The 102,104-nt window shown below is 74.6% G+C and carries 105 protein-coding genes and 1 pseudogene (1 of these 106 cut by a window edge); 56 read left to right on the top strand and 50 right to left on the bottom strand.

Annotation, left to right across the window (positions count from 1 at the left end; translation table 11 throughout):
• Positions 1-106: 106 nt before the first annotated feature.
• Positions 107-2,092: an FAD/NAD(P)-binding protein gene (locus ACIOFR_RS05920; RefSeq protein WP_400992803.1), complete on the bottom strand. Its 1,986-nt coding sequence runs from the start codon at positions 2,090-2,092 to the stop codon at positions 107-109.
• Positions 2,093-2,416: 324 nt separating this feature from the next.
• On the opposite strand from ACIOFR_RS05920, the gene ACIOFR_RS05915 reads away from it, so the two are divergent.
• The 3 genes from ACIOFR_RS05915 to ACIOFR_RS05905 all read left to right on the top strand — a co-directional run bounded on the left by ACIOFR_RS05915 (position 2,417) and on the right by ACIOFR_RS05905 (position 6,215).
• The gene (locus ACIOFR_RS05915) at positions 2,417-3,514 is read left to right on the top strand and encodes a GNAT family N-acetyltransferase (RefSeq protein WP_400992801.1); all 1,098 of its coding nucleotides are present in this window, start codon (positions 2,417-2,419) and stop codon (positions 3,512-3,514) included.
• 80 nt (positions 3,515-3,594) lie between these two features.
• Positions 3,595-5,616: an FAD-dependent oxidoreductase gene (locus tag ACIOFR_RS05910; protein ID WP_400992799.1), complete on the top strand. Its 2,022-nt coding sequence runs from the start codon at positions 3,595-3,597 to the stop codon at positions 5,614-5,616.
• 62 nt (positions 5,617-5,678) lie between these two features.
• The gene (locus ACIOFR_RS05905) at positions 5,679-6,215 is read left to right on the top strand and encodes a PadR family transcriptional regulator (protein ID WP_400992798.1); all 537 of its coding nucleotides are present in this window, start codon (positions 5,679-5,681) and stop codon (positions 6,213-6,215) included.
• A 9-nt stretch (positions 6,216-6,224) separates the two neighbouring features.
• Here the strand turns inward: ACIOFR_RS05905 and ACIOFR_RS05900 are convergent, their stop codons facing one another.
• Positions 6,225-6,920: a type 1 glutamine amidotransferase domain-containing protein gene (locus ACIOFR_RS05900; protein ID WP_400992796.1), complete on the bottom strand. Its 696-nt coding sequence runs from the start codon at positions 6,918-6,920 to the stop codon at positions 6,225-6,227.
• Between the two features lie 107 nt (positions 6,921-7,027).
• Here ACIOFR_RS05900 and ACIOFR_RS05895 point away from each other — a divergent pair, with 107 nt between their 5' ends.
• The 5 genes from ACIOFR_RS05895 to ACIOFR_RS05875 all read left to right on the top strand — a co-directional run bounded on the left by ACIOFR_RS05895 (position 7,028) and on the right by ACIOFR_RS05875 (position 10,990).
• Positions 7,028-7,951: a LysR family transcriptional regulator gene (locus tag ACIOFR_RS05895; RefSeq protein ID WP_400992795.1), complete on the top strand. Its 924-nt coding sequence runs from the start codon at positions 7,028-7,030 to the stop codon at positions 7,949-7,951.
• Positions 7,952-8,034: 83 nt separating this feature from the next.
• Positions 8,035-9,135 carry an LLM class flavin-dependent oxidoreductase gene (locus tag ACIOFR_RS05890; RefSeq protein ID WP_400992794.1) on the top strand — a complete coding sequence of 367 codons (1,101 nt, stop codon included), beginning with the start codon at positions 8,035-8,037 and terminating at the stop codon, positions 9,133-9,135.
• Entirely contained in the window at positions 9,132-9,746 is a 615-nt protein-coding gene (locus ACIOFR_RS05885) for a CE1759 family FMN reductase (RefSeq protein WP_400992793.1), read from the top strand. The genes ACIOFR_RS05890 and ACIOFR_RS05885 overlap by 4 nt, the downstream gene beginning before the upstream one ends.
• 64 nt (positions 9,747-9,810) lie before the next feature.
• Positions 9,811-10,131, top strand: coding sequence for a GNAT family N-acetyltransferase (locus tag ACIOFR_RS05880; protein ID WP_400992792.1), 321 nt, complete (start codon positions 9,811-9,813; stop codon positions 10,129-10,131).
• Between the two features lie 256 nt (positions 10,132-10,387).
• Positions 10,388-10,990 (top strand): superoxide dismutase, encoded by a 603-nt coding sequence (locus ACIOFR_RS05875; RefSeq protein ID WP_400992791.1) that lies wholly within the window; start codon positions 10,388-10,390, stop codon positions 10,988-10,990.
• Positions 10,991-11,049: 59 nt separating this feature from the next.
• Here the strand turns inward: ACIOFR_RS05875 and ACIOFR_RS05870 are convergent, their stop codons facing one another.
• Positions 11,050-11,880, bottom strand: a complete 831-nt coding sequence (locus ACIOFR_RS05870; protein ID WP_400992790.1) for an aminotransferase class IV — start codon at positions 11,878-11,880, stop codon at positions 11,050-11,052.
• Between the two features lie 109 nt (positions 11,881-11,989).
• Positions 11,990-13,000 carry an alpha/beta hydrolase family protein gene (locus ACIOFR_RS05865; protein WP_400992789.1) on the bottom strand — a complete coding sequence of 337 codons (1,011 nt, stop codon included), beginning with the start codon at positions 12,998-13,000 and terminating at the stop codon, positions 11,990-11,992.
• Between the two features lie 78 nt (positions 13,001-13,078).
• Between ACIOFR_RS05865 and ACIOFR_RS05860 the strand changes: the two genes are divergently transcribed.
• Positions 13,079-13,675, top strand: coding sequence for a GNAT family N-acetyltransferase (locus ACIOFR_RS05860; RefSeq protein WP_400992787.1), 597 nt, complete (start codon positions 13,079-13,081; stop codon positions 13,673-13,675).
• Between the two features lie 37 nt (positions 13,676-13,712).
• Positions 13,713-14,573, top strand: a complete 861-nt coding sequence (locus tag ACIOFR_RS05855) for a PaaX family transcriptional regulator C-terminal domain-containing protein (RefSeq protein WP_400992785.1) — start codon at positions 13,713-13,715, stop codon at positions 14,571-14,573.
• A gap of 13 nt (positions 14,574-14,586) precedes the next feature.
• Here ACIOFR_RS05855 and ACIOFR_RS05850 read toward each other — a convergent pair whose 3' ends face one another.
• Both ACIOFR_RS05850 and ACIOFR_RS05845 read right to left on the bottom strand, forming a co-directional pair.
• Positions 14,587-14,913 (bottom strand): hypothetical protein, encoded by a 327-nt coding sequence (locus ACIOFR_RS05850; RefSeq protein WP_400992783.1) that lies wholly within the window; start codon positions 14,911-14,913, stop codon positions 14,587-14,589.
• 144 nt (positions 14,914-15,057) lie between these two features.
• Complete coding sequence (locus tag ACIOFR_RS05845; RefSeq protein ID WP_400992781.1) at positions 15,058-15,474, bottom strand: HIT family protein; 417 nt, start codon at positions 15,472-15,474, stop codon at positions 15,058-15,060.
• Between the two features lie 154 nt (positions 15,475-15,628).
• On the opposite strand from ACIOFR_RS05845, the pseudogene ACIOFR_RS05840 reads away from it, so the two are divergent.
• A pseudogene (locus tag ACIOFR_RS05840) lies at positions 15,629-17,735 on the top strand (MDR family MFS transporter).
• Positions 17,736-17,765: 30 nt separating this feature from the next.
• Here the strand turns inward: ACIOFR_RS05840 and ACIOFR_RS05835 are convergent.
• Entirely contained in the window at positions 17,766-18,713 is a 948-nt protein-coding gene (locus ACIOFR_RS05835) for an ROK family protein (protein WP_400992779.1), read from the bottom strand.
• A 72-nt stretch (positions 18,714-18,785) separates the two neighbouring features.
• The gene (locus ACIOFR_RS05830) at positions 18,786-19,202 is read right to left on the bottom strand and encodes a GNAT family N-acetyltransferase (RefSeq protein WP_400992777.1); all 417 of its coding nucleotides are present in this window, start codon (positions 19,200-19,202) and stop codon (positions 18,786-18,788) included.
• Positions 19,203-19,276: 74 nt separating this feature from the next.
• Here ACIOFR_RS05830 and ACIOFR_RS05825 point away from each other — a divergent pair, with 74 nt between their 5' ends.
• Positions 19,277-20,032, top strand: coding sequence for a hypothetical protein (locus ACIOFR_RS05825; RefSeq protein WP_400992775.1), 756 nt, complete (start codon positions 19,277-19,279; stop codon positions 20,030-20,032).
• 8 nt (positions 20,033-20,040) lie between these two features.
• On the opposite strand, the gene ACIOFR_RS05820 is transcribed toward ACIOFR_RS05825, so the two are convergent.
• From ACIOFR_RS05820 to ACIOFR_RS05805, 4 genes are all read right to left on the bottom strand, one after another.
• Positions 20,041-20,541 (bottom strand): hypothetical protein, encoded by a 501-nt coding sequence (locus tag ACIOFR_RS05820; protein ID WP_400992773.1) that lies wholly within the window; start codon positions 20,539-20,541, stop codon positions 20,041-20,043.
• On the bottom strand, positions 20,528-21,535 hold the full coding sequence (locus ACIOFR_RS05815) for an RNA polymerase sigma factor (protein ID WP_400992771.1): 1,008 nt from the start codon (positions 21,533-21,535) through the stop codon (positions 20,528-20,530). Before ACIOFR_RS05815 ends, ACIOFR_RS05820 begins: the two co-directional genes overlap by 14 nt.
• A 204-nt stretch (positions 21,536-21,739) precedes the next feature.
• Positions 21,740-22,663, bottom strand: a complete 924-nt coding sequence (locus ACIOFR_RS05810) for a 1-phosphofructokinase family hexose kinase (RefSeq protein ID WP_400992769.1) — start codon at positions 22,661-22,663, stop codon at positions 21,740-21,742.
• Positions 22,664-22,732: 69 nt separating this feature from the next.
• Entirely contained in the window at positions 22,733-23,605 is an 873-nt protein-coding gene (locus ACIOFR_RS05805) for a DNA-formamidopyrimidine glycosylase family protein (RefSeq protein ID WP_400992767.1), read from the bottom strand.
• Positions 23,606-23,728: 123 nt separating this feature from the next.
• On the opposite strand from ACIOFR_RS05805, the gene ACIOFR_RS05800 reads away from it, so the two are divergent.
• A complete protein-coding gene (locus ACIOFR_RS05800; protein WP_400992765.1) occupies positions 23,729-23,938 on the top strand; it encodes an EF-hand domain-containing protein in 210 nt (69 codons plus the stop codon).
• 57 nt (positions 23,939-23,995) lie between these two features.
• On the opposite strand, the gene ACIOFR_RS05795 is transcribed toward ACIOFR_RS05800, so the two are convergent.
• The gene (locus ACIOFR_RS05795) at positions 23,996-25,426 is read right to left on the bottom strand and encodes a PLP-dependent aminotransferase family protein (RefSeq protein WP_400992764.1); all 1,431 of its coding nucleotides are present in this window, start codon (positions 25,424-25,426) and stop codon (positions 23,996-23,998) included.
• Between ACIOFR_RS05795 and ACIOFR_RS05790 the strand changes: the two genes are divergently transcribed.
• Positions 25,425-26,318, top strand: coding sequence for a DMT family transporter (locus ACIOFR_RS05790; RefSeq protein ID WP_400992762.1), 894 nt, complete (start codon positions 25,425-25,427; stop codon positions 26,316-26,318). The genes ACIOFR_RS05795 and ACIOFR_RS05790 overlap by 2 nt on opposite strands.
• A gap of 21 nt (positions 26,319-26,339) precedes the next feature.
• Here the strand turns inward: ACIOFR_RS05790 and ACIOFR_RS05785 are convergent, their stop codons facing one another.
• A complete protein-coding gene (locus ACIOFR_RS05785; RefSeq protein ID WP_400992761.1) occupies positions 26,340-27,422 on the bottom strand; it encodes a sugar ABC transporter substrate-binding protein in 1,083 nt (360 codons plus the stop codon).
• 251 nt (positions 27,423-27,673) lie between these two features.
• Positions 27,674-28,654 (bottom strand): EamA family transporter, encoded by a 981-nt coding sequence (locus ACIOFR_RS05780; RefSeq protein ID WP_400992760.1) that lies wholly within the window; start codon positions 28,652-28,654, stop codon positions 27,674-27,676.
• 229 nt (positions 28,655-28,883) lie between these two features.
• Between ACIOFR_RS05780 and ACIOFR_RS05775 the strand changes: the two genes are divergently transcribed.
• Positions 28,884-30,335, top strand: a complete 1,452-nt coding sequence (locus ACIOFR_RS05775) for a lipase maturation factor family protein (RefSeq protein WP_400992759.1) — start codon at positions 28,884-28,886, stop codon at positions 30,333-30,335.
• Between the two features lie 198 nt (positions 30,336-30,533).
• A complete protein-coding gene (locus ACIOFR_RS05770) occupies positions 30,534-32,342 on the top strand; it encodes a hypothetical protein (protein ID WP_400992758.1) in 1,809 nt (602 codons plus the stop codon).
• 81 nt (positions 32,343-32,423) lie between these two features.
• Here the strand turns inward: ACIOFR_RS05770 and ACIOFR_RS05765 are convergent, their stop codons facing one another.
• A complete protein-coding gene (locus ACIOFR_RS05765; protein WP_400992823.1) occupies positions 32,424-32,849 on the bottom strand; it encodes a nucleoside deaminase in 426 nt (141 codons plus the stop codon).
• A 383-nt stretch (positions 32,850-33,232) separates the two neighbouring features.
• Here ACIOFR_RS05765 and ACIOFR_RS05760 point away from each other — a divergent pair, with 383 nt between their 5' ends.
• From ACIOFR_RS05760 to ACIOFR_RS05750, 3 genes are all read left to right on the top strand, one after another.
• On the top strand, positions 33,233-34,087 hold the full coding sequence (locus ACIOFR_RS05760) for an EI24 domain-containing protein (protein WP_400992757.1): 855 nt from the start codon (positions 33,233-33,235) through the stop codon (positions 34,085-34,087).
• Between the two features lie 102 nt (positions 34,088-34,189).
• The gene (locus ACIOFR_RS05755) at positions 34,190-35,437 is read left to right on the top strand and encodes a cytochrome P450 (protein WP_400992756.1); all 1,248 of its coding nucleotides are present in this window, start codon (positions 34,190-34,192) and stop codon (positions 35,435-35,437) included.
• Between the two features lie 113 nt (positions 35,438-35,550).
• On the top strand, positions 35,551-36,837 hold the full coding sequence (locus tag ACIOFR_RS05750; protein WP_400992755.1) for an ATP-binding protein: 1,287 nt from the start codon (positions 35,551-35,553) through the stop codon (positions 36,835-36,837).
• A 63-nt stretch (positions 36,838-36,900) separates the two neighbouring features.
• Here the strand turns inward: ACIOFR_RS05750 and ACIOFR_RS05745 are convergent, their stop codons facing one another.
• A complete protein-coding gene (locus ACIOFR_RS05745; RefSeq protein WP_359889063.1) occupies positions 36,901-37,161 on the bottom strand; it encodes a Prokaryotic metallothionein in 261 nt (86 codons plus the stop codon).
• Between the two features lie 153 nt (positions 37,162-37,314).
• On the opposite strand from ACIOFR_RS05745, the gene ACIOFR_RS05740 reads away from it, so the two are divergent.
• On the top strand, positions 37,315-37,620 hold the full coding sequence (locus tag ACIOFR_RS05740; protein WP_400992754.1) for an antibiotic biosynthesis monooxygenase family protein: 306 nt from the start codon (positions 37,315-37,317) through the stop codon (positions 37,618-37,620).
• Positions 37,621-37,639: 19 nt separating this feature from the next.
• On the opposite strand, the gene ACIOFR_RS05735 is transcribed toward ACIOFR_RS05740, so the two are convergent.
• On the bottom strand, positions 37,640-38,101 hold the full coding sequence (locus ACIOFR_RS05735; protein WP_400992752.1) for an Lrp/AsnC family transcriptional regulator: 462 nt from the start codon (positions 38,099-38,101) through the stop codon (positions 37,640-37,642).
• Positions 38,102-38,212: 111 nt separating this feature from the next.
• On the opposite strand from ACIOFR_RS05735, the gene ACIOFR_RS05730 reads away from it, so the two are divergent.
• Entirely contained in the window at positions 38,213-38,836 is a 624-nt protein-coding gene (locus ACIOFR_RS05730; protein WP_400992751.1) for a LysE family translocator, read from the top strand.
• A 25-nt stretch (positions 38,837-38,861) separates the two neighbouring features.
• Here the strand turns inward: ACIOFR_RS05730 and ACIOFR_RS05725 are convergent, their stop codons facing one another.
• Positions 38,862-39,446: an HdeD family acid-resistance protein gene (locus tag ACIOFR_RS05725; RefSeq protein WP_400992750.1), complete on the bottom strand. Its 585-nt coding sequence runs from the start codon at positions 39,444-39,446 to the stop codon at positions 38,862-38,864.
• A 214-nt stretch (positions 39,447-39,660) separates the two neighbouring features.
• Between ACIOFR_RS05725 and ACIOFR_RS05720 the strand changes: the two genes are divergently transcribed.
• A complete protein-coding gene (locus tag ACIOFR_RS05720; protein WP_400992748.1) occupies positions 39,661-41,445 on the top strand; it encodes an NAD-binding protein in 1,785 nt (594 codons plus the stop codon).
• A 20-nt stretch (positions 41,446-41,465) separates the two neighbouring features.
• Here ACIOFR_RS05720 and ACIOFR_RS05715 read toward each other — a convergent pair whose 3' ends face one another.
• The 7 genes from ACIOFR_RS05715 to ACIOFR_RS05685 form a co-directional block, all read right to left on the bottom strand.
• Entirely contained in the window at positions 41,466-42,242 is a 777-nt protein-coding gene (locus ACIOFR_RS05715; RefSeq protein ID WP_400992745.1) for an enoyl-CoA hydratase, read from the bottom strand.
• A gap of 118 nt (positions 42,243-42,360) precedes the next feature.
• On the bottom strand, positions 42,361-43,389 hold the full coding sequence (locus ACIOFR_RS05710) for an enoyl-CoA hydratase/isomerase family protein (protein WP_400992743.1): 1,029 nt from the start codon (positions 43,387-43,389) through the stop codon (positions 42,361-42,363).
• Between the two features lie 185 nt (positions 43,390-43,574).
• A complete protein-coding gene (gene fahA / locus ACIOFR_RS05705) occupies positions 43,575-44,792 on the bottom strand; it encodes a fumarylacetoacetase (RefSeq protein ID WP_400992741.1) in 1,218 nt (405 codons plus the stop codon).
• Positions 44,789-45,610: a hypothetical protein gene (locus ACIOFR_RS05700; RefSeq protein ID WP_400992740.1), complete on the bottom strand. Its 822-nt coding sequence runs from the start codon at positions 45,608-45,610 to the stop codon at positions 44,789-44,791. The genes fahA and ACIOFR_RS05700 overlap by 4 nt, the downstream gene beginning before the upstream one ends.
• Positions 45,607-46,806, bottom strand: coding sequence for a homogentisate 1,2-dioxygenase (locus ACIOFR_RS05695; RefSeq protein ID WP_400992739.1), 1,200 nt, complete (start codon positions 46,804-46,806; stop codon positions 45,607-45,609). Before ACIOFR_RS05695 ends, ACIOFR_RS05700 begins: the two co-directional genes overlap by 4 nt.
• 20 nt (positions 46,807-46,826) lie before the next feature.
• On the bottom strand, positions 46,827-48,035 hold the full coding sequence (gene hppD, locus ACIOFR_RS05690) for a 4-hydroxyphenylpyruvate dioxygenase (protein ID WP_400992738.1): 1,209 nt from the start codon (positions 48,033-48,035) through the stop codon (positions 46,827-46,829).
• A gap of 230 nt (positions 48,036-48,265) precedes the next feature.
• Entirely contained in the window at positions 48,266-49,555 is a 1,290-nt protein-coding gene (locus ACIOFR_RS05685; protein ID WP_400992737.1) for a phosphoribosyltransferase family protein, read from the bottom strand.
• 168 nt (positions 49,556-49,723) lie between these two features.
• On the opposite strand from ACIOFR_RS05685, the gene ACIOFR_RS05680 reads away from it, so the two are divergent.
• Complete coding sequence (locus tag ACIOFR_RS05680; RefSeq protein ID WP_400992736.1) at positions 49,724-50,083, top strand: hypothetical protein; 360 nt, start codon at positions 49,724-49,726, stop codon at positions 50,081-50,083.
• Positions 50,084-50,119: 36 nt separating this feature from the next.
• On the top strand, positions 50,120-50,824 hold the full coding sequence (locus ACIOFR_RS05675; RefSeq protein ID WP_400992735.1) for a Uma2 family endonuclease: 705 nt from the start codon (positions 50,120-50,122) through the stop codon (positions 50,822-50,824).
• Between the two features lie 31 nt (positions 50,825-50,855).
• Here the strand turns inward: ACIOFR_RS05675 and ACIOFR_RS05670 are convergent, their stop codons facing one another.
• A complete protein-coding gene (locus ACIOFR_RS05670) occupies positions 50,856-51,524 on the bottom strand; it encodes a hypothetical protein (RefSeq protein WP_400992733.1) in 669 nt (222 codons plus the stop codon).
• A 182-nt stretch (positions 51,525-51,706) separates the two neighbouring features.
• On the opposite strand from ACIOFR_RS05670, the gene ACIOFR_RS05665 reads away from it, so the two are divergent.
• The 3 genes from ACIOFR_RS05665 to ACIOFR_RS05655 all read left to right on the top strand — a co-directional run bounded on the left by ACIOFR_RS05665 (position 51,707) and on the right by ACIOFR_RS05655 (position 53,677).
• Positions 51,707-52,831, top strand: coding sequence for a hypothetical protein (locus ACIOFR_RS05665; protein ID WP_400992732.1), 1,125 nt, complete (start codon positions 51,707-51,709; stop codon positions 52,829-52,831).
• A gap of 118 nt (positions 52,832-52,949) precedes the next feature.
• Entirely contained in the window at positions 52,950-53,276 is a 327-nt protein-coding gene (locus ACIOFR_RS05660) for a hypothetical protein (RefSeq protein WP_400992731.1), read from the top strand.
• Positions 53,276-53,677 carry a hypothetical protein gene (locus tag ACIOFR_RS05655; protein ID WP_400992729.1) on the top strand — a complete coding sequence of 134 codons (402 nt, stop codon included), beginning with the start codon at positions 53,276-53,278 and terminating at the stop codon, positions 53,675-53,677. Before ACIOFR_RS05660 ends, ACIOFR_RS05655 begins: the two co-directional genes overlap by 1 nt.
• Positions 53,678-53,716: 39 nt before the next feature.
• Here ACIOFR_RS05655 and ACIOFR_RS05650 read toward each other — a convergent pair whose 3' ends face one another.
• Positions 53,717-54,649, bottom strand: a complete 933-nt coding sequence (locus ACIOFR_RS05650; protein WP_400992727.1) for a hypothetical protein — start codon at positions 54,647-54,649, stop codon at positions 53,717-53,719.
• 149 nt (positions 54,650-54,798) lie between these two features.
• Between ACIOFR_RS05650 and ACIOFR_RS05645 the strand changes: the two genes are divergently transcribed.
• From ACIOFR_RS05645 to ACIOFR_RS05625, 5 genes are all read left to right on the top strand, one after another.
• Positions 54,799-55,530, top strand: coding sequence for a response regulator (locus ACIOFR_RS05645; RefSeq protein WP_400992725.1), 732 nt, complete (start codon positions 54,799-54,801; stop codon positions 55,528-55,530).
• A 97-nt stretch (positions 55,531-55,627) separates the two neighbouring features.
• Entirely contained in the window at positions 55,628-57,715 is a 2,088-nt protein-coding gene (locus ACIOFR_RS05640) for a sensor histidine kinase (RefSeq protein ID WP_400992723.1), read from the top strand.
• A 143-nt stretch (positions 57,716-57,858) separates the two neighbouring features.
• Positions 57,859-58,122, top strand: coding sequence for a hypothetical protein (locus tag ACIOFR_RS05635; RefSeq protein ID WP_400992721.1), 264 nt, complete (start codon positions 57,859-57,861; stop codon positions 58,120-58,122).
• Between the two features lie 122 nt (positions 58,123-58,244).
• Positions 58,245-58,916, top strand: coding sequence for an epimerase (locus tag ACIOFR_RS05630; RefSeq protein WP_400992719.1), 672 nt, complete (start codon positions 58,245-58,247; stop codon positions 58,914-58,916).
• A 168-nt stretch (positions 58,917-59,084) separates the two neighbouring features.
• On the top strand, positions 59,085-60,464 hold the full coding sequence (locus ACIOFR_RS05625) for a M28 family metallopeptidase (RefSeq protein WP_400992717.1): 1,380 nt from the start codon (positions 59,085-59,087) through the stop codon (positions 60,462-60,464).
• Positions 60,465-60,529: 65 nt separating this feature from the next.
• On the opposite strand, the gene ACIOFR_RS05620 is transcribed toward ACIOFR_RS05625, so the two are convergent.
• Positions 60,530-62,230, bottom strand: a complete 1,701-nt coding sequence (locus ACIOFR_RS05620; protein WP_400992715.1) for an acyl-CoA dehydrogenase family protein — start codon at positions 62,228-62,230, stop codon at positions 60,530-60,532.
• 40 nt (positions 62,231-62,270) lie between these two features.
• A complete protein-coding gene (locus ACIOFR_RS05615; RefSeq protein ID WP_400992713.1) occupies positions 62,271-62,816 on the bottom strand; it encodes a PadR family transcriptional regulator in 546 nt (181 codons plus the stop codon).
• Between the two features lie 146 nt (positions 62,817-62,962).
• Between ACIOFR_RS05615 and ACIOFR_RS05610 the strand changes: the two genes are divergently transcribed.
• From ACIOFR_RS05610 to ACIOFR_RS05595, 4 genes are read left to right on the top strand one after another with little or no spacing between them, the layout of a single operon-like run.
• The gene (locus ACIOFR_RS05610) at positions 62,963-63,310 is read left to right on the top strand and encodes a PadR family transcriptional regulator (RefSeq protein WP_400992711.1); all 348 of its coding nucleotides are present in this window, start codon (positions 62,963-62,965) and stop codon (positions 63,308-63,310) included.
• Positions 63,307-64,275, top strand: a complete 969-nt coding sequence (locus ACIOFR_RS05605; protein WP_400992709.1) for a hypothetical protein — start codon at positions 63,307-63,309, stop codon at positions 64,273-64,275. The genes ACIOFR_RS05610 and ACIOFR_RS05605 overlap by 4 nt, the downstream gene beginning before the upstream one ends.
• Positions 64,276-64,316: 41 nt before the next feature.
• Positions 64,317-65,348 carry a winged helix DNA-binding domain-containing protein gene (locus ACIOFR_RS05600; RefSeq protein WP_400992707.1) on the top strand — a complete coding sequence of 344 codons (1,032 nt, stop codon included), beginning with the start codon at positions 64,317-64,319 and terminating at the stop codon, positions 65,346-65,348.
• A 60-nt stretch (positions 65,349-65,408) separates the two neighbouring features.
• Entirely contained in the window at positions 65,409-65,888 is a 480-nt protein-coding gene (locus ACIOFR_RS05595) for an SPW repeat protein (RefSeq protein WP_400992706.1), read from the top strand.
• A gap of 75 nt (positions 65,889-65,963) precedes the next feature.
• Here the strand turns inward: ACIOFR_RS05595 and ACIOFR_RS05590 are convergent, their stop codons facing one another.
• On the bottom strand, positions 65,964-67,358 hold the full coding sequence (locus ACIOFR_RS05590) for a class II fumarate hydratase (protein ID WP_400992705.1): 1,395 nt from the start codon (positions 67,356-67,358) through the stop codon (positions 65,964-65,966).
• Between the two features lie 176 nt (positions 67,359-67,534).
• Between ACIOFR_RS05590 and ACIOFR_RS05585 the strand changes: the two genes are divergently transcribed.
• The gene (locus ACIOFR_RS05585; protein ID WP_400992703.1) at positions 67,535-67,894 is read left to right on the top strand and encodes a hypothetical protein; all 360 of its coding nucleotides are present in this window, start codon (positions 67,535-67,537) and stop codon (positions 67,892-67,894) included.
• A gap of 128 nt (positions 67,895-68,022) precedes the next feature.
• Positions 68,023-69,822 (top strand): cholesterol oxidase substrate-binding domain-containing protein, encoded by a 1,800-nt coding sequence (locus ACIOFR_RS05580; RefSeq protein WP_400992701.1) that lies wholly within the window; start codon positions 68,023-68,025, stop codon positions 69,820-69,822.
• A gap of 10 nt (positions 69,823-69,832) precedes the next feature.
• Here the strand turns inward: ACIOFR_RS05580 and ACIOFR_RS05575 are convergent, their stop codons facing one another.
• Complete coding sequence (locus ACIOFR_RS05575) at positions 69,833-71,302, bottom strand: MFS transporter (protein ID WP_400992699.1); 1,470 nt, start codon at positions 71,300-71,302, stop codon at positions 69,833-69,835.
• A gap of 96 nt (positions 71,303-71,398) precedes the next feature.
• Here ACIOFR_RS05575 and ACIOFR_RS05570 point away from each other — a divergent pair, with 96 nt between their 5' ends.
• Together ACIOFR_RS05570 and ACIOFR_RS05565 are read left to right on the top strand one after the other, a co-directional pair.
• Entirely contained in the window at positions 71,399-72,166 is a 768-nt protein-coding gene (locus tag ACIOFR_RS05570) for a TetR/AcrR family transcriptional regulator C-terminal domain-containing protein (protein WP_400992697.1), read from the top strand.
• Complete coding sequence (locus ACIOFR_RS05565) at positions 72,163-72,495, top strand: DUF6204 family protein (RefSeq protein WP_400992695.1); 333 nt, start codon at positions 72,163-72,165, stop codon at positions 72,493-72,495. Before ACIOFR_RS05570 ends, ACIOFR_RS05565 begins: the two co-directional genes overlap by 4 nt.
• A gap of 15 nt (positions 72,496-72,510) precedes the next feature.
• On the opposite strand, the gene ACIOFR_RS05560 is transcribed toward ACIOFR_RS05565, so the two are convergent.
• Positions 72,511-73,098: a GNAT family N-acetyltransferase gene (locus tag ACIOFR_RS05560; protein WP_400992693.1), complete on the bottom strand. Its 588-nt coding sequence runs from the start codon at positions 73,096-73,098 to the stop codon at positions 72,511-72,513.
• Positions 73,099-73,219: 121 nt separating this feature from the next.
• Here ACIOFR_RS05560 and ACIOFR_RS05555 point away from each other — a divergent pair, with 121 nt between their 5' ends.
• The 3 genes from ACIOFR_RS05555 to ACIOFR_RS05545 all read left to right on the top strand — a co-directional run bounded on the left by ACIOFR_RS05555 (position 73,220) and on the right by ACIOFR_RS05545 (position 76,272).
• The gene (locus tag ACIOFR_RS05555; RefSeq protein ID WP_400992691.1) at positions 73,220-74,401 is read left to right on the top strand and encodes an acyl-CoA dehydrogenase family protein; all 1,182 of its coding nucleotides are present in this window, start codon (positions 73,220-73,222) and stop codon (positions 74,399-74,401) included.
• An 84-nt stretch (positions 74,402-74,485) separates the two neighbouring features.
• Entirely contained in the window at positions 74,486-74,851 is a 366-nt protein-coding gene (locus tag ACIOFR_RS05550) for a hypothetical protein (protein ID WP_400992689.1), read from the top strand.
• A gap of 131 nt (positions 74,852-74,982) precedes the next feature.
• A complete protein-coding gene (locus ACIOFR_RS05545) occupies positions 74,983-76,272 on the top strand; it encodes a multidrug effflux MFS transporter (RefSeq protein ID WP_400992687.1) in 1,290 nt (429 codons plus the stop codon).
• Between the two features lie 58 nt (positions 76,273-76,330).
• On the opposite strand, the gene ACIOFR_RS05540 is transcribed toward ACIOFR_RS05545, so the two are convergent.
• The 12 genes from ACIOFR_RS05540 to ACIOFR_RS05485 all read right to left on the bottom strand — a co-directional run bounded on the left by ACIOFR_RS05540 (position 76,331) and on the right by ACIOFR_RS05485 (position 87,208).
• A complete protein-coding gene (locus ACIOFR_RS05540; protein ID WP_400992686.1) occupies positions 76,331-78,070 on the bottom strand; it encodes a glycosyl hydrolase family 18 protein in 1,740 nt (579 codons plus the stop codon).
• A gap of 536 nt (positions 78,071-78,606) precedes the next feature.
• Positions 78,607-79,518, bottom strand: a complete 912-nt coding sequence (locus tag ACIOFR_RS05535) for an ABC transporter substrate-binding protein (protein ID WP_400992684.1) — start codon at positions 79,516-79,518, stop codon at positions 78,607-78,609.
• Positions 79,515-80,213: an ABC transporter permease gene (locus tag ACIOFR_RS05530; RefSeq protein WP_400992683.1), complete on the bottom strand. Its 699-nt coding sequence runs from the start codon at positions 80,211-80,213 to the stop codon at positions 79,515-79,517. The genes ACIOFR_RS05535 and ACIOFR_RS05530 overlap by 4 nt, the downstream gene beginning before the upstream one ends.
• Positions 80,210-80,878: an ABC transporter permease gene (locus ACIOFR_RS05525; RefSeq protein WP_400992681.1), complete on the bottom strand. Its 669-nt coding sequence runs from the start codon at positions 80,876-80,878 to the stop codon at positions 80,210-80,212. Before ACIOFR_RS05525 ends, ACIOFR_RS05530 begins: the two co-directional genes overlap by 4 nt.
• The gene (locus ACIOFR_RS05520; RefSeq protein ID WP_400992679.1) at positions 80,868-82,004 is read right to left on the bottom strand and encodes an ABC transporter ATP-binding protein; all 1,137 of its coding nucleotides are present in this window, start codon (positions 82,002-82,004) and stop codon (positions 80,868-80,870) included. Before ACIOFR_RS05520 ends, ACIOFR_RS05525 begins: the two co-directional genes overlap by 11 nt.
• A gap of 57 nt (positions 82,005-82,061) precedes the next feature.
• Positions 82,062-82,475: a rhodanese-like domain-containing protein gene (locus tag ACIOFR_RS05515; protein WP_400992678.1), complete on the bottom strand. Its 414-nt coding sequence runs from the start codon at positions 82,473-82,475 to the stop codon at positions 82,062-82,064.
• A gap of 38 nt (positions 82,476-82,513) precedes the next feature.
• On the bottom strand, positions 82,514-83,053 hold the full coding sequence (locus ACIOFR_RS05510; protein WP_400992676.1) for a cysteine dioxygenase: 540 nt from the start codon (positions 83,051-83,053) through the stop codon (positions 82,514-82,516).
• A 241-nt stretch (positions 83,054-83,294) separates the two neighbouring features.
• Complete coding sequence (locus tag ACIOFR_RS05505; protein WP_400992675.1) at positions 83,295-84,146, bottom strand: glycosyltransferase family 2 protein; 852 nt, start codon at positions 84,144-84,146, stop codon at positions 83,295-83,297.
• A gap of 162 nt (positions 84,147-84,308) precedes the next feature.
• Complete coding sequence (locus ACIOFR_RS05500; RefSeq protein ID WP_400992674.1) at positions 84,309-84,518, bottom strand: hypothetical protein; 210 nt, start codon at positions 84,516-84,518, stop codon at positions 84,309-84,311.
• Positions 84,519-84,525: 7 nt separating this feature from the next.
• A complete protein-coding gene (locus ACIOFR_RS05495; protein ID WP_400992672.1) occupies positions 84,526-84,912 on the bottom strand; it encodes a hypothetical protein in 387 nt (128 codons plus the stop codon).
• 107 nt (positions 84,913-85,019) lie between these two features.
• The gene (locus ACIOFR_RS05490) at positions 85,020-86,426 is read right to left on the bottom strand and encodes a sensor histidine kinase (RefSeq protein ID WP_400992670.1); all 1,407 of its coding nucleotides are present in this window, start codon (positions 86,424-86,426) and stop codon (positions 85,020-85,022) included.
• A gap of 71 nt (positions 86,427-86,497) precedes the next feature.
• Complete coding sequence (locus tag ACIOFR_RS05485) at positions 86,498-87,208, bottom strand: response regulator transcription factor (protein WP_400992668.1); 711 nt, start codon at positions 87,206-87,208, stop codon at positions 86,498-86,500.
• A gap of 155 nt (positions 87,209-87,363) precedes the next feature.
• Here ACIOFR_RS05485 and ACIOFR_RS05480 point away from each other — a divergent pair, with 155 nt between their 5' ends.
• Positions 87,364-87,630 (top strand): GlsB/YeaQ/YmgE family stress response membrane protein, encoded by a 267-nt coding sequence (locus ACIOFR_RS05480; RefSeq protein ID WP_400992666.1) that lies wholly within the window; start codon positions 87,364-87,366, stop codon positions 87,628-87,630.
• Between the two features lie 110 nt (positions 87,631-87,740).
• Here the strand turns inward: ACIOFR_RS05480 and ACIOFR_RS05475 are convergent, their stop codons facing one another.
• Positions 87,741-88,646, bottom strand: a complete 906-nt coding sequence (locus ACIOFR_RS05475) for an ADP-ribosylglycohydrolase family protein (RefSeq protein ID WP_400992664.1) — start codon at positions 88,644-88,646, stop codon at positions 87,741-87,743.
• A gap of 147 nt (positions 88,647-88,793) precedes the next feature.
• On the opposite strand from ACIOFR_RS05475, the gene ACIOFR_RS05470 reads away from it, so the two are divergent.
• Positions 88,794-89,300 carry a DUF2199 domain-containing protein gene (locus ACIOFR_RS05470; RefSeq protein WP_400992662.1) on the top strand — a complete coding sequence of 169 codons (507 nt, stop codon included), beginning with the start codon at positions 88,794-88,796 and terminating at the stop codon, positions 89,298-89,300.
• A 69-nt stretch (positions 89,301-89,369) separates the two neighbouring features.
• Here the strand turns inward: ACIOFR_RS05470 and ACIOFR_RS05465 are convergent, their stop codons facing one another.
• Both ACIOFR_RS05465 and ACIOFR_RS05460 read right to left on the bottom strand, forming a co-directional pair.
• Complete coding sequence (locus ACIOFR_RS05465; protein WP_400992660.1) at positions 89,370-89,957, bottom strand: TetR family transcriptional regulator; 588 nt, start codon at positions 89,955-89,957, stop codon at positions 89,370-89,372.
• A gap of 76 nt (positions 89,958-90,033) precedes the next feature.
• Positions 90,034-91,062 (bottom strand): aldo/keto reductase, encoded by a 1,029-nt coding sequence (locus ACIOFR_RS05460; RefSeq protein ID WP_400992658.1) that lies wholly within the window; start codon positions 91,060-91,062, stop codon positions 90,034-90,036.
• A 660-nt stretch (positions 91,063-91,722) separates the two neighbouring features.
• Between ACIOFR_RS05460 and ACIOFR_RS05455 the strand changes: the two genes are divergently transcribed.
• Positions 91,723-93,087 (top strand): M20 family metallopeptidase, encoded by a 1,365-nt coding sequence (locus ACIOFR_RS05455; protein WP_400992657.1) that lies wholly within the window; start codon positions 91,723-91,725, stop codon positions 93,085-93,087.
• Between the two features lie 180 nt (positions 93,088-93,267).
• On the opposite strand, the gene ACIOFR_RS05450 is transcribed toward ACIOFR_RS05455, so the two are convergent.
• Positions 93,268-93,672, bottom strand: a complete 405-nt coding sequence (locus ACIOFR_RS05450; protein ID WP_400992655.1) for a hypothetical protein — start codon at positions 93,670-93,672, stop codon at positions 93,268-93,270.
• A 279-nt stretch (positions 93,673-93,951) separates the two neighbouring features.
• Between ACIOFR_RS05450 and paaA the strand changes: the two genes are divergently transcribed.
• From paaA to ACIOFR_RS05400, 10 genes are all read left to right on the top strand, one after another.
• Positions 93,952-94,923, top strand: coding sequence for a 1,2-phenylacetyl-CoA epoxidase subunit PaaA (gene paaA, locus ACIOFR_RS05445; protein ID WP_400992653.1), 972 nt, complete (start codon positions 93,952-93,954; stop codon positions 94,921-94,923).
• Positions 94,916-95,209 (top strand): 1,2-phenylacetyl-CoA epoxidase subunit PaaB, encoded by a 294-nt coding sequence (paaB, locus tag ACIOFR_RS05440; RefSeq protein WP_400992651.1) that lies wholly within the window; start codon positions 94,916-94,918, stop codon positions 95,207-95,209. The genes paaA and paaB overlap by 8 nt, the downstream gene beginning before the upstream one ends.
• A 16-nt stretch (positions 95,210-95,225) precedes the next feature.
• Positions 95,226-96,110, top strand: a complete 885-nt coding sequence (gene paaC, locus ACIOFR_RS05435; RefSeq protein WP_400992649.1) for a 1,2-phenylacetyl-CoA epoxidase subunit PaaC — start codon at positions 95,226-95,228, stop codon at positions 96,108-96,110.
• Complete coding sequence (gene paaD / locus ACIOFR_RS05430) at positions 96,104-96,601, top strand: 1,2-phenylacetyl-CoA epoxidase subunit PaaD (RefSeq protein WP_400992647.1); 498 nt, start codon at positions 96,104-96,106, stop codon at positions 96,599-96,601. Before paaC ends, paaD begins: the two co-directional genes overlap by 7 nt.
• Positions 96,602-97,666: a 1,2-phenylacetyl-CoA epoxidase subunit PaaE gene (paaE, locus tag ACIOFR_RS05425; protein WP_400992645.1), complete on the top strand. Its 1,065-nt coding sequence runs from the start codon at positions 96,602-96,604 to the stop codon at positions 97,664-97,666. It abuts the gene before it with no gap.
• Positions 97,667-97,766: 100 nt separating this feature from the next.
• On the top strand, positions 97,767-98,369 hold the full coding sequence (locus ACIOFR_RS05420; RefSeq protein WP_400992644.1) for a hypothetical protein: 603 nt from the start codon (positions 97,767-97,769) through the stop codon (positions 98,367-98,369).
• 71 nt (positions 98,370-98,440) lie between these two features.
• A complete protein-coding gene (locus ACIOFR_RS05415; RefSeq protein WP_400992642.1) occupies positions 98,441-98,848 on the top strand; it encodes a hypothetical protein in 408 nt (135 codons plus the stop codon).
• Entirely contained in the window at positions 98,845-99,525 is a 681-nt protein-coding gene (locus tag ACIOFR_RS05410; RefSeq protein WP_400992641.1) for a class I SAM-dependent methyltransferase, read from the top strand. The genes ACIOFR_RS05415 and ACIOFR_RS05410 overlap by 4 nt, the downstream gene beginning before the upstream one ends.
• A complete protein-coding gene (locus ACIOFR_RS05405; RefSeq protein WP_400992639.1) occupies positions 99,515-100,918 on the top strand; it encodes a PE-PGRS family protein in 1,404 nt (467 codons plus the stop codon). The genes ACIOFR_RS05410 and ACIOFR_RS05405 overlap by 11 nt, the downstream gene beginning before the upstream one ends.
• A gap of 92 nt (positions 100,919-101,010) precedes the next feature.
• On the top strand, positions 101,011-101,586 hold the full coding sequence (locus tag ACIOFR_RS05400; protein ID WP_400992637.1) for a hypothetical protein: 576 nt from the start codon (positions 101,011-101,013) through the stop codon (positions 101,584-101,586).
• 7 nt (positions 101,587-101,593) lie between these two features.
• Here ACIOFR_RS05400 and ACIOFR_RS05395 read toward each other — a convergent pair whose 3' ends face one another.
• A protein-coding gene (locus ACIOFR_RS05395) for an FAD-dependent oxidoreductase (RefSeq protein WP_400992635.1) crosses the window boundary here: on the bottom strand, positions 101,594-102,104 show its 3' end. Its footprint extends 575 nt past the window's final position; 511 of the gene's 1,086 nt are visible here — the last part of the coding sequence; the start codon falls outside the window, past its right edge — the gene reads right to left on this strand; its stop codon occupies positions 101,594-101,596.

Raw genomic sequence — 102,104 nt, 5'->3', positions numbered from 1 at the left:
TCGGCGTCGAGCATGGCCTGGAGCCAGGCGCGGTCGCCGACGGCCGCCTCGACCGGGGTGCCGGCCCGCACGGGGGAGAGCAGGCCGGCGTCGGTCAGGTCCTCGGTCATGCGGTCACTCCGGTGGGTGCGGTGCCGGGGGCGGGTGCGGTGCCGGGCGGGCGGGTGCGGTCCGCCGGCGGGGCGTCAGCGGTCAACGGTAGGGCCAGGACGGCGCGGGCTATCGCGTCGGCGTCGCCCAGGATGACGGAGTCGACGCCGGGCCGGATCCCGGCCGCCGTCACCCAGTGGACGCCCTCGGTCGGCACCCCGAAGGCGAAGCGGCGCGGGTGCGGGCGGCCGTGGGCGTCGAGCAGCCGGTACGGGCGCCCGGTCACGGCGAGCCCGCCGGACTGGTGGACGCCGATCCGGTGGGCGGCGCACTGGCCGGTGCCCAGCAGGTGGCGCAGCAGCGGGTCGTCGGTGCGGCGCAGGTCGGGTTCGGGCAGCCGGGCCTCGATCAGGGTGCGGGCCGCCACCGGTTCCCCGGGGACGCTGCGGGAGTGGGCGACGAACGCCCGGCGGGCGGGATCGAGGCGGATGTCGGTGCCGGGGCCGGTGAGCACCAGCAGGCCGCACTCCAGGAGCGCGCGCATCTCCTCGATCCGGGAGACGGGCGGGCCGATCGACAGGAAGGCGTTGAGCGGGGTGTACCAGCCGTCCAGGTCGTCGCGGTGGGAGTCGCCGTCCAGGCCGCCGTGGTCGACCGCGAGCCGGATCTCGTTGCGCAGGTCGCGCAGCACGTCGAGGGCGGCCTTGAGCGGGCCGTGGACGTTCCCGGCCCTGGCGTTTCGGACGTCCTGCGCGAGGTGGTCCAGCAGCCACCGCCGGAAGTCCGCGCGGTCGGCGAACCCCCGGCGGGGGAGCGGGTCGGTGATCCGCCCCCAGTCCCAGCGGTCGGCGGGGTCGATCCGGTGGGCGTCCAGCAGGCGCTGCTCGGCGGCCCCGTCGGCGGCGGCCAGGTACCGGTCGGCGAGGTGCTCGCCCTCGTCCGCCCGGCCGCGGGAGGCCAGCAGCGTCCGGTAGTAGACGCTCTGCACCTCCTTGGATATCAGCGGCCACAGGTCGGTGCGGAAGCGGGTCGGCCGGCCGGCGGTGGTGCGCTCGCGCAGGTCCGCGAGCAGTCGGGGGGTCAGCAGCCGGGGGTGGTGGCGGCCGTGCGCGCCCTTCTGGTTCTCGCCGCGGGCGTGGTAGGGCACACCGCGCCGGGAGCTGGCGTACAGCAGGGGCTCGTCCCCGGAGGGCCGGTAGACCAGGTGGTCGCCGTCCCGGGTGAAGCGGCCGCCGCGGCCGTGGGTGAACAGGGCGAGGTGGTCGAAGAAGTTGAGTCCGAGCCCGCGCAGCAGGACGGCCTCGCCGGGGCCGATGCCGTCCAGGTCGAGGTCGGCGGGGTTGGCGGGGGCCAGGTGGCGCAGGCCGTGTACCCGGGCCAGTGCGGCCGCCTGCTCCTCGCGGGCGGTGCGTCGGGTGGGGAGGTGGCCCTGGGCGAGCACCACCGCGTCCACTCCGTGCAGCCGGGTGCCGTTCTCCAGCCGGACGCTCTGCGGGCCGCCGGGGGTGCCGGCGCCGTCGGTGAGGGCGACCGCCCGGGTGCGGTGGACGTGGACGGTGAGGTGGGGCGGGGCGCCGTCGACGAGCCGGCGGAAGGCGGCGCGCAGGTAGTGCCCGTAGAAGGACCGGGTGGGGTAGCTGTCCGGCCCGAGTGCGGCGGCCCGGGCGAGGGCGGCCGCGTCCTCGGGGCCGGGGCCGTCCGGTCCGGCGATCTCCCGGGCCCACTCGTACAGGCTGGGGCCGGGCTCGATCGGGCCGTCGATCCGGACGCTGTCGTCGGTGTAGGCGGTGATCTGCGAGGCAACGGTGTTCATCAGCAGGTGCGGCGACTGGCCGGGCCGCCAGACCCGGCCGGCGCCGGGTTCGGCCGGGTCGACCACGTGCACCGTGACGGGCGGGCCGGCGGGGGACTTCCGCTCGTGGGCGCAGATCCGTTCCAGGACGGACAGGCCTCGCGGGCCGGCGCCGACGAGGCAGACGACGAGGTCCGGCGGGGTGCTCACGGGGGATCTCCCATCCTTGCGGCCGGGCACGGTGCGGCCCCGGCGTGGCCGGGGCGGCGGGCGCCGGGGGTGCGGTACGGGGGCGGAACACGACGGGTGCAGGCGGGAGCGTAGACCACAGGAGGCCAATTCGACCCCGTGCGTAGCGTTCTGACGCAAACTCATATGAAAGAACGAGGCGGTGCGGGGCTGGGCGGATCGGTCCGGTTCGGGAGAAACCCGGCCGTACCCCGTTGCTGTTCGGGACAATGCACCCGGGCCCGGAGCCGCCCGCCGGCACCGGCGGCCGGCCGGGCGGCCGCGACGGCTGGGGGAGAGCGAACGATGGTGACAGCACAGGGGCCGGAGATCCATCGGACGCCCGGCCTGCCGGCGGCGGTGGTCGACGGCTGGCGGGAACTGGTGGCGGCGGACCCGTCCGGTTCCTGGTTCATGACCCCCGAGTGGGTGCTCTCCTGGTGGGAGACGCTCGGTGCGGGCGGCCCCGGCGGCGACCCGGGCGGCGCCGCCGAGATCGCGGTCTGGCGCGGGCCGGCGGGGCGCGTGGAGGCGGTCGTGCCCTTGCTGCGGACCGGTGAGCGGCTGCACCCCCGGCTGCCGCTGTCGGCCCCGGTGGTCACCGCACTGGGCTCCGGGCCGGGCGCCGCGGACCACTGCGGTTTCGTCGCGCTGCCCGAACGGCGGGCCCAGGTCGGCGAGTTCCTGGCGGCGCGGGCCCGCCGGAGCACGCTCTGGCTGCCCGACCTCGACCCCGGGCAGCGGGACCTGCTGCCGCCGGGCGCCCGCCGGGTCGCGCAGGCCGCGTGCCCGCGGACCGACCTGTCCGGGGGCTTCGACGCGATCGGCTCCCGCCAGTTCCGGGCGAACCTGCGCCGGTACGGGCGCAAGCTGGCCGCGGCGGGGGTGACGTTCCGCTGGGTGCCGCCCAAGGAGGCGGACCCGGAGCTGCTGGACACCGTGCTGCGGCTGCACGGGGTGCGCCGCGCGGCGATGGGCCGGCCCACCACGTTCGACGACCGGCGCCGGGCCCTGCACGCCCGGGTGCTGGAGCGCTCGGCCGCGGCCGGCACCGGGCAGGGCCCGGCCTTCCTGCTGGCCGAGCGCGGCGAGCGGGTGGTCGGGGTGCTGTACGGCTTCCACTGGGGTCCGGTGTTCGCGTACTACCAGATCGGCTGGGAGCCGGAGCTGGCCGAGCTGCGGCTCGGGACGGCGGTGATCGCGGAGGCCGTCCGGGCCTGCGCCGAGCAGGGGCTGACCACCTTCGACTTCCTGCGCGGCACCGAGCCGTACAAGTACCGGTTCGACGCGGTGGACCGCTTCGACGAGTCCTGGCTGGTGCCGCGCGGCGGGTCGGGGGCGCTGCTGGGGCTCAAGCACCGCCTGAAGGAGCGCCGGCGGGCCGTTCCGGCGGAGGGTGAGTGAGAGCACTTGTGCAACTAGTTGCATAGGGGGCCCCGGGCGTCCTACCGTGAGGCTGCGACCCACGGACCAGGAGGCGCCCGATGACCGCGTACCCGAACCTGCTCAGCCCGCTCGACCTGGGCTTCACCACACTGCCCAACCGGGTGCTGATGGGCTCGATGCACGTCGGTCTGGAGGAGGCCGAGGGCGGCTTCGACCGGATGGCCGCCTTCTACGCCGAGCGCGCCCGCGGCGGCGTCGGCCTCATCGTCACCGGAGGCATCGCGCCGAACGAGGCGGGCCGCCCCTGGTCGGGCGGTGCGAAGCTCACCACCGAGGCCGAGGCCGCGCAGCACCGCGTGATCACCGAGGCCGTGCACCGCGAGGGCGGCCGGATCGCGCTCCAGCTGCTGCACTTCGGCCGCTACGCCTACCACCCCGACCTGGTCGCGCCCAGCGCCCTCCAGGCGCCGATCAGCCCGTTCCCGCCGCGCGCCCTCACCGACGAGGAGGTCGAGCGGACGATCGAGGACTTCGCGCACGCCGCCGCGCTCGCCCGGGGCGCCGGGTACGACGGCGTGGAGATCATGGGGTCCGAGGGCTACCTGATCAACGAGTTCGTGGCCGCCTGCACCAACCGCCGCGAGGACCGCTGGGGCGGCCCGTTCGAGCACCGGATCCGGTTCCCGGTCGAGATCGTCCGCCGGGTCCGCGAGCGGGTCGGGCCCGACTTCATCCTGATCTTCCGGCTCTCCATGCTCGACCTCGTCCCCGGCGGCTCCACCCTGGAGGAGGTGGTCGCGCTGGCCCGGGCCGTCGAGGAGGCCGGCGCCACCATCATCAACACCGGGATCGGCTGGCACGAGGCGCGGATCCCGACCATCGCCACCTCCGTGCCGCGCGGCGCGTGGAGCTGGGTCACCAGGAAGGTGATGGGCGCGGTCGGCATCCCGCTGGTCACCAGCAACCGCATCAACACCCCCGAGCTCGCCGAGCAGTTGCTCGCGGACGGCCACGCCGACCTGGTCTCGCTGGCCCGCCCGCTGCTCGCCGACCCCGCGTTCGTGGCCAAGGCCCGGGACGCGGGCGCCGACACCATCAACACCTGCATCGGCTGCAACCAGGCCTGCCTGGACCACACCTTCAGCGGCCGGATCACCTCCTGCCTGGTCAACCCCCGGGCCTGCCACGAGACCGAGCTGGTCCTCGCACCCACCCGGCGCCGCAAGCGGATCGGTGTGGTCGGCGCCGGCCCCGCCGGCCTCGCCCTCGCCGTCTCGGCCGCCGAACGCGGCCACGCCGTGACGCTGTACGACGGCGCGGACCGGATCGGCGGGCAGCTCAACCTGGCCCGGATGGTCCCCGGGAAGGAGGAGTTCGACGAGACGCTGCGGTACTACCGGCGGCAGCTGGAGCTCCGGGGCGTCGATGTCCGGCTCTCCACCACCGCGACCGCCGACGGCCTGCTCGCCGAGGAGTTCGACGAGCTGGTCCTGGCCACCGGTGTCACCCCGCGCACCCCGGACATCCCCGGCGTGGACCACCCCAGCGTGCTCAGCTACCTGGACGTGCTGCGCGGGCAGGCCGAGGTCGGCCCCCGGGTCGCCGTCGTCGGCGCCGGCGGCATCGGCTTCGACATCGCCGAGTACCTGACCGACCCGGGCACGGGGACCGGCCGGGACGCGGCCGCCTTCTTCGAGCAGTGGGGCGTCGACACCGAGTACCGCTCGGCCGGCGCGCTGCGCACGCCCGTCCGCCCGCGGGCCGTCCGCACCGTCCACCTGCTCCAGCGCTCCACCACCAAGGTCGGGGCGGGCCTCGGCAAGACCACCGGGTGGATCCACCGCACCGAACTGCGCCACCGGGGCGTGGAGATGGTGGCCGGCGTCGGCTACGAGCGGATCGACGACGAGGGCCTGCACCTGACCGTCGACGGCGCTCCCCGGCTGCTCGCCGTCGACACCGTGGTGCTCTGCACCGGCCAGGAGCCGCGCCGCGACCTGTACGAGGCGCTGCGGGCCCGCGGCCGGGAGCCGCACCTGATCGGCGGCGCGGACGTGGCGGCCGAACTCGACGCCAAGCGGGCCATCGACCAGGGGACCCGCCTCGCGGCGGCCCTCTGAGCGGCGCCCCGACTCCGTAGGATGCGCTCCTACGAAGTCAGCCAGGAGAGGCCGATCCGTCCATGTCGCTGCCGCACGCCATCCTCACAGCCCTGCTGGAGAAGCCGTCCTCGGGGCTGGAGCTGACGCGCCGCTTCGACCGGTCGATCGGCTACTTCTGGTCCGCCACCCACCAGCAGATCTACCGGGAGCTCGGCCGGCTGGAGGAGTCCAGCCTGATCCGCGAGCTGCCGCACGAGGTGCCCGTCCGCGGCGGCCGCCGGGAGTACGAGGTGCTGCCGGCCGGACGCGCGGAGCTGGCGGGCTGGGTCGCCGAGCAGCACGACCCGAAGCCGGTACGGGACGCGCTGCTGCTGCGGCTGCGGGCCGCCGCGGTGGTCGGCGCGACCGGACTGGACGCCGAGTTCCGGCGCCATCTCCAGCTGCACCGCGCCCAGTTGGAGGAGTACCGGGAGATCGAGCGGCGCGACTTCCCGGCCGACCTGGCGGCGCAGGAGAACCGCCTGCAGCACCTGGTGCTGCAGGCGGGGATCAACCTGGAGGAGTTCTGGGTGGCCTGGCTGACCGAGGCCGCGGCCGTGCTCGGCGCCGCGGACTGAACCCGGTGCTCAGGCCAGCCGCCTGAGCACCTCCTCGGCCAGCGGGCCGGAGGAGGACGGGTTCTGGCCGGTGATCAGGTTGCGGTCGGTGACCACGAACGGCGCCCACGGCTCGCCCTCCCGGTAGTCGGCGCCGAGGGCCTCCAGGCGGTCCTGGAGCAGCCACTTCGCCCGGTCGGCGAGACCGGCGGCCCGCTCCTCGGCGTTGCTGAACCCGGTCAGCCGGTACCCCGCGAACGGCGAGGAGCCGTCCGGGAGTTCGGCGGCCAGCAGGGCCGCCGGGCCGTGGCAGACCACGGCCAGCGGCCGGCCCGAGGCGAGCGCCGCGGTGAGCAGCCGGCCGGAGTCGGCGTCGACCGCGAGGTCCTCCATCGGGCCGTGCCCGCCGGGGTAGAACACCGCGTCGTAGTCGGTGGGTTCGACCTCGGAGAGCTTGACCGGGTGCTGGAGCGCGGGCAGTCCGGCCAGCTCCGCCGTGAGCGCGTCCGCCTCCGAGTGCCCGCCGACCGCCCCGGCCGTGAGGCTGGCCCGGTCGACCGTCGGCCGCACGCCGCCGGGGGTGGCGACGGTGACCTCGTGCCCGGCGGCGGTGAAGGCGCGGAACGGGGTGGTGAACTCCTCGGCCCAGAAGCCGGTCGGATGTTCGGTGCCGTCCGCGAGCGTCCAGTACTCGGCGCCGGTCAGCACGAAAAGGATCTTGGACATGGGCTCTCCCTGGGCAGACCGGCCGGCGGGCCGGAGACGGCCGCCGACCCGGTGACGGCTCCGACGGTAGGCCGGGCGGACCACCGGGGACCAATAGGCTCGTCGATGTGACCCATGGCTTTTCGCATACCGGGCTGGACCTGGACCTGCTGCGCACCTTTCTGGCCGTCCACCGCGCCGGGTCCTTCACGGCCGCCGGCCGGGTGCTCGGCCTGTCCCAGCCCACCGTGACCACCCAGATCCGGGCGCTGGAGCTCCGGCTCGGCCGGCAGCTGTTCGAACGGCTGCCGCGCGGCGTGGCCTCCACCGCCGTGGCGGCGGAGCTGGCGGCCGCCGTGGCCGGCCCGCTGGACGCGCTCGCCGAGGTGGCCGAGCGGGTGGCGCCGGTCCCGGGCGGGCCGTCCGAACCCGTCCACCTGGCGGGCCCGGCCGAGCTGCTGTCCGTCCGGGCGCTGCCGGCGCTGGCCCCGCTGGTGGCCGGCGGACTGCGGCTGCGGGCCACCGCCGGACTGGCCGAGGACCTGCTGACCGGGCTGCGCGGCGGCCGGTACGACCTGGTGCTCTCGGCCGTCCGGCCGCGCGGCCGGGAGGTGGCCGCGGTACCGCTGATGGACGAGGAGTTCGTGCTGGTCGCCGCGCCCGGGTGGGCCGAGCGGATCGGGCCCGGCCGGCCGGCCGCCGAGGGCCCGGGTGCGCTGACCGGCGTACCGCTGCTCGGGTACGCGGAGGACCACCCGATCGCCCGCCGGTACTGGCGGCACGTCTTCGGGGTGCGGCTGACCGGGCCCGCCGCGGTGGTGCTCGCGGACCTGCGGGGGCTGCTGGCCGCCGTGGTGGCAGGGGCCGGGATCGCGGTGCTGCCCCGCTACCTGTGCCGGGCCGAGCTGGACTCCGGCGCCCTGGTGCCGCTGCTGGACCCGCCGGACCCGCCGATCAACACGCTCTACCTGGCGCAGCGGGCCGGCGGTGGCGCGCCGGCGCCGGTCGCCCGGGTCCGGGAGGCGGTGCTGGCGGCGGCCGCCGGCTGGTGACCGGGGCGCCGGGAATAGCGGCCGGCCGGCGGGGGTTGAGGCCGGTAGTTGAAATTGCAATCAATCTGAGGGGAGTGAGTCCCGTGCAGTTCGGGATCTTCACCGTCGGGGACGTCACCACCGACCCGACCACCGGGCGGACGCCGTCGGAACACGAGCGGATCAAGGCCATGGTGGCGATCGCCCGCAAGGCGGAGGAGATCGGGCTGGACGTCTTCGCCACTGGCGAGCACCACAACCCGCCGTTCGTCCCGTCCTCGCCGACCACCCTGCTCGGGTACCTCGCCGCCGCCACCGAGCGGCTGATCCTCTCCACCTCCACGACGCTGATCACCACCAACGACCCGGTGAAGATCGCCGAGGACTTCGCGACCCTCCAGCACCTGGCCGACGGCCGGGTCGACCTGATGCTCGGCCGCGGCAACACCGGCCCGGTCTACCCCTGGTTCGGCCAGGACATCCGCCAGGGCATCCCGCTCGCGATCGAGAACTACGCCCTGCTGCAACGGCTCTGGCGCGAGGAGGTGGTCGACTGGCAGGGCCGTTTCCGCACCCCGCTGCAGGGCTTCACCGCCACCCCGCGCCCGCTCGACGGCGTCCCGCCGTTCGTCTGGCACGGCTCCATCCGCAGCCCCGAGATCGCCGAACAGGCCGCGTACTACGGCGACGGCTTCTTCGCCAACAACATCTTCTGGCCCAAGGAGCACTTCCAGAAGCTGGTCCGCCTCTACCGCGAGCGCTACGCCCACTACGGACACGGCACCCCCGAGCAGGCCGTCGTCGGCCTCGGCGGCCAGGTGTTCGTCCGGCGGAACTCGCAGGACGCCGTCCGCGAGTTCCGCCCGTACTTCGACAACGCGCCCGTCTACGGCCACGGCCCCTCGCTGGAGGAGTTCACCGACCAGACCCCGCTGACCGTCGGCAGCCCGCAGGAGGTCATCGAGAAGACCCTGACCTTCCGCGAGTCCTTCGGCGACTACCAGCGCCAGCTGTTCCTGGTCGACCACGCCGGCCTGCCCCTGAAGACCGTCCTGGAGCAGCTCGACCTGCTCGGCGAGGAGGTCGTCCCGGTGCTGCGCAAGGAGTTCGCCGCCCGCCGGCCGCTCGACGTGCCGGCCGGCCCCACCCACGCCGCACGCCTCGCACGGCGCGACCGCGCCGAGGCCGAGGAGGGTGGCCGATGAAGCTCGTCGCCGTCACCGCCGGACTGAGCGTGCCGTCCTCCACCCGGCTGCTCACCGACCGGCTCGCCGGGGCCACCGCCGACCGGCTCGCCGCGACCGGGGCCCGGACCGACCTCCGGGTGGTCGAACTGCGCGCGCTGGCCAGGGAGATCGCCGACCACCTGGTCACCGGCTTCCCCGGGCCCGTGCTGCGCGAGGCCCTCGACGCGGTCACCGCCGCCGACGGGCTGATCGCCGTCACCCCCGTCTTCGCCGCCTCCTACAGCGGCCTGTTCAAGTCCTTCTTCGACCTGGTCGAGCACGAGGCCCTCACCGGCCGGCCGGTCCTGATCGCCGCCACCGGCGGCACCGCCCGGCACTCGCTCGTCCTCGACCACGCGCTGCGCCCGCTCTTCGCGCACCTGCGGTCCGTGGTGGTGCCGACCGGGGTGTACGCGGCCTCGGAGGACTGGGGCTCGGCCGGCGACGGGCGCGGCGGCGACCTGGCCGGGCGGATCACCCGGGCCGCGGACGAGCTGGCCGCTCTGATGGCCGCCCGACCCGCCGCCGACCCGGCCGCCGACCGGGTGGTCCCGTTCGCCGAGCAGCTCGCGGCGCTCCGGGTCGGCTGACCGCGCGCGGCCCCGGACAAGACCTAACCTGACGGGACATCACCACCGATCCACGGGAGGCAGCATGACCACGGAGACGTACGTGACGGACAACCCGGCGGCGTCCCGCTTCGAGATCCGGGTGGCGGCGCCCGACTCCGAGCCGGTCGGGTTCACCGAGTACCACCTCTCGGAGGGCGAGATGGCGTTCCTGCACACCGAGATCACGGCTGACCGCGAGGGGCAGGGCCTGGCGGGCACCCTCGTCCGGGAGGCGCTGGACGACGCGCGCCGGCGGGGGCTGGCGGTGCTGCCGTACTGCCCGTTCGTCCGGGTCTGGATCGGCCGCAACCGCGAGTACACCGACCTCGTCCCGGTGGACCGGAGGGTGCGTTTCAACCTCTGACCCGGGCCCGGGCCCGGGGCGGGAAGCGGGGGGTCGGGCGGGTGCGTGGGGGTCGGCCGGTGTCCCGGCGGGCGCCGGTTGGGAAGACGATCGTCAGTCAGGAAGGACCCGGCGTCCCGCAGGGAGTGGAGTCCTGGTGGCCGACGGGCCGGCCCCCTCGCAGGCAACATGCTGAAGCATCTACTTCTCTATTGCAAGTAAGACGCAATAGTGTGGGTCCGGCATGATCGACACCGTTGAAAGGGGCCGTGTCCCGATGGGCACCTACGCACTTCCCGACCTGCCGTACGACTACTCCGCGCTTGAGGCGGCGATGTCCGCCGAGATCCTGGAGCTGCACCACTCCAAGCACCACGCCGCCTACGTCAAGGGCGCGAACGACACCCTGGAGCAGCTGGCCGAGGCCCGCGACAAGGAGCAGTTCGGCGGCCTGGTGGGCCTCCAGAAGACGCTGGCCTTCCACCTCTCCGGCCACGTCCTGCACTCGCTGTTCTGGGAGAACCTCTCCCCGGACGGCGGCGACCGCCCCGACGGCGCCCTCGGCACCGCCATCGAGGAGCACTTCGGCGGCTTCGAGGCGTTCAGGAAGCAGCTCACCACCGCCACCGTCGGCGTCCAGGGCTCAGGCTGGGGCATCCTCTCCTGGGAACCGCTCGGCAGGCGCCTGATCGTCGAGCAGGTCTACGACCACCACGGCAACGTCGGCCAGGGCACCACCCCGCTGCTCGCCTTCGACGCCTGGGAGCACGCCTACTACCTGCAGTACAGGAACGTCCGCCCCGACTACGTCACCAAGCTCTGGGACGTCGTCAACTGGAACGACGTCGCCGCCCGCTTCACCGCCGCCCAGGGCGTCTGACCCGTGCCCGGTGAGGCGCCCGCCCGCCGCGGGCGCCTCACCACGGTGCCGGCGCGGGGTCAGACCTCCTCGGCGGGCAGCGCCAGGTACTCCGCGCGCAGGCGGCCCAGCAGCGGGTGGGCGGGGTCGAAGCGGACGCCGTCGATCTGCGCGATCGGCCGGATGCCGAAGCCCGCGTTGGTGGCGAACGCCGCCACGAACCGCTCCAGGCCGTCGGCGGTCACCGGCTCCGTCCGCCGGGGCCCGCCGTGGGCCGCGGCGAGCAGGGCCTCGGTGACCCCGGGGAGGCACTCGGCCTCCGGCGCCACCAGGTGGCGGCCGTCGTGGAACAGGACGTTCCAGGTGGTGCCCTCGCTGATCAGGCCGCCCGCGCCGGTGAGCAGGGCGTCGTCGAACCCGGCCAGCTGGGCCAGCCGCCGCTGGTGCAGCAGGCCGAACAGGCCGGTGTGCTTGACCTCGGGCAGGTCGCGCCGGTGCTCGACGGTGCGGACCCGCAGCGGTGGCGGGGCGGTGCCGACCGCCGGCCGGGTGGTCACCAGCAGCTGCGGATCGGCCGGGCCGCCCGGGCGTTCCAGACCCAGCGCGGGGTCGAAGACGGTGACCCGGACGGTGACCGCAGGGACGCCCTCCGGGCCGGCCCCCCTTCGTCCGGCCCCCTCCCGTCCGAGCGCCTCCCGTCCGAGCGCCTCCCGCAGCCGGGTGCGGACCAGCTCCGGGTCGAGCTCGGTCCCGAAGACCAACCGGCAGTCCCGGACCAGCCGGGCCAGGTGCAGACCGAGCCCGCGCACCCGTCCGTCCTCGACCCGCAGCGTGGTGAAGTGCCCGTAGTTGGTCAGGGCCAGCGCGGCGACCTGCGGGACCAGGGCCGGCTCCCCGTTCAGCTCGATCATGCCGGACAGTCTGTCAGTCCGGCCCGCCCCGGCCCGGCCGAGGCCCTGCGCTCGGCCGCCGGGGGCCCGGCCCCGCTCGGCCTCCGCGCGTCCCCGGCGGGTCCGGGGTTCAGTACCGGGCCACGAACTCCCGCTGGTCGGCGAGGAATCCGTCGGCGAACAGTGACCGCGGGGCGAACACCGCCGTCAGTACCGCGGACACCTCGGACCGCTCGATGTCCGGCGTCACCAGTGAGTGCGTCGCGTCCGGGTAGTGGCGTACCTCCAGGCTCCCGGCCGGCAGGACGGACCGGTAGACGGCCTCGGTCTCGGCCACGTCGACGTGGCGGTCCTGCCCGGCCAGCAGGAGCAGCACCGGGGTGCCGCGCACGGCCCGGAGGTCGGCGGTGGCGTCGGCGGTGTGGTTGCGCGCCGCGAAGCCCCAGCGTGCGGGGGTGAAGCCGTCCAGCTCGCCGCCGACCGCGGCCCGGAACTCCTCGAACGACGCGCCGCGGTCCATCAGTTCGCCCCGGACCTGCTGCCGCCGGACGGCCGCCGCGGTCTCCTCGGCGGAGGCGCCCCGGTCGCTCAGCTCGGCGAGCAGGTCGTAGCGGCCCTGGGTCGCCCAGGCGATCGCGGGGGAGACCGCGATCACGAACGCCGGTGCCGGATCGTGTGCCGCGACCTTCGGCAGCACCCAGCCGGCCTGGCTGGCCCCCCACAGCCCGATCCGCCGCCCGTCGATCTCGGGCCGGCTCCTGGCCCAGGCGACGGCGTCCTCGGTCTCGCGCGCCCGGTCGTCCATGCTCTGGCCGAGCCAGTCGCCGGGCGATCCGCCGACCCCCGGCTTGTTCCAGGAGAGCGAGGCGTAGCCCGCCTCCGCCAGGGCCTCCCAGATCGGGCGGTAGAAGGTGTCGTGGGTGGCGTCGATCGGCCCGTCCCCGTGGACGAAGACCACGAGCCCGTACGGCCCCCGCCCGCCCTTCGGGAGCGCGAGCACCCCGTCCAGGGTGCGGCCGTCGTGGGTGACCGTCACCCGCTGCTCGCGGATCCGGTAGTCGTTCTCGTACACCGCGACCCCGCCCAGCCCGAGGGCCACCAGTAGCGCCGCCACGCACGTCAGGACCAACCTCCTCGCCATGCCGTACCCCTCCCGAAGAACTAACTATCGATGCAAAAACTATCGCACATGGTCCGATCGTATTAGATTCGTACCATAATGGCATCGACACTTCACCGCGGGATACCGGCCGGCGCGGACCACCGGGTCGCCGAGCTCTACTGGGAGGCCTTCGGTCGCAAGCTCGGCCCCGCCCTCGGGCCGCCCGAGCGCGGGCGCGCCTTCGTGGCGGCCCACCTCCGGCCCGACCGGGGGGTGACCGCCCTGCTCGACGGCCGGGTGGTCGCCGTCGCCGGGTACCGGCACGAGGGCCGCTCGCTGGTCGACGGCACCGCCGCCCAGGTGGCCCGGGCCTACGGGCCGCTGGCCGCGCTGCCCAGGCTGGCCGTGCTCGCGCTGCTCGAACACCGGCTCGGACCGGGCCTGCTCGCAGTCGAGAGCATCGCCGTCGACGGCGCCCTGCGCGGCCGGGGCGTGGGCACCCTGCTGCTCGCCGAGCTGGATCGGATCGCCGCCGAGCACCGCTACGACGGCCTCACCCTCGACGTCGTCGACGCCAACCCGCGCGCCCGGGCCCTCTACGAGCGGCACGGCTACGCTGCCCGGCACACCGCCCGGACGCCCTGGCTGCGCGACCTGCTCGGCTTCGGCGCGGTCACCACGATGGTCCGGCCGCTGCCCGCCGCCCACCGGTGACCGGCGCGCGTCGGTGACCGGCGCCTATGCTCGGGGGATGCCGCCCACGCCGCCCGCCGTCGAGATCCCCACCCGCGTCCTGGTCCTGGGCATGGTCCGCGCGGACGGCACCGTCGACGCCGGTGAGCTCTACGCCGCGGCCGGCTCGCTCGGCATGACGGACCAGCAGGTGCGGCTGTGCATCAAACGGCTGGCCGCCGAGGGCCGGCTCGCCCAGGAGGGCCGGGGCCGGCGGGCCGTGCTGCGGGTCACCCCGGACGCGACCGGCGCGATCGACCCGGACCTCGACCTGGTGGCCCACGCCTACCTTCAGGACCACGGCCTCGCGCCCTGGGACGGCCACTGGCAGCTGACCGCCTTCGCCGTCCCCGAATCGGCCCGCCCGGCCCGGGACGCGCTGCGCGCCGCCGTCCTGCGGCTCGGCGGCGCCCCGCTCCAGGGCGGCCTGTACGTCACGGCCAACCGGATCGACCGGGAGGTGGCCGCGGAGGCGGAGCGACTCGGAGTCCCGGAGGCCGTCACCACCCTCACCACCCGCGACCTGCGGATCGGCACCGAGACCGACCCGTCCGCGCTCGCCCGGCGGCTCTGGCCGCTGGACGACCTGGCGGCCGGCTACCACCGCCTGGCGGCCGTCGCCGCCGCCCGCCACGACCGGCTCGCCGGCCGCACGCCCACCGCCACCGAGGCGTTGACCACCGCCGTCGAGCTGGCCGCCGAGTTCACCCGGGCGATGGAGCCCGACCCGCTGCTCCCGCCGGAGCTGCTGCCCCGGCCCTGGCCGGGCGCCCACGCCAGGGAGGTCTTCGCCCGCTGCTGGTCCCGTCTGCTGGAGGTCCGTCCCCCCGGGAGCCCGGCCCTGTTCGCCGCGTACGAGCGGGTGCTGGGCGCCGACTAGGCGTGCCGGAGGGTCAGCTGACGATCGAGAAGCTCAGCCAGCGCTCGCTCGCGTCCTCCACCGACGTCCCGGTGGCCAGGTAGAACGTCTCGGCGCCCTGCGGGTCCGCACAGTCCGGGCCGTGGTGCAGCACGATGTCGGCCAGGATGTTGTTGCGCACCGCCGTGACGCCCTGGGCGGTGAAGCTGTGGCAGGTGCCGTTGAACGGGCTGGTCAGCTTCACCGTGGTGACGCCGTCGGTCGCCGTGATGGTGCCGACCGGCGGGTCCGAACAGCCGGCCAGGGCGAGCGAGAGTGCGGCGGCGCCGACGAGGGCGGTGAGCGACCTGGGGACGGCCATGGCGAACTCTCCAATGCCAGGTGTGGAATGTGTGTGGGCAACGGCAACGGCTCGAAAGATACCGCGCCGACCGGCCGATCCACAGCTGGAACAGAACTTAAGGGCGTGTCCCCGTAATCGAATTGACGTGCCATCAGATGCGTTTCAGGCGGACTCCAGTGCCGCCCGGACCAGTGCGGCCGTCGCGGCGGCGTGCTCCTCGTCCCGGTAGTGGCCGCGCGGCCAGAAGAAGCCGCGCAGCCCGTCCTTGCGGTTCCGCGGGACCACGTGGACGTGCAGGTGCGGGACGGACTGGCTGACCCGGTTGTTGGCGGCGACGAAGCTGCCCGCCGCCGCCATCCCCGACTCGACGGCCGCCACCACCCGCTGCACCCGGGAGAAGTACGGCCCGACCTGGTCGGCCGGCAGGTCGGTCACGGTCTCCACGTGCTCCCGGGGTACCACCAGGACGTGGCCGGGGAAGAGCGGCCGGTGGTCCAGGAAGGCCACCACCGCCTCGTCCGCCAGCACCCGGTGGGCGGGTACGGTGCCGGCGACCACCGCGCAGAAGATGCAGTCCACGGCGCCATTGTCGCCCGGCGCGGCCCGTCCTTCCCGCCAGGCGGGGCCGGTCGGCCGGAGCGGCGGACCGGCCGACGCGACGCCGTCCGACGGTCCGTCACCACGGCGGACGTCAGCGCGGGCGGGGCCCGGGTGCCGGTGTGAGGATGCGAGCGTGACCACCACCAGCGAGAGCGCCCCCGCCGCGCCCGGGGCGGCGGCGCCCGTCCTCGACCGGCGGCAGCGCAACATCGTCTTCGGCACCATCATGCTCGGCATGCTGCTGGCCGCCCTGGACCAGACGATCGTCGGCACCGCGCTGCCCACCATCGTGGCCGACCTCGGCGGTGCGGAGCACATGTCCTGGGTGGTGACCTCCTACCTGCTCGCGGAGACCGTCACCACGGCACTGGTCGGCAAGTTCGGTGACCTGTTCGGGCGCAAGCTGGTCTTCCAGGTCTCGGCGATCGTCTTCATCACCGGGTCGTTCTTCTGCGGCCTGGCCACCGGCATGTCGCTGCTGATCGGCTGGCGGGCCCTTCAGGGCGTCGGGGCCGGGGGTCTGATGGTCACCTCGATGGCGCTGATCGCGGACGTCATCCCGCTGCGCGAGCGCGGCAGGTACCAGGGCGCGATCGGTGCGGTCTTCGGCGTGGCGACCGTGATCGGCCCGCTCCTGGGCGGCCTGTTCACCGACCACCTGACGTGGCGCTGGGCCTTCTACGTCAACGTGCCGATCGCCGTCCTGGTGGTCATCGCCGCGGCCCGGAACATCCCGTCGGTCCGCTCCGTCGCCCGGCCGGTCATCGACTACCCCGGCATCGCCCTGGTCGCCGTCGGCGCCGGCTCACTGATCCTCGCGACCAGCTGGGGCGGCAACCAGTACGCCTGGGGCTCGGCGACGATCATCGGCCTGTTCGTCCTCGGCGTGCTGGCGCTGGCGGCGTTCTGCGTGGTGGAGACCCGGGCCGCCGAGCCGATGCTGCCGATGCGGCTGTTCCGCAACCAGGTCTTCACGGTCTGCTCGGTGCTGAGCTTCATCGTCGGCTTCGCCATGCTCGGCGCGTTGACCTTCCTGCCCACCTTCCTGCAGTACGTGGACGGGGACTCCGCCACGGTCTCGGGGGTGCGGACCCTGCCGATGGTCCTCGGCCTGCTGATCGCCTCGGTGTTCAGCGGCAACGTGGTCTCCCGGACCGGCCGGTACCGGATCTTCCCGATCGTCGGCTCGCTGGTGATGGCGGTGGGCCTCTACCTGTTGTCGCGGATGGACGCGCGGAGCGGGGCCTGGCTCGACTCGCTGTACATGTTCGTGCTCGGCACCGGGATCGGTCTGTGCATGCAGGTGCTGACCATCGCCGTGCAGAACACCGTCGACTACGCGGACCTCGGCACCGCCACCTCCGGCGTGACGTTCTTCCGCACCCTCGGCAGCTCCTTCGGCACCGCGGTGTTCGGCACCATCTACACCAACGCCCTCGCGACCAACCTGGCCCAAGGGGTGGCCGGGGCCACCGCGGCCGGCGGTGACCCGGCGCAGCTGACCAGGGCCGCCCAGAGCCCGGAGGGCCTGCACGGGCTGCCGGCCGAGCAGGCGGCGCCGATCGTCGACGCGTACGCGCAGACGCTGCAGACCGTCTTCCTGTGGACGGTGCCGGTGGCCCTGCTCGGTTTCGTGGTGGCGCTGTTCCTGAAGCAGGTCGAGCTGCGGGACTCGGCCCGGGCCGGCTCCACCGACATGGGGGAGGGCTTCGCCTCGCCGGGCTCCGGCGACTCGGCCCGGCTGCTGGAGCTGTCCGTCGCCGGCATCCTGCGCCGCACCGACCTGGACACCGCCCGGAGGATCGTCCGCGGTTCCGACTCGCACCTCGACATCGCCGGTGCCTGGGCGGTGATGCAGGTCGAACTGTTCACCCGGACGATGGGTCACGCCAACCTCAACCTGATCGCGGCCCGCCGCAAGCTCCCGCCGGAGGTGCTGGAACCGGCCTTCGAGCGGATGGTCGCGGGGGGGCTTCCTGAGCCGCGAGGGTACCTTCCTCAGCCACACCGAGGCCGGCCGGCGCGAGGCGGACGCCCTCAACCGGGCCTGGGCCGGCTGGCTCAACCAGGAGCTGGAGAAGGACCGCGGCCGCCCGCGCAGTGCCGAGCTGCGGGCGGCGGTGGACACCATCGCCAAGCGCCTGATCGTGGAGGAGCTGACGGAGGGCCTCCCGCAGCACGAGCCCCCCGTGGCGGTCGGCGCGGGGAGCGCCGCACCGGGGGCGCGGCCGGTGCCGTGAGCCCGGGGCCGCCCGGCCGGCCGCGCGCCGTCAGGCCCGCAGGGCGGCCGCCGCGGCCCCGACCAGGCCGGCGTCGGTGCCGAGCTCGGCCTGCCGCACCCGGACGCCACGGGCGAACGGCAGGGCGGCGAAGGTGTCCAGGTGACGGGCGAGCGGCTCGAACAGGACCGGGCCGGCCTGGGCCACGCCGCCACCGATCACCACGGTCTCGATCTCGACCAGCGTGGCCGTCGCGGCGATCCCGGCGGCCAGGGCCCGCGCCGCCCGGTCGTAGGCGGCGAGCGCGACCGCGTCGCCGGCCCGGGCGGCCTCGGCGACCGCGGCGGCCGAGGTGTCGTTCCCGGGAGCGCGCCAGCCGTGCGCCAGCGCGTACCCGGCGATGGCCGTACCGCTGGCCAGGCCCTCCAGGCAGCCCGTGCCGCCGCAGGGGCAGGGCTCGCCGTTCAGGTCGACGCTGATGTGGCCGATGTGGCCCGCGTTGCCGGTGAGGCCCGTGTACACCCGTCCGTCGAGGACCAGACCGCCGCCGACCCCCGTCGAGACCACCATGCACAGGGCGCTGCGGCACCCGGCGGCGGCGCCCTGCCAGTACTCGGCCTCGGCGATCGCCACGCCGTCGCCGATCAGCGTGACCGGCCCGCCGGTGGCGCGGACGGCCGGGTGCGCGCCGACCGACGCCACCAGGGGGAAGTCGCGCCAGGCCGGGATGTTGACCGGGCTGACCGTTCCCGCCGAGGCGTCGATCGGGCCGGCGCTGCCGATCCCGACCGCGTCCACCGCGGCCCAGCCGGGGTCGGCCGCGAGCTCCTCGATCAGGGCGTGCACGGTGTCGAGCAGCACCGGGGCCGCGGCGCGGGCCGGGGTCGGCCGCTGGGCCCGGGCGGTCAGCGTGCCGTCCTCGCGCACCAGGGCGGCCGCGATCTTCGTCCCGCCGATGTCCACGGCCGCCACCAGCCGCTTCGCCTCGCCACCTGCCACCGTCGCCGCCTTCCGTCCGCGGCCCGCCCCGGGCCGTCGGCCCGTCAGGCTACCCCGAGCGGGCGGCCCGGTTCAGGTGGCGTCCGGCCTGTCGCCGAGCCGGAGCAGGCCGGCGTCCGTCGGAGCGAATCCGCAGGCCTCCAGGTAGAACGGCCGCAGGTGTTCCTCGAAGTCGACGTGCAGCCAGTCGCAGCCGGCCTCCCGGGCGCCGCGGACGGCGGCCGCGACCAGCTCCCGGCCGACCCCGGCGTGTCGGAGGTCCGCGGCGACCACGGTGTCCAGCAGGAAGGCGTGCGCTCCGCCGTCCCAGGCGAGGTTGACGAAGCCGACCAGCCGGCCGGCGAGCCGGGCACAGACCCAGCCGAGGCTGTGCCGCTCCAGCCGGGCCCGCCGGCCGACGTCCTCCCCGGGGTGGCCGAAGCCCTCCCCGTGCAGGTGGGCGAGGGCCGCGTCGTCGACCTCGCCGCGCCACTCGTAGTCGATGATCATGCCGTCGATGGTAGGCCCCGTCCGTGAAGGCCCACCGGGCGTGGCTGTCGGTGCGGGCTGCCACACTGCCGGGCATGACGACCGTGACCACGATGACCCTGGACCGCTGGCGGGCCCTGACGGACGACCAGGCCCGGCGCTTCGCCGGGACGGTCGCCGAGCGGGTCGGGGCGGACGGCTGGACGGTCGAGCGCCCGGCCGACGCCCCCGCGCGGGCGCTCTTCCGGGTGGGCGGGCAGGAGTTCGCGCTGGTCGCCGGCGGTACGGCCGAGCTGGGATTCGATCCCGCGGCCTTCCGCCCGCCCGCGGCGCTCGCCGAGGCGTACGAGCGGTGCGGCGAGTTCGTCGAGCCGTCCACCGATCTGGTCGCGTACCTCACGGGCGTGCTGAGCCCGCGGCGGACGGTGCGGCTGCCGTCCTTCCTGATGGGCGTGGACGCGCTGGCGCTCCCGGTCGGGCCGGGCCGGCGGCTGCCCAGCCCGGACGAGTGGGAGTACGCCTGCGGCGCCGGCGCCCGGAGCCTGTTCCGCTGGGGCGACACGCACCCGGCGACGGCGGACCCGTTCAGCACGCCGGACGGCCCGCACCGGGCGGCGAACGCCTTCGGGCTGCGGATCGGCCGCAATCCCTACCAGGCCGAGCTGACCTCGGACCCGGGCGTGCTGCTCGGCGGCGACGGGGGCGAGGCCACCTGCGGCGGGTACGGCAGCTTCCGGGCGTGGCTCCCGCTGGCCACCGCCTTCCGGGAGCCGTACCTGGCCGAGCTGCTGGGCGGGGATCCGGCCGACTGCTCGGAGGAGGTGCTCGCCCGGCCCGTGATCGAACTCTGAGCCGGCCCTCAGTCGTCCGAGGCACGCAGCACGACGCGCGGGCGGGCCGGATCGTCGGCGTACACCTGCACGGTGACGTGCTGTCCGTCGCCCTTCCGGACGGCCTGGGTGAAGGCCGCGCCGGTGTGCGCTCCGCAGCCGGTGACCGGGGCGGAGCCGGGGGCGGGCGCGGGTGCCGGCAGCCCGCCGGTGTGCAGGAACTCCCGCAGGCCGTCCGTGGTGGTGGTGAAGGTGACCATCAGGTCCCGGTCGCCGAAGAGCGGGTGCTCCACCGTGTCGTGCCGCAGGGCGGTGGCGTCCGCGGGCAGGGTGAGGCCGAAGTAGCCGCTGGTCTGGTCGATCTCCCGGAAGGAGGTCGAGCAGGCGGTCAGGTCCTCGCCCTGGCCGGGCGCCGGCGTGAGCAGACCGCCGGCCACCACCGCCACCGCCACGAAGGCGAGCAGAATCGGAGTCAGGCAGGCCAGGACGACGGCCTTCCCGGCCCGGCGGTGTCCCTCACGTTCCATCACGGCGGCCACTGTGCCCGAACGGCTGTACGACCGGCAACCCGGGCCGTGCGGACGCCCGGACGTCGGTGTTCCGGGAGGAGGGCCCGACGGCCGCCCCGGTGCGGGCGCGCGGCGCGGACGCCGGTGGGCCCGGGGCTGCGGTCTCCTGGGTGAGGAAGGCGTACGGGTGTGCCGGGAGGGCGGCGGCGGCCCGCTCGCGCCGGTGGCCGTGCCCGTCCCACCAGCCGAGCAGCAGGACGGGCAGCTGACGGCGCAGCCGGCCCCGGAGGTCGGCGAGGTCGGAGGCGGTGTCGCCGCAGCCCGGGCAGTGCGCGAGGTGCGCCGCCGACGCCGCGGACAGGGCCGGCCGGCCCGCGGCTCGGGCGGTCAGGGACGGCACGGTCGGGGCGCAGGCCGGCCGGTGCGCGGACGCCCGCCGGTACAGCTCGACGTGGGTGCTGCGCAGCCCGGCGAGCGAGCTCGCGACCAGCGACCGGGCGTCCCGGCGGCGCAGCCCGAGGATCCGGGCCACCAGCTCGCCGTCCTCCTGCTCCACCACCGCGTACCACAGGGCCGTCTGCCAGGGCGCGGGGAGGATCCGGTAGGCCTCGGTCAGCCGTTCCGGCTGGTTCAGCGGCCAGGCGCCGCCGGCCGCCGCCCACTGCCGGAAGCCGTCGGTGAGGGCCGCCGCCGCGCCGTCCCGGCGCCACAGCCGGACGGCCGACCCCCGTGCGGTGGCGAACAGCTGCACCCGCCACGGCAGGCGGCCCGGCGGGTCGCGCCGCGCCAGCCGGTAGGCCCGGGCGAAGGTCTCCCCGGTCAGCCGGTCCGACTCCTCGTCGTCGGCGACGCAGGTGCCCAGGTAGCCCCGGACGGACTGCCAGTGCCGGTCGACCAGGGCGGTGAAGGCGGCCGGGCGGCCGTGCCGGACCGCGCGCAGCAGTTCGGGGTCGGGAGCGGTGGACCGAAACCGTCCGGCCGGGTGCGGGAACAGCTCGTGTGCTCGGCGGGTCACGTGATCGTCCTCGGGGGGCGGGGAGCGGCGGACTGTCGGGATCCGGGTCCGGCGATCGCCGTGCCGTGGTGCGCGCGGTGTCGTCGGTCCCCTCGCAGAGGAGGAGGGCCGGACGGCCGCCGCGTCCCGGGACTTTGCCCAGCCTTTACCCGTCCCGGGCCGGTCCGCCCGGTGACGATCCGTCCGCCGGGCCGGGTGAGCGGTTCAGCCGGCGGGCCGGGCGACGGCGCGGGCCGTGGTCGTGCTGCGGAAGCGGTGGTAGGCGTCCGGGTCGAATCGGCCGGCCCGTGGGGCGAGCACGGTCGCGGCGGAGAGTGCCACCGCGTCGGGCAGGACGGCGGGCCAGGTGGCACCGCCGAGCAGTCCGGCAGCGATGGCGGCCACCGCGGAGTCGCCCGCGCCGGTCGGGTTGCCGGTGACGGCGGTGGGCGGGGCGCAGCGCCAGGCGCCGTCCGGGGTGAGCGCGAACAGGCCGTCGGGGCCGAGCGAGGCGATCACCGTGCCGGCGCCCGCGGCGCGCAGGGCGGCGGCGGCCGCGGGCACGTCGGCGAGGTCGGTGGCGGCGCGCAGTTCGGTGGCGTTGGGCTTGACCACGGTCGGTCCGGCGGCGAGGGCGGCGGTCAGGGCGGGGCCGTCGGCGTCCAGCACGGTCGGGACGCCGTGGGTGCGGGCGAGGGTGACCAGCTCGGCGTAGGCGTCGCGGGGGAGGCCGGGCGGCAGGCTGCCGGAGAGCACCAGGACGCCGGCCGACGGCAGCAGGGCGGCCACCTCGGCCCGCAGGGCGGCCCACTCGGGGCCGGTCAGCGCGGGGCCGGGTTCGTTGAGCAGGGTGGCGTCCGTGCGGTCGACCACCGCGACCGTGCGCCGGGTCTCGCCGGCGATCGGGACGGCCCGGTACGGCAGGGCGCAGGCGTCCAGGTCGGTCCGGACGGCGGTGCCGGTCGGGCCGCCCAGTGGCAGCACGGTGAGGGCGGGTCGGCCCAGCGCGGCCAGTACCCGGGCGACGTTGACGCCCTTTCCGCCGGCCTGTGCGGCGACCTCGGTGACCCGGTGGCCGGTGTGTGGGCGGAAGTCGGGGACGGTGTAGGTCAGATCGAGGGCGGGGTTGGGTGTGACGATGAGGATCACGGCTGCTGACTCCCCCACGGATTGACGTTTTCTGCTCAATGAACGGCTGTTTCGGGCAGATTCAATCATCTACTTGAGCAGTCGCGACAGTCTCCGGTCGGCCAGCGTCCGCCCGCCGGTCTGGCAGGTCGGGCAGTACTGCAGCGAGGAGTCGGCGAAGTTGACGGACCGCACGGTGTCCCCGCAGCGCGGGCAGCGCTCCCCGGCCCGCCCGTGCACGGCCATCCCGGCCTTCTTCTCGGCCTTCAGGCCGTCCGCCGCGGCCACCGCGCGGGCCCGCTCCAGCGCCTCGGACAGCACCAGCCGGACGGCGTCGAACAGCCGCCCCAGCTGCTCCTCGTCGAGCCCGGAGGCCAGCGCGTACGGGGACAGCAGGGCCGTGTGCAGGATCTCGTCGGAGTAGGCGTTGCCGATGCCGGCCAGTACGGTCTGGTCGGTCAGCAGGGTCTTCAGCCGCTTGCGGACACCCGAGGTGAGGCCGGCCAGCGCCGCGACCGAGAATTCGGCGCCCAGCGGGTCCGTGCCGAGCCGGGCCACCCCCGGCACCGCCCGCGGGTCGGTCACCACGTACGCGGCCAGCCGCTTGGTGCTGCCCTGCTCGGTGACCTCGAAGCCCGAGCCGTCGTCGAGCACCAGCCGCAGCGCGAGCGGGCCGTGGCCGGGCCGGCGGGCCGCAGGCCGGTCCGGGAAGGAGGCGCGGTGGCGGATCCAGCCCGCCCGGGCCAGGTGCAGCACCAGGTGGAGGCCGTCGCCGGTCGTCAGGTCGAGGAACTTGCCGTACCGGCCGACCCCGCTGACGGCCTGTCCGTGCAGCGCGTGGACGGGCGGGTCGAAGGTCTTGAGCACCTGGACGGACAGCACGTCCAGCCGGGCGAGGGCGCGGCCGGCGCAGTCCTCGGTCATGCGCTCGGCCAGGGCTTGGACTTCGGGCAGCTCCGGCACACGGTCAGTGTGGCCCGCGGCGGGGAGGGCGGCCACCGCTGCCGAGGGGGGACGTATCGGACATCCGTCGCGGCCGGGTAGGGTACGGCCGTCACAGTGACACTCAAGTGGAGGACAGGCCAGATGAACATCGAGACGGCCAAGGCGGTCTTCGCCCGGTTCGACGTCGACGGCGACGGGCACATCTCGCCGGAGGAGTACTCCAAGGTCATGGCGGAGATGGGCGACCCGTACATCACCGTCCCCAAGGCCCAGGCCCTGATCAGCGACGCGGACACCAGCAAGGACGGCCTGCTGAACTTCGACGAGTTCTGGGCGATCCAGGCCCGCTGACCCGTACGGCGCGACCCCCGGCGCAGCCCCGCGCCGGGGGTCGCGCCGTTCCCGTGCTCAGCCCAGCGGGCCGTACGCCCGGTGCAGCCGCCGGACGCCCTCGACCAGTCGCTCGGGGCCGTCCGCGCAGGCGTAGCTGAGCCGCAGGTGCGGGGCCGGGGACTCGGCGGTGAAGTACGCCCGGCCCGGGGTGACGGCCACCCCGGCCCGCAGCGCGGCCGCGGTGAGCGCGGTCTCGTCCCGGCCGTCCGGCAGCCGCAGCCACAGGTGGTACCCGCCGTACGGCAGCCGCTCGGGCAGCAGCGCGGGCAGCAGCCGCCGCAGTTCCCCGGCCAGTGCCCGGCGGCGGTCGTGCAGGGCGCCGGACAGCGTGCGCAGGTGGTGCGACCAGGCGGGGGAGCCGACCAGCTCCAGGGTGGTCTCCTGGAGCGGGCGCGGCACGAAGAAGCTGTCCACGGCCTGCACGGCGCGCAGCCGTTCGAAGGCCGGTCCGCGGGCGGTGATCGCGCCCACCCGCAGGCTCGGCGAGCTGGGCTTGGTGAGCGAGCGGATGTGGACGACCACGCCGTCCGGGTCCTCGGCGGCGAGCGGGGCGGGCAGCGCCGGGGCGTCCGAGTGCACCAGGCGGCGGGCGAAGTCGTCCTCGACCACGAAGGCGCCGGCCGCGCGGGCGATCCGCAGCACCTCGGGCCGGCGGGCGGCGCTCAGCACGGCGCCGGTGGGGTTCTGGAACAGCGGCTGGCAGACGAAGGCGCGGGCCCCGCTGGCGGCGAAGGCGTCCGCCAGCAGGTCGGGACGGACGCCGTCGGCGTCCACCGGCACCGGGACCGGGCGCAGCCCGGCGGCGCGGGCGACCGCGAGCATCCCGGGATAGGTCGGCGACTCGACCAGGACCGGGGCGCCCGGGGCGACCAGCGAGCGCAGGGCGGTGGTCAGGGCGCTCTGGCCGCCCGCGGTGACCAGCACCTCCGAGGCGGTCAGCGGCCCGCCGACGTCCCGGGCGAACCAGGACCGCAGCTCCGGCAGGCCCTCGATCGGCGGCCGCCCCCAGGCGCCGGGCCGTCGGCCGGCCCTGGCCAGCGCGGCGGCCAGGGCGCGTTCCGGCTGGAGGGCGGGGTGCAGGTAGCCGCTGTTGAGGTCGACGACCTCCGCCGGGGCGAGCGCCAGCGCGGCGAGGACGCCGGTGGCGTCGGCGCCGCGGGTGGGCGGCAGACCGGCCTCGGCGCTGAGTGCGACCTCCTGCCAGGAGGTGTCGACCGGTGCCGGTCCGGCGGGGGCGGCCTCCGCGCGGAACACCCCGGCCCCCGGCCGGGACACCACCAGCCCCTCGGCGACCAGCTGGGCGATCGCCCGGGCCACCGTCACCGGGCTCACCCGGTGGCGTTCCACCAGGGCGCGGCTGCTCGACAGCTTCTCTCCGGGAGAGTAGCGGCTGAGCTCGCCGCGGAGGATGGCGGCCAGTTCACCCACGCTGCTACGCTCGTTCATGACAGCACAAGATAGCGCTATTCGGCCGGTGGCGATAGCGGTCGGCGGTACCGCCCTCGCCGCCCTCGCCGTGCTCGGCTTCTCCCTCAGCTTCCCGGCGACCGTCTGGGCCCTGCGCGGTTTCGGCCCCTGGACGGTGACCGGCCTGCGTGGTGTCCTCGCGGCCGCGCTCGCCGGGGCCTGCCTGCTCGCCACCCGGGCTCCTCTGCCGCGACGGGCCGACCGTGCCGGGCTGCTGGTGGTGGCCGTCGGCTGCGCGGTCGGCTTCCCGCTGCTCACCACACTGGCCCTGCAGGTCTCCTCGGCCGCGCACTCCGCGGTGGTGATCGGTCTGCTGCCGCTGGCCACCGCGGTCTGCGCGGTGCTGCGCAGCGGCGGGCGCCCGGCCCGGACGTTCTGGTGGGCGGCGCTGGCGGGGGCGGCGGTGGTGCTGGCCTTCACCCTGACGCAGAGCCACGGCGGTCTCGGCCGGGCGGACGGGCTGCTGTTCGCCGCGCTGCTGCTGTGCGCGGCCGGGTACGCCGAGGGCGGGCGGCTGGCGCGCCGGATGCCCGGCTGGCAGGTGATCGCCTGGGGGGTGGTGCTGGCGCTCCCGGTCACGCTGCCGCTCACGCTGGTGGCGCTCGCCGCGGAGCCGGTGCGGATGGATCCGCGGGCGGTGACCGGGCTGCTCTACCTCGCCGTGGTCTCCCAGTTCGGCGGTTTCGTGCTCTGGTACCGGGGGATGGCCGCGATCGGCGTGCCCCGGGCCAGCCAGCTCCAGCTCGCCCAGCCGCTGCTGACCCTGGGCTGGGCGGTGCTGGTGCTGGGGGAGGAACCGTCGCCGGCCGCGCCGGTGGCCGCGGTGGCGGTCCTGGCGTGCATCGCGGCGACGCAGCGGGCCCGGGGCTGAGCCCCGGGCCCGCCCGGGCCGCTACTGGATGTTCGCGGCCTTGCAGGCCGAGGCGCGCGGGCCGTCGCAGATCTGGGCGGCCGTGTACAGGCCGCCGGCGATGATGGTGTCGTTGATCCGCGGCTTGGTGACCACGATCGGGCTGAGCAGCATGGACGGGATCTGGGCGCCGTTGCTGTCGGTGATGGCGGTCGCGATCGAGGTCACGTCCAGGCCCTTGACCAGGTAGACCGCGATGTTGGCGGCGGCGTCCGTCTCCGGCCGGAAGGGCTTGAAGATGGTGTAGGCCTGCTCGCCGGTGAGGACCCGCTGCACGGCGTCCAGCGAGGCGTCCTGGCCGCCGACCGGGACGTTGTCGATGCCGGCCTTCTTCAGCGTCTCGATGATGGACGCGGCCATGCCGTCGTTGGCGGAGTAGACGGCCTGGAAGCCGTTCTTGCCGAGCTTGCCGATGGCCTCGGTCATCTTCTGGGCGGCCACCTCCGGCTTCCACTCGCCGGACTGCTCGTACGCGATGCTCTTGACCTTGCCGTCCAGCGTCTTGTGCGCGCCGAGCTTGAAGTCCGCGGCGTTCGGGTCGCTCTCGGCGCCGTTGACCATGACGACCTGGGCGTTGCCGGCCTTCGGGCCGAGTGCGTCCAGCAGGGCCTGGCCCTGGAGCTCGCCGGTGCGGCGGTTGTCGAAGGAGACGTAGGCGGCCACGTTGCCGGCGGCGAGCCGGTCGTACGCGACGACCTTGGCGCCCTTCTTGTTGGCCGCCTCCACCCACGGGGCCGTCGACTTGGCGTTGACCGCGTCGAGCAGGATGACCTTGACGCCGCGGGCCAGCATGTCGTCGAACTGCTGCTTCTGGTTGCCCTCGTCGCCGTCGGCGTTGGCGTAGTCGATGGTGCACTTGGTGCAGAGCCCGGCGACGGAGGCCTCGATCAGTGGCTTGTCGAAGCTCTCGTAGCGGGTCGACGACGCCCGCTCGGGCAGCAGCAGACCGATGGTCTTGTTGGTGGGTCCGGACGACGAGGGGTCGTTCAGGCCACAGGCGGCGAGCGACAGCGTCATCGACACAGCGGCCGTGCCGACGAGCAGGCGACGCGTCATTGCGTTCATGGTGGGTGGTGCCTCCCTGACAGCGCCGCAGCCTCGCGGCGAGTGAAGGGGAGTCAAGCGGTCGCTCCGATGTGACGTCAATAATTAAAGCATCCTGCTGACAATGTCGACCAAGTCGTTACCTTCTTGAATGATCATTTCGAATGACCCGCGTAGACCCCGGGAAGGGGGCGGGGATGGGATCAACTTCTCAACAAGGCGGCCCCAACTCCCGCCCACTGGAGGCGAACCCGGCCCCGCACCCCCACCGGCTACCGCTCGGCGCGGACCACCAGGAAGACCCCGCTCACCACGATCGCGCCGCCCAGCAGCACCGGCCAGGTCAGCGGCTCCGCCAGGACGAGCCAGCCCAGCAGCACCGCCACCACCGGATTGACGTACGCGTACGTCGCGACCAGCGGCAACGGTGCCCGCTGGAGCAGCCAGGCGTACGCGGTGAAGGCCACCAGCGAGCCGAAGACGGCCAGGTACGCCAGTGCGATCCAGGACCGGCCCGACACCGCGGCCGGATCGAAGTGCTGCGGCTCGCCGCGCAGCACGGCCAGCAGCAGGTCACCGACGCCGGCCGCGAGCATCTCGTAGACGCTGGCGGCCATCGGGTTGGCCGGCATCTCCAGCTTCCCGGCGAGGAAGGAGCCGAAGGCCCAGACCAGCGCGCCCACGACCACCGCCAGCAGGCCGCTGAGCTTCACCTGCCCGCTCAGCCCCGGCGAGGTCAGCACCGCCAGGCCGACCAGGCCGACCACCACGCCGGCCAGCGTGGCGAGGGGCGGGCGCCGACCCGAGGAGAGGTTCAGCAGCACCACCCAGAGCGGCACGCTCGCCACCAGCAGCGCCGCCATCCCGGACGGCACCGACTGCTCCGCCAGGACCACCAGCCCGTTGCCGCCCACCAGCAGCAGCAGGCCGACCACCACCGCCGAGCCCAGCTGGCGGCCGGTCACCCGCAGCCCGGCCGGCCCTTGGCGCCAGAGCACGAGCAGGGCCAGCAGCGGGGCCGCCGCCAGGAACCGGGCGCTCGCGGACAGGAACGGCGGCATGGTCTCGACCGCCACCCGGATCGCCAGGTAGGTCGAGCCCCACACCACGTACACGATGCCCAGCCCCGCCCAGACCGCCCCGCCGAGGCCGGGCCGGCCGGTGGGGCCGGTGGGGCCGGGTCGGCCGGTGGGGGTGGGGCCGGCGTCGGGGGAAGTGGCGTCCGCCGTCGCTCGCGGTGCCGAGGATGACATGTGTGACTCCTGATTTTGGTCCTGTTGGCGGCCTGTGCGGGTATGAGACCACATCCGGCGCCGCAGGTACACGCGGTTCCGCCGCCACCGAGCCGCCCCGGCCGTCCGGGTGGACCGTCTGGGCCGACCGGATGAACCGCCGCCGCCCGGCGTGTGCCCGCCACCGGGACGGCCCCGCCCGGGTGGTAGGCATGGAGCCCGTTCGAGGGGCGACCGAGGAGCGCACGGGGTGGAGTGGTTCGCGGGACCGGAGTACTGGCTCGCCCGGGAGGTCTTCCAGGGCCTGCTGGCCGCCGTCTACCTGACCGCCTTCCTCGCCGCCGCCAACCAGTTCCGCGCGCTGATCGGCGAGCGCGGGATGCTGCCCGTCCCCGCCTTCACCGCGCGCGTCCCGGCCCGCCGCTCACCCAGCCTGTTCCACCTGCACTACTCGGACCGGGCCTTCGCCGCCTCGGCCCGGACGGGCGCCGCCCTCTCGGCCGCGCTGCTCGCCGGCGCCGACGACCTGCTGCCGCTCTGGGCGGCCATGACCCTCTGGGGTGTGCTGTGGGTGCTCTACCTGTCGATCGTCAACGTCGGCCAGACCTGGTACGCCTTCGGGTGGGAGTCCCTGCTGTTGGAGACCGGCTTCCTGGCCGCCTTCCTCGGCAACGACGACGTCGCACCGCCCGTGCTGGTGCTCTGGCTGCTGCGGTGGGTGCTGTTCCGGGTCGAGTTCGGCGCCGGGCTGATCAAGTGGCGCGGCGACCGCTGCTGGCGCGACCTCACCTGCCTCTACTACCACCACGAGACCCAGCCGATGCCCGGGCCGCTCAGCTGGTTCTTCCACCACCTGCCCCGCCCCCTGCACCGGGCCGAGGTGGCGGCCAACCACGTCGTGCAGCTCGTGGTGCCGTTCGGACTCTTTCTGCCCCAGCCGGGCGCGACGGTCGCCGCCGCACTGATCGCCGTCACCCAGCTCTGGCTGGTGCTCTCCGGCAACTTCGCCTGGCTGAACTGGCTCACCATCGCCCTCGCCGTCTCGGCCGTGGACGCCGACCGGCTGCCGTTCCCGCTCCCGGACCGCTCCGGCGGACCGGCCGGACCACCCTGGTACCAGGCCCTGGCGATCGCCCTCACCGCCCTGATCGCCGTCCTCAGCTACTGGCCCGCCCGCAACCTCCTCTCCAGCCGGCAGCAGATGAACCGCTCCTTCAACCGGATCCACCTGGTCAACGCCTACGGCGCCTTCGGAACCGTCGGACGGCTGCGCCACGAGGTCGTGATCGAGGGCACCGACGAGCCGCACGTCACCGACCGCACCACCTGGCGCGCGTACGGCTTCAAGGGCAAACCCGGTGCCCTCGGCCGGATACCGCGTCAGTTCGCCCCCTACCACCTGCGGCTCGACTGGCTGATGTGGTTCGCCGCCCTCACCCCCGAGTACGCCCGGCCCTGGTTCGCCCCGTTCGTGGCCAGACTGCTGGTCAACGACCCGGACACGCTGGCCCTGCTGCGGCACAACCCCTTCCCCGGCACCCCGCCGACCCACGTCCGGGCACGCCTGTACCGCTACCGTTTCACCACCTGGAGCGAACTGCGCACCACCGGCGACTGGTGGCACCGCACCCCGGCGCACGACTACCTCCGCCCGTCGACCCGTCACGACCTCGCCCACCTGCTGCCCCCGGAGAACCGCTGAGCGGTATACGACGTGATGCGTAGAGCGATACCGCGGCGGCGCGGCGAGTTGTACGGGCCCCGGTGCGTGCGTGCCTCGAACGCTCACCCGTATCCTGGGCCTCCGCGCCGTCCGAGCCGGGCTGCTCGCGACGCTCCGACCGCTGAAACCTCCCGCTGAAACCTTCCCCGCCAGCCTCCCGCCAGAACCGGACCTGCCATGACAGTGCGCTTTCTGAACGACGCCGACGCCACGGTGCCGGCCCCAGCGGAAACCCCGGACGGCGAAGGCCGCCGGAGCACCCGCGAGGGGCTCGGCCGGTACGCCGAACAGGGCGGCTTCACCCTGACCACCGAGACCAACCCCTGGATCGAGGCCGCCGACCACGTCGCCGGCGCCGAGGACGCCCGCGCCGCCACCACGGTCCTGGCCGAGCTGCGCAACGGTGACATCCGCGCCGTCGGAGCGGCCGTCACCGGCCTGGCCGCCAAGGCCGGGCTCAACGTCCCGGAGACCCTGCACGGGCTCAACCTGCTGCTCGACGTCTTCCAGCGGGTCCAGCGCGCCTCCGGCGCGCTCCGCGCCGACGTGTACGAGGCCGACCTCGAATCCCTCATCGCCGCCACCGCGGACGGCCGCTGGCGCAAGCAGCGGGGCGTCAAGCTCTCGCTCGGACAGCGTTGGGCGCTCCGCTCGCAGGCCAAGAGCCTCACGGTCGGCGGCCGCACCAGCCGCGCCGACCTGCACGCCGCCCTGACCGCCGCCGCCGCGGCCCGCACCGACTGGGCGGCCCTGGCCGACGACGACGCCACCGCCCGCCCGGTCGTCCCGGTCGGCGGCACCCTGATCGCCGAGACCGCGCAGGCCGTCGAGTCGCTCGGCACCGCGGTCCGCGCGCTCGGCCGCCTCCTGCCGGAGCGCGACCTGGAGGCCCTGCCCCTGGGCGAACTCGCCGACCTGGTCGACCGCCTGGCCGCCGACGAGGGCACCCTCTACCGGCTGCCCGCCCTGCACACCGCCCGCCAGGAGCTCGTCGAGGCCGGGCTCGAATCCCTGCTGATCGAGCTGGCCGAGCGTCAGGCCGACCGGGACGCGGCACTCGCCGCGTACGACCGCGAGGTCGGCGCCGAGGCCGACGCCGAGGCCGAGGAGCAGGCCGCCCGGCAGGCCCTCGCGGCCGGGCCGCGAGGGGAGGAGCCGCCTGCGGCGGTCGAGGCCGCCGAGCCGGAGGCCGCTGAGGTCGAGGCCGCCGACGTCGGGATCGAGGCCGCCGAGCCGGTGGCTGAGGTTGCGGTTGAGGCGGAGGCGGAGACCGCGGAGGTTGTCGCCGAGGTCGAGGTCGAGCCGGTTGCCGTTGAGGAGCCGGTCGTCGAGCCCGAGGCCGTTGCCGTTGAGCCGGAGCCGGTTGTTGAGGCCGAGGCCGAGGTTGAGCCGGTTGCCGTTGAGGAGCCGGTCGTCGAGCCCGAGGCCGAGGTTGAGCCGGTGGCTGTCGAGGAGCCGGTCGTCGAGGCTGAGCCGGTTGCCGTTGAGCTGGAGCCGGTTGTTGAGGCCGAGCCGGTGGCTGAGGTTGCGGTTGAGGCGGAGGCGGAGACCGCGGAGGTTGTCGCCGAGGTCGAGGTCGAGCCGGTTGCCGTTGAGGAGCCGGTCGTCGAGCCCGAGGCCGAGGCCGAGGCGGTGGCTGAGGTCGAGGTCGAGGTTGAGCCGGTGGCTGTAGAGGAGCCGGTCGTCGAGGTCGAGCCCGTTGCCGTCGAGCCCGAGCCGGTCGTCGCCGAGCAGCCCGCTGAGGTGCCCGTCGAGGCGCCGAAGAAGGCCCGTCGGCCGAAGAAGCCGGAGCTGACCGCCGGTCGGCCGGTCACCGCGTACTCGGCGGCGGAGCTGACGGCGCTGGTGCGCTGGATCGACGGCGACGGTGTCGAGCGGTCCGAGGACGAGCTGCTGCGTGCCGCCATGAAGGAGCTGGGCTTCGCCCGGCTCGGGCCGCGGATCAAGGAGGCGCTCGGCGCCGCCGTCACCGAGGCCCGCGGCTGACGGCAGCCGCCGCCGTACGAATGCGCCCGCCCGAGCGATCACCGCTCGGGCGGGCGTTTCGTTCGGCGGGCGCGCGTCCCGTCACTCCCCGATGTCCTCGAACCACAGGTCCGGGCGGGCCGCGACGAAGCCGGTCATCAGCCGGACGCACTCGGGGTCGTCCAGCACCGTGATGCCGATCCCGTGCTCGGCCAGCCAGGTGTGGCCGCCCTCGAAGGTGCGTGCCTCGCCGATCACCACCCGGCCGATCCCGAACTGCCGGACCAGGCCCGAGCAGTACCAGCAGGGCGAGAGCGTGGTGACCATGACGGTCCGTCCGTAGCCGCGGAGCCGGCCGGCCGCGCGGAAGGCCGCGGTCTCGGCGTGCATGGACGGATCGCCGTCCTGGACGCGGCGGTTGTGCCCGCGGCCGAGCAGTTCGCCGTCGGCGCCGAAGAGCGCGGCGCCGATCGGGATCCCGCCCTCGGCCAGCCCGGTCCGGGCCTCCTCGACCGCCACCGCCAGCATCCGTTCGAGCTCCACCACGACCACCACCGTCCTTCGCCCCGGCCCTCCCTCATCATCGGGCAAGCGCCCGGGCCGGGACAGTGCGCCGCTCCGGGACGGCCACCGTCCCGGCCGCAGCGGTGGACGGTGCTCGTGGTGGCGAGGTACGCCACGTCGTTGACGTGGTCCCGGTGGCTGTGGCCGACCGGGATCAGGTCGGGTCGGCCCGCGCGCTGGCTCACCAGGTCCCCGTACCGAGAGGGGTGTGCGGGTTCTCGTGTCGTCGGTCGTCTTCCGGTCCGTCATGTCTTCCCTGCCGTGGTCGGGTCCGGATGCGCACGCCCGCGTCCCGGTTCCCCCGGGCCGCCCCGGATCGGGCCGTCGGGGGCCCGTAGGCTGCGGGTATGCGAGATTTTGCGGCGGGGGTCGGCTATCTGTTGAGGGGGCAGCGCTGGGTGGCGCGGCACGGGCGGTGGTGGGGTTTCGGGATGATCCCCGCCCTGATCGCGCTGGTCGGCTACGTGGCGGCGCTGACCGCGCTGGTGGTGTGGTCGGACGACCTCGCCTCCTGGGCGACGCCGTTCGCGGACCACTGGGGTTCGCCGTGGCAGGGCCTGCTGCGCGGGCTGCTGGCGGCGGTGGTGCTGGCCGCCGGCGGGCTGCTGTCGCTGGTGACGTTCACCGCGGCCACCCTGCTGGTCGGCCAGCCGTTCTACGAGTCGCTGTGCGAGAAGGTGGACGAGAGCGAGGGCGGTGCCCCGCCGGCGCCGGAGGTGCCGCTCTGGCGCGAACTGCTGGTCTCCGCGCGGGACAGCGTCCAGGTGCTGCTGCGGGTGGTGGGCTTCGGTGTGCTGCTGTTCGCCGCCGGCTTCCTGCCGCTGGTCGGTCAGACCGTGGTGCCGGTGCTCGGGGTCTGCGTGTCCGGCTACTACCTGACCGCCGAGCTGTCGGCGGTGGCCCTCCAGCGCCGGGGGATACCGCAGCGCGAGCGGCTGCGGCTGCTGCGAGGCCGGATGCCGTTGACGCTGGGATTCGGGGTGGCGGTGACGCTGCTCTTCCTGGTGCCGTTCGTGACGGTGCTGGCGATGCCGGGCGCGGTGGCCGGGGCGACCCTGCTGGGCCGCGACCTGGCGCCGGTCGAGCCGGACGAGTCGGTGGAGCCGGACGAGCCGGTGGAGTCGGACGGGCCGGGCGCCGACGGTTCCGGGGAGGCCGACGGGCCGGCCGGGAACTCCCCGCTCGACCTCTCCAAGGACTGACCCCGGGAATACGGGAAATAGCACGGGGAATTCATTCACGGACATTTTTTCGAATTCCCGGGAATTTGACAGTTCGGCGGCCGGTGCACGATAAATTCCCTCATGACTGCACCGGTGCGCGCCGAGATCCTGCCCGGCGACGACCTGGCCGATCCGGGATTCTGGCGGCTGCCCGACGCGGACCGGGCCGCCGCCTTCGCGCGGCTGCGCGCCCTGGACCGTCCGGCGGTCTTCACCGACCGCGCCACCGGCCGCCGTTTCCACGCGCTCGTCCGGCACGCCGACGTGGTGGCGGCGAGCCGGACCCCGGAGGTGTTCCTCAGCGGCCCCGGCGTCACCACCCCCGAACCGGCCCGCTGGGTCCGGGCCGTGTTCGGCGACTCGATGGTCAACCTGGACGACCCCCGCCACGCCGACCTGCGGCGGATCGTGTCCCGGGCGTTCACCCCGCGGTTGATCGCCAGGGTCGAGGAGGACATCCGGCGGGTGGCCGCCCGGATCGTCGACGAGGTGGTCTCGACCCGCCCGCAGGACTTCGTCACGGCGGTCGCCGCGGAGCTGCCGTACCAGGTGATCTGCACCATGATGGGCATCCCCGAGCGGCAGCGCCGGGAGATCCTCGCGCAGGTCAACCACGCCTCCGAGAACACCGGTGTGGCCCGCGGCCGGATCCGCGTCCCCGGCCGCGGCCTGCGGGCGCTGGCCCGGATGCAGGGCGTGATCGCCGCGCTCGGCCGGGAGCGGCGGCGGCACCCCGCCGACGACCTGATCTCCGCCCTGGTCACCGCCGACGTGGACGGCAGGCACCTCAACTCCCGTGAGCTGGGCGCCTTCTTCTCGCTGCTGCTGGTGGCCGGCGTGGAGACCACCCGCAACGCCCTCGCGCACGGCCTGCACCTGCTGACCGAGCACCCCGCGCAGCGGGCCCTGCTCACCGAGGACTTCGACGCCCGGATCGGCGGCGCGGTGGAGGAGATCGTCCGGTACAGCACCCCGATCATCCAGTTCCGCCGCACCCTCGCCGCCGACCACGTCCTGAACGGCACCCCGCTCGCCGCGGGCGACAAGGTGGTGCTGTTCTTCGGCTCGGCCAACCGCGACGAGGCGGTCTTCACCGACCCGGACACCTTCGACATCACCCGCTCGCCCAACCCGCACCTCGGCTTCGGCGGCGGCGGCCCGCACTTCTGCCTCGGCGCCTACCTGGCCCGCCAGGAGATGAAGGTGCTCTACCGGGAGCTGTTCACCCGCCTCCCGGACATCCGTTCGGTGGGCTCGCCCGAGCGGGTCCCGTCCAACTTCGACAGCCGGGTCCGGTCGCTGCGCTTCGACTTCACGGCCGCGGGCTGACCTGCCAGTCACGCTTCGTACGGTTCGGCCGGCCGGCTTGTCCGAACCGGCGTGCGGCTCCGCCGGCCCTCCCGCCCTACGGTTCCGGGAACGGACCAGGAGAGGCGGCCGCGGTGCACCGTTCCATTCACGACTGGCTCATTCACGACTACCGGGAGGACGACCTGGCGGCGGTCGTCCACCTCATCGACACCACGGCCGAGCTGGGCCAGGAGTCGGTGTTCTCGCTGGCGGAGTGCATCGGTGCGCTCACCTCCCGGCAGCCCGCCGTGGTCGCGGTGAGCCAGGGCGCCCCGATCGGTACCGCGCTGGCGCACCTGGCCGGCGACCGGGCCTGGGTGATGCGGATCGCGATCTCCCCGCTCTGGCGCGGCCGGGGCCTGGCCAGCGCGCTGCTGCGCGAGCTGGAACGGCGGCTGGTCGCCCGGCGGGTGCGCCGGATCGCGTACGTGCTGCCGGAGGAGGAACTGCTCGGCGAGGGCCTGCGCAACGCCGGCTACACCCGCCGCCCGGCGGTCGCGTACTTCGAGAAGGCCGAGCCGGCGGCCGGGCCGGCCGCCAACCTGCTGGAGGAGCTCGGCGGGCGGCTGCTCCCGGGCGACCTGTGGGACAGGGTGGCCGGCATGGAGGCGGAGAAGAACCTGATCGAGCGCCGGGTGGTGCTGCCGCTGGCCGAGCCGGAACGGGCCGCCCGGCACGGCGTGCGGCCGCCGCGGGCGATCGCACTCTTCGGCCCGCCGGGCACCGGCAAGACGACCTTCGCCCGGGCCGTCGCCTCCCGGCTCGGCTGGCCGTTCGTCGAGCTGCTGCCCTCCCGGCTGGCGGACGAGGGCAACCTCGCCGCCGCGCTGCGGACCGCGTTCGCCCGGATCGCGCGGCTGGAGCGGGTACTGGTCTTCATCGACGAGGTCGAGGAGGTCGCCCCGACCCGCGCCGAGGGCGCGGTGGGCGGGATGCACGGGGTGACCAACGAGCTGCTCAAGCTGATCCCGGGCTTCCGCGAGGGCGAGGAACGGCTGCTGGTCTGCGCGACCAACTCGATCCGCTCCCTGGACTCCGCCTTCCTGCGCCCGGGCCGCTTCGACTACCTGATCCCGATCGGCACCCCCGACGCCGAGGCCCGGGCCGCCATCTGGTCCCGGTACGCGGTGACCCGGACCGACGTCGACCTGGAGCTGCTGGTGCGGCGGACCGAGCTGTTCACCCCGGCGGACATCGAGCACGCCGCCCGGATCGCCGCCCAGGCCGCGTTCGAACGGGACCTCGGCGAGCTCGGCAGCCACCCGGCCGGGGCGACCACCGAGGACTACCTGGCGGCGATCGCCCAGTGCCGGCCGACGGTGACCCCCGCGATGGTCGAGGAGTTCACCGCCGACATCGGCTCGCACGCCCGCGTCTGAGCCAGCCCGCGTCCGAGCCGCCCGGGTCCGATCCCGCCCGCGTCCGATCCCGCCCGCGGTGCCTCAGGCCCCGGGGTGGGCGCCGACCGCGTCCCGGATCTGCTCGCCGAGCCCGCCGTCCCGCCGGGCGCAGTTGGCGCAGCAGAAGAACTTCCCGGAGACCTCGACCCCGTGGCCGACGATCCGCACCTGGCAGTACTCGCAGCGCGGGGCGAGCTTCTCCATGGCGCACTCGAAGCTGTCGAAGGTGTAGGTGTCCCCGCTCACCGTCTTGATCTCGAACGCCAGCCAGTAGTCGTTCTTGCACACCACACAGACCGCCATGACCGCGACTTCCTCTCCACCGCTCCCGCCCGACCGCCTGCCGGCCGGCACCCTCCGAGTCTTCGGCCGCCCGCGACGCCCGGCAAATCGACCGGACGCGCGGCGGGTGCTGACCGATACTGGGGGGAGGGGGCAGCAGGCCGAGGAGGCCCGATGATCGTCCGGATCTGGGAGGCGCACGTCGCGCCCGAGCACGCCGACGAGTTCTGCGCGACGCTGACCGCGGAGGCCCTGCCGCAGATCGTGCGCACCGAGGGCTGCCTCGGCGGGGAACTGCTGAACGCCGTGGGCGAGGAGGACCACCGGATCCTGATGATCACCCGGTGGCGGGACGAGGCCGCGCTGCTGGCCCATGCCGGACCGATGTGGCGGATCAGGCCGGTCTGGGCCGAGGGTCAGTTGAACTTCCTGGAGCACCCGCCCAAGGTCGCCCACTACCTGCCGCTCTCCGAGCAGTGAGCCGTCGGCCCGGGCGGGCTCAGGGCCGGATCTCCGGGAAGCCCCGGTCGGCCTTCACCTGCTTCATGGTCAGGTGCGAGTTGACCTGGGCGATCCCCGGCAGGCCGGAGAGCACGTCGGTGATGAACCGCTCGTACGCCGCGATGTCGGCGACGGCGATCCGCAGCAGGTAGTCCGGATCGCCGAACAGTCGGTGCGCCTCGACCACCTCGGGCAGCGCCGCGACCCGCTGTTCGAACTCGGTGACGGTGGCCCGGTCCTCGTGCCGCATCACGATCGACACGAAGGGCTGGAAGCCGCGCCCGAGGGCGGCGCCGTCCAGGTGCGCGCGGTAGCCGCGGATGACCCCGTCCTGCTCCAGCTGCCGCACCCGGCGCAGGCAGGGTGAGGGGGTCAGGTCCACCCGGGAGGCCAGCTCGGCGTTGCTCAGGCGGCCGTCCTGCTGGAGCTCGTGGAGGATTCTGCGGTCGATGCGGTCCATGGCGCAACATTCTGCCGCAGCGGCCGACGGGGGCGCGAGAATTGGCCATCGGCTGCCACGCCCGTCCGGATACGTTCGGTCACCGACGACGATCGCGGAATTCGGGGTGTCATGGACGCACACGCACTGCTGCTCTTCCTGGGGGTGGACCTCCTGCTGGTCTGCACCCCCGGGCCGGACTGGCTGTACATCGTGGCGAGGGGCCTCGGCCAGGGACGCCGGACGGCCCTGGTCGCCGTCCTCGGGGTCTGCGCCGGCTACACGGTGCACACCCTGCTCTCGGCCGCGGGCCTGGCCGCCGCCCTGCGCGCCGTCCCCGCTCTGCTGCCGACGCTGCGCTGGGCCGGCGCCGCGTACCTCGCCGTGCTGGCCCTCACCATGCTGCTCTCGCTGCGGCGCAGTGGCGGCGAGCTCCCCGAGGCCCGCCCGCAGCCCACCACCACCGTGTTGCGGCAGAGCGTCACCACCGCGCTGCTGAACCCCAAGGGCCTGTTGCTCTACCTCTCGCTGGTGCCGCAGTTCGTCGACCCCGCGGCCGGCCTGCCGGTCGGCACCCAGGTGCTGGCGCTCGGTGCGCTGAACGTGCTCGGCTGCGCGGTCGTGTACGGCCTGGTGGCCGTCGCGGCGGGTCGCCTCGGGGCCTCCGTCGGCGGGACCCCGGCGGCGGCCCGCCGGCTGTCGGCGGCCTCGGCGGTGCTGCTCCTGCTGGTCGCCGGGGTCACCGCGACCGCCTGACCCGGCCGGGCCGCCCCGCGCCGGGTCAGACGCCGGCCGGGAGGTCCCGGGCCAGCCGCCGGATCCGTACCGCGGTGACGATCTCGACCACGCCCAGGACGACCAGTCCGCAGCCCGCCAGGATGGCCAGTGCGGCGACCGAGTGGACCGGCCAGACCATCAGCAGCACACCGGCGACGGCGTTGAGCACGCCGCCGAAGATCTGCCAGCCGCGGGCCGGCATCCCCGGGTCGGAGGAGGCGGTCACCACCAGGGTGATGCCGCGGAACAGCCAGCCGATGCCGATCCAGATGCCGAGCAGGGCCAGTGACTGGACGGCGCTGCGGAAGCAGAGCAGCCCGAGCAGGACGCACAGCGCACCGCTGATGAAGGCCATCACCCGCAGCGCGGTCTCGCCGTGGGTGCCGAAGGCGGCGACGAGCTGGAAGACGCCGATCATCACCAGGTAGACCCCGAACAGCACCCCCACCACCCACAGGGTCTGCGTGGGCCAGACGAAGACGATCACCCCGAGCGCCAGCGAGGCCAGGCCGGCGGCCAGCACCACCTGCCAGGCCGCCCGGGCCAGCCGCTGGAACGGGCCGTCGGTCGGGGGGTACGGGGTCTCCATGGCGGTGCTCCTGACGGGCGGAAGGGGGGCGGAAGGGCGGAAGGGCGGTGGCGGGGGTGGAAGGGCGGCGGACCCTCCCACTCTCCGCCGCCGGTGAGCGGCCCCGCGCGCGCCGCTCGGCCGTTCGGATGATCCGTCAGGTCGGCGGATGATTGCCCGTCAGTCACCTTCCGTCCAGCCGTTGATCCGTTCGGGGGACGTAGGATCGGACGCTATGACGGAGCAAGGGCAGGGGGACCCTGGAGCCGTACCGACGGCCGGGCACTACGTCGTCTTCGGTGGCAACGCGTTGGCGCACCGGCTGATCGTCGAGCTGACCGAGCTCTACGAGGTGCCGGTGGTCGCCGTGGTGCCGGACCGCTCCCGCGACCACGGGCCGCGGATCGAGCAGCTCGCCGGCGTCGCGGCCGTCCTGGAGCACAGCACCGTCACCGCGGAGGCGCTGCGCGCGGCCGGGGTGGACGGTGCGCGCGGGATCGCGCTGATGGACGGCACCGACCAGGAGAACATCCACGCCGCGCTGAGCGCGCAGGGCCGCAACCCGGGCATCCGGATCGTGCTGCGGATGTTCAACCAGCGGCTCGGCGAGCACATCGAGAAGCTGCTGCCCAACTGCGCGGCGCTGTCCGGCTCGGCGACCGCCGCCCCGGCCTTCGCCAACGGCGCGCTGGGTCGGCCCAACTCGGTGCGGGTGGGTGACCGCTACCTGTACGTCGCGTACGGGGACGAGATCGACGGCAGTCGGATCTGCCTGGTCGCCGACCGGATCGACCCGCAGGACCTGAGCCGGCTCCGGCTGCTGCCGGACACCGGCGGCCGGGCGGCCGAGTTCATCGCGCTGGCCCGCCGGCTGGGCTCGGAGGGTCCGGTCGGGCCCGGCGTCGCACCGCAGGGGGCGGAGGACCGCGGCGAGGTGGCCGTCCTACAGGCGCTCACCAGCGAGCCGCCGGTGCGGATCCCCTGGTGGAAGCGGACCCGCTGGTGGCTGCAGGACGTGCTGCACCACTTCACCAGCGTCCGGCTGCGGCTGGTGCTGACCACCGCGCTGGCGGCGGTGCTGCTGGGCGGCTGGGTGATCTGGTACCACAACGGCAGCATCGGCTGGGCGGCGTACCTGACGCTGCTGGACCTGGCCGGCGCGGCCCAGCCCGACCAGCCCGGCCAGGGGAGTCCGGGCGGGCCGTGGGTGCGGCTGGCCCAGGTGGTGGTCACCTTCTGCGGGATCACGTTCGTCCCGGTGGCGACCGCCATCGTGGTCGACATGCTGGCCACCGGCCGGCGCGGCCTGCCGCGGGCGCCGGGCTCGCGGACCAGGGACCACGTGGTGGTGGTCGGGCTGGGCAACGTCGGCACCCGGGTCGCCGCCCTGGTGCACGAGACCGGGGTGCCGGTGGTGTGCATCGAACGCGACCCGCAGGCCCGTGGCATCGCGGCGGTCCGGGCGCTGGGCCTGCCGGTGCTGGTGGGGGACGCGCCGCTGGAGAGCCAGCTGCGGCGGGCCCGGGTCCGTTACAGCCGGGCGGTGGCCGCCGTCACCAGCGACGACGCGGCCAACCTGGAGGCGGCCCTGGAGGCCCGCGCGGCCCGGCCCGAAGTGCGCATCGTGGTACGGCTGTTCGACGACGACTTCGCGCACCACGTGTACGCCACGCTGGGGAACGTGGCCTCGCGCTCGGTCTCCTACCTGTCCGCGCCCGCCTTCGCGGCCGCGCTGATGGGCCGTGAGGTGCTGGGCACCCTCTCGGTCTACCGGCACGTGCTGCTGATCGCCGAGCTGGCGGCCGAGCAGGGCACCGGCCTGCCGGGGCGGGACACCCACGAGATCGAGGCCGGCGGCGGCGTCCGGGTGATCGCGGTGCGGCTGGCCCGGCGGCCCGGGGACCACCAGTGGAACTTCGCCGACCGGGCCCGGCGGCTCGAAGCGGGCGACCGGATCGTGGTGGCCGCCACCCGGAGCGGACTGGCCCGGATCAACACCCTGGACAGTGAAGGGAGTTGATCCGGGCCGGGCGCGGCGTCTCAGCGGTGGGTGAAGGACGGCGGGCGCTTCTCGGCGAAGGCGGCCATGCCCTCCTTCTGGTCCGCGGTGGCGAAGGCGGCGTGGAACATCCGGCGCTCGAAGCGGACGCCCTCGGCGAGGGTGGTCTCGAACGCCCGGTTGACGCTCTCCTTCATCATCACGGCGGCCGGGGTGGACATCGCGGCGACCGTCTCCGCGACGGCCATCGCCTCGGCGAGCAGGTCGTTCGCCGGGACGATCCGGGACACCAGACCGGCCCGCTCGGCCTCCTCGGCGTCCATCATCCGGCCGGTCAGACACAGTTCCATCGCCTTGGCCTTGCCGACCGCGCGGGTCAGCCGCTGTGAGCCGCCGATGCCGGGGATGACGCCGAGCTTGATCTCGGGCTGGCCGAACTTCGCCGTGTCGGCGGCCAGCAGGATGTCGCACAGCATCGCCAACTCGCAGCCACCGCCGAGCGCGTAGCCCGCCACCGCGGCGATCACCGGCTTGCGCAGCCGGCCCAGCTCGTCCCAGGGGCCCAGCCAGTCGTCCAGGTAGACGTCCGGGAAGCGGTTGTCCTGCATCTCCTTGATGTCGGCGCCGGCCGCGAAGGCCTTCTCCGAACCGGTGATCACCAGCGCACCGATCTCCGGGTCGCGGTCGAACGCCCTGGCGGCGGCCACCACCTCGTTCATCAGCTGCGTGTTGAGCGCGTTCAGCGCCTTCGGCCGGTTGAGCGTGATCAGCCCGACCCGGCCCTTGCGCTCCACCAGGATCGTCTCGTAGTCGGTCATCGTCGTTGACTCCCTCTGCGCTGTGACGCTTGCTGTGACGGCACTCGACGCGCCCTGCCCGTGGATACCTTCGCGGACGCACCGGCCGGTGCGCCAGTCTCGACTGCTGAGACGGTGGTCACCCGATCCCGAGCGGGCCGTCCGGCGCCGGGGCGAAGTAGCGTGCCACGTCGGCGGCGGTGACCCCGGCGAGCGCGGCGGGTCGCCAGTGCGGGTCGCGGTCCTTGTCGACCACCTGCGCCCGGATGCCCTCGACCAGGTCGTGGCTGTCCAGGGCGGCGCAGGAGATCCGGTACTCCTGCTCCAGCGTCTCGCCGAGCGTGCGGTGCCCGCGGGCCCGCCGCAGAGCCGCCAGCGTGACCTTCAGTGCGGTCGGGGACTTCGCGTGGATCTGCTCGGCGGCCTCCTTCGCCTCCGGCACCCCGCTGTCCACCAGCCGGTCGAGGATCTCCTCGACCGTGTCCGGCGCGTAGCAGTGGTCGATCCAGGCGCGCTGCGCGGCCAGTTCGGAGTCGGGTGCCGTGGCGGACCGGGCGGCGACCACCTCGGTGGCGGGCCGCTCGGCCAGCTCGGCCAGCAGGGCGGGCAGCTGCCCGACCGGCACGAAGTGGTCGGCGAATCCGCAGGCCAGCGCGTCGGCCCCGGTCATCGCACCGGCCGTCAGGGCGATGTGGGTGCCCAGCTCTCCGGGGGCGCGGGCCAGCAGCCGGCTGCCGCCGACGTCCGGCACCAGTCCGATCCTGGTCTCCGGCATCGCCACCGTGGAGCGTTCGGTGACGATCCGCAGGCCGCCGTGCGCGGAGACGCCGACCCCGCCGCCCATGGTGATGCCGTCCATCACCGCGACGTACGGCTTGGGGTAGCGGGAGATCAGCTCGTTCAGCAGGTACTCGTCCCGGAAGAGCGCCCGGAAGCCCGTCCCGCCCGCCTTGGCGTCGTCGTGCATGGCCCGGACGTCCGCGCCCGCGCACAGCCCGCGCTCCCCGGCGCCGGCCAGCACCACGGTGGCCACCGACGGGTCCGCGGCCCACTCGTCCAGGGTCGCGCGGAGGGTGCGGATCATCGCGTGCGTCAGCGAGTTGAGCGCCTTCGGCCGGTTCAGCGTGATGCGGCCGGCCAGGCCGTCCCGCTCGACGAGCACATCCATCGGGGTCCTCCGGGTCATGAGGGTCGGTGCCACCGACAGCCTAGGTCCTGTCCGGTCGGATCGGACCTCGGTCCTGCCCGGCGGCCTCCGCCGACACGCCTGCGGCCTCCGCCGACACGCCTGCGGCCTCCGCCGACACGTCGGTGGGCCCCCGACCCGGTCGGGGGCCCACCGACGCGAGCGGGTCAGGGCACGATGCGGCCGTAGACCTCGCCGAAGCCGACCCGGGTGCCGTCCGGGCCCGGGGCGGTGGCGGTGATGGACACCTCGTCGCCGTTCTCCAGGAACGTGCGGGTGGTGCCGTCCGGGAGCTTGACCGGGTCCTGGCCGTTCCAGGTGAGCTCGATCAGGGCGCCGCGGCTCTCCGGCTCGGGGCCGCTCACGGTGCCGGAGGCGTACAGGTCGCCGGTGCGCAGGGCGGCGCCGTTGACCGTCATGTGGGCGAGCTGCTGGGCGGCCGTCCAGTACATGGCCGCGAAGGGCGGGCGGGAGACCGGGTGGCCGTTGAGCGAGACCTTCAGGTCCAGGTCCAGGCCCCAGGGCTCGGCGGCCCGGTCGTCCAGGTACTCCAGCGGCTCGACGTCGCGCGCCGGCGGGGCGACCCGGGCGTGCTCCAGGGCCGCCAGCGGGACGACCCAGGGCGACACCGAGGTGGCGAAGGACTTGCCGAGGAACGGGCCGAGCGGCACGTACTCCCAGGCCTGGATGTCCCGGGCGGACCAGTCGTTGAGCAGCAGCACGCCGAAGACGTGCTCGGCGAAGTCGGCGAGCGCCACCCGGCTGCCCAGCTCGGTGGGGGTGCCGACGACGAAGGCGACCTCCGCCTCGATGTCCAGCCGCCGGGAGGGGCCGAAGGTGGGCAGCGGGTCGGTCGGTGCCTTGCGCTGGCCGTGCGGGCGCACCACCGGCGTGCCGGAGACCACCACCGTGCCGGCCCGGCCGTGGTAGCCGATCGGCAGGTGCTTCCAGTTGGGGGTGAGCGGCTCCGACCCGGGGCGGAACAGCTTGCCCAGGTTGCTCGCGTGGTGCTCGGAGGCGTAGAAGTCGACGTAGTCGGCCACCTCGAACGGCAGGTGCAACTCGACCTCGGCCAGGTCCACCAGGTGGGGCGCGACGGCCGGCCGGTGCGCCTCGTCGGTGAGCCACTCGGTGATCGCGGCCCGGACCGACGTCCAGGTCGAACGCCCGGCCGCCATCAGCGGGTTGAGGGTGTCCGCGTCCAGCAGGGCGGACGGCGTGCCGGCCGCCCGCGCGGTCGCCCCGAGGTCCAGGACCTGCTCGCCGATCCGCACGCCGATCCGCCGCCGGCCGGGGCGGTCGGGGGCGGTGAAGACGCCGTACGGCAGGTTGTGGACGCCGAACGGGGAGTCGGCCGGCACGGCGAGCCAGGTGGTGGCGGTCAACGGTCCTCCAGTGGTGCGGGCGGGGCGAGCAGGCCGAGGGCGGCCAGGTCGTCGAGCGGCTCGGCGACGCTGCAGGTGCCGAAGGCGGTGAACCGGCCGCGCACGACGGCGATCTGATCGTCCGTCAGGTCGAGCGCGGCCTTGGCCAGCAGCTCGCCGGAGCGCTCGGCGAGCACCTCGGCGGCCGCCGCGGCGTCCTCGCCGGCCTGCGCGGCCAGCAGGACGTTCAGGAAGCCGTGGTGCTCGAAGCCGGTGGCGGGGTCGGTGTGCCGGACGGCGTGGTGCAGGCCGGCCGTGCACTTGTAGGGCAGGGCGCGCGCGGCGCAGCCGGCCAGGAAGGCGGCCAGCTCGGCCTCGGTGGGGAAGGCCCCGGCGGCCAGCCCCCCGGTGCGGAACTTGGCCCGGTACGGCGTGCCGGCGAGCACGTCCAGCGCCGCCTCCAGGCCGTCGCCGCGGGCGAGTTCCACGGCGGCCGCCACCCCGGACGGCAGCTGCTCGTCCAAGGCGACGACCGCGGCGGGCACGTCGGGGTCGGCGAGTTCCACGCCGACCACGGTCAGCCCGGCCGCGTCCGCCAGTGCGGGCGCCAGTTGGCCGCTGCCCCCCGGCAGCACCAGGGCGACCCGCAGCGGCGCGGTGGCGGTGGCCCGCAGGTCGGCGAGCCGGCCCGCTCCGCACAGGAACGGGCCGACCGCCTCCGCGTACCAGGCGGCCCGGTGCGCCTCGTGGGCCGGCACCGCCTCGGGCAGCGGCAGCTCTCCCGGTGGGAAGAGCGCCGCGTCGTCGAACAGCCCCCGGTAGAGGGCGGGTACGGTCATCGGGCGGGCCCGCGGCCGGACCACGTCCAGGCGTAGCCCGGGTCCTCGCTCGCCGTGCCGGCCTCGCCGAGCTCCAGCGGGCGGAAGGTGTCCACCATCACCGCGAGCTCGTCGAAGAACTCCGCGCCGATCGAGCGCTCGTAGGCGCCGGGCTGCGGCCCGTGGGTGTGGCCGCCGGGGTGCAGCGAGATCGAGCCCTGGGCGATGCCCGAGCCCTTGCGGGCCTCGTAGTCGCCGCCGCAGTAGAACATCACCTCGTCGCTGTCCACGTTGGCGTGGTAGTACGGCACCGGGATGGACAGCGGGTGGTAGTCCACCTTGCGCGGCACGAAGTTGCAGATCACGAAGTTGTTGCCCTCGAAGACCTGGTGGGCCGGCGGAGGCTGGTGGATCCGCCCGGTGATCGGTTCGAAGTCGGCGATGTTGAAGACGTACGGGTACAGGCAGCCGTCCCAGCCGACCACGTCGAACGGGTGGTTCGGCACGGTGTACCGGGTGCCCACCACACCGTTGGTGCCGCGGTGCTTGACCAGCACGTCCACGTCGGTGCCGTCCACCAGCAGCGGCCCGACCGGCCCGCGCAGGTCCCGCTCGCAGTACGGCGCGTGCTCCAGCAGCTGGCCGAAGCGCGACAGGTAGCGCTTGGGCGGGGTGATGTGGCTGTTGGCCTCGATGCAGTACGCGCGCAGCGGCGCGTCCGGTGCCGGCACCCAGCGGTGGGTGGTGGCTCGCGGGATGATCGCGTAGTCCCCCTGGCCGACCTCCAGGGTGCCGAACACCGTCTCCAGCGTGCCGGAGCCGGACTCCACGTAGACGCACTCGTCGCCCAGCCCGTTGCGGTACAGGTCGCTCGGCGCGCCCGCCACCACGTAGCTGATCCGCACGTCCGCGTTGCCGAGCACCAGCCGGCGCCCGGTCACCGCGTCGGTGTCCTTCCAGTCCTCGCCCTCGAACAGCGTGTGCAGCTTGAGGTGGCGGGGGACGAGCGGGAGGTTCGGGGTGGTGGACTGGTCCGGCAGGACCCACGTCCGGGCGTCCACGATCGCCGAGGGGATGCTCCGGTGGTAGAGCAGCGAGGAGTCGGAGGAGAAGCCCTCCTCGCCCATCAGCTCCTCGTAGTAGAGCCCGCCCTCGGGCGTGCGGTGCTGGGTGTGCCGCTTGGGCGGGATGCTGCCCAGCTGCCGGTAGTGCGCCATCGTGGAGTCTCCTCAGGGGCTCAGAGGTTGCCGCGCTTGTCCTGCTCGCGCTCGATGGACTCGAAGAGCGCCTTGAAGTTGCCCTTGCCGAATCCCAGCGAACCATGCCGCTCGATGAACTCGAAGAACACGGTCGGCCGGTCGCCCTGCGGCTTGGTGAAGATCTGCAGCAGGTAGCCGTCCTCGTCGCGGTCGACCAGGATGCCGCGCTTCTTCAGCTCCTCGACCGGGACGCGGACCTTGCCGATCCGCTCCCGCAGCTCGGGGTCGTCGTAGTACGAGTCGGGGGTGGACAGGAACTCCACGCCGCGCGAGCGCAGCACGTCCACGGTGGTCAGGATGTCGTTGGTGGCGAGCGCCAGGTGCTGGCAGCCCGGGCCGCCGTAGAACTCCAGGTACTCGTCGATCTGCGACTTCTTCTTGGCGATGGCCGGCTCGTTCAGCGGGAACTTGACCCGGTGGTTGCCGCTGGCGACCACCTTGCTCATCAGCGCGGAGTACTCGGTGGCGATGTCGTCGCCGACGAACTCGGCCATGTTCACGAAGCCCATGACCCGGTTGTAGAAGCCCACCCACTCGTTCATGTGGCCGAGCTCGACGTTGCCGACCGCGTGGTCGAGCGCCTGGAACAGCCGCTTCGGCGCACCCTCGGGGCGCTCCACCCTGGTCTCGGCGACCACGTAGCCCGGCAGGTAGGGGCCGGTGTAGCGGGAGCGGTCGACCAGGGTGTGGCGGGTCTCGCCGTAGGTCGCGATGGCGGCGCGGCGGACGGTGCCGTTCTCGTCGGAGACGTCGTTCGGCTCCTCCAGGATGCGGGCGCCCTGGGCGCGGGCGTGCTCGATGCACTTGTCCACGTCCGGGACCTCGATCGCGAGGTCGACCACGCCGTCGCCGTGGCGGCGGTGGTGGTCCAGCAGCGGGCTGTCCGGGGCGACCCCGCCCTTGATCACGAAGCGGCAGGAGCCGGAGCGCAGCACGTACGCCTTGCGGTCGCGGCGGCCGGTCTCCGGGCCGGAGTAGGCGGTCAGCTCCATGCCGAAGACGGCCTGGTACAGCTGGGCCGTCAGGGTGGCGTTGCCGACGACGAAGACCACCGCGTCCTGGGCGATCACCGGGAAGGGGTCGTTGGCCGGGTTGTGCTCGACCAGGCCCACCAGGCGGCGCAGCTGCTCCGCGTCGAGGCCGGCCTCCAGCTCCTCGGGGGTGAGTTCAACGGCGTTGGCGGTCATCGGTGCTTCCTCCACGTCGAGGGGGTCCGCGGCGCAAGGGTGGGCGCCATCGGTGGGGCAGAGCTTGCTCCTGGCGGGCCGATTGGGCAACAGGTGGGGTTTTGACTGATCAATGTGTACAAGGTGAGCAGGCGGGCGGCGGTTCTTCTGTTCAGTTTGCCCAGCATGCCGAGTGGTGGTCGGGGCTCCTGGGACGGAGCCGGAGCCGGTGCCGCGCGCGGTGCCGCGGTTCAATCCTCGAACGTGAAGTGCCGGGTGAACCACTCGGCGGCCAGCCGGGCGACCGCCGCCAGCGCCCCCGGCTCCTCGAACAGGTGGCCCGCCTCCGGGATCACCAGCAGACTGCTCTCGCCGCGCAGCTCGGCCCGCGCCAGCCGGTTGAGCTCCAGCACGCCGGTGTCCGCGCCGCCGACGATCAGCAGGGTCGGTGCGGTGACCCGGCCGAGCCGGGGGCCGGCGAGGTCCGGGCGTCCGCCGCGGGAGACGATCGCGGACGGTTCGGTGCCGGGCTCGGTGGAGGCCCACAGCGCGGCGGCGGCACCGGTGCTCGCACCGAAGTAGCCCAGCGGCAGCCCGGCGCAGGCCGGGTCCGCGCGCAGCCGCCGGGTGACCTCGGCCAGCCGGCCGCCCAGCAGCGGCGGGTCGAAGACCTTGCCGCGGTCGCCCTCCTCCGCCCCGGTCAGCAGGTCGAACAGCAGGGTGCCGAGCCCCGCGTGGTTGAACGAACGGGCCACGGCCCGGTTGCGCGGGCTGTGCCGGCTGCTGCCGCTGCCGTGTGCGAACAGCACCACGCCGAGCGGATGGTGCGGGACGGCCAGGTCGCCGGTCAGCCGGGCACCGGGCAGGTCGAACTCCGTCCGGACGGTCGGCCGGTCGGCCGGGTGTCGTTCGCCCGCCTCGGCCAGGCAGTCCAGCACCTCGGCGTCCGAGGTCTGCTCGAAGTCCTCGTAGAACTGCCCGATGGCCCAGAACCGGGCCGGCGTGAACGGGCAGACGAGTTCGTCGGCGGCGGCCCCGAGCCGGTCCGCCCAGTCCGCCGGTGCGACCGGCACCGCCAGCACGACCCGCGCGGCGCCCCGGGCCCGGACGATCTCGCAGGCGGCCAGCGCCGTGGAACCGGTCGCCACGCCGTCGTCGACCACCACCACCGTCCGGCCGCGCAGCGGGACCGCCGGGCGCCCGCGCCGGTACCGCTCGGCCCGCCGCTCCAGCTCCGTCCGTTCCTCCCGCTCGACCGCGGCCAGCTGCGCGGGGGCGACGCCCGCGCCGGACACCACCCGGGCGTTGACCACCCGGACGCCGTCCTCACCGATCGCGCCCATGCCCAGCTCCGGCTGGCTCGGCACGCCCAGCTTGCGGATCACGCAGATGTCCAGCGGCGCGCCCAGGGCCCGCGCCACCTCGGCGGCGACCGGCACGCCGCCCCTGGGCAGCGCGACCACCACCGGATCGGCGGAGAGCAGGTGCATCACCTCGGCCGCCAGCCGGCGGCCGGCGTCCCTGCGGTCGGTGAAGTGCATCGCGCCGTCTCCCCCTCCACGGTACGTCCGCCCCGACCCGGGACCGGAGCGGGACGCCGGGTGGCCTGACCCCCGTGCGGCCGGGACGGCGGGACGGCGACGGTGGAGGCCGGGCCGGCCGCGGACCCCCGCGGCGGCCGCCGGGTCGAGGAAGCCCGGGAAAGGCTGGTGACCGAGATGACCGCCCCCCGCATACCGGCGCCCCGCGCGCCGCTGTCCGACCACCACGCCCTCACCGGCCTGCGCCGGATCGTCCCGGCGGACGCCGCCGCCGGGCCCTTCCGCACCCTGGCCGTGGTCCGGCTCGCGCCCGGCGAACGCGCGGAGCTCGCCGCGGACGGCGTCGAGCACGCCCTCTGGGTCAGCGCCGGCTCCGGCCGCGCGGCCACCGGTGACGTCCGGGTGCCGCTGCGGCCGGGCCGCGCCCTGACCGTGCCGCCGGGCCACCGGGCGGCCCTCACCGCGGGCCGCGCCGGACTGGAGTACGTCCACGCCGAACTCGCCGGCCCGGCTCCGGGCGACGCGTAGGCGGCGCCGACACCGCCCGGCCCCACGGCCGCTCGGGTGAATCGCCCGGCAACCAGCTGCCCGCCGGCGGACACGGTGGACAACCTGGGGGCGGTGTGGCCCCGGACGGCCGCGGTCGATGTCAGCGAGCCGGTACGGCCCGACCGCCCCGGTGGGGACAACGAGGGGGTCCCGGAGGAGGTGGAGACGGGTGGGTGTCGCCTACGAGCACATCGGGCCCTGGACGGTCGGAGACGTTCTGGCGCTCGGCGAGGACTCCCAGCAGCGGATCGAGCTGGTGGGCGGGCAACCGCTGATGCGTCCTGCCCCCGCCGTTCCGCATCGGCGTGCCTCGCCCGGCTGCTGGAGGACGCCGTCGCGGCCTGCGGCGCCGACCACGAGGTCCTGGAGGCGGTGAACCTCGCGCTGCCGGACGGGCTGCTGATTCCGGACATCGCCGTCGTGGACGGCAGCGCCGCCGCGAAGGCCGGCACCACGGTCGACTGTTCCGGCGTGGTCCTCGTCGTCGAGATCGTGTCCCCGTCGACCCGGATCACCGACGTGCGGACGAAGCCGAGCCTCTGTGCTGCGGCCGGAATCCCCCACTACTGGCGCCTGGAGCTCGACCCGGCCCCAGGCCTGGTGCTCTCCGAACGGCACGGCGCCGGTTACACCGAGACGGGTACCGCGCTCGCGGGAGCGGTCACCCGGATCTCCGCACCGGTCCCGTTCGACGTCGACCCCGCCGTGCTGCGGCTGTGAGCCCGGTGTCGTGGTCGAGGCCGCCCCGCCCTCAGGCGGGGATCGCCCGCAGGCCCTCCACCAGCCTGACCGGGACCGTGCCCGCCACGGACTGGAGCTGCCGGCCGAAGTCGCGGGCCAGCGCCGCCTCGGCCGAGGCGTGCACCACCACGCCGCTGCCGTCGCCGCTGGGCCCGACCCCGTAGATCTCCAGCAGGAGCTGCCCGGTCCGCTGCGCCTCGACGATCCGGTCCACCGCCGCGAGCTCCTGCGCGGCCGTGTACGGGCACAGGGCGACCCGCACCTCGACCGCCGCCGTCTCCGGGTGGGCGCTGCGGGCGGCGGCGATCAGCTCGCGGGCACGGTCGCCGCTGGTGGCGTAGAGCAGGACGCGGCCGTTGACGCCGTCCACCGACAGCGCGGCCCAGGTGTCGGCGAAGTCGCCGCGCCCCTGGTCGCCGAGGGCGGTGGCCGCGGCCTGGAGCTCGGCCGAGGCGGTGGCGGTGGTGGCGGGGGAGGCCGGGTCGGAGGCGGTGGCGGTGGCGGTGGTGGCGGGGGCGGGGGCAGGGGCAGGGGCAGTGGTGGTGGTGCCGGTGGGGACCGGCGAGCCGGGGGAGACGGTGGCGACGCTGACGGTGACCGGGCCCCGGGCGGGGGCGCCGCAGGCGGCGGCGAGGGCCACGGCGGCGCAGGCCAGGGCGAGGGCGGCACGACGCTTCACGGCGGTGTCCTTCCGGAGGTGACGGGGTGTCGGTCCTTGGACGGCCGCCCGGCGCAGCCGGTTCCGGTCCCGGGAACGGAACGGGCCGGGGCCGGGCGTGCGGGCTCAGGCGCCCGGGGCGGCGGGCGGCGCACGGTGACGGGGTCGGGTCGCTCCCGCGACCCGGGGACAGGAGGACCGCGATGGCACACCCCACCGCTGCGGTCGCCCTCGACCGCCGGCTGCAGACCGGCGCGGCCACCGTCCGGCTGACGGCCCGCGGCGGACCGGCCGCCCGGGGCGAACTCGCCCGCGCACTGGCCGACCTGGACGCCGACCGGCTGCTGGTGGTGGCGGAGTCCGACCCGCCACCGGAACTCGCCCTCCCGAACGCCCTTGCGCTGCGCACCCCCGCCGCCACCACCCTGCGCGCAGTCGAGCAGCTCGCCGAACGGGCGCTCGCCGCCGGGATCAGCCGCCGTACGGTCGTCCTCGGTGTCGGCGGTCCCAGGACCGCCGGCACGGCCGGGCTGCTCGCCGCACTGCTCCTCAACGGGCTGCGCCTGGTGCAGGTGCCGACCACCCTGGACGCCGCCTGCGGCCCCGCGCTGTCCCTGCGGCACACCGTCGACTCCGGCGTGCTGGGCCTGTGGCAGGCCCCGGAGCTGGTGTTCTGCCCGCTCGACACGATCGCGGCCACCGGCGCGCCGGCCGACGGAGCCCTCGACGCGGTGCGCGCCGTGCTGGCGGTCGGCCCCGGCCGGTACACCGACCTCACCGCGCTGCTCCGCCCCGAGGGCGGCTACCGCCCGCGCGAGGCCGCCGCGCTGATCGCGCTGTGCGCCGACGCCCGGGCCGCCGTCACCGGCTACGACCCGCTGGAACGCGGCCCCGGGCGCGCCCTCGGGTACGGCCGGACGCTGGGCCGGGCGATCGGGCTGCTGTCCGGCGGGGCGCTGCCGGCCGGCGGGGCGGACGGGCTCGGGATGCTGGTCGCCGCCGGCGCCGCCGCCCGCCTGGGGCTGCTGCCCGCCGAGGACGAACGGGCCCACCGCGAGCTGCTCCGCCGGGCCGGGCTGCCGGTCGCGCTGCCGCCGGGCGTCGACCCGGCGGACCTGCCGGCCGCCGTCCGGCTGGCCGCCGCGCGCGACGGCGAGCCCGGTCTGCTGCTGCTGGCGGGCCTCGGCCGGCCGTACTGCACCGGCGGCAGCCTGCTGACCGAGGTGGACGACCGGGAGCTGTGTGCCGCGGCCGGTCCGCTGAGCCGGCGGACGGGCGGCGTCCCGCGCAGCCGCCGGGCCGGGGTCCCGGCCCGGTGCGCGTGCTGATCCGGGCCCGGGACGGGACGCCGCGCCCGTGCACCCGGGACGCCGGGCGGCCGATCGTCGGAGGTGGACGGTCCGCGCACCCCGTGCGGGCACCGCGTGAGAACGGGAGAGACCAGCCATGGGCACCACCGCCAGGACCGCCGTCACCGCCCTGCACCGCGGCCGCGCCGTGGACCCGGGCCGCGTGCTCGCCGGGCCGCTGCTCGGGGTCGGCCTCTCCTGGCTGGAACCGGACGACGCGCTCGACCTGACGTCCGACGGCGTCGAGCACGCCCTGTACGTGACCGGCGGCTCCGGTCTGGCCGGGAGCGACGGCGCGGACGTCCCGCTCGCCGAGGGCACCGCCGTCACCCTGCCGCTGGGCGGCCGCCTCACCCTCACCGCCGGCCCGGACGGCCTGGAGTACTTCCACGCCGTGCTGGCCGTACCCCGAGGAGCCTCGTGATGATCGTCGTCAGCACCGCCACCGCGTCGGCCGCCGTCCTGGTCGGCCCGGAGGGCGAGTTCACCCGGATCCGGACGCTGGCGCAGCGCGCGACGGTGCGCAGCGCCACCGAGTCCTTCGACCACCTGCGGCTGAGCCCGGGCGCGGCGCACGAGCATCCGGGGCGGGCCGACAGCGAGTCCGCCTGGTTCGTGCTGCGCGGCCCGGTGCTCGCCGAGCAGCTGCCGGACGCCGCGCACCACCTGGCCGCCGCCGGCGACCTGCTGCTGGCCCCGGCCGGCCGCGGCCTGCGGCTACGGGCCGGACCGCTCGGCGCGGAACTGCTCTGCCTCGCCCTGCGCACCCCCGGGACCACCCCGCGCCGCCCGAGGCGCCGGAGCGGCCGCAGCGTACGGCCGTGACGGGCCGTGGCGTCCCGCCGTGACCGGGTGGCGGGCCGCTCAGCCGTGCCGGACGAAGTCCTCCAGTGTGACGGCGGCGGCGCGCAGCTCGGGCCGGTAGCGCACGCAGTAGCTGCGCGGGTACCAGCCCGGCTGCTGCCAGGCCTTCGGCTGCTTGACCGGGGAGCACGCGGCGGCCGGGTCCGCGGTGCGCGCCCCGCGCAGGGTCGCCAGCGACACCATCGGCTCCAGGAAGGTGATCCGGGCGTCGTAGGAGCCGTAGAGGAAGGTCCTGGTGAAGCCCGCGCCGTGCCATTCGGGGGAGGTGAGGTCCGGCAGGTGGTTTCCCATGCCCGCCTCGGTCTGGCCGCGGTTCTGGTGGTCGGCGGGCAGGTAGGCGTCCGGCACCGGCCGGGTCGCGGTGGCGTAGTCGGCGCAGTTCATCATGCCCCGGCACGGGCCGGGGCGGATGGCGTCCCGTTCGGCCTTCGGCTGCAGGTAGAAGTGGGTGTCGAAGTGCGGCCGGTCGTAGACGCCGGCCGGCGGGTGGCCCATCGGGTTCCAGTTCACCAGGACCCAGCGCAGCGGCATGCCGGGGAGGCCGAGCACGGCCCGGGGCAGCGCGAGGACGCGCTCGTGGTTGGCCAGGCACTCGGTCTCCGGGTCGGTGCGCCCGTCGCCGTCCACGTCGTAGCAGTGGTGCCCGTCGGTCATCGCGGTGGGCAGGTCGCGCAGGGCCGCGTCCGGGTACAGCACGCCGACGGCCAGCGGGCGCCCGCCGTCCAGCCGCGCGTAGGTGCGCACCAGGCCGTCGCCCAGCCGCTCCGGTCGGCCGAACGCCGAGCACAGGCCCTGCCGCAGCGCGCCGGGGATGCAGGGGACCGAACCGGCGGGTACGGCGGCGGCGGGGGTGACCGGCAGGGCCGCGGCGGACGCCACCGCGCCGATCGCCAGGGCCAGCCGCAGGGCGGCCCGCAGAAGTCTCGATGCCATGACGCAGCCTCTCGCGACGGAGTTCCGGTGAGTTTCGGTGAGTGCCGTCGGAGGATCCCCCGGGAATCGCCGCCAGGCCTCCGCATGTCACGAAGAGTCACTCTGATGGCACTGCTAGTGTCTGCGCCGTGGACGATCGGCTGGAGAGCATGGCAACGGTGCGTGTACTGATTGTTGACGATCATCCGCTTTTCCGGGAAGGCCTCCGGGTGGCCCTGGAGAGCGCCGACGGGGTGCGGGTGGTGGGGGAGGCCGAAACCGTGGCCGCCGTGGCCGGCGCGGTCGCCGCCTGCCGGCCGGACGTCGTGGTGATGGACCTCTCGCTGCCCGACGGCTCCGGCCTGGACGCCGTCCGCCGGCTCGCCGAGCAGGACCCGGGCGGGCAGCCGCCGCGGACCCCGGGCCCGGAGGGCCGGGCGCCGGACGGGCGGGCGCCGGACGCGCCGGGCCCGGTCCCCGCCGTCCCGGTGCTGATGCTCACCATGGCCGACGACGACGGCAGCCTGCTGGCCGCGCTGCAGGCCGGGGCCCGCGGCTACCTGGTCAAGGGCGCCGGACGGGACGAGGTGCTGCACGCCGTCCGGACGGTGGCCGCCGGCGGGGCCGTGTTCGGGGCCGACATCGCCACCCGGATCACCGCACTGCTCTCCGGCAGCCGGCTGCGCGAGGCCGGGCAGCTCTTCCCCGCGCTCACCGCCCGGGAGGCCGAGGTGCTGGACCTGGTCGCCCGCGGCCTCGACAACCGCAGGATCGCCCGCGAGCTGTTCGTCGCGGAGAAGACCGTGCGCAACCACGTCACGCACATCTTCGAGAAACTCCACGTCGCCACCCGCGCCGAGGCCGTCGCCCGCGCCCGGGACATGGGGCTCGGCGACCGCTGAGCGCCCGGGCCGGGGTCGGGACCACGGGCCCGTGCGGTCGGGACGGTGGGCGGAGGAACATGGGCCGCTCGGGGCGACACGGGCCGAGGAGGGCTGGATGATCACCATGGAGACTGCCGCCGACACCGCCGCGGACGGCGGCCCCGGCACCGACACCTCGCCCGTGCGCCTCGGGTGGGCCCTGGTCGCCTGCGGGGCCACCGTCCTCTGCGCGTTCTGCTGGTCCGTGCTCGCCCTCACCCACCTGCACGAGCCGGGGATCAGCGAGGACTACCTCTTCGACGGCGCCCAGGTGGCGCTCTTCCTGCTGCTCGCGCTGGCCGGGGTGTTCGTCCTGGTCAACCGCAACGGCCGGGGGCTGGGCGCGCTCCTGGTCGCCACCGGGTTCCTGCAGTGCCTGCGGATGGCCGTCGGCCTGGGCGCCGGCCTCGCCGGGGCCGGCCCGGTCGCCGCGGACCTGGTCGTGCTGGTGGTGCTGGCCTCGGACATCGCGTACATGTTCATGACCCTGGCCTTCCCGCTCTGGCTGCCGGACGGGACCCTGCCGCGCGGGCCGGGGCGGGTGATCCCGGTCCTGGTGGGGCTGTGGAGCGTGGTCCTCGGCTACTACAACACCTCGCTGATGACCGACTGGGCGGGCGTCGCGAACCCCCTGCTCAGCGGGGGCTGGGGCGAGCTCAGCACCCACCTGCACAGCACCCTGGACCCGGTCGCCCAGGACACCGCCACCGCCACGGTCGGCTTCACCCTGGCCGTGGCGGCGTTCCGCTGGTGGCGCTCGCCCGGACCGCACCGCGGCCTGGTCGAGGTCCTGGTGCCGTACCTGTTCTGGATGCTGCTCGTCATCGTCCCCGCCTACACCGACGCGCAGGGCGCCTGGCTGACCTACGGCGTCTCACTGCTCGGCCCGGCCGGCTGGCTGCTGGGCCTCGCCGTGGCCTTCCGCCGGGACCGCTCGGTCTCGCTCGACCGGGCCACCCGGCGCTACGTGTCCGCCTACGTCTTCTGCATCCTGCTGTTCGCCGCCCTGCTCGCCGCCGCCCTGGTGGTCCACCTGCTGTGGCCCGGCACCGCGCGCGGCGACCGCTGGTGGACGGTGCTGGCCGCCGCCGCCCTCGGCGCGCTGCTGCGCCCCGCCGCCCGGGGGGTGGTCGGCGTGGTCGACCGGTACTACTACGGCGAGCGGGCCCACCCGTACCAGGTGGCCCGGCGGCTCGCCGAGCGGATGAGCCGCGCGGTGGACCCGGCGGACGCGCCGCCGCTGCTGTGCGAGGCGGTGGTCGGCGCGCTCGGGCTGCCCGGCGCGGCCGTGCTGGTGCACACCCGCGGCGGCGCCCGCGAGCTGGCCCGGATGGGCCGCCGGGACCAGCCGGCGGAGAGCTTCCGGCTCAGCTACGAGGGCGCCGCCATCGGCGAACTGCGGGTCTCCCCGCGCTCCGGTCAGCGCACGCTGGACCGGCAGGACCACGAGGTGCTCGGCCTGCTCGCCGACCAGGCCTCGCCGGCCATCGCCTCGCTGCGGCTGTACGAGGACCTCCAGGCCAGCCGCAAGCAGCTGGTGCTCGCCCGGGAGGAGGAACGCCGGCGGCTGCGGCACGACCTGCACGACGGCCTCGGGCCCGCGCTGTCCGGGCTGCGGCTCAAGGTGGACGCGGCCCGCAGCGGCCTGCCCGCCGGCTCCCCGGCCGGGGACTCGCTCATCGCCACCTCGACCGGCATCGGCCAGGCGATCACCGAGCTGCGCCGGATCACCGACGGACTGGCGCCCGCCGCCCTCGGCGCCGAAGGCCTGGCCGGGGCGCTGCGCCAGCTCGCCGACGGCTTCGGCGGGCACACCATGCAGGTCTCGCTGGACCTCGACCCCGATCCGCTGCCCGCCCTGCCGGCCGCCGTGGAGGTCGCGGTCTACCGGATCAGCGGCGAGGCGCTCAACAACGCGGTGCGGCACTCGGGTGCCACCGGGATCCGGCTCTCGCTGCACGTGGGTGCCGACGAGGTGACCGTCCAGGCGCAGGACAACGGCGGCGGATTCCCGGCGCACACCGAGGGTGTCGGGGTGGGGCTGCGCTCGATGGCGGAGCGCGCCGAGGAGCTGGGCGGCACCTTCACCGCCGCCAACGATGTGAGCGGTGCGGTGGTGCGGGCGGTGCTTCCCCGGGCGGCCGCGGTCGAGCAGGCGGGCTGACCGGCGGGACGGCGGTCCCGGGCGCAGAGGGGACGCCCGGCCCATGCACTCGGGACGGGATCCGGGGGAGAGTCGTACCACAGGCCCGAACGGGTCTTCGGTCCACGGTCTCCCGGCCGTGCGGACGCCGAGGAGGAGACGAGATGGCAGCGACAGCAGGAGGACGGCTGACCACCGCACTCGCCGTGGTGGTGGTGGCCGTGGTGGCGGTACCTGTGGCCAGGCGGCTCGGACTGGGGCCGGTGCGCGGCTGCGGCGGCATCAACCAGCCCCCGTGCAAGGAGCCGGGGAAGGTGCGGGCGTCGGGCGGAGGAGGGGCCCTCGCCGCCGTGGTGGCGGCGGCGACCGAGACCGAGACCGATAGCGTCGGCGGCTGCGGCGGTGTCAACCAGCCGAAGTGCAAGTAGCCGCACCGCAGGGCGACTCGCCCGTCCACCACCCCGGTGGGCGGGCGAGTCGCCGATCGGCGTCCGGCCGGGGGTGCCAGGATCGGGCTGTCGGCCGTCGGGACCACCTGGGGAGATGTGCTGTGAGCGGACTGCGGGTCGTGGTGTTCGGCGCCTCGGGGATGGTCGGCCAGGGGGTGCTGCGGGAGTGCCTGCTGGACGACCGGGTGACGAGCGTGCTCGCGGTGGTCCGCTCCCCGCTCGGCCGCTCGCACCCCAAGCTGCGGGAGGCGGCGACCGCGGACTTCGCCGACCTGTCGCCGGTGCAGGACCGGCTGGGCGGCCTCGACGCGTGCTTCTACTGCCTGGGCGTCTCCTCGATCGGGATGGACGAGGGGCAGTACACCCGGATCTCGTACGACTACCCGATGGCGGCGGCCCGGCTGCTGCTCGAACTCAACCCGGGGCTGACCTTCGCGTACGTCACCGGGGAGGGCACCGACCGGACGGGGCGCTCGCGGGCGATGTGGGCGCGGGTCAAGGGGCGGGCCGAGAACGACCTGCTGGCGCTCGGGCCGGACACGTACATGTTCCGGCCGGCCTTCATCCAGCCGCTGTACGGGGCGCGCTCGCGGACCGGCTGGTACCGGGCCGGGTACGCGGTGACGGCGCCGCTGCTGCCGCTGCTGCGCAGGGTGCTGCCGGACCGGGTGACCACCACCGAGACGGTGGGTCGGGCGATGCTGGCGGTCGCGCTGCACGGGGACGCCGAGCACGTCCTGCCGACCCGGGAGATCAACCGGCTGGGGGCGTAGCCGGGGGCGGGGCGCGCGACCTGCCCTTGTGCCGGGGGCTCTTGACGAATGCTTTGCTTCACCCAATCATCATGGGCGCGTCAACTTTTGTTCGGCGCCGCGCCCGTACCCCAACCCGGACGCGGCGGCCCGGTCCTGTTCTGCCCCACCAGAATCTGGAGCCCCTCCATGTCCGAGCCCGCCGTGCGGCGTGCGATACGGCGATCCCGTGTCCGCCGCTCCGCCGTGGCCACCGTCGCGGTCGCCGCGGCAGCCGCCGCCACCTTCCTCGTCCCGGGCGGCGCCGCCGCCGGGACGACGACCCCTCAGGCCGCCGCGGCCGCACCGGACATCCCGGTGGCCAACGTCAAGGCGCACCTCGCCCAGCTGCAGTCCATAGCCACCGCCAACGGCGGCAACCGCGCCCACGGCCGGGCCGGCTACAAGGCCTCGGCGGACTACGTCAAGGGCAAGCTGGACGCGGCCGGCTTCACCACCGTGCTGCAGTCCTACACCTACAACGGCGCGACCAGCTGGAACGTGATCGCGGACTGGCCGGGCGGCGACACCGCGCACACCGTCATGGTCGGCGCGCACCTGGACTCGGTCACGGCCGGGCCGGGCATCAACGACGACGGCTCCGGTTCGGCCGGCATCCTGGAGACCGCACTGGCCGTCTCGCGGGCCGGTCTGCAGCCCGCCAAGCACCTGCGCTTCGGCTGGTGGGGGACCGAGGAGGCCGGCATGGTCGGCTCCAAGAACTACGTCAACAGCCTCTCCGGCGCCGACCGTTCGAAGATCGAGGCGTACCTCAACTTCGACATGATCGGCTCGCCGAACCCGGGCTACTTCGTCTACGACGACAACGCCGCGCTGGACACGCTGTTCAAGAACTACTTCAGCGGCCTGGGCGTCGCCACCGAGCCGGAGACCGAGGGCGACGGGCGTTCGGACCACTCGCCGTTCAAGAACGCGGGGATCGCCGTCGGCGGTCTGTTCAGCGGCGCCGACTACACCAAGACCAGCGCCCAGGCGGCGAAGTGGGGCGGGACGGCCGGCCAGGCCTTCGACCGCTGCTACCACTCCTCCTGCGACACCTCGGCGAACATCGACGACACCGTGCTGGACCGGATGAGCGACGCCATCGCGTACGGGATCTGGACGCTCGCCGCCGGCGGTGGCGGCACGCCGTCGCCGTCGCCCTCGCCGAGCACCCCGGGCGGCAACGTCTTCGAGAACACCACCGACGTGGCCGTGCCCGACGCGGGCGCGGCGGTGACCTCCTCGATCACCGTCAGCGGCCGCACCGGCAACGCCCCCGCCACCCTCCAGGTGGGGGTGGACATCAAGCACACCTGGCGCGGTGACCTGGTGGTCGACCTGGTCGCGCCGGACGGCTCCACGTACCGGCTGAAGAACTCCAGCGGCAACGACTCCGCCGACAACGTCATCACCACGTACACGGTGAACGCCTCCGGCGAGGTCGCCAACGGCACCTGGAAGCTGAAGGTCCAGGACGTCGCGGCGCAGGACACCGGCTACATCGACAGCTGGAAGCTGACCTTCTGACGGCGCCGCCAACGAACGGGGGCGGGGGCACCGGGACGATCCGGTGCCCCCGCCCCCGTGCCGTGCTACGCCTGCATCTCGTACGCGCCGCTGAGCGCCTCGACCCGGCCCCAGACCCGGGCCGCACGCTCGGTGTCGGCGACCGGGCGGCGGACGTGGGCGAGCGCCCAGGCGGCCTGCTCGTCGGTGGTGGAGGCCTTGCCGTGCAGCTCGGTGGCGTGCGCGGAGAAGTCCCGGACCAGCGCGTCGAAGACCTGGTCCAGCAGGTCCGCGTCCAGGCCGGTCAGCTCGGCCTGCTCCAGCACCAGCTGGCCGTAGACGACCAGCGCGAACAGCTGGCCGATCTCCAGCAGGAAGTCCAGGTCCTGCTGCTGCTCGGTGCTCGGCGCGTGGGCCAGCAGCAGGGCGCAGAAGCCGTCGGCCTGCTCGCGGAAGCGGGCGACGTTGGGGACGTGGGCGTGCGCGTCGTACGCGGTCCGCCAGTCGTGGAAGCGGATCGCGCCCAGCCCGCGGGCCGGGCCCTGGCGGAACAGGAACTCGTCGTCGGCGGCGTCCAGCCGGCTCGGCACCGGCGCGTACTCGGCCGGGTTGAACAGGTAGTTGCCCATGAACTTGAGGATCAGCGCCAGGTTGACGTGGACCGTGCCCTCCAGCTTCGGCAGGCCGCGGATGTCCTTGGCGGCCTTGTCGAAGTAGGTGTCCGCCTCGAAGCCCTTGGCCGCGATGACGTCCCACATCAGGTCGATGACCTTCTCGCCCTCGGTGGTGACCTTCATCTTGGTCATCGGGTTGAACAGCAGGTAGCGGCGGTCCTCGGGGGAGGCGGTGCGGAAGTAGTCCACGGCCCGGTCGCTGAACAGCTTCATCGCGACCAGACGGGCGTACGCGTCGGTCAGCTCGCGGCGTACGTGCGGGAAGTCGGTGACCTTCCTGCCGTACAGCACCCGGTTGTGGGCGTGCGTCACGGCCTCGTACATCGCGTGCTCGCAGATGCCGACCGACGCGGTGCACAGGTTGAACTTGCCGACGTTGACGGTGTTCAGCGCGGCGTCGAAGGCGGCCTTGCCGGTGTGCAGCACGTCCTCGGCCCGGACGGGGTACTCCTCCAGGCGGAACTCGCTGACGTACATCTGCGCGTTCACCACGTTCTTGACCAGGTGGTACGCCTCGTGGCGGCTGTCGGCGGCGAAGAAGACGTAGCCCTCGGGGCCGTCGACGTCCGAGCGGCGGCCGAAGACCGAGACCAGGCCGGCCACGTTGCCGTTGCCGATGTAGTACTTGGAGCCGGTCGCGGTGAAGCCGCCGTCGCCGTCCGGGGTGAGGATCATGTCGGTGGAGTAGATGTCGGCGCCGTGGCTGCGCTCCGACAGGCCGAAGGCCATCACGTGGCCCTCGGTGAGCAGCTTCGCGGCGCGGGCCCGGACGGCCTCGTTCTCGCTCTGCCAGACCGGGCCGAGGCCCAGGATGGTGACCTGCCAGGTGTACCAGTACCCCAGGCCGTAGAAGCCGAGGATCTCGTTCAGCTCCGCGTTGCGGGCGGTGTCCCAGCGCTTGTCGCCGTCGGCGGAGGCGGGCGTCAGGAACTCCGCGAACAGCCCCTCCTTGGCGGCGAACTCCAGGAAGTCCGAGTACCAGGTGCGGTCGATGTAGCTGTCGATCAGCGACTTCTTGCCGCGCGACTCGAACCAGTCCACGGTCGCGCGGAGCAGCCGGCGGGTCGGCTCGTCGAACTGCACGGGGTCGTAGCTGCGCGGGTTGAAGAGCATGGTGTCGTCCCTGGGGGTTGAGGGTCAGTGGGCTTCGGGCTCAGCGGGCGGCGAGGCGGTGCAGGGTGGCGAGCACGTCGTCCAGCCAGGCGAGGGTCATCCGCTCGTACTCGATGCCGCCGCGCAGCACCACGTGCTGGAGCTCCTGGCGGGCGTCGGGCTCGGCGTCGGCGGGGAAGTCGCGCTGCTCGCCGGCCAGGTAGCGGGCCAGCAGGGCGGCGTGCGACTCGCGGTGCCGTTCGACCTCGGAGACGAGCGCGGCGGGATCGTCGAAGGCGGCCGCCCGGATCTTCACGGCCAGCTCGTGCCGGACGGTCTCCGGTTCGACCGGCTCGCGCAGCCACGCGGAGAGCGCGGCCCGGCCGGGGCCGGCTGCCGAGTAGACCTTCTTGTCCGGTCGGCCGTCCTGGGCGACCTCTTCCGAGGCGATCCAGCCGTCGGTCTCCATCCGCCGCAGCACCCGGTAGATCTGCTGGTGGGTGGCGGTCCAGAAGCGGCCGATCGACCGGTCGAACCGGCGGGCCAGCTCGTAGCCGGAGCCGGGTCGCTCCAGCAGCGAGACGAGGATCGCGTGCTCCAGTGCCATACCCGCATCCTGCTATGCAACGAGTTGCATAGGCAACGGCGCCGCGCCGGGTTGAGACGCAGCTCACGCGGGACGGCCGGCGGACCCCGTCGAGCCCACATAGGTTTTTGATCGACATATGGCGGCCGTGGACCTATGCTGACGTCATGACAGACCGTCAAGTCCAGGAGCCGACCAGGCTCGTGCTCACCGCGCTGGCGGACGCCCCGCGCCACGGCTACGCGATCATCCAGGAGGTGCTGGCCATCTCCGAGGGACGCACCAGGCTGCGCACCGGCACCCTCTACACCGCGCTCGACCGGCTGCTCCAGCAGGGACTGGTCAGGGTCGAGAGCGAGGAGGTGGTCGGCGGCCGTCTGCGCCGTACCTTCGCCCTCACCGACCAGGGCCAGGACCTGCTGGCCGAGGAGACCCGACGACTGCGCCTCACCGTCACCGAGGCCGAACGCCGCCTGGGCCGCGCCCGGCTGCGCCTGAACGGAGCCAGCGCGTGAACCACCCGCACACCACCCCGCAGGCCGGCCGGCTGCTGATCGGCCTCTACCCGGCCCGCTACCGGACCGCCCACGGCGAGGACATCGCCGCCACCTTCACCGAGGCCGCCGAAGGCCTGAACGGCCGCGCACTGCTGCGCGAACGCCTCGACCTCGCCTCCCACGCGCTGCGCCTGCGGCTGCGGATCGGCGCCACCGACCCCGCCGGCCGGATGCTCGCCGGAGCCGCGCCGGTCGTGCTCGGGCTGGTGTCCGGCTTCTGCCTGTGGGCCCTGGTACCCCACCTGCCGGACCTGGTCCACCAGGTCCGGCACCCCTCCTGGGGCGGGGGGCGGACCATCGCGGTCGAGAGTCTGCTGCTCGCCGTGGCGCTGTACCTGCCGTGGATCTTCACCCTCGGCGCCGTCGCCGTCGGGCGCCCCCGGGCCGCCCGGGCGCTGACCCTGGGCGCGACCCTCACCTGGATGGCCCTCTCGACGGTGTTCGACCCGTGGATGAACCTCCTCTACGGCGGGGCGGCGTTCCTGGGTGGGCTCTGCGCGGTGCTGCTGCTCGCGCCGCCGACGCTCGTCGACCGCTCGGCGCGGGGCCGCTGGGAGGTGACCGCGGTGGCGATCTCCTTCGGCGCCCTGCTGACCCTCGCGCGCGACACCGGGCTCTCCGCCGCCATCCTCGGCAACACCTTCTTCAACACCTACATCTCCTGGCCCCTGCTGGCCGCGGCGGCCGCGGTGCTCGGCCACCTCGTGACCGGGCGGCCCGACCGGTACCGGGCGGCCGGTGCCGGCCTCGTCGGCGTGGTCTGGCTGCTCCCCGGCGTGATGGACGGACCGCGGTGGGTCCACTCCGTGGGCCGGCTGCTGGGCGCCTACCTGGTCCTGGTCGTCCTCGCGGTCGCACTGGCGGCGGGGGTCCGGGCGGTCCGCCGGGTGCGGCGGGCCGAACCCGCCGACCCGGTGGCCTGAGCACCCTGCGCCAGCCTCCCGCGGCCCGGCACAATGGCGGCGTGAGCGATGACGCGGAGCTGCTGCGGTGGCGGATGCACGCCCAGTTCGGCGGCCGGCCGGCCGGTGTCGCGGAGGCGGCCCGGCGCTGCGCCGGGGTCCAGGCCCAGGACGCCGGCGCGGTGCGGCTGGCGCTGCGGGCCCGCGGGGTCGCCGGACCGGGCGAGGTGGCGGCCGCGTACGAAGCCGGCGAGGTGGTCGCCACCTGGCTGATGCGCGGCACCCTGCACCTGGTGCCGGCCGGGGACGCCGCCGGGCTGGTGGCACTGTTCCGGGAACGCCGGCTGGCCGCCGGTGCCCGCCGCCGCCGGGAGCTCGGGCTGACCGAGGAGCTCTGCGCGCGGGCGCTGGCCGTCGCCCCCGCGCTGCTCGACCCGCCACCGAGCCGGGCGGCCCTGGTCGCGCGGCTGCGCGAGCACGGCGTCCCGGTCGAGCCGGCCGGGCAGGCCCCCGCCCACCTGATGGCCTTCCTCGCGGCGCACGGGGTGCTCTGCCGCGGGGCGGACGTCGCCCCGCGCGAACCCGGTCACCGGCCGGTGCCGCCGGGGCGCGAGGTCACCGCCGGGGATCTGGCCCGCGGCTACCTGCGGGCGTTCGGCCCGGCGGGGCCGGCGGACCTCGCGGCCTGGGCCGGGCTGGCCCCGGTGGACGCGCGGCGTGCCTTCGAGGCCGCGGGGGCGGTGGAGACGGCGCCGGGCCTGGCCGTGCTGCCCGGCGCCGCACCTCCGCCGTCCGGCCCGCCGCTGGTCCGGCTGCTCGGCCCGTACGACACGTACCTGCTCGGCTACCGCTCGCGGGACGTGATGCTGGACCCGGCGCGGACGAAGCTGGTCAACGCCGGGGGCGGGGTGGTCCGGCCGGTGCTGGTGGCGGACGGGCGGGTGCTCGGGACCTGGCGCCGGGCTGGCGGCGAGCTGCTGGTGGAGGCCTTCGGTCCGCTGCCGGCGGCCGTCCGGGCCGGGCTGGCGGAGGAGGCCGCGGCGGTGGGGGAGTTCAGGTCCGAGGCGCTGCCGCTGAGGGTCGCGGAAGTGTAGCCGAAAAATCGGACATAAGGGTCGAATAAGTGTCACATCGGGTCCATACTGGTAGTGACCATGCGCCTGCCAGTACCGATCGAGGAGGTGGTCCCGGTGTCGACCCAGTTGCCCATGGGCATGGAGCACCACCCGGACATCCTGGAATTGCGTGAGCACTACGAGCGGGCCGCGGCGACGCCGCGTGCCCAGGCGGTCGAGGCCCTGGCCATGCTGGCCGGCCTCTTCCTGGCGATCTCCCCGTGGGTGGTCGGCTTCTCCGGCTTCTCCGCGCTGACGATCAGCAACCTGGTCCTCGGGTTGGCCTTCACCGTCCTGATGGCGGGCTACGGCTCCGCGTACGAGCGCACCCACGCCCGCGCGTGGGCCTGCCTGGCCATCGGTGCCTGGACCTGTCTCGCCCCCTGGTGGACGGTGGGCAGTGAGGCCGTCTTCCGGACGATCCTCACCAACCTCGTCGTCGGCGGTCTGATGATCTGCCTGTCGCTCGGAGCGATCTCCATGGCCGGTTCCCCGATGCGCCGCGGTGGCGGCAGCTGAGTGAAATCCGTCCGGCCGGTGCGTGCATGGGCGCCGCACCGGCCGGATGCGCGTGCGCGGCCGGCGGCCCGGCGGTCAGGGCCGGGTCATCCGCAGCACGTCGAGGGCCTCGTCCAGCTGCTGCTCGGTGAGGTCGCCGCGGGTGACGTACCCGCGCTCCAGCACCACCTGGCGGATGGTCTTGCGCTCGGCCAGCGACTGCTTGGCCACCTTGGCGGCCTCCTCGTAGCCGATGTAGCGGTTCAGCGGCGTCACCACGGCCGGCGAGGACTCGGCGTACTCCCGGGCCCGTTCGGCGTTGGCGGTGATCCCCTCCACCGTCCGGTCGGCCAGCAGCCGGGCGCTGTTGGCCAGCAGCCGCACCGACTCCAGGACGTTGCGGGCGATCACCGGCAGCATCACGTTCAGCTCGAAGTTGCCGCCGGCCCCGGCCACCGTCACGGTCGTGTCGTTGCCGATCACCTGGGCGGCCACCATCAGGACCACCTCGGGCAGCACCGGGTTGACCTTGCCGGGCATGATCGACGAACCCGGCTGGAGATCCGGCAGGTTGATCTCGCCGAGGCCGGTGCGCGGGCCCGAGCCCATCCAGCGCAGATCGTTCGCGATCTTGGTGAAGCCGACCGCGACGGTCCGCAGCTGCCCGCTCAGCTCGACCAGGGCGTCCCGGGCGCCCTGCGCCTCGAAGTGGTCGCGGGCCTCGGTCAGCGGCAGCCCGGTGGTGCGGGCGACCTCGGCGATCACGGCCGCCGCGAAGCCGGGCGGCGTGTTGATGCCGGTGCCGACCGCCGTGCCGCCGAGCGGCAGTTCGGCGACCCGGGGCAGCGCCGAGCGCAGCCGCTCCACCCCGTACCGGACCTGCGCCGCGTAACCGCCGAACTCCTGGCCCAGGGTGACCGGGGTGGCGTCCATCAGGTGCGTCCGGCCGGCCTTCACCACGTCGGCGAACTCGGCCGACCGGCGCTCCAGCGCCTCGGCCAACCGCTCCAGGGCCGGGACGAGGTCCCCGGTGACGGCCGCCGTGGCGGCGATGTGGATCGAGGACGGGAAGACGTCGTTCGACGACTGGCTGGCGTTGACGTGGTCGTTGGGGTGCACCGGCCGGCCCAGCCGCTCGCCGGCCAGGGTCGCGATCACCTCGTTGGTGTTCATGTTGGACGAGGTGCCGGAACCGGTCTGGAAGACGTCCACCGGGAACTCCCCGTCCCAGTGGCCCTCCGCGACCTCGTACGCGGCCTGCTCGATCGCCTCCGCCGTCTCGCCGTCCAGCACGCCCAGTTCGGCGTTGACCCGCGCGGCGGCGGCCTTGATCCGGGCCAGCGCGGCGATGTGCGCCCGCTCCAGCCGCAGGCCGGAGACCGGGAAGTTCTCCACCGCCCGCTGCGTCTGCGCCTGCCACTTGGCGGCGGCCGGCACCCGCACCTCGCCCATCGAGTCGTGTTCGACCCGGAACCCGTCCTCAACACCCATCGTGTGACACCTCCTGCTCTCCCGAGCCGCACGGGCGGCCGCAATATTTCCGGTTCCGGCGCCCGGATCCGGGTCGGGTCTCCGGCGACCGGTTTCCGGCGTCCGGTTCCAGGTCCGGTCCCGGCCGGTCGGCGGGGCAACCCCCGGCCAGCGTCGCGGTGCGGGAGCATGGTGGGGTGACCGACACACCGGAACTGACCGAAGGTCCGGAGCCGGCCGGCCCGCCCGACCCGGCCGACCGCTACCGGGAGATCGCGGCCGAGCTGGCGCCCCACGGGGCCACCGCGGCGCAGATGTTCGGCATGCCCTGCCTGAAGGACCCGAACGGCAAGGCCTTCCTCGGCCTGCACCGGGGCGAGCTGGTCTGCCGGCTCGGGCGGGACACCCCGGCCTTCGCCGAGGCGCTGCGCCTGCCGGAGGCGCACCTGTTCGACCCGGCCGGCGGGCGGCCGATGAAGGACTGGGTCTGCCTGCCGGCCGGTTCGGCCGGGCACTGGGACAACTTCGCCGAAGCGGCTCTCCGCGCCGCGCGCTGACGGACCGTCGATTCTTCACTCGAAAGGATGAAGATCGATGCTTCGGTGTGCCACCGACCCGCTGCACCGCCCACGGACGGCCTAGCCTCGGCCCGGAATCCGGAAGATCCGACACGGGGCGGGCAGCTGTGGAGCGTCACCAGGACAAGGGACTGACCAGGCGCGAACTGGTCGCGGGCACCGCCGCGCTGGGCGTGGCCGGCTGGCTGCTCGGCGGCACCCTCGGGCCGGAGAGCGCGAACGCCGACGTCCCGCTGCCGCCCGCGCTGCCGGCCGGGGTGACGCCCTACCGCAGCGAGTACCGGAACTGGTCCGGCGAGGTCCGCGCCGACCAGCTGTGGACCTGCGCCCCCGAGACGCCCGCGCAGGTCGTCGAGCTCGCCGACTGGGCCCGCGCCAACGGCTGGCGGCTGCGCGCCCAGGGCCACCGCCACACCTGGGCCCCGCTCACCGTCCCGGACGGCACCCCCGCCGCCGCCCGGGTGCTGCTGCTGGACACCACCCGCCACCTCACCGCGCTCGGCCAGGTCGACGCGACGACCGTCCGCGCGCAGACCGGCGCGGACCTGGAGGCGCTGCTCGCCCACCTCGCCGACCGCGGCCTCGGCGTGGCCGCCTGCCCCGCCCCAGGCGAGCTGACCGTAGGAGGGGTGCTCGCGATCGGCGGCCACGGCACCGCCGTCCCGCCGGCCGGCGCGCAGCCGGTGCCCGGCCACGGCTACGGCACCCTCAGCAACCAGGTGGTCCGGTTCACCGCCGTCGTCCTCGACCCGGCCGCCGGACGGTACGTCCTGCGCAGCTTCGAGCGCACGGAGGCGGACGCCGCCGCGTTCCTCGTCCACCTCGGGCGGGCCTTCCTCACCGACGTCGACCTCCGGGTCGGCCAGGACCAGCGGCTGCGCTGCGTCAGCCGCCTCGACGTCCCGGCCGCCGAACTGCTCGCACCGCCCGGCGCCGGCGGCCGCAGCCTGGCGGGCCTGGTGGACGCCACCGGCCGGGTGGAGGTGATCTGGTACGCGTTCACCGAGCTGCCCTGGATCAAGCTCTGGAGCGCCGCACCGGCCCGGCCGGTCGCCGCCCGTGAGGTGCGCGAGCCGTACAACTACCCGTTCTCCGACCGGATCCCGGAGCCGGTCGCCCGGCTGGCCGGGCAGATCGCGGCCGGCGCCTGGGGCTCGGCGCCGCTGCTGGGACAGCTCCAGTACCTGGTGACCAAGATCGGCCTCACCGGCGACCTGACCGACCTGCTGCTCTCCGGAGGGGTGCTGCGCGACCTGCTGAGCGGCGACGCCCTGGTGCACCTGCTGGCCGGCGGGCTGCGCTCGGACCTGTGGGGGCCGTCGCGGACCCTGCTGCAGTACGTCCGCCCGAGCACCCTGCGGGTCACCGCCAACGGGTACGCGGTGCTCGCCCGCCGGGCCGATCTCCAGTGGGTGGTCGCCGAGTTCGCGGCCTACTACCGCGCGCTGCTGGCCCGGTACCGGGACCGCGGCGAGTTCCCGGTGAACGGCGGCGTGGAGATCCGGGTCACCGGTCTGGACGACCCGGCCCGCTCCGGCGTACCCGGCGCCCGGCCGCCGCTGCTCTCCGCGCTGCGCCCGCGCGCCGACCGGCCGGACTGGGACACCGCCGTCTGGCTGGACGTCCTCAGCCTCCCCGGAACCCCTGGACTGGCGGGCTTCTGCCGCGAGTTGGAGCAGTTCCTGTTCCGCACCTTCGACGGCACCCGGGCCGGGCTGCGGGTCGAGTGGTCCAAGGGCTGGGCGTACGGCGAGGACGCCGCCTGGACCGACGACGAGATGCTCGACCGGACCGTCCCGGCCTCGCTGGCCGAGGACGGCGGCTGGGCCGAGGCGGTCGCCGTCCTCGACCGGTACGACCCGGACCGGGTGTTCTCCAACGCGTTCCTGGACCGCCTGCTGCGCTGAGGCCTCGCCGCTACCGGCCCGCCCGTGCCGGCAGGGGCGCCGGGCGCTCGGCGGGCGCTGCGGCGTCGGCCGGGGCGGGGGAGGCCGGGGAGCGGCGGAGCAGGACGGCCACCAGCACGGCCGCGCCGGCCAGCGCGGCGGCGCCGCAGCGCAGGGCCAGGTGGAGGCCGTCGACGAACGCGGCGACGCCGGGGCCGTCCGGCGAGCCGGCGAGGGGGCCGGCCAGCCGGCTGGTGAGCACGGCTCCGAGGACCGCCACCCCGACAACCCCGCCGAGTTCGCGCAGGGTGTTGACGGTGGCGGAGGCCATCCCGGCCCGGGCCGGGTCGACGCGCTGCATGACCGTGATCGACACCGGCGTGAAGGTCATCCCCAGGCCGAGCCCCATGGCCAGCAGGACCCAGAGGTACTGCGGGTAGCGGGCCTGCTCGCCGTAGGCCGACAGGCCCGCGAGGGAGCCGGCGCACAGCGCCAGGCCGGCCACCAGGGGCAGCCGCGGTCCGTGGCGGGCGGTGAGGGCGCCCGACAGCGGTGCGGCGACGACGATCATCGCGGTCATCGGCAGCCCGGCGAGCCCGGCGTCCGAGGGGGACCAGCCCAGGACGTCCTGCATCAGCAGGGGCAGGAAGAAGGAGGTGCCGAAGATCCCGAAGCTCACCATGAAGCCGCTCACGGCGGCCGCGGCAAGCGCCGGATCCCGGAAGAACCGCAGGTCGAGCATGGGGTCGACGGTCCGCAGTTCGACCAGCACGAAGAGCGGCAGCAGCAGGGCCGCGGCGGCCGCGCAGGCCCGCACCCCGGGGTCGGTCCAGCCGTGGGCCGGCCCCTCGACGAGGGCGTAGACCAGGGCGCCGAGGCCGACCGCGGACAGCGCCTGCCCCGCGAGGTCCAGCCGGCGGGCCCGGCCGGTGAGCCGGGGCAGGGCCCGGGCGGCCAGCAGCAGTCCGGCGGCGCCGACCGGGACATTGATCCAGAACACACCGGACCAGCCGAAGGCCTCCACGACCGGACCGCCCACGACCGGGCCGACGGCCAGGCCGAGCGCGGAGACGCCGGACCAGAGGCCGACGGCCCGGGCCCGCTCCCGTTCGTCGGTGAAGACGTGCCGCAGGATCGACAGGCTGCCCGGGGTGAGCAGCGCGGCTCCCAGGCCCTGCAGCATCCGCGCGGCGACCAGCTGGCCGGTCGACCAGGACAGCCCGGCCGCCGCCGATCCCGCGGTGAACAGGGCCACGCCGATCAGGAAGATCCGCCTGCGGCCGTACCGGTCGCCGAGGGTGCCGCCGGTCAGCAGCAGCGCGGCGTAGACCAGGCTGTAGCCCTCGACGACCCACTGCAGGCCGTCGACGCCGGCGTGCAGCTGCTGCCCGATCCGGGGCAGCGCGTTGTTGACGACGACGTTGTCGAGCATCGCCATGAACATGGTGGCGCACAGCGTGGCGAGTACCAGCCCCTTGCGGCGGGGGGTCAACTCCTCCATCACTCTCCCTAACGGTGTTAGTCGGTGGTCGGGCAGGGCTAGAATGCCCCTAACGGTGTTAGGTGGCAAGTGGGATTTCCGACCGGGAGGCAGCAGATGGCGGACGACGACCCGGGCACGAGCCCGCAGCCGGGCCTGACCCGGGAGACGATCGCCCGGGCCGCCCTGCGGGTGCTGGAACGCGACGGCATCGACGGACTGTCGATGCGCAAGGTCGGCGCCGAGGTCGGCGTCAAGGCCGCCTCGCTCTACTGGCACGTGCGCAACAAGGAAGAGCTGCTGGACCTGCTCAGCGACGCGTTGATGGCCGACGCCGAGCCCCCGCCCCGCGAGGGCCCCTGGCGCGACCAGCTGCGCGCGTACGGCGAGCTCCACCGGCAGCACCTGCTGGGCAAGCGGGACGCGGCCAAGGTCGCCGCCGGCCGGCTGGCCCCGGGCCCGCACATCCTGCGCCTGATGGAGGACCAGCTCGGCCGGCTCCGCGAGGCCGGTTTCGCCGACGCCGACGCCGCGCTGATCAACCACCTGCTCGGCGTCTACGTGCAGGGCTTCGTCCTCCAGGAGCAGACCCCCCTCTCCGCCTCCGAGGCCATGGGGGCCGGGCGCCGCGAGGTCGCCGACGCGATCGGGGACCGGTTCCGCCGGCTGCCCGGGGCGGACTTCCCCAACCTCGTCGCCCTCGCCGACGACCTGACCGGGCCCACCATGGACGACCGGTTCACGTTCGGTCTCGAACGCCTCCTCGACGGCGTGGCCGCCCTGCTGCCCCGGCCCGGCCGCACCACCGCGCCGCAGACCGCGCCGCAGACCGCACCCCGGACCGCACCCCCGACCGAGAACGACAGGGAGACCACCCGACCGTGAGTGACCGCACCTACCGCGTCATCGTCCGAGGCGTCTTCGCCGACCTCGACGAGACCCGCCGCGCCGACCTGCTCGCCGCCGCCGACCGCCACGACATCCTCAACGCGCAGTTCACCGACGAGGGCACCCTCGTCTACGACCGCTCGCTGCGCACCTTCAGCTTCCGGTGCGTGGTCCGCCAGCCCGGCGACGGGGACGAGGAGACCGCGGTCGGGCACGCCTGCGACCGGGCCGCCGCCGACCTCGCCGGCCGCGGCGTCGGCCACGGCCCGCTGCGGGGCGCCGCCACCAGCCTGGACGACATGAAGATCCGCCGGCCGCGCCGCTGACCGCCGCTCACCGGCTCACCCGTTCGGCAGCGACAGCGACTTGTGGAAGAACGTGGTCGACCGCAGCACCCCGGCCGGGTCGGCGGCGTACCGCGGCACGGTGCCCAGCCTGGTCCAGCCGGCCGCCTCGTACAGCCGCTCGGCCGGGCTGCCGGTCTCGGTGTCCAGCAGCAGCAGGCCGATCCCGAGCCCGACGGCCTCGTGCTCGGCGTGCGCGAGCAGCGTCCGGCCCAGGCCCCGGCCGCGTGCCGCGCTGTGCACGACCAGCTTGGCCAGCTCGGCCCGGTGCCGGCCGTTCGGCATGGTGCTCAGCCGCAGCTGGACGGTGCCCAGCAGGCGGCCGGTCGCGGCGTCCCGGGCCGCCCAGAGCACGATCGAACCGTCCGTCACCCCCGCGGCGAGGCCCCGCCACCAGGCGGCGGCCTCGCCCGCGTCCGGCGGCGCCAGGAAGCCCACCGAGGAACCGCCGGCCACCGCGTCCGCCAGCAGCTCGCCGAGCTCCCCGGCGGCGGCCGCCAGCTCCCCGGCGCCCAGGCGGGCGACGGCGGGCGGGGCCGCGGCGGCAGGGACGGCCGGCTCGGTGGACAGCTCGGGCGCGGGCATGTCGGGCTCCAATCGTCGGTCGACTGTGGGCATCATCTCGTACCGGCCGGTATCGAGGTCGCGGCATACTCGTCGCCGCGGCCCCACCCCCGCCGCGCCGTCACCGTCCGAGGAGACCGCCATGGCCACCACCCCCGACCGCCTCGACCCGGCCGACCTGCTCGCCGTCGGCGACCTGCTCACCGACGAGGAGCGGCTGATCCGCGACACCGTGCGGAAGTTCACCGAGGACCGGATCCGCCCCGAGATCGGCGACTGGTTCGAGCGGGGCGTCTTCCCGGTACGCGAACTCGCCCCCGAACTCGGCCGGCTGGGCGTGCTCGGGATGCACCTCGACGGCTACGGCTGCACCGGCTCCACCGCGACCGAGTACGGCGTCGCCTGCATGGAACTGGAGGCCGCCGACTCCGGTCTGCGCAGCTTCGTCTCCGTGCAGGGATCGCTCGCGATGCGCTCCATCCACGCCTTCGGCTCCGAGGAGCAGAAGCAGCAGTGGCTCCCCGAGCTGGCCGCCGGCCGGGCGATCGGCTGCTTCGGCCTCACCGAACCTGACTTCGGCTCCGACCCGGCCAACATGCGCACCCGCGCCCGCCGCAAGGGCCAGGACTGGGTGCTCTCCGGCTCCAAGATGTGGATCACCAACGGCTCGGTCTCGGACGTCGCGGTGGTCTGGGCACAGACCGAGGACGGCGTGCGCGGCTTCCTCGTCCCCAGGGGCGCCTCCGGCTTCACCGCCAACGACGTGCACGGCAAGCTCTCGCTGCGCGCCTCGGTCACCAGCGAGCTGGTCCTCGACGAGGTGCTGCTGCCCGCCGACGCGATGCTGCCCGGCGTGCGCGGCCTGCGCGGCCCGCTCTCCTCGCTCAACGAGGCCCGGTACGGGATCCTCTGGGGCACCGTCGGCGCCGCCCGGGACTGCTACACCGCGGCGCTGGACTACGCGAAGTCCCGGATCCAGTTCGACCGGCCGATCGCCGGCTTCCAGCTGACCCAGCAGAAGCTGGTCGACATGATGCTGGAGGTGGAGAAGGCCTACCTGGTCGCGGTCCGGATCGGCCGGCTCAAGGACGAGGGCCGCAGCCTGCCCGCCCACGTCAGCTTCGGCAAGCTCAACAACGTCCGCACCGCGCTGGAGATCGCCCGCTCGGCCCGGACGATCCTCGGCGCCAACGGCGTCACCACCGCGTACTCGCCGCTGCGGCACGCCAACAACCTGGAGTCGGTGCTCACCTACGAGGGCACCTCGGAGATCCACACCCTGGTCCTCGGTGAGGCGATCACCGGTGAGGCCGCCTACCGCTGACGCCCCGGCGGGCCGGATATCCGGTGGTGGGCGCGGCGGACGGCTGGTTACGGTGGGTGGCGATCCACGAAGGAGAACCACACCGTGACCACCACGACCCTCTGGCGCCCCACCGGTCCCGCAGAGCTGGCGCTGGTCGAGGCCGCCGACTGGCGGGCCTGGCCACCGCGGCTCCCGGACCAGCCGATCTTCTACCCGGTGCTGAACGAGGACTACGCCGTCCGGATCGCCCGCGACTGGAACGTCCCGGCCTCCGGGGTCGGCTACGTCACCCGGTTCGAGGTGGAGACCGCCTTCCTGGCCCGCTACCCCGTCCGGCAGGCCGGCGGCGAGACGATCCTGGAGCTGTGGGTCCCCGCCGAGGAGCTCGCCGAGTTCAACCGGCACCTGGTCGGGCGGATCGAGGTCGTGCACGAGTTCCGCCCCGCGGCCGGGCCCTCCGGCGCCTGACCCGGGGCCGACCGGCCGGACGCGGACGGACCGCCGACTGCCCCACACCCCCGCCACGATCGGGGGCCCCGGGTTTCGCGGGACCGTCCGCGTGCGGTAGGACGGGGCGTAACCCCACGCGAAGGAGCTCCATGGCATCCCCATCCGTCGACGCCGACGGGGACCGATCGACCGACTCCGCCCCCATACCGGCGGCGACCACCGCACCGCCGAGCCCGACCACCGTCGTCGTGCTCGGTGGCCTCGCCGCACTGGGCCCCCTCACCCTCGACCTCTACATGCCGGCCCTGCCGGCGCTCACCTCCGACCTGCACTCCACCGTGCCGGCCGCCCAGCTGACCATCACCGCCTCGATGATCGGCCTGTCCCTCGGCCAGCTGCTGTTCGGCCCGCTGAGCGACCGGCTCGGCCGGCTGCGGCCGCTGACCGTCGGCCTGGTGGTCTACACCCTCGCCACCGTGGTCTGCGCCCTCGCCCCGTCGATGCCGGTGCTGATCGGCGCGCGGCTCGTCCAGGGCGTGGCCGGCTCGGCCGGCCTGGTGATCTCCCGGGCGATCGCCCGGGACCGCTACGAGGGCGTCGCGATGATCCGTTTCCTCGCCTCGCTCGGCATGATCTCCGGACTGGCCCCGATCTTCGCCCCGGTCGTCGGCGGCCAGATCCTGCGCCTCACCCCCTGGCGCGGGACCTTCGCCGTGCTCTCGGTGGTCGGCGCCGCGCTCACGCTGGGGGCGCTGTTCGTGCTCCGCGAGACGCTGCCGCCGGAGCGGCGGCACGCGGGCGGCCTCGCGGTCACCTTCCGCGCCATCGGCGGCCTGCTGAAGGACCGGCCGTTCCTCGGGTACGTGCTGACCAGCACCTTCGCCTTCGGGGCGCTGTTCGCCTACATCGGCGGCTCCTCGGTCGTCCTCCAGGGCGTCTACCACGTCTCCCCGCAGGCCTACAGCCTGATCTTCGCCACCAACTCGGTCGGCGTGGTGGCGTTCACCCAGCTGAACGGCCGGGTCCTGGCCGGGCGGTTCAGCCAGCCCGTGCTGATGCAGGCGGGGCTGGCCGCCGCCGGACTCGCCGGGGTGGCACTGATCGTCTTCACCACCGTCTGGGACGTCGGGCTGGCGGGCGTGTGGCCCGCGCTGTTCCTGCTGATGGCCGGTCAGGGCCTGATCCTGCCGAACTCGGCCGCCGGGGCGCTCACCATGGCCCCGCACGCGGCCGGCTCCGCCTCCGCCCTGCTCGGCACCAGCACCTTCCTGTGCGGCGCCGTCGTCGCGCCGCTGAGCAGCATCGGCGGCGAGCCCTCGGCCGTCGCGCTCGGCACCCTCGTGCTCGGCTGCGCCGTCCTGGCCGGGGGCGCGTACCTGCTGCTCTGCCGCCCCTGGGCGCGGCCCGAGCCGGTCGCGGACAGCCCGGCGGTCGCTTAGACCCTCCCGCCGGCCCGCACGGGGAAGCGTGTGCGGGCCGGCGGCGCCGGGGCGGGGATCAGGAGACGGTGAAGTCGTCCCCGTACACGCTGCCCTGTCCGAACCAGCCGTGCAGGTAGACGGTGACGGTGCCGGAGGCGCCGGTGGTGAACGGCACGCTCAGCCTGGTCCAGCCGGTGCCGGACGTCCAGCTGCTGGCCGTGGCACCGCCACTGACGCCGAGGAAGGCGTAGCTGCCCTGCACCCACGCGCTCAGGGTGTACCTGGTGTTCGGCGCGAGGGTCACGCTCTGGCCGCACTCGCCGGTCTGGCTCGCGGTGGCCGCCGCCTGGAGGGCCTTGGCACCACTGTGCACCGGGGTGGAGACCACGGCGCCGCCGCTCTGGCAGGTCCACGGGCTCAGACTGCCGCTCTCCAGACCGCCGTTGACGAGGCCGGTCCCGCCGGAGGCGTTGACGGTCAGGGTGTAGGTGGCGGTGTGGCTGCCGGAGGGGGCGGTGCCGGTGACGGTGAGCGGGTAGCTGCCGGGGGTGGTGGCGGCTGTGGTGGTGATGTTCAGCGCGGCGCTGGTGCCGGCGGTCACGGAGGAGGCGCTCAGGGTGGCGGTGACGCCGGCCGGTGCGCCGGTGACGGCGAGGTTGACGGTCTGGGCCGTGCCCGAGGTGACGGCGGTGGTGACCGTCGCGGCGGCCGAACCGCCGGGGTTCACGGCGCCGCCGGCGGGCGCGAGACCGACCGAGAAGTCGTTGGTGCTCTGGCCGCCGCCGGTGAACGGCGCGAAGATCCGCGAGAAGTCCCAGGTGCCCTGGTTGATCCCGGAGCAGCTGTCGGAGCCCGCGGTGCCGGGGCAGCCGCCGTTGTCGCGTTGCAGCGCCCAGAAGGACAGCGTGTTGATGCCCTTGCTCGTGGCCCAGTTGTAGACGTTGGTGGCGTCGGCCAGGGTGAAGGTCTCGGCCGGGCCGAAGTCGTCGATGCCCAGCATCTCGATGATGCCGATCGAACCCCACAGCTGCGCGGGCGTCTTGGCCGGGTAGAGCTTGGCCAGCTGGTTGTAGAGCCCGGTGGTGGCGGTCTTGGTGTCCTCGCCCATGGTGTGGGCGGCGTTGTCGTAGTAGTCGAAGGTCATCTGGTTGACGACGTCGATCCGGGCGTTGTTCTGCACGGCGTTCTTGAGCACGGCGAGGCCGCTGGCGGCGAGCCCGCTGGTGGTGGTCGGCAGCGTGTACGAGAACTGGACGGAGCGCCCGTTGGCGGCGGCCCAGTCCTGCACCAGCTTGATCGCCTTGTTGCGGCGGTCGATGCCGGCCGTGTTGGTGAGCGAGTTGTCCTCGATGTCGAGGTCGATCCGGCTGATGTCGTAGGTGGTGACCACCTTCTCGAAGGCTGCGGCGATGGCGTTCACGTCGGTGCAGCTGTCGGCGAGTTCGGTGCCGGTGTTGTCGGCCGTGTAGCCGCCGAAGGACGGGATGACGTCGCCGCCGTCGGCCTTGATGGTGGCGATCTCGCTGCCGAAGACGGCCGAGGAGACCGGCATCCCGGTGTCGCCGTTCCAGTACGGCGTGCAGGAGCCCTTGCCGGCGGTCTGGAGGAAGGCCATGGTGAGGTGCTTGGCGCCGGACTGGGCGGCCAGGGTGGCCGGGTTGGCGCCGGTCCAGGCCTCGAAGTACGGGGCGAAGACGTGCTGCGGCAGCGGGGTGGCCGCGTGCGCGGTGCCGCCGCCGGCGACCAGCAGGCTCGCCGAGGCGGCCACGGTGGCACAGGTGGTCAGCAGGGCCTGGATCGATCTGTACAGGCGCATGGATGCTCCAACAGACAGGAAGGAAGGCCGCCGGCCCGGACCTGGGCGCGGCGGTGACTGCCGCCGCGGCGGCAGGTACGACTGGGGTGGTGCGGCGGTGCACGACAGCACAGCCGGCCGGTGGTCACACCCCCACGATGCGTCCCGGTCGGAAGACCACCGCCTATGTTTGGACTAGACCAGTCGTCTGTCAAGGGTCCTAACAGTTCGTCAGCGTAGCGTCCGGGGCCGGTGTCCCGCGCGGAGATCACGCTTGCCGAGCGCGCCGCCGATCCGAGATGATCGCTCCCATGTACGACTTCGGCCGGGAGGGCGGCCCCCGCCCACGCCGATGAGCCCCGCGCCGCCGTTCGGGGAGAACGGCAGGCCGGGGCTCTGTGTCGGTCCGTGACCGCGGTGCCGTCGGGCACGGCGCGGCGGGCCGGTCCCGCGGGCCCGGTGCCCGGCGCGCGGTTCCGCCGACCACTCCCGGGCCGGACGCCGGGGGGCGCCCGACCCGGGAGTCGTTCCACCGCCGGGACCGGCGGCGAAGGGGATCAGCCGAGGTTGTTGGCCTTCAGCCAGTCCTTGGCGACCTTCTGCGGGTCCTCCTTGTCCACCGCGACCTTGGTCATCAGGGCGGTCAGCCCGACGGTGTCCAGCTTGGCGGAGACGGCGTTCAGCGCGGCGGTCGAGGTCGCGTCCACGCCGGCCTTGTTGACCAGCGGGGTGACGTTCTGCGAGCTGAAGACGTTCTTCGGGTCGGCCAGCGGGACCAGCTTGAACTGGACGATCCGCGGGTCGGTGGTGAACACGTTGCCGACCTGGATGCCGCTGTCCTTGAGGGCGTTGGCGGTGGTGTCGGCGGTGGGCTTCCACTCCTTGAAGGTCAGCCCGTAGGCGTCCTTGAACTGCTGCTCACGGCGCGACTTGAACTCCGGCGGGCCGCCGATGGTGAACTCGCCGGCCTTGGCGGCCAGGTCCGCGATGCTCTTGAGCTGGTACTTGTCCGCGGTCTCCTGGCTGACGGTGAGCGAGTCCTTGTCCTCGGCCGCCGCGGAGTCCAGCACCGCCAGCTCGGCGGGCAGCTTCTGCAGCAGCGCGGCGTTGACGTCCTGGGTGCCGGTGGCGGTCGCCTTCGGGTCCAGGTAGCCGAGCAGGGCGCCGTTGTACTCCGGCAGCACCGTCAGGCTGCCGCTCTGCAGCTGCCCGTACAGCACCTCGCGGCTGCCGATGTTGAACTTCTCCTCGACCTTCACGCCCTTGGCCTTGAGGGCCTGCGAGTAGATCGAGGCGAGCAGCACGTTCTCCGGGAAGTTGGCCGAGCCGACCACCACGGTCTTCCCGCCGGACGCCGGGGCGCCGCCGCTGGGCGCCGCCAGCGGGTCGCCGCCGCCCGAGGAGCTGCAGGCCGCGGCGCCCAGCACGATCGCGGCGGCGGTGAGGGTGGTGACCAGACGGGACTTCATAGGGCTTCCTCAGGGGTGGTGGCGGACCGCCGGACGCGGCGGGCGCCGGGCGGCAGGGTGAGACGGATCAGCAGGGCGAACACCAGCTGGGTGGCCACGGCCAGCAGCACCACCAGCAGGGCGCCGCCGAGCGTGGTCGGGAAGTTGCGGGTGGCGAGCCCGTCGATGACGTACCGGCCGAGCCCGCCGAGACCGACGTACGCGGCCACCGTGGCCGTCGCGATCACCTGGACGGCGGCGGTGCGCAGGCCCGCCAGCACCGTCGGCAGCGCGGCCGGGACACACACCCCGAACAGCACCTGGCGGTGGGTCAGCCCGATCCCGCGGGCCGCGTCGCGGACCTCCGGGTCGGTGCCGGCGATGCCCTCCGCGGTGGCCACCAGGAGCGGCGGTGCCGCCAGCGCGACCAGCGGCACCAGCACGGCGAGGTCGTCGACCCCGGCCAGCAGCACGGCCAGGGTCACCAGGCCCAGGGTGGGCAGCGCCCGGGCGACGCCGGTGAGCGCGGTGACCACGAAGGTGCCGCGCCCGGTGTAGCCGATCAGCAGACCGACCGGGACGGCGAGGACCGCCGCGAGCACCAGGGCCTCGCCCGAGATCACCAGGTGCTCGGCGATCCGGTGGGCGATCGCGTCGGGGCCGCTGCGGTGGTCGGGGGCGGTGAAGAAGGTGGTGAGCCAGTCGAACCAGTTCATCGGCCGGCCCCCGCCCGCCGGGTCGCCCACGGGGCGAGCAGCCGCCGGGCCAGTACCAGCAGCAGGTCCGTGACCAGCGCGAGCAGCGCCACCAGCACGATCCCGGCGACGATCGGCGTCGGGAAGGTCCGCTGGAATCCGTCGATGAACAGGTAGCCGAGACCGCCCCGGCCGACCAGCGCGCCGACCGCCGTCAGCGAGATGGACGCGACCGCCGCCACCCGCAGGCCGGCCGCCAGGAACGGCACCGCGGCGGGCAGTTCGACGGCCGTCAGCCGGTGCCAGTGGCCGTACCCCATCGCGGTGGCCGCCTGCCGGACGGCCTCGGGCACCGCGCGCAGCCCGTCCACCGTGGTCGGCAGCAGCACGGCGATCGCGTAGAAGGTGAGCGGGACCATCACCGTCGCCCGGGTCGCCAGGCCGGTGTACGGGATCAGCACCACGAACACGGCCAGCGAGGGCAGCGCGTACACCACGTTGAACAGGCCGGCCAGCGGCTGGTACAGCTTCGGCCAGCGGGTGCAGGCGAGGCCCAGCGGGACGGCCACCAGGGCACCGATCAGCACCGGGACGAGGGCGATCACGGCGTGGTCCAGGGTGAGGCCCCAGAGGTAGCCGAGATGGTCGCCGATCCACGTCCAGCGGACCAGGGGTTCACCGTCCACCGGGCGCCGCCTCGTGCTCGGCGGCCGACCGGTCGGTGGTGTCGGGCCCGGCGGGTGCGGCAGGCGTGGCGGGAGCGGCGGGCGTGGTGGGAGCGGCGGGCGTGGTGGCGGGCCCGGTGGCGGCCAGGACCGTCGCCCGGTCCGCGAGGCCGGTGGCCCGGCCGCTGTCGTCCACCGCGACGGCCGCGCCGGCGGGGGAGAGCACCGCGGCGTCCAGCGCGCTGCGCAGGGTGTCCCGGCCGGGGTGGAAGGCGGGCGCCGGACGCAGGTCGCCGCCGTCCGGGGAGCGCCAGCCGGCCGGCCGGCCGTCCCCGTCCAGGGCCAGCTGCCAGCCGCCCGGACGGTGGGTCACCGGCTCCAGGCCGAGACCGGCGGCCGGCCGCAGCCCGAGGCCGCGCAGCCCGCGGTCGCGGCCCAGGAAGGCCGCCACACCGGCGTCGGCCGGGGCGGTGAGGAGGGTGTGCGGATCGGCCAGCTGGGCGATCTCGCCGTGCTCGCGGAGCACCACCACCTGGTCGCCCAGGCGGACGGCCTCCTCGATGTCGTGCGTGACGAACAGCACCGTCTTGTTCAGCTCCGACTGCAGGCGCAGCAACTCCTCCTGCAACCCGGCCCGCACCACCGGGTCGACCGCGCTGAACGGCTCGTCCATCAGCAGGACGGGCGGGTCGGCGGCGAGCGCCCTGGCCACCCCGACCCGCTGCTGCTGCCCGCCCGACAACTGGTACGGGTAGCGGGCGCCCGCCTCCGGCGGCAGTCCGACCAGCTCCAGCAACTCCTGCGCGCGGGCCCGGGAGCGCCTGCGGTCCCAGCCGAGCACCCGCGGCACCGTGGCGATGTTGTCCAGCACCCGCCGGTGCGGGAACAGGCCGGCCTGCTGGATCACGTACCCGATGCCGCGGCGCAGCCGGGCCGCGTCCCGCTCGGCGACGTCGACACCGTCCAGCAGCACCCGGCCGGAGGTCGGCTCGACCATCCGGTTGACCATCCGCAGGATCGTGGTCTTGCCGCAGCCGGACGGACCGACCAGGACCGTTATTCGCCCCGCGGGGACGTCGAGGTCAAGGCCTCCGACGGCGACCGTGCCGTCGGGGTGGCGCTTGGCGGCGCCGTCGAATCTGATCACAGGGTTGGTCCTCAGCGATGGCCGTACGGTGGAATCGAACAACTGTCGAACGGTAAGTCAGCCATGCTGCTGCCCGCACCCGGGTCGGCGCAAACCTTGATCCGCCGGACGGGTCGGCAGCCCGGCCGCCGCCCAGGCGACGAACCCGCCGTCCAGGTCCGTGGCCCGGTGCAGGCCCAGCTCCCGCAGACTCGCGGCCGCCAGACTCGACGCGTACCCCTCCGAGCAGACCACGATCACCTCGATCCCGCTGCCGGTCGCCTCGGGAATCCGGTGACTGCCCGCCGGGTCGAGCCGCCATTCCAGCACATTGCGCTCGATGATCAGCGAATCGGGGATCTCACCCTCACGGACACGCTGCGCGGCCGGACGGATGTCCACCAGCAGCGCACCCCGGGCCGCCGCCTCCTGAGCCTCCGTCGGGCCCGGCCGGTGCACACCCACCCGCGAGCGCGCCACCAGCGCGTCCACGCCGGTCGCCACCTCCGCCCGCCGGCCGTCCTGACGGCTCACCACTGCTCCGGCCCTTCCACCGCGGTCCGCACCAGGCCACCGGCCCGCAGCTCGTAGCGGGACATCCCGCCCAGCGGCGGCGAGTACGCATGGATCGTCACCGCCGGACCCGCACCCGTGTTGCGCACGTCGTGCAGGTACTCCGGACCGAACGCGCGCTCCGTACCACGACCCAGACGCCGGATCAGCAACTGCTGCTCAGGCCCGCCGAGCGACAGCTCCTCCAACTCGCCGAGCGCCACCGTGAACGCCCCGCGCGACCCGCCGTGGTCGTGGAACCCGGTCGACTGCCCCGGCAGCCAGCTGATCAGCCACACCTCGTGGTCCGCGTCCGCGGCCAGCCGTTCGTACCAGCGGTCGTCGCCGGCCAGCCGGACCCGGTGCAGCCACTCCTGCGGCCGCTCGGCCAGCTTGCGGACGACCGCCCGCAGCGCGTCCGGGGACAGCGGCGGCCGGGCGGACCGCGACTGCGGTGCCTGCGGGGATGTCTGCGGGGGCGTCTGCGGGGGTGCCGGAACGAGACTCACAACACTCATCGGAAGTCCTCAACGAGCCGAAGGGACGGCGGCACCCCTGCGCGACAACAGCACGGGACACCGACCGCAAGGACGGGCGAAGCGTCAGTGGAACAGGGCCCCGGAGAACGGCACAGGGCGGGAACGAACGGTCAGCGGGCACACATGTCGCTCGCCTGGCGTCGCAGATCGACGTGCAGGCGGCAGACCAGAGCGGTGCCGGGCTTCATGCGCCGAATCGTTCACGAAAGCCCCCACCGAGTCAAGCCGGGTCCACCCTCCGGACCAGCCCGTCGTCCATCCGCCGCCGTAGCGCGGCGACCCGCTGGCGGACCATCGTCACCTGATCCCCGAGACCGTCCCGCTGTCGGGCCACCCGGAAGGAGAGCTGGCCGTCGTGGCGCCGGTACCGGAGGGTGTCGGCGCCCACGTACACGCCTGGACGGACGGCCGACACCGCCATCAACAGCGCCGTGTCGTCCATCCCCCACAGCGCCGGCCACCCACCGAACTCCAGCAGTACCGAGCGCCGCCACATCACCCCGGCCGGGTGCAGCGGTACGGAGTAGGCCGACGGTTCGGTCCGCCAGCGCAGGTACACCTCGCCGGGCGCGAGCAGGCCCGGTCGGAGGTCCAGGGCGACGGACACCAGGGAGCCGTCCGGGAGCAGATCCCTGGCGTCGCCGACGGCATAGGCGGCGTCGGGTCGCGCCCGCAGCGCATCGGCCAGCAGGGTCAGCGCGTCCGGCTCCAGCTCGTCGTCCGCGTCCAGGTTCTGCACCAGCTCGCCCCGGCAGCGGGCGAGTCCCCGGTTGCGGGCCTCGGCGGGCCCGTACCCGCCCGGCCGTGCACTGCCGCCGACGCTCAACAGCCCGCCGGCGCGGGCCGCCAGCAGGGAGGGCGGCAGCACGGGCACGGGGCCGTCGAACTGCAGCACCCACTCCCAGTCCGTGCCGTGCTGCGCCTCCAGCGAGGCGAGGGCGTCCGGAAGGGTGCCGGCCCGGTCCGTCCGGCAGGCGGTGAGCACGGAGACGGCGGGCACGGAGACGGCGGGCACGGAGAGGGTGGGGGCCGGCCCGGTCGGCGCGCCGGGACGGCCGTCGCGTGCGCGCATGGCTCCCCCGGCTCGGCAGGTCGACGCGGTCGATTCTACGTTCGACGCTCGACCCGGCTCCCGACCGGTCCTCCGTGCGGTGCGGGGTGCCCGGAACGACCGTAGACCCGCCCCCGGGGAAGGGCAGGTCTACGGTGTCTGAGGGTGGGGGTGCGGGGGGTGTCAGTTGTCTTCGGTGGCGTTCTGGTCGGCTTCGGCGGCTGCGCTCTCGGCGGCGTCCAGTTTCTGCTGGAGGTCGGAGAGTTGGGAGTCGTCGAGGGTGGCCGAGGGGGCTGCCTGGTGGGGGGCGGCGGGGTGCGGGCCGCAGGCGGTGAGGAGGAGGGCGGTCGTGAGGGCCGCTGTCGCCAGGAGGGCCGTGGTGCGTCGGGTCACCGGTGGGTCACTTGCCGGTGGAGGGGCTCTGGGTGCCGCACCAGGCGGCGACGGCCTTGAGGTCGTTCTGCCGGGTCTGCAGGGTGGTGACCAGGCTCTTGCGGAAGGTCAGCCGGTCGTTCAGGTAGGTCTGGATCTCGGTGTGGCCGGCGGACTTGGCGTTGTTCACGCGCTGCTCCAGCCGGGCGACCGAACCGACGGTGCCGGCGTCGCCGTTGAGCCGCTCCAGGGCCTTGGTGACGCGCTCCTCGGTCTTCGGGAGGCGCTTGCAGATGGCCTTGGCGCCGTCGCCCTTGGGCGTCGGTGCGGCCTGGGCGGGGGCTGCCGCGAGCAGGGCGCCCGCGACGGCGAGCGAGGCGACGGCGGCCGTGGTGGCCTTGCGGTTGACGAGCACGGTGGCCTCTTCTCCGGTTCGCGGACGTCGGTGGTTCCCGACTCGGCAGGAGCGTAGGGGCCGTTCTTGTGGATTCCCTGTGGAAGTCGCCGCGCGGCTGCGGGGGTTCAGCCGGAGAGCCAGTCGCGGCGCGGCGGCAGCGGGTCGGCGGGTCCGGTGACGTGGGGGAGCGGGAGGCGGACGGTGAGACGGCAGCCGTGGCCGTCGGGGGCGTCGCCGATGGTGACGGTGCCGCGGTGCAGGGCGGCCTGCTGGGCGACCAGGGTCAGGCCGAGGCCGGAGCCGGGGCTGTCGTGGCGGCGGTGGAAGCGCTGGAAGACGGTGGCGCGGTCGGCGGCGGGGATGCCGGGGCCGCGGTCGTCGACGGTGAGGACGGCCCAGCCGTCCTCGGCCCGTAGGCTCAGCCGGATGTGGGCGGCCTCGCCGGGCCGGTGACCGTGCAGGGCGGCGTTGCCGAGCAGGTTGGCGAGCATGATCCGCAGCCCGGACTCCCATCCGAACACCCGGAGCCCGCCGGGGAGTTCGGCGTGGATGGTGGCGGCGGGGTGGCGCCGGGCGGCTTCGGCGACCTCGGCGTCGACCAGCTCGGCCAGGTCGGCGGAGCTGAACGCGGAGACCTCCACGAGGTCGCCCCGGGCGAGGGTGTGCAGGGCGGTGAGCAGTTCCAGCAGCCGGGCGTGGTCCTGCTGGAGTTCCTGGACGACCTCGGTGTGTTCGGCGCGCGGCAGGTCGGGGTGGGCGGCGAGGACGTCGAGGTTGGTGCGCATGCTCATCAGCGGGGTGCGCAGTTCGTGGGAGGCGGCGGAGGAGAACGACCGGGCGGTGTCCAGGGCCTGGGCGGTGCGGGCGGCCTGTTCGTCGTAGCGGGAGAGCACCAGGCCGAGGGCGGAGGCGAGTTCGTCCACCTCGACGGTGCCGGTGCGGCCGTGGGTGAAGGCGGCGGCGCCGGCGCCCGGGTCGAGGGCGGCGGCCCGGCGGCTGAGCCGCCGCAGCGGGGCGGTCCCGCGTTCGGCGACGGCGAGGGCGATCAGTCCGGAGACCGGCGCGGAGAGGAGGGCTATCAGCAGGACCCGCCGGCGGACGGCCGCCAGCTGGGGGTTGGTCGCCGGGACGGGGGCGAGCAGCCAGAGCGTGCCCGGGGCCGCGCCGTCGATCCGGACGGTGAGCACCCGCCAGGCCTGGCCGTCGCCGCGTACGGTGACGGGGCCGCCGGCCCGGGTGGGCAGCCGGGCCGGGTCGGTGGGCTGCGGGCCCATCGCGACCAGGACGTCGCCGTCCTGGGAGGAGAGCCGCACGCCGGCGTCGAGGGCCTCGTTGATGACCTTGCGCTGCTGGTTCTGCTCGGACTTGGGCCGGCCGCGGCGGTCGGCGGCGAGCATGGTGCGGACGCTCGGCAGCACGGCGGCGGCGCGGTCGGTGAGGACGGAGTCCTCCTGGCGGTGCAGGTCGCGGTTGACCAGGGGGAGCAGCAGCAGGCCGAAGGCGACCACCAGCAGCGGGACCAGGACGGTCACCCACAGGGCGATCCGGGTGGACAGCCGGATGCCGGGCCGCCTCGTGCCGCCCCGTGTCGTGCCGGGCCGCCTCATGCCCTCCCGCCGTTCGGCGGGAGCCGCAGGACGAAGCCGACCCCGCGCACGGTGTGGATGGTCCTGGGCCGGCCGCCCTCCTCCAGCTTGCGGCGCAGGTAGCTGATGAAGGTGTCGACGGCGTCGCTGCGGACCTCGAAGTCGTAGCCCCAGACCCGGTCGAGCAGCTGGTCCCGGCGGAGCACGATGCCGACGTTCCGGGCGAGGTGGGTGAGGAGTTCGAACTCGCGTCGGGTGAGGCGCAGTTCGCAGTCGTCCCAGCGGGCCTGCCGGGTGGCCGGGTCGATCGTGAGGGGGCCGACCCGCAGCAGGTCGCCGGGGGCGGCGGGGCGGCGGCGCAGCAGCGCGTGCAGCCGCAGGACGAGCTCCTCCAGGGCGAACGGCTTGACCAGGTAGTCGTCCGCGCCGGCCTGGAGGCCGGCCACCCGGTCGGCGGTCTCGTCCAGGGCGGAGAGCATCAGGACCGGGGTGTCGTCCCGGGCGGCGCGCAGGGTCCGGCAGACCTCGGTGCCGCTCAGGCCGGGCATCGACACGTCCAGCACCAGCACGTCGGCCGGCGTCTCGGCGAGCAGCCGCAGGGCGGCCCGGCCGTCCTCGGCGAGCAGCACGGTGAAGCCGCTCAGCCGCAGTCCGCGTTCCAGCGAGCGGCGGATGGCGGCGTCGTCGTCCACCACCAGGACCCGGCCGGCCGTCGCGTTCCCGTCCATCGGGGCCTCCTCCCGTCCGGGCCAGACCCTCTCATGTCCGGGTGACGGCGGGTGGACCGGGTTCCGGTCGCCGCAACCGCCGGGGGCGGGTCCGGCGTCCTGCGGGGTGAGGCGGACGGGGTTCGCTCCGCCGGACGAAGGGCAGGACAGAGGGCATGGGCATAGTCAGCTGGATCATTCTCGGCCTGGTCGCCGGGGCCATCGCGAAGTTCCTGCTGCCGGGCAAGGACCCGGGCGGCTTGATCGTCACCACCCTGATCGGCATCGCCGGCTCGTTCGTGGGCGGCTGGCTGTCCTCGAAGGTCCTGGACAAGCCGATCTCCAAGAACTTCTTCGACCTCCCCACCTGGGGGTCCGCGATCGTCGGCGCCCTGGTGCTGCTGATCGCCTATCGGATCCTGTTCGGGAAGTCGCGCGACTGACGGGGACGCGAGCGGCGGGACGCGACTGACGGGGACACCGGCGTCGGGACGCGAGCAGGGCGGGCCGGGCCGCAGCCGTACGATCGGCGGCGGCCCGGCCCGTCGTGGTGTCAGCGGGGCAGTGGCAGGCCCGGAAGTTCCTCGCGGGCGTCGAGCCAGGCGGCCGGCACCCCGGCGAGTCCGGTCCGCGCGGCGGTGACGCCGGCGGCGATGGCGCAGGTGGTGTCCATGTCGCCCCAGCCGCCGAGGGTCTGCCAGAGGGTCTCGGGCAGGGAGTCCAGCTGCCCGGCGGCGGACCAGAGGGCGAACGGCACGGTGTCCTGGGCGGACATCAGCGAGCCCGAGCCGAGGACCACGGCCGCGTGCCGCACGGACGTTCCGGCCGGGAGCCGGGCGGCCGTCCGCAGGCCCGAGCGGACCTCGCCGTCCGGCAGCCGGTCGCCGACGCGGGTGAGGAGCTCCACCCGCTCCGGGGCGGGCCCGCCGCGGCTCGCGGCGGCGAGCGCGGCCGCGAGCGCGACGGCGACCGCACCGGCCGCCGCCTCCGGGTTGAAGTGGGTGGTCAGGGCGGCCAGTTCGGCCTGCTCGGCGACGGTGTCCAGGTCGTCCGCGAACCAGGCGCCCAGCGGCGCGATCCGCATCGCCGCGCCGTTTCCGTGCGAGCCCCGGCCGCCGAACATCGACGAGGTCACCTCGCGCCAGTCGGCGCCCCGGTGGATCTCCCGCAGTACGCGGTGCATCGACGGTCCGTACTTGCGGCCGGGCTCGGCCGTGTACCCGGCGGCGAACGCGGCGGCCAGCCCGTCCTGCCGGACCTCGCCGTGCTCGGTCAGGTGCCGGAACAGGGTCAGCGCCATGGCGGTGTCGTCGGTCCAGTGCCAGGGCGCCCGGCGCGGGATCCGGGCCCGGTACTCGGCGGAGGCCTCGTCCACCCGCGGCGAGAACCAGCGGTCGCCGAAGGCGTCGCCGAGGGCCAGTCCCTGGAGACTGTCGAGCGCGGGGGTCGGGGGCGGCATGTCTTCCTCCTGGTGAGAACAACTTCCGCGGCCATTCTCGGGCCCGGCCGCCCCCGGACGCGAGGGGTTTACGCGCCCGGGGGCACCGGACCCACCCGTCCCAGGGCCGCGGGAAAGGGCGCTGACCTGGCACGTAGGGTGTCCGGCATGACCGCTGCCCACCACCACGCCTGTTCCTGCTGCGCCGAGCCGCAGGACGGGCCGCCGCTGTCGTACGGCTCCCCGGCCCCGGTGAACTGGAAGCGCCGATACGCCTGGCGGCGCGACAGCGAGCTGACCGCGGACCAGTGCGTGGTGAAGGGCCGGCACTTCTACGTCCACGGGCTGATCGAGATCCCGGTCCGCGACACCGGGGACACCTTCTCCTGGGGCGTGTGGGTCTCGCTGAGCGAGGCGAACTTCGGACGGACCTGCGACCTGTGGGAGGACCCGGCGCGCGAGCAGGAGCCCCCGTACTTCGGCTGGCTCTCGACCGAGCTGCCGGTCTACGGGGAGTCGACGCTGCTGCTGAAGACGCACGTCCACAGCCGGGCCGTCGGGGTGCGCCCGCTGATCGAGCTGGAGCCCACCGACCACCCGCTCGCGGTGGAGCAGCGCGACGGGATCACCGCCGCGCGGGTGGGCGAGCTGGCGGGGCTGCTGCTGCCCGGTTGACGCCCGGTGGGTGAGGGGTCGGTCGGGTGAGGGGTCGGTCGGGCGAGGGGCCGGTGGGGCGGGTGGGGCTCAGGCGCCCTTGAGCCCGTTCAGCAGGAGACCCCAGAGCGCCTCGAAGTCCGCCCCGGCCTGCGGCCTGGCCCACTCGGCGGCGTGCGCCGGGTTGTGGAAGTGCGCGGTGGCCTGGAAGACGGCCCGGGCGGCGGTCCGCACGTGGGTGGGGCGGAACGCACCCTGGTCGATGCCGTCGTGGATGATCTCGGCGAGCTGGCCGATCAGCGTCTCGACGTGTGCCTCGACCGTGTCGCTCAGCTCGCCGACCAGGGTCATGTAGGTGGCGAACAGCTCCGGGTCCTCCAGCGCCTTGGCGCGCTTGGCCGCGAACAGGGTGGCCAGCCAGCGGTGCAGCCGCTCGGCCGCCGGGCCGCGTTCGACGGTGATCGCCGCGAGGCTGTGGTGGGCGCGGTCCAGCCAGCGCTGGGTGACGGCCTCGCGCAGCGCCGCCTTGCTCGGGAAGTGCCGGTAGACGCTGCCGTGGCTGACGCCGAGCGCGCGGGCGATGTCGACCACGGTGGCCTTGGCCGGCCCGAACCGCCGCAGGACGTCCTCCGCCGCGCTCAGGATCTGCTCGGGGGTGAGGGTGCTCTCCGTGGCCACGGCGGGGTACGTCCTAACGTGCGGTCTTCACATGCGGTCTTCACGTGCGGTCTTCACGAGCGCCCCGCGGCGGTGATCAGTGCTCGCTGTCGAGGTGCGCCATCTGTGCGGCAGCGTACCGGTCGCCGGCCGCGGAGCCGGCGGGGACGGCCGCCTCCACGGCCGCGAGGTCGGCCGCGGACAGCTCGACCCGCAGTGAGCCGAGCGCCTCCGCGAGGCGGTCCCGGCGACGGGCGCCGACCAGCGGGACGACGTCCGTGCCGCGCGAGGCGACCCAGGCGATGGCGACCTGCGCGACGGTCGCGCCCCTGGCCTCGGCGATCGAGCGCAGGGCCTCGACCAGGCCCAGGTTGTGGGTGAGGTTATCGCCCTGGAAGCGCGGGCTGTAGCCCCGGAAGTCGCCCCCGGCGATCTCCTGGTCGCGCTGCCAGTGGCCGCTGAGCAGACCGCGGGAGAGCACGCCGTACGCGGTGACGCCGATGCCCAGCTCGCGGGCGGTCGGCAGGATCTCGCGCTCCAGGCCGCGGGAGAGCAGCGAGTACTCGATCTGCAGGTCGCTGATGGGGTGGACGGCGGCGGCCCGGCGCAGGGTGTCGGCGCCGACCTCGGAGAGGCCGATGTGGCGGACGTGGCCGGCCTTGACCAGGTCGGCGATGGCGCCGACGGTCTCCTCGACCGGGACACCGGGGTCGAGCCGGGCGGGACGGTAGACGTCGACGTAGTCGGTGCGCAGCCGGCGCAGGGTGTAGGCGAGCGCGGACTTGGTGGCGGCGGGGCTCGCGTCGTAGCCGAGCCAGGTGCCGTCCGGGCCGCGCTGGGCGCCGTACTTGACGCTGATCTCGACGGCGGCGCGGTCGCGGCCGCGCAGGGCTTCGTGCAGCAGTAGCTCGTTGTGGCCCATGCCGTAGAAGTCGCCGGTGTCGAGCAGGGTGACGCCCGAGTCGAGGGCGGCGTGGACGGTGGCGATCGACTCGGCCTCGTCGGCCGGTCCGTAGAGGTCGGACATCCCCATCAGGCCGAGGCCGAGCACGGAGGTGGTGAGGCCGGTCGTGCCGAGGGCGGTGCGGCTGGTGCGGCTGGCGGTGGTGCGGGGGGCGGTGGTCATGAAGGGGCTCCTGTGAAGGTCGGCGCGGGCAGAGTGGGGCTGACAGATATCAACTATGGCACTTGGGATGACAGATTTCAATATCTGTCATCCCAAGGTCCGACTTCGAGGCGCCGCCGGACCCGCGCCCCACCCCCGCTTCCGACTGGTACCAAAGGTGATCCCACGTCACCCATCAGGCGTGGAGTGGGCCCTGTGTAGGCCGTTCGCGCTGCTGAAGCGCCGTCGGAGGTCCATGGTGGAACCAGGTGTGATCCACCGACCGCACCCCCGCTCCGCGCCAGGCCAGGGCGCGGCTGCCTCCTGGAGGAGATCCCCCGAGGGCTGCCCCCGCCGCCGGCCGTGAAGGACGCGTGGAGTGCCGGGCCACCTCGCAGGGAGACGAACGAATCTTCTAGGCTCGCTTCTCGGCTTCCCCTGCGCCGGTGCCCGTCCGCACCGAGGTATCGAGGCCGACGTCCACGGGCCCGGCCGAGCCGGGGCCGCCGGACCTAGCGAGGAGGACGCAGTGTTGCCCAGCCCGAGGTCGCACCACCTGCCGTTGCCGAGCCAGGCGCCAAGCCGCCGCGAGCTCCCGCCCCGCCGTGCCCGCCGGGGCGGGAGCGCGGGCGCCGACGCCGCGGCGAGCCCGCTCAGTACCGTCGGCACGGGAGGTGCCCGATGAGCGCGCACACTGTCGACGCGGCCGTCACCGCCGCCCCGGCGGGCTCCGGCCCCGCGGCCGGCTCCCACCGCACCGCCGACCCGCTGCCGGGGGACGCTGCGCCCGAAGGCGACAGTACGGGCGGCGCCCCCGCCGCCCCCGCGACCGCATCCCCTGCCGCCCCGGCGACGACCCCCGCGGCCGCCGCCATCGCGGCCCTCCCCGGTCTGCCGCAGACGCTCAGCAGCCGGGCCCGCACGCTGGCCGGCGGGGTCCGCCGCCGCTGCGCCGAACTGGCCCGCATGGAGTCCCCGTCGGGTGACGCCCCCCGGCTGGACGCGCTGGCCGAGGAGCTGTCCGCCGGCTTCCGGGCGACCGGCGCGGACGTGAGACGCGAACCCGGCCCGGCCGGCGACCACCTGGTGATGGAGTGGCCCGGGCGCCGGCCCGACCTCCCGCACCTGCTGGTCGTCGGCCACCACGACACGGTGTGGCCGGTCGGCACGCTGGCGGACTGGCCGGTGGAGGAGTCCGGGGGGCTGCTCAGCGGCCCGGGCGTGCTGGACATGAAGGCGGGCCTGGCGCTGGTCGAGGGGGCGTTCGCGCTGCTCGCCGACCTCGGTCAGCGTCCGCACCGCACCGTCCGGCTGGTGGTGGTCGCGGACGAGGAGGTCGGCAGTCCGAGCGGTCGGGTCCTGGTCGAGCGGCACCTGCGGGGTGCGGCCGCCGTCCTGGGACTGGAGCCCTCGCACCCGGACGGCCGGGTGAAGACGGCCCGGCGCGGTTCCTCCCGGGTCCGGCTGACGGTGACCGGCCGGGAGGCGCATGCTGGCAACGACGCCGCGCTCGGCGTCTCGGCGGTGGACGAGCTGGTGGACCAGCTGGTCGCGGTGCGGGGCCTGGCCCGGCAGCCCGGTACCGAGCTCAACGCGGGCCGGATCACCGGCGGCACCCGGGCGAACGTGGTGGCCGGGCGGGCCGAGGCCGAGCTCGGCCTCCGGTTCGCCACCGCCGAGGCGCAGCGCAACACCCTGGACACCCTGCAGCGTCTCACCGCGTTGCGGCCGGGGGCACGGGTGCGGGCCGAAGTGATCTCCAGCCGTCCGGCCTGGCCCGAGAGGTCCGGCAACCTGCTGCTGCGACACGTGCGTTCGCTCGCCGCGGCGCTCGGTCAGCAGCTCGACGGCGCACCGGCCGGCGGCGCGGGCGACACCAACGCGGCCGGCGCCCGGGGGCTGCCCACGCTGGACGGTCTGGGCGGCGTCGGGGCCGGGGCGCACGCCCGCCACGAGCACATCCGGGTCGACCAGCTCGGCCCGCGGATCGCCCTGCTGGCGACGCTGCTGGCCGTACCGCTGCCCCGGCTGCGCGACCGGGGCTGAACCCGCCCCGGGCCGAAGCGCGCCGGTGCGAGCACACCCGGCCGGGCCCCGCCTCCGGGCCCGGCCGGGCGGAGCTCCGCGGCGCCGGCGACCCCGGCGACGCCGACAGGTCCGGCGGCCTCGCCGGCCTCGGCAACCCCGGCAATCCCTCCAGCCCCGCAGTACCGGCGACCCCGCCGGTCAGGACGCGGTGCCGTCGTCCGTCGCGGGCCAGCCTGCGTACCCCGTCGCGGCGTCCGGCAGCGGTGCGAGCGGGATGCCCGCGGGAGGCCTGGGCGGGACCAGTGCTCCGGCGACCACCAGTCCGAGTCCGACCAGGTGGAAGGACATGCTGAGTGCCGAGAGGGCGTTGACGGCCATGTAGGGGCCGAGGTCGCGGAGGAAACCGTCGAGGCCGAAGGCCGTGCCGAGGGTGAACATGAGCGGCCCCGGGGCCATGACCAGGCAACCGGCCGTCGCCAGACGGGCGTTGAGGCCCCTGCGCCGGATGAACACGGCGGCCACCACGGCGCCGGCCAGTGGTGTGAGGACCGTGACGGCGGCGATGATCATGGCGACGAGGCTGGCGGTGTCGTGGTCGGTCATGGAACTCCCGCTCTGGTGACGGTTGCGGTGATCGTGATCGTGATCGTGACGGTGATGGTGACGCCGCGGTGACGAACCGCGGTTGCGCGGCACCGGCTCGTACGGCCGGCGCACTCCGGCCAGAGGCCGCCTCCCGACCCCTTCCCGTACCGCGTCCCGCCCCTTTCCGTACCGCCTTGCGGACCGCCCCCCGGACCGCCTTCCCGGACCGCCTTGTCAAGGTGCGGCACCGGCGTCCACAATGGAACCGACCGAACGGTCAGTCGGGAGGCGGGTGCAATGACGGCGACAGAGGCGACGGGCCTGGCAGAGCCGGGTCTGGAAGCGCACTTCGACGAGGTGATCGCCGCCGAGCAGCGGATCGAGCCCCGGGACTGGATGCCGGACGCCTACCGGGCGACGCTCGTCCGGCAGATCGCGCAGCACGCCCACTCGGAGATCATCGGCATGCAGCCGGAGGGGAACTGGCTCACCCGGGCCCCCTCGCTGCGCCGCAAGGCGATCCTGCTGGCCAAGGCGCAGGACGAGGCCGGCCACGGCCTCTACCTCTACGCGGCCGCGGAGACCCTCGGCGTCGACCGCGCGGAGCTCACCGAGAAGCTGATCGCGGGCCGGCAGAAGTACTCCTCGATCTTCAACTACCCCACCCTGACCTTCGCCGACGTCGGCGTGATCGGGTGGCTGGTGGACGGCGCGGCGATCTGCAACCAGGTGCCGCTGTGCCGCTGCTCGTACGGTCCGTACGCCCGGGCGATGGTGCGGATCTGCAAGGAGGAGTCCTTCCACCAGCGGCAGGGCTACGAGCTGCTGATGTCGCTGATGCGCGGCACCGAGGCGCAGCGCCGGATGGTGCAGGACGCGGTGGACCGCTGGTGGTGGCCGTCGCTGATGATGTTCGGCCCGCCGGACGGCGACTCGCCGAACACCGCCCAGTCGATGGCCTGGCGGATCAAGCGGCACACCAACGACGAGCTGCGCCAGCGGTTCGTCGACATGACCGTGCCGCAGGCCGAGCACCTCGGCGTCACCCTCCCCGACCCGGCGCTCCGCTGGAACGAGGGGCGCGGCAGCTGGGACTTCGGCGAGCCGGACTGGTCGGAGCTCAAGCAGGTGATCAAGGGGCAGGGCCCGTGCAACGAGCAGCGCGTCGAGCGCCGCCGGGCCGCCCACGAGGACGGCGCCTGGGTCCGTGAAGCGGCCCTGGCGTACGCGGAGAAGCGGAGAGCCGAACGTGGAGCCGATCGTGACTGAGACCAGGGCCGGCTGGCCGCTCTACGAGGTGTTCGTGCGCCCCCGGCGCGGCCTCAACCACGTGCACGTCGGATCGCTGCACGCGCCCGACGACCGGATGGCGCTGCTGAACGCCCGCGACCTCTACACCCGCCGCAACGAGGGCGTCAGCCTCTGGGTGGTGCCCTCCGCCGCGATCACCGCCTCCACGCCCGACGAGCAGGACCCGTTCTTCGCGCCCAGCGGCGACAAGGTCTACCGCCACCCGACCTTCTACGACATCCCCGAGGATGTCCCGCACATCTGACGGGGGACCGCAGACCATGACCGACGACGACCACGTCTACCTGCACCTCTCCGAGGCCTCCGCGGACCCGGAGGGCGAGGCCCGCTGGGCGTACGGCACCGGCTTCGCCGACCCGCTGCTCGGCGTGGACACCGCCGTGCCGCCCGGAGTGGACGGCGCCGACCTCGCCGCGTACTGCCTGATGCTGGGTGACGACGCCCTGGTCCTCGCCCAGCGGCTGATCGAGTGGTGCACCCGGGCCCCCGAGCTGGAGGAGGAGGTGGCCCTCGCCAACCTCGGTCTCGACCTGCTCGGCCAGGCCCGTCACCTGCTCACCCGGGCCGGCCAGGCGGACGGCAGCAACCGCACCGAGGACGACCTCGCCTACTGGCGCGAGGAGCACGAGTTCCGCAACGTCCGGCTGGTCGAGGCGCCGAACGGCGACTTCGCGTACTCGGTCGCCCGGCTGCTGCTCTTCTCCACCGCCCGGCACGCGCTCTACCTGCGGCTGGCCGGCCACACGGACCCGGTGCTGGCGGCCGTCGCGGCCCGCGGTGCCAAGGAGCTCGCGTACCACCAGGAGTACGCGGCGTCCTGGACGCTGCGGCTCGGCGACGGCACCGCGCACTCCGCCGCCCGGATGCAGGCCGGGCTGGACGCCGTCTGGCCGCTGCTGGACGAGCTGTTCACCCCGCACGAGGCCGAGCTGCGGCTCGGCGTCGACCCCTCGGCGCTGCGCGAGGGCGTGCTGGCGAGCCTGGCCGCCGTGATCGGCGAGGCCTGCCTGACCGTGCCCACCACGCCGCCGCTGGCCCGGGTCGGCGGCCGGGCCGGGCGGGACGGCGTGCACACCGAGGCGCTCGGGCCGCTGCTGGCCGAGTTCCAGGTGCTGGCCCGGGCCCACCCGGGGGCGACGTGGTGACCACCGCGACCCGCGCCTGGGAGGTGGCGGCCGGCGTCCCCGACCCGGAGCTGCCCATGCTCACCCTCGCCGACCTGGGCATCCTGGCCGGGGTCGAGCAGGACGGCGACACGGTCACCGCCTGGATCACCCCGACCTACTCCGGCTGCCCGGCGGTCGCGGAGATGGCCGCCGACGTGGACGGCCGGCTGCGCGCGGCGGGTTACACCGACGTCCGGGTCCGGTTGCGGCTCGACCCGCCGTGGTCCACCGACCTGATCACCGAGGACGGCCGCCGCAAGCTCGCCGAGGCGGGCATCGCCCCGCCGCACACCGCGGCCGCCGGCCCCGGCCTGCTGCGGCTCGGCCCCACCCGGCGGGCCGCCGTCACCTGCCCCAACTGCGGCTCCGCCGACACCGAGGAGCTGTCCCGGTTCGGTTCCACCGCGTGCAAGGCGCTCTGGCGCTGCCGCGACTGCCGGGAGCCCTTCGACAGGATCAAGGAGATCTGAATGGCCGTCCGCCGACCGACGTTCCACCAGCTGCGGATCGCGGCCCTGGAACGGCTCTGCGAGGACGCGGTCGCGGTCACCTTCGAGGTGCCGGACGGTCTCGCCGAGGACTTCGCCTTCCGCCCGGGCCAGACCCTCACCCTGCGCCGGATGGTCGACGGCGCCGACGAGCGCCGCTCGTACTCGCTCTGCTCACCGGTCGGCGGCCCGCTGCGGATCGCCGTGCGGGAGGTGCCGGGCGGGCTGTTCTCGCACTGGCTGGTGCACCGGGCGCGGGTCGGTGAGCCGGTCGAGGTGCTGCCGCCCACCGGGCTGTTCAGCCCCGACCTGGCCGAGCCCGCCGAGCACGTGCTGATCGCGGCCGGCTCCGGCATCACCCCGATGCTGTCCATCGCGGGTTCCGTGCTGGAGGCCCACCCGGACTCCCGGGTCACGCTGCTCTACGGCAACCGCCGCAGCGACACCGTGATGTTCGCCGACGAGCTCGCCGACCTGAAGGACCGCCACCTGGGCCGGTTCCAGCTGCTGCACGTGCTGTCCCGGGAGAGCCGGGACGCCGAGCTGCTGAGCGGCCGTCTGGACGCCGACCGGGTCGGGGCGCTGCTCGGCGCGCTGGTCGACCTGCCCGCCGTCGGCCACTTCTGGCTCTGCGGCCCGTACGGGATGGTGGTCGGTACCAAGGAGCTGCTGGCCGAGCTCGGGGTCCCCGCGGAGCGGGTGCACCAGGAGCTCTTCCACGCCGAGGACGAGCCGGTCACCGAGCGGGTGGAGGCCGTCCCGGACGGCGAGTTGAGCGAGGTCACGCTGGTCCTGGACGGTCGCTCCTCGACCCTCTCCCTGCCCCGCGACCGCTCGCTGCTGGACGGCGCCCAGCGCTCCCGGCCCGACCTGCCGTTCGCCTGCAAGGGCGGTGTCTGCGGCACCTGCCGTGCTCTGGTGGTGGACGGCGAGGTGGACCTGCGGCGCAACTTCGCGCTGGAGGAGAAGGAGTTGGCGGCCGGCTACGTGCTGACCTGCCAGGCCCGTCCGGTGTCGGACCGGGTCACGGTGGACTACGACCGCTGAGCCGGCCGGCTCTCTCTCGCGGATCGGAACAATCATCAGCTCATATGTACACGACTGTGGTTGAGTTGATCGATCTCGTTCCGACCCGAGGGAGACCCGGATGCGCAACCACCTGGCCCGGTGCGGGGCCGCCCTGTTCGCCGTGCTGCTGGCGGCAGGCTGCGGCTCCGACCCGGCGCCCGAGAAGGACGGCCCCGGCGACTACCGCGCCAAGGACGACATCTGCGGCGTCCTGCCGTTCAAGCAGCTGGTCGACCCGCTGGGGGAGCCGTTCGGCACCGACGAGCCGTCCCATCGCAGCGCGGGCGGAGCCCCCGCGGCGAAGTGCGTCGCCTCCTTCAGCCCGCAGGGCGCCTCGCCGTATCAGCACACCGTCACCACGGTCGACGTGATCTTCCTCCCGGACACCGCGCTCGCCCGCAAGCTGCACACCTTCGACCGCACCGAGAACCAGCCCAAGTACGCCGTGGACGGCAAGGTCACCGAGGTGAAGCGGGTCGGCCGGGAGGCCTTCCGGTTCCGCAACACGGCCGGCACGGACCGCGACCCGATGTTCGAGCTGGTCACCCGTGACAGCAACGTCGAGATGACCGTGACCTTCCTGGTCTCCTTCAGCGGGACCCCAGACGACAAGGCCACCGGGACCGTCCTCGACGAGATGGACGAGTTCGCCCGGGCCTCGTTCACCGCCCTGCGCGGCTGAGGGGCCCTGCCTGGCCGACCGGCCCTGCGCGGCCGACCGGCCCGGCACGGGTGTCGGAGTCCTGCGGCATGATGACCACCGTGGATACCGAGACTCTCGTCGACGCCTGGCAGCGCCTCCTCGTCGACCCCTCCAAGTCATGGGTGCTGTTCGAGCACGGCACCTGCGTCGTGCTCCCCGAACCCGAGGGCGACCTCGCCGCCCAGGCCGCCGGGATCCTGGGGGAGTTCGGCCCGGTGCACGCCGGCTCCTCGGCGGGCGACTTCGGGGTGATCGAGGCCAAGGACGCCGACGGCTGGGTGGTCACCGGCCACCATCCGGACGTCCTCACCTACGTCGCGCCCGGCGAGCCCGATGACCGGTCGGACCTCGCCGTCGGGCTGTACGGACGCGCCAAGCGCCACCGCGACGGCACCGAACTGCACGTCGTCCACGTCGCGGACCGGCGCGGGCCCTCGGATCCCGACACCCGGGCATGACCGAACCGGACTTCGTCCGCACCACCCGCGCCTCCTACGACGCCGTCGCCGCCGCGTACGCCGACCGGTTCCGCGACGAACTGGCGGCCAAGCCGTTCGAGCGGGCCGCGCTCGCCGCCTTCGCCGAACTGGCGGCGGGCACCGGCCCGGTGGCCGACATCGGCTGCGGCACCGGGCGCGTCACCGCCCACCTGCACGGCCTCGGCCTGCCCGTGTTCGGCATCGACCTCTCGCCGGGCATGGTGGCCGTCGCCCGCGACGCCCACCCCGGCCTGCGGTTCGAGGTCGGCTCAATGCTCGCCCTCGACCTCCCGGACGCCTCCCTGGGCGGACTGATCGCCTGGTACTCGACCGTCCACGTCCCGGACGGGCAACTGCCGGACGTCCTCGCCGAGTTCCACCGCGTGCTGGCGCCGGGCGGGCACGTCCTGCTCGCCTTCCAGGTCGGCGACGAGCCCCGACACCTCGACGAGGCCCTCGGCCACCCGGTCACGCTGGACTTCCACCGCCGCCGGCCGGAGCGCGTCGCCGAACTGCTGCACCGGGCCGGCCTGCCCGTCCGCGCCCGCCTGCTGCGCGAGCCCGACGACCACGGCGACTTCACCGAGCTCACCCCGCAGGCCGTCCTGATCGCCCGCAGACCGCCGACCGGGGACGAGGCCCGCGATGCGCCCTGACGGCTCGGCAGACGCCTGGGAGCCGCTCTTCGAGCCCTCCGGGCCGGCCCCGGAGCTGCGTCGGGCCTGGCTCGACCACCTCGGCTTCAACCGGGCCGCACCCGAGGAGCTCCTGATCCGGCTGCTGGGCCTGACCTGGTGGTTCCTCCGGCGCCCGGACCTGCCGCCCCGCGTGCTCGACGCCGCCGTCGACCACCCGCAGTGGCAGGTGAGAGGCGCCCTGGCCGAGGCGGCGCAGGAGCTGACCGCCGAGCAGTGGACCAGGCTGGTACTCGCGGAGCCCGAACCCCGGCGTCGCGGCCTGCTCGTCACGCTCGCCGCGGACCGAGGTGCCGAACTGACCTCCCACGGCTACCGGCGGCTCGCCGCGGACCCGTCCCCCCTCGTCCGCTCCGAGGCCGTCCGCCTCCCGGGGATGCCCGCCCTTCCGGTGGCCGGGCTCACGGGTGCGGGCCGCGCCGCGATGCTGGTCCGACACCACCGGCAGCACCCGATGGACCGCGAGACATACCGCCGCACCGAACCCGGCGGTGCGGCGGCGGAGTCCTGCCGGCTCGACCGCGAGCTCGCCGAACACCTCGCCGCACACCACGACCCGTCTCTGCGTCGCGCGCTGGCACGCAACCCGCACCTGGACCGGGACCTGGTCGCCGCCCTGGCCGAGGACGAGGACGCCGACGTCCGCTTCGAGGTGTCCGTGCGGCCCGAACTCACCGAGCGGCAACGGGCGTCCGTCCGGTACGACTTCGCCGACGGGCGGGGCCGCCGCGACCTGCCCTGGGTCCTCGCCCTGCACCACGACCCGGAGGCCATGCGGCGGTGCGCCGCCTCCGCCCATCCGCAGCTGCGGCGCGGCGCGGCCCGGGCCCGGAACCTGCCGCCGGACGTGGTGGAACTGCTGGCCCGGGACGAGGACCGGGTCGTGCGCCTCTTCCTGGCCGAGTCCTGTGACGACGCGCCGGCCGAGCTGCTGCTGGAGGTCTGGCAGTGGTGGACCGGAAGCTTCTCGATCCCCGACCGGCCGCACGGCCACCCGAACTTCCCGCGCCGTGGCCTCCTGCGGTACGCGGACGACCCGAACCCGCGGCTGCGGCAACTGGCCCTGGACGACCCCGAGTCGACCGCCGACCTGGTCGAACTCCTCAGCCGGGACGCGGCGGACGAGGTCCGGCTGCGGGCCGCCGCCGACCCGAGACTGTCGGCCGCCTCGGCGGTCCGGCTGCTCGACGACCCGGGCTCCTCGGTGCGGTACCGGGCGGCCATGAACCCCCGCCTGCCGGCCCCGGAGCTGGTTCGGCTGCTGCTGGACCGGGACACCGCCGACGCCGCGGTACGCAACCCGGCGTTGCCGGCAGCGGTGATGCACCGGATGGTCGACGCCGGGCAGGATTGACGCGGTCGCGGGCGAGGAAGTTCTCTGGGGGCAACGCGAAGTGCCGGCGGCGCGGGCGGGCCGGGGCCGGCGACCTACCGGAGGGGGACCGGATGAGCCGCCGGACGCTCGGGCGCGCCGCCGCCGTCCTGGCGCTGCTGCTGGTCGGCGTCGGCGGACGGGACGCGGCCGCCGAGCCACCGCAGTACCTGCTGCGGGGCGGGCTCTGCGCCCGGCTGCCGCTGGGCGGGCCGGCCTCCCTGCTGGGCCCGGTCGGCACGTCCGAGGACCGGCCGGTGACGGACGCCTCCGGGGTGCTGACCCAGCTGTGCCGGGTGGAGTTCCGGGCCGGGCCGGGCTACCCGTTCCGCGGCGGTGGCGTGTCCGTGGCCGTCTCGTACCACCTCGACGCGCCGACCGCGCACGCCCGGTTCGCCTTCCTCGGGCGGGCGTCCGTGATGACGGGCGCGCCGGCCCCACCCCGGGTCGGCGGGCTCGGGGCGGAGGCCTACCGGCTCGGCGGGACGCGGGTGCCCGGGCGGCTGACCAGCGTGCTCGCCGTCCGGGACGGCAACCTCCTGCTCGACCTGGACCTCCGGGCCGGGCCCGGGGCCGCCGGCACCCAGGCGTTGCTGGACCGCGGCGCGCTGGAGTTCGCGAAGGCCGTCCTGGTCGGGCTGCGCGACTGACGGACGGTCAGTGCACCGCCAGCGCCGGCTCGCCGAGGAGGTGGACGATCTCGTTGACGGCCGCCCGTCCGGCCCGGTTGGCCCCGACGGTGCTCGCCGACGGGCCGTAGCCGACCAGGTGGATCCGGGGGTCGGCGGCGGCCCGGGTGCCCTCCATCCGGATGCCGCCGCCGGGCCCGCGTAGGCCGAGCGGCGCCAGGTGGGTGATCTCCGGACGGAAGCCGGTGGCCCAGACGACGGCGTCCACCTGCTCCTCGTGCCCGCCCCAGGCCACACCGTGCTCGGTCAGCCGGTCGAACATCGGGCGCCGCTCCAGCGCGCCCAGCTCCTGCGCCCGCCGGTACGCCACGGACGGGCCGAGCCCGGTCACGCTCACCACGCTGCGCACCGGCAGCCCCTGCCGGACGCGTTCCTCGACCTGCGCGACCACGGACCGGCCGAACTCCTCGGTGAACGGCCCGTCGTGGTAGACCGGCGGCCGCCGGGTGACCCAGACCGTCTCGGCGACGGCGGCCACC

The sequence above is a fragment of the Kitasatospora sp. NPDC088346 genome (assembly GCF_044740765.1).
GTDB lineage: Bacteria > Actinomycetota > Actinomycetes > Streptomycetales > Streptomycetaceae > Kitasatospora.
This window is presented reverse-complemented; position numbering and strand designations above follow the sequence as displayed.

Coding starts and splice junctions, on each gene's coding strand:
- ACIOFR_RS05470 (WP_400992662.1), top strand. CDS start 88,794: ATGACCGCTGCCCACCACCACGCCTGTTCCTGCTGCGCCGAGCCGCAG.
- ACIOFR_RS05910 (WP_400992799.1), top strand. CDS start 3,595: ATGACCGCGTACCCGAACCTGCTCAGCCCGCTCGACCTGGGCTTCACC.
- ACIOFR_RS05540 (WP_400992686.1), bottom strand. CDS start 78,070: ATGCGCCTGTACAGATCGATCCAGGCCCTGCTGACCACCTGTGCCACC.
- ACIOFR_RS05795 (WP_400992764.1), bottom strand. CDS start 25,426: ATGAACGAGCGTAGCAGCGTGGGTGAACTGGCCGCCATCCTCCGCGGC.
- ACIOFR_RS05855 (WP_400992785.1), top strand. CDS start 13,713: ATGCCGCCCACGCCGCCCGCCGTCGAGATCCCCACCCGCGTCCTGGTC.
- ACIOFR_RS05595 (WP_400992706.1), top strand. CDS start 65,409: ATGCGCCTGCCAGTACCGATCGAGGAGGTGGTCCCGGTGTCGACCCAG.
- ACIOFR_RS05610 (WP_400992711.1), top strand. CDS start 62,963: ATGACAGACCGTCAAGTCCAGGAGCCGACCAGGCTCGTGCTCACCGCG.
- ACIOFR_RS05560 (WP_400992693.1), bottom strand. CDS start 73,098: ATGCCCGCGCCCGAGCTGTCCACCGAGCCGGCCGTCCCTGCCGCCGCG.
- ACIOFR_RS05505 (WP_400992675.1), bottom strand. CDS start 84,146: ATGCGCGCACGCGACGGCCGTCCCGGCGCGCCGACCGGGCCGGCCCCC.
- ACIOFR_RS05695 (WP_400992739.1), bottom strand. CDS start 46,806: ATGGCGCACTACCGGCAGCTGGGCAGCATCCCGCCCAAGCGGCACACC.
- ACIOFR_RS05755 (WP_400992756.1), top strand. CDS start 34,190: ATGACTGCACCGGTGCGCGCCGAGATCCTGCCCGGCGACGACCTGGCC.
- ACIOFR_RS05765 (WP_400992823.1), bottom strand. CDS start 32,849: ATGCTGGCGGTGGCGGTCGAGGAGGCCCGGACCGGGCTGGCCGAGGGC.
- ACIOFR_RS05555 (WP_400992691.1), top strand. CDS start 73,220: ATGGCCACCACCCCCGACCGCCTCGACCCGGCCGACCTGCTCGCCGTC.
- ACIOFR_RS05530 (WP_400992683.1), bottom strand. CDS start 80,213: ATGAACTGGTTCGACTGGCTCACCACCTTCTTCACCGCCCCCGACCAC.
- ACIOFR_RS05785 (WP_400992761.1), bottom strand. CDS start 27,422: ATGAACGCAATGACGCGTCGCCTGCTCGTCGGCACGGCCGCTGTGTCG.
- ACIOFR_RS05635 (WP_400992721.1), top strand. CDS start 57,859: ATGGCAGCGACAGCAGGAGGACGGCTGACCACCGCACTCGCCGTGGTG.
- ACIOFR_RS05860 (WP_400992787.1), top strand. CDS start 13,079: ATGGCATCGACACTTCACCGCGGGATACCGGCCGGCGCGGACCACCGG.
- ACIOFR_RS05880 (WP_400992792.1), top strand. CDS start 9,811: ATGACCACGGAGACGTACGTGACGGACAACCCGGCGGCGTCCCGCTTC.
- ACIOFR_RS05885 (WP_400992793.1), top strand. CDS start 9,132: ATGAAGCTCGTCGCCGTCACCGCCGGACTGAGCGTGCCGTCCTCCACC.
- ACIOFR_RS05400 (WP_400992637.1), top strand. CDS start 101,011: ATGAGCCGCCGGACGCTCGGGCGCGCCGCCGCCGTCCTGGCGCTGCTG.
- ACIOFR_RS05745 (WP_359889063.1), bottom strand. CDS start 37,161: ATGGCGGTCTGTGTGGTGTGCAAGAACGACTACTGGCTGGCGTTCGAG.
- ACIOFR_RS05575 (WP_400992699.1), bottom strand. CDS start 71,302: ATGGAGGAGTTGACCCCCCGCCGCAAGGGGCTGGTACTCGCCACGCTG.
- ACIOFR_RS05535 (WP_400992684.1), bottom strand. CDS start 79,518: ATGAAGTCCCGTCTGGTCACCACCCTCACCGCCGCCGCGATCGTGCTG.
- ACIOFR_RS05915 (WP_400992801.1), top strand. CDS start 2,417: ATGGTGACAGCACAGGGGCCGGAGATCCATCGGACGCCCGGCCTGCCG.
- ACIOFR_RS05485 (WP_400992668.1), bottom strand. CDS start 87,208: ATGGACGGGAACGCGACGGCCGGCCGGGTCCTGGTGGTGGACGACGAC.
- ACIOFR_RS05545 (WP_400992687.1), top strand. CDS start 74,983: ATGGCATCCCCATCCGTCGACGCCGACGGGGACCGATCGACCGACTCC.
- ACIOFR_RS05830 (WP_400992777.1), bottom strand. CDS start 19,202: ATGATCATCGACTACGAGTGGCGCGGCGAGGTCGACGACGCGGCCCTC.
- ACIOFR_RS05800 (WP_400992765.1), top strand. CDS start 23,729: ATGAACATCGAGACGGCCAAGGCGGTCTTCGCCCGGTTCGACGTCGAC.
- ACIOFR_RS05590 (WP_400992705.1), bottom strand. CDS start 67,358: ATGGGTGTTGAGGACGGGTTCCGGGTCGAACACGACTCGATGGGCGAG.
- ACIOFR_RS05640 (WP_400992723.1), top strand. CDS start 55,628: ATGATCACCATGGAGACTGCCGCCGACACCGCCGCGGACGGCGGCCCC.
- ACIOFR_RS05420 (WP_400992644.1), top strand. CDS start 97,767: ATGCGCAACCACCTGGCCCGGTGCGGGGCCGCCCTGTTCGCCGTGCTG.
- ACIOFR_RS05625 (WP_400992717.1), top strand. CDS start 59,085: ATGTCCGAGCCCGCCGTGCGGCGTGCGATACGGCGATCCCGTGTCCGC.
- ACIOFR_RS05685 (WP_400992737.1), bottom strand. CDS start 49,555: ATGCACTTCACCGACCGCAGGGACGCCGGCCGCCGGCTGGCGGCCGAG.
- paaC (WP_400992649.1), top strand. CDS start 95,226: ATGACCGACGACGACCACGTCTACCTGCACCTCTCCGAGGCCTCCGCG.
- ACIOFR_RS05570 (WP_400992697.1), top strand. CDS start 71,399: ATGGCGGACGACGACCCGGGCACGAGCCCGCAGCCGGGCCTGACCCGG.
- ACIOFR_RS05850 (WP_400992783.1), bottom strand. CDS start 14,913: ATGGCCGTCCCCAGGTCGCTCACCGCCCTCGTCGGCGCCGCCGCACTC.
- ACIOFR_RS05865 (WP_400992789.1), bottom strand. CDS start 13,000: ATGGCGAGGAGGTTGGTCCTGACGTGCGTGGCGGCGCTACTGGTGGCC.
- ACIOFR_RS05905 (WP_400992798.1), top strand. CDS start 5,679: ATGTCGCTGCCGCACGCCATCCTCACAGCCCTGCTGGAGAAGCCGTCC.
- ACIOFR_RS05645 (WP_400992725.1), top strand. CDS start 54,799: ATGGCAACGGTGCGTGTACTGATTGTTGACGATCATCCGCTTTTCCGG.
- ACIOFR_RS05700 (WP_400992740.1), bottom strand. CDS start 45,610: ATGACCGTACCCGCCCTCTACCGGGGGCTGTTCGACGACGCGGCGCTC.
- ACIOFR_RS05770 (WP_400992758.1), top strand. CDS start 30,534: ATGACAGTGCGCTTTCTGAACGACGCCGACGCCACGGTGCCGGCCCCA.
- ACIOFR_RS05900 (WP_400992796.1), bottom strand. CDS start 6,920: ATGTCCAAGATCCTTTTCGTGCTGACCGGCGCCGAGTACTGGACGCTC.
- ACIOFR_RS05780 (WP_400992760.1), bottom strand. CDS start 28,654: ATGTCATCCTCGGCACCGCGAGCGACGGCGGACGCCACTTCCCCCGAC.
- ACIOFR_RS05870 (WP_400992790.1), bottom strand. CDS start 11,880: ATGATCGAGCTGAACGGGGAGCCGGCCCTGGTCCCGCAGGTCGCCGCG.
- ACIOFR_RS05460 (WP_400992658.1), bottom strand. CDS start 91,062: ATGACCACCGCCCCCCGCACCACCGCCAGCCGCACCAGCCGCACCGCC.
- ACIOFR_RS05825 (WP_400992775.1), top strand. CDS start 19,277: ATGACGACCGTGACCACGATGACCCTGGACCGCTGGCGGGCCCTGACG.
- ACIOFR_RS05410 (WP_400992641.1), top strand. CDS start 98,845: ATGACCGAACCGGACTTCGTCCGCACCACCCGCGCCTCCTACGACGCC.
- paaE (WP_400992645.1), top strand. CDS start 96,602: ATGGCCGTCCGCCGACCGACGTTCCACCAGCTGCGGATCGCGGCCCTG.
- ACIOFR_RS05655 (WP_400992729.1), top strand. CDS start 53,276: ATGATCGTCGTCAGCACCGCCACCGCGTCGGCCGCCGTCCTGGTCGGC.
- hppD (WP_400992738.1), bottom strand. CDS start 48,035: ATGACCGCCAACGCCGTTGAACTCACCCCCGAGGAGCTGGAGGCCGGC.
- ACIOFR_RS05450 (WP_400992655.1), bottom strand. CDS start 93,672: ATGACCGACCACGACACCGCCAGCCTCGTCGCCATGATCATCGCCGCC.
- ACIOFR_RS05740 (WP_400992754.1), top strand. CDS start 37,315: ATGATCGTCCGGATCTGGGAGGCGCACGTCGCGCCCGAGCACGCCGAC.
- ACIOFR_RS05715 (WP_400992745.1), bottom strand. CDS start 42,242: ATGACCGACTACGAGACGATCCTGGTGGAGCGCAAGGGCCGGGTCGGG.
- ACIOFR_RS05735 (WP_400992752.1), bottom strand. CDS start 38,101: ATGGACCGCATCGACCGCAGAATCCTCCACGAGCTCCAGCAGGACGGC.
- ACIOFR_RS05475 (WP_400992664.1), bottom strand. CDS start 88,646: ATGCCGCCCCCGACCCCCGCGCTCGACAGTCTCCAGGGACTGGCCCTC.
- ACIOFR_RS05415 (WP_400992642.1), top strand. CDS start 98,441: ATGACCACCGTGGATACCGAGACTCTCGTCGACGCCTGGCAGCGCCTC.
- ACIOFR_RS05875 (WP_400992791.1), top strand. CDS start 10,388: ATGGGCACCTACGCACTTCCCGACCTGCCGTACGACTACTCCGCGCTT.
- ACIOFR_RS05510 (WP_400992676.1), bottom strand. CDS start 83,053: ATGAGTGTTGTGAGTCTCGTTCCGGCACCCCCGCAGACGCCCCCGCAG.
- paaA (WP_400992653.1), top strand. CDS start 93,952: ATGACGGCGACAGAGGCGACGGGCCTGGCAGAGCCGGGTCTGGAAGCG.
- ACIOFR_RS05455 (WP_400992657.1), top strand. CDS start 91,723: ATGAGCGCGCACACTGTCGACGCGGCCGTCACCGCCGCCCCGGCGGGC.
- ACIOFR_RS05665 (WP_400992732.1), top strand. CDS start 51,707: ATGGCACACCCCACCGCTGCGGTCGCCCTCGACCGCCGGCTGCAGACC.
- ACIOFR_RS05660 (WP_400992731.1), top strand. CDS start 52,950: ATGGGCACCACCGCCAGGACCGCCGTCACCGCCCTGCACCGCGGCCGC.
- ACIOFR_RS05760 (WP_400992757.1), top strand. CDS start 33,233: ATGCGAGATTTTGCGGCGGGGGTCGGCTATCTGTTGAGGGGGCAGCGC.
- ACIOFR_RS05725 (WP_400992750.1), bottom strand. CDS start 39,446: ATGGAGACCCCGTACCCCCCGACCGACGGCCCGTTCCAGCGGCTGGCC.
- ACIOFR_RS05405 (WP_400992639.1), top strand. CDS start 99,515: ATGCGCCCTGACGGCTCGGCAGACGCCTGGGAGCCGCTCTTCGAGCCC.
- ACIOFR_RS05720 (WP_400992748.1), top strand. CDS start 39,661: ATGACGGAGCAAGGGCAGGGGGACCCTGGAGCCGTACCGACGGCCGGG.
- ACIOFR_RS05710 (WP_400992743.1), bottom strand. CDS start 43,389: ATGGATGTGCTCGTCGAGCGGGACGGCCTGGCCGGCCGCATCACGCTG.
- ACIOFR_RS05480 (WP_400992666.1), top strand. CDS start 87,364: ATGGGCATAGTCAGCTGGATCATTCTCGGCCTGGTCGCCGGGGCCATC.
- ACIOFR_RS05650 (WP_400992727.1), bottom strand. CDS start 54,649: ATGGCATCGAGACTTCTGCGGGCCGCCCTGCGGCTGGCCCTGGCGATC.
- ACIOFR_RS05730 (WP_400992751.1), top strand. CDS start 38,213: ATGGACGCACACGCACTGCTGCTCTTCCTGGGGGTGGACCTCCTGCTG.
- ACIOFR_RS05620 (WP_400992715.1), bottom strand. CDS start 62,230: ATGCTCTTCAACCCGCGCAGCTACGACCCCGTGCAGTTCGACGAGCCG.
- ACIOFR_RS05790 (WP_400992762.1), top strand. CDS start 25,425: ATGACAGCACAAGATAGCGCTATTCGGCCGGTGGCGATAGCGGTCGGC.
- ACIOFR_RS05615 (WP_400992713.1), bottom strand. CDS start 62,816: ATGGCACTGGAGCACGCGATCCTCGTCTCGCTGCTGGAGCGACCCGGC.